Annotated in this window: 114 protein-coding genes, 1 tRNA gene and 1 pseudogene (1 of these 116 only partly in view); 65 read left to right on the forward strand and 51 right to left on the reverse strand. The window is 68.5% G+C overall.

The window, feature by feature from the left end:
- Positions 1 to 1,204, forward strand: the 3' portion of a protein-coding gene (gene pcrA, locus DEU38_RS00450) for a DNA helicase PcrA (protein ID WP_181818637.1). The gene continues 1,301 nt to the left of window position 1, outside the view; 1,204 of the gene's 2,505 nt are visible here — the last part of the coding sequence; its start codon lies off the left edge, out of view; its stop codon occupies positions 1,202 to 1,204.
- A 79-nt stretch (positions 1,205 to 1,283) separates the two neighbouring features.
- Here pcrA and DEU38_RS00455 read toward each other — a convergent pair whose 3' ends face one another.
- From DEU38_RS00455 to DEU38_RS00490, 8 genes are all read right to left on the reverse strand, one after another.
- The gene (locus DEU38_RS00455; protein ID WP_181818638.1) at positions 1,284 to 3,764 is read right to left on the reverse strand and encodes a LuxR C-terminal-related transcriptional regulator; all 2,481 of its coding nucleotides are present in this window, start codon (positions 3,762 to 3,764) and stop codon (positions 1,284 to 1,286) included.
- Positions 3,765 to 4,003: 239 nt separating this feature from the next.
- Complete coding sequence (locus tag DEU38_RS00460; protein WP_258557583.1) at positions 4,004 to 5,203, reverse strand: hypothetical protein; 1,200 nt, start codon at positions 5,201 to 5,203, stop codon at positions 4,004 to 4,006.
- Between the two features lie 452 nt (positions 5,204 to 5,655).
- Positions 5,656 to 6,597, reverse strand: a complete 942-nt coding sequence (locus tag DEU38_RS00465) for a DUF1214 domain-containing protein (protein ID WP_114718174.1) — start codon at positions 6,595 to 6,597, stop codon at positions 5,656 to 5,658.
- 63 nt (positions 6,598 to 6,660) lie between these two features.
- A complete protein-coding gene (locus DEU38_RS00470) occupies positions 6,661 to 6,969 on the reverse strand; it encodes an SHOCT domain-containing protein (RefSeq protein WP_114718175.1) in 309 nt (102 codons plus the stop codon).
- A gap of 1 nt (position 6,970) precedes the next feature.
- Positions 6,971 to 7,423 (reverse strand): DUF6325 family protein, encoded by a 453-nt coding sequence (locus DEU38_RS00475; protein ID WP_254622830.1) that lies wholly within the window; start codon positions 7,421 to 7,423, stop codon positions 6,971 to 6,973.
- A complete protein-coding gene (locus DEU38_RS00480) occupies positions 7,420 to 7,794 on the reverse strand; it encodes a PLDc N-terminal domain-containing protein (RefSeq protein ID WP_114718176.1) in 375 nt (124 codons plus the stop codon). Before DEU38_RS00480 ends, DEU38_RS00475 begins: the two co-directional genes overlap by 4 nt.
- Before the next feature lie 73 nt (positions 7,795 to 7,867).
- Positions 7,868 to 8,545, reverse strand: a complete 678-nt coding sequence (locus DEU38_RS00485) for a GAP family protein (RefSeq protein ID WP_258557584.1) — start codon at positions 8,543 to 8,545, stop codon at positions 7,868 to 7,870.
- 11 nt (positions 8,546 to 8,556) lie between these two features.
- Positions 8,557 to 8,766, reverse strand: coding sequence for a hypothetical protein (locus DEU38_RS00490; RefSeq protein ID WP_114718177.1), 210 nt, complete (start codon positions 8,764 to 8,766; stop codon positions 8,557 to 8,559).
- 108 nt (positions 8,767 to 8,874) lie between these two features.
- On the opposite strand from DEU38_RS00490, the gene DEU38_RS00495 reads away from it, so the two are divergent.
- The 3 genes from DEU38_RS00495 to DEU38_RS00505 all read left to right on the forward strand — a co-directional run bounded on the left by DEU38_RS00495 (position 8,875) and on the right by DEU38_RS00505 (position 12,065).
- Complete coding sequence (locus DEU38_RS00495; RefSeq protein ID WP_114718178.1) at positions 8,875 to 10,350, forward strand: LuxR family transcriptional regulator; 1,476 nt, start codon at positions 8,875 to 8,877, stop codon at positions 10,348 to 10,350.
- Positions 10,351 to 10,705: 355 nt separating this feature from the next.
- Positions 10,706 to 11,119: a phage holin family protein gene (locus DEU38_RS00500; RefSeq protein WP_114718179.1), complete on the forward strand. Its 414-nt coding sequence runs from the start codon at positions 10,706 to 10,708 to the stop codon at positions 11,117 to 11,119.
- Between the two features lie 142 nt (positions 11,120 to 11,261).
- Positions 11,262 to 12,065 (forward strand): tyrosine-protein phosphatase, encoded by an 804-nt coding sequence (locus DEU38_RS00505; protein WP_114718180.1) that lies wholly within the window; start codon positions 11,262 to 11,264, stop codon positions 12,063 to 12,065.
- A 359-nt stretch (positions 12,066 to 12,424) separates the two neighbouring features.
- Here the strand turns inward: DEU38_RS00505 and DEU38_RS00510 are convergent, their stop codons facing one another.
- A complete protein-coding gene (locus tag DEU38_RS00510; RefSeq protein WP_397484143.1) occupies positions 12,425 to 13,534 on the reverse strand; it encodes a M23 family metallopeptidase in 1,110 nt (369 codons plus the stop codon).
- A 233-nt stretch (positions 13,535 to 13,767) separates the two neighbouring features.
- Between DEU38_RS00510 and DEU38_RS00515 the strand changes: the two genes are divergently transcribed.
- The 3 genes from DEU38_RS00515 (at position 13,768) to sucD (ending at position 17,840) form a co-directional block, all read left to right on the forward strand.
- On the forward strand, positions 13,768 to 15,609 hold the full coding sequence (locus DEU38_RS00515) for a hypothetical protein (RefSeq protein WP_258557585.1): 1,842 nt from the start codon (positions 13,768 to 13,770) through the stop codon (positions 15,607 to 15,609).
- Positions 15,610 to 15,754: 145 nt separating this feature from the next.
- The gene (sucC, locus tag DEU38_RS00520) at positions 15,755 to 16,924 is read left to right on the forward strand and encodes an ADP-forming succinate--CoA ligase subunit beta (protein ID WP_114718182.1); all 1,170 of its coding nucleotides are present in this window, start codon (positions 15,755 to 15,757) and stop codon (positions 16,922 to 16,924) included.
- 13 nt (positions 16,925 to 16,937) lie between these two features.
- Positions 16,938 to 17,840, forward strand: coding sequence for a succinate--CoA ligase subunit alpha (sucD, locus tag DEU38_RS00525; protein ID WP_114718183.1), 903 nt, complete (start codon positions 16,938 to 16,940; stop codon positions 17,838 to 17,840).
- An 85-nt stretch (positions 17,841 to 17,925) separates the two neighbouring features.
- Here sucD and DEU38_RS00530 read toward each other — a convergent pair whose 3' ends face one another.
- Positions 17,926 to 18,561, reverse strand: coding sequence for a YigZ family protein (locus tag DEU38_RS00530; protein ID WP_114718184.1), 636 nt, complete (start codon positions 18,559 to 18,561; stop codon positions 17,926 to 17,928).
- Between the two features lie 150 nt (positions 18,562 to 18,711).
- Here DEU38_RS00530 and DEU38_RS00535 point away from each other — a divergent pair, with 150 nt between their 5' ends.
- From DEU38_RS00535 to purH, 4 genes are all read left to right on the forward strand, one after another.
- Positions 18,712 to 19,590, forward strand: a complete 879-nt coding sequence (locus DEU38_RS00535; protein WP_114718185.1) for a DUF5336 domain-containing protein — start codon at positions 18,712 to 18,714, stop codon at positions 19,588 to 19,590.
- Between the two features lie 70 nt (positions 19,591 to 19,660).
- Entirely contained in the window at positions 19,661 to 21,301 is a 1,641-nt protein-coding gene (locus tag DEU38_RS00540; RefSeq protein ID WP_114718186.1) for a DUF6350 family protein, read from the forward strand.
- Between the two features lie 88 nt (positions 21,302 to 21,389).
- Positions 21,390 to 21,998, forward strand: a complete 609-nt coding sequence (gene purN / locus DEU38_RS00545) for a phosphoribosylglycinamide formyltransferase (RefSeq protein WP_114718187.1) — start codon at positions 21,390 to 21,392, stop codon at positions 21,996 to 21,998.
- Positions 21,991 to 23,574 (forward strand): bifunctional phosphoribosylaminoimidazolecarboxamide formyltransferase/IMP cyclohydrolase, encoded by a 1,584-nt coding sequence (purH, locus tag DEU38_RS00550; RefSeq protein WP_114718188.1) that lies wholly within the window; start codon positions 21,991 to 21,993, stop codon positions 23,572 to 23,574. Before purN ends, purH begins: the two co-directional genes overlap by 8 nt.
- A 44-nt stretch (positions 23,575 to 23,618) precedes the next feature.
- Here purH and DEU38_RS00555 read toward each other — a convergent pair whose 3' ends face one another.
- The gene (locus DEU38_RS00555; RefSeq protein WP_114718189.1) at positions 23,619 to 23,867 is read right to left on the reverse strand and encodes a hypothetical protein; all 249 of its coding nucleotides are present in this window, start codon (positions 23,865 to 23,867) and stop codon (positions 23,619 to 23,621) included.
- Positions 23,868 to 24,212: 345 nt separating this feature from the next.
- Positions 24,213 to 25,172 carry a S9 family peptidase gene (locus DEU38_RS00560; protein WP_114718190.1) on the reverse strand — a complete coding sequence of 320 codons (960 nt, stop codon included), beginning with the start codon at positions 25,170 to 25,172 and terminating at the stop codon, positions 24,213 to 24,215.
- Between the two features lie 88 nt (positions 25,173 to 25,260).
- On the opposite strand from DEU38_RS00560, the gene DEU38_RS00565 reads away from it, so the two are divergent.
- Together DEU38_RS00565 and DEU38_RS00570 are read left to right on the forward strand one after the other, a co-directional pair.
- Complete coding sequence (locus tag DEU38_RS00565) at positions 25,261 to 26,652, forward strand: ATP-binding protein (RefSeq protein WP_174908769.1); 1,392 nt, start codon at positions 25,261 to 25,263, stop codon at positions 26,650 to 26,652.
- Positions 26,653 to 26,676: 24 nt separating this feature from the next.
- On the forward strand, positions 26,677 to 28,620 hold the full coding sequence (locus tag DEU38_RS00570; protein WP_114718191.1) for a VWA domain-containing protein: 1,944 nt from the start codon (positions 26,677 to 26,679) through the stop codon (positions 28,618 to 28,620).
- A gap of 6 nt (positions 28,621 to 28,626) precedes the next feature.
- Here the strand turns inward: DEU38_RS00570 and DEU38_RS00575 are convergent, their stop codons facing one another.
- Positions 28,627 to 29,013: a VOC family protein gene (locus tag DEU38_RS00575; protein WP_114718192.1), complete on the reverse strand. Its 387-nt coding sequence runs from the start codon at positions 29,011 to 29,013 to the stop codon at positions 28,627 to 28,629.
- Positions 29,010 to 29,312, reverse strand: coding sequence for a helix-turn-helix transcriptional regulator (locus tag DEU38_RS00580; RefSeq protein WP_114718193.1), 303 nt, complete (start codon positions 29,310 to 29,312; stop codon positions 29,010 to 29,012). The genes DEU38_RS00575 and DEU38_RS00580 overlap by 4 nt, the downstream gene beginning before the upstream one ends.
- A gap of 176 nt (positions 29,313 to 29,488) precedes the next feature.
- Between DEU38_RS00580 and DEU38_RS00585 the strand changes: the two genes are divergently transcribed.
- A complete protein-coding gene (locus tag DEU38_RS00585) occupies positions 29,489 to 30,370 on the forward strand; it encodes a phosphatidylinositol mannoside acyltransferase (RefSeq protein ID WP_114718194.1) in 882 nt (293 codons plus the stop codon).
- An 11-nt stretch (positions 30,371 to 30,381) separates the two neighbouring features.
- Here the strand turns inward: DEU38_RS00585 and DEU38_RS00590 are convergent, their stop codons facing one another.
- Both DEU38_RS00590 and DEU38_RS00595 read right to left on the reverse strand, forming a co-directional pair.
- The gene (locus DEU38_RS00590; RefSeq protein ID WP_114718537.1) at positions 30,382 to 31,308 is read right to left on the reverse strand and encodes an AEC family transporter; all 927 of its coding nucleotides are present in this window, start codon (positions 31,306 to 31,308) and stop codon (positions 30,382 to 30,384) included.
- Positions 31,309 to 31,496: 188 nt separating this feature from the next.
- Positions 31,497 to 32,348: a hypothetical protein gene (locus DEU38_RS00595; protein WP_258557586.1), complete on the reverse strand. Its 852-nt coding sequence runs from the start codon at positions 32,346 to 32,348 to the stop codon at positions 31,497 to 31,499.
- A gap of 336 nt (positions 32,349 to 32,684) precedes the next feature.
- Here DEU38_RS00595 and DEU38_RS00600 point away from each other — a divergent pair, with 336 nt between their 5' ends.
- Together DEU38_RS00600 and DEU38_RS00605 are read left to right on the forward strand one after the other, a co-directional pair.
- A complete protein-coding gene (locus DEU38_RS00600) occupies positions 32,685 to 33,014 on the forward strand; it encodes a MerR family transcriptional regulator (RefSeq protein WP_254622833.1) in 330 nt (109 codons plus the stop codon).
- 52 nt (positions 33,015 to 33,066) lie between these two features.
- Positions 33,067 to 33,453, forward strand: coding sequence for a hypothetical protein (locus DEU38_RS00605; RefSeq protein WP_114718196.1), 387 nt, complete (start codon positions 33,067 to 33,069; stop codon positions 33,451 to 33,453).
- Here DEU38_RS00605 and DEU38_RS00610 read toward each other — a convergent pair.
- The 7 genes from DEU38_RS00610 to rpmB all read right to left on the reverse strand — a co-directional run bounded on the left by DEU38_RS00610 (position 33,450) and on the right by rpmB (position 37,524).
- On the reverse strand, positions 33,450 to 34,226 hold the full coding sequence (locus DEU38_RS00610) for an ABC transporter ATP-binding protein (RefSeq protein WP_114718197.1): 777 nt from the start codon (positions 34,224 to 34,226) through the stop codon (positions 33,450 to 33,452). The genes DEU38_RS00605 and DEU38_RS00610 overlap by 4 nt on opposite strands.
- Complete coding sequence (locus tag DEU38_RS00615) at positions 34,223 to 35,257, reverse strand: iron ABC transporter permease (protein ID WP_114718198.1); 1,035 nt, start codon at positions 35,255 to 35,257, stop codon at positions 34,223 to 34,225. The genes DEU38_RS00610 and DEU38_RS00615 overlap by 4 nt, the downstream gene beginning before the upstream one ends.
- Entirely contained in the window at positions 35,254 to 36,441 is a 1,188-nt protein-coding gene (locus DEU38_RS00620) for an ABC transporter substrate-binding protein (RefSeq protein WP_114718199.1), read from the reverse strand. Before DEU38_RS00620 ends, DEU38_RS00615 begins: the two co-directional genes overlap by 4 nt.
- Before the next feature lie 105 nt (positions 36,442 to 36,546).
- Positions 36,547 to 36,801: a 30S ribosomal protein S18 gene (gene rpsR / locus DEU38_RS00625; protein WP_114718200.1), complete on the reverse strand. Its 255-nt coding sequence runs from the start codon at positions 36,799 to 36,801 to the stop codon at positions 36,547 to 36,549.
- Positions 36,802 to 36,810: 9 nt separating this feature from the next.
- The gene (rpsN, locus tag DEU38_RS00630) at positions 36,811 to 37,116 is read right to left on the reverse strand and encodes a 30S ribosomal protein S14 (RefSeq protein ID WP_114718201.1); all 306 of its coding nucleotides are present in this window, start codon (positions 37,114 to 37,116) and stop codon (positions 36,811 to 36,813) included.
- Between the two features lie 4 nt (positions 37,117 to 37,120).
- Positions 37,121 to 37,285, reverse strand: coding sequence for a 50S ribosomal protein L33 (gene rpmG, locus DEU38_RS00635; protein WP_114718202.1), 165 nt, complete (start codon positions 37,283 to 37,285; stop codon positions 37,121 to 37,123).
- A gap of 2 nt (positions 37,286 to 37,287) precedes the next feature.
- On the reverse strand, positions 37,288 to 37,524 hold the full coding sequence (gene rpmB / locus DEU38_RS00640; RefSeq protein ID WP_114718203.1) for a 50S ribosomal protein L28: 237 nt from the start codon (positions 37,522 to 37,524) through the stop codon (positions 37,288 to 37,290).
- Positions 37,525 to 37,641: 117 nt separating this feature from the next.
- On the opposite strand from rpmB, the gene mrf reads away from it, so the two are divergent.
- The 10 genes and pseudogenes from mrf to DEU38_RS00690 all read left to right on the forward strand — a co-directional run.
- Positions 37,642 to 38,946, forward strand: coding sequence for a ribosome hibernation factor-recruiting GTPase MRF (gene mrf / locus DEU38_RS00645; RefSeq protein ID WP_397484149.1), 1,305 nt, complete (start codon positions 37,642 to 37,644; stop codon positions 38,944 to 38,946).
- A complete protein-coding gene (locus tag DEU38_RS00650) occupies positions 38,943 to 39,212 on the forward strand; it encodes a type B 50S ribosomal protein L31 (RefSeq protein WP_114718205.1) in 270 nt (89 codons plus the stop codon). Before mrf ends, DEU38_RS00650 begins: the two co-directional genes overlap by 4 nt.
- A gap of 3 nt (positions 39,213 to 39,215) precedes the next feature.
- Entirely contained in the window at positions 39,216 to 39,389 is a 174-nt protein-coding gene (gene rpmF, locus DEU38_RS00655) for a 50S ribosomal protein L32 (RefSeq protein ID WP_114718206.1), read from the forward strand.
- A 34-nt stretch (positions 39,390 to 39,423) separates the two neighbouring features.
- The gene (locus tag DEU38_RS00660) at positions 39,424 to 40,035 is read left to right on the forward strand and encodes a trimeric intracellular cation channel family protein (RefSeq protein ID WP_114718538.1); all 612 of its coding nucleotides are present in this window, start codon (positions 39,424 to 39,426) and stop codon (positions 40,033 to 40,035) included.
- A gap of 69 nt (positions 40,036 to 40,104) precedes the next feature.
- Positions 40,105 to 40,791 (forward strand): response regulator transcription factor, encoded by a 687-nt coding sequence (locus tag DEU38_RS00665; RefSeq protein ID WP_114718207.1) that lies wholly within the window; start codon positions 40,105 to 40,107, stop codon positions 40,789 to 40,791.
- A complete protein-coding gene (locus DEU38_RS00670; protein ID WP_114718208.1) occupies positions 40,791 to 42,254 on the forward strand; it encodes a HAMP domain-containing sensor histidine kinase in 1,464 nt (487 codons plus the stop codon). The genes DEU38_RS00665 and DEU38_RS00670 overlap by 1 nt, the downstream gene beginning before the upstream one ends.
- Positions 42,255 to 42,495: 241 nt before the next feature.
- Positions 42,496 to 43,896, forward strand: a complete 1,401-nt coding sequence (locus DEU38_RS00675) for a S1C family serine protease (RefSeq protein WP_114718209.1) — start codon at positions 42,496 to 42,498, stop codon at positions 43,894 to 43,896.
- A gap of 83 nt (positions 43,897 to 43,979) precedes the next feature.
- Positions 43,980 to 44,474, forward strand: a complete 495-nt coding sequence (locus DEU38_RS00680) for a molybdenum cofactor biosynthesis protein B (protein ID WP_254622834.1) — start codon at positions 43,980 to 43,982, stop codon at positions 44,472 to 44,474.
- A 20-nt stretch (positions 44,475 to 44,494) separates the two neighbouring features.
- The gene (locus tag DEU38_RS00685) at positions 44,495 to 44,710 is read left to right on the forward strand and encodes a hypothetical protein (RefSeq protein WP_114718210.1); all 216 of its coding nucleotides are present in this window, start codon (positions 44,495 to 44,497) and stop codon (positions 44,708 to 44,710) included.
- Between the two features lie 433 nt (positions 44,711 to 45,143).
- Positions 45,144 to 45,512 (forward strand): annotated as a pseudogene (locus DEU38_RS00690) (MspA family porin); the annotation flags it as partial.
- Positions 45,513 to 45,650: 138 nt separating this feature from the next.
- Here DEU38_RS00690 and mscL read toward each other — a convergent pair.
- From mscL to DEU38_RS00710, 4 genes are all read right to left on the reverse strand, one after another.
- A complete protein-coding gene (gene mscL / locus DEU38_RS00695; RefSeq protein ID WP_114718212.1) occupies positions 45,651 to 46,091 on the reverse strand; it encodes a large-conductance mechanosensitive channel protein MscL in 441 nt (146 codons plus the stop codon).
- Positions 46,092 to 46,171: 80 nt separating this feature from the next.
- Positions 46,172 to 46,879, reverse strand: coding sequence for an SAF domain-containing protein (locus tag DEU38_RS00700; protein ID WP_114718213.1), 708 nt, complete (start codon positions 46,877 to 46,879; stop codon positions 46,172 to 46,174).
- 101 nt (positions 46,880 to 46,980) lie between these two features.
- Complete coding sequence (locus tag DEU38_RS00705; RefSeq protein ID WP_114718214.1) at positions 46,981 to 47,262, reverse strand: FmdB family zinc ribbon protein; 282 nt, start codon at positions 47,260 to 47,262, stop codon at positions 46,981 to 46,983.
- Positions 47,263 to 47,342: 80 nt separating this feature from the next.
- On the reverse strand, positions 47,343 to 47,969 hold the full coding sequence (locus tag DEU38_RS00710; RefSeq protein WP_114718540.1) for a 5-formyltetrahydrofolate cyclo-ligase: 627 nt from the start codon (positions 47,967 to 47,969) through the stop codon (positions 47,343 to 47,345).
- Between the two features lie 59 nt (positions 47,970 to 48,028).
- Between DEU38_RS00710 and DEU38_RS00715 the strand changes: the two genes are divergently transcribed.
- From DEU38_RS00715 to DEU38_RS00725, 3 genes are read left to right on the forward strand one after another with little or no spacing between them, the layout of a single operon-like run.
- On the forward strand, positions 48,029 to 48,949 hold the full coding sequence (locus tag DEU38_RS00715; RefSeq protein WP_114718215.1) for a UTP--glucose-1-phosphate uridylyltransferase: 921 nt from the start codon (positions 48,029 to 48,031) through the stop codon (positions 48,947 to 48,949).
- 51 nt (positions 48,950 to 49,000) lie between these two features.
- A complete protein-coding gene (gene glp, locus DEU38_RS00720; RefSeq protein WP_114718216.1) occupies positions 49,001 to 50,260 on the forward strand; it encodes a gephyrin-like molybdotransferase Glp in 1,260 nt (419 codons plus the stop codon).
- A gap of 7 nt (positions 50,261 to 50,267) precedes the next feature.
- Entirely contained in the window at positions 50,268 to 50,903 is a 636-nt protein-coding gene (locus DEU38_RS00725) for a GNAT family N-acetyltransferase (protein ID WP_114718217.1), read from the forward strand.
- 69 nt (positions 50,904 to 50,972) lie between these two features.
- On the opposite strand, the gene DEU38_RS00730 is transcribed toward DEU38_RS00725, so the two are convergent.
- The gene (locus tag DEU38_RS00730) at positions 50,973 to 51,629 is read right to left on the reverse strand and encodes an MspA family porin (RefSeq protein ID WP_258557587.1); all 657 of its coding nucleotides are present in this window, start codon (positions 51,627 to 51,629) and stop codon (positions 50,973 to 50,975) included.
- Between the two features lie 619 nt (positions 51,630 to 52,248).
- Between DEU38_RS00730 and glpR the strand changes: the two genes are divergently transcribed.
- The gene (glpR, locus tag DEU38_RS00735; protein WP_114718219.1) at positions 52,249 to 53,079 is read left to right on the forward strand and encodes a gephyrin-like molybdotransferase receptor GlpR; all 831 of its coding nucleotides are present in this window, start codon (positions 52,249 to 52,251) and stop codon (positions 53,077 to 53,079) included.
- Between the two features lie 162 nt (positions 53,080 to 53,241).
- A tRNA-Ala gene (locus DEU38_RS00740) sits at positions 53,242 to 53,314 on the forward strand.
- An 87-nt stretch (positions 53,315 to 53,401) separates the two neighbouring features.
- Here the strand turns inward: DEU38_RS00740 and DEU38_RS00745 are convergent.
- Positions 53,402 to 53,818 (reverse strand): helix-turn-helix domain-containing protein, encoded by a 417-nt coding sequence (locus DEU38_RS00745; protein ID WP_114718220.1) that lies wholly within the window; start codon positions 53,816 to 53,818, stop codon positions 53,402 to 53,404.
- Between the two features lie 233 nt (positions 53,819 to 54,051).
- Between DEU38_RS00745 and DEU38_RS28220 the strand changes: the two genes are divergently transcribed.
- Both DEU38_RS28220 and DEU38_RS00755 read left to right on the forward strand, forming a co-directional pair.
- Positions 54,052 to 54,195: a hypothetical protein gene (locus tag DEU38_RS28220; protein ID WP_174907146.1), complete on the forward strand. Its 144-nt coding sequence runs from the start codon at positions 54,052 to 54,054 to the stop codon at positions 54,193 to 54,195.
- Between the two features lie 124 nt (positions 54,196 to 54,319).
- The gene (locus tag DEU38_RS00755; protein WP_114718222.1) at positions 54,320 to 55,159 is read left to right on the forward strand and encodes an SDR family oxidoreductase; all 840 of its coding nucleotides are present in this window, start codon (positions 54,320 to 54,322) and stop codon (positions 55,157 to 55,159) included.
- Here the strand turns inward: DEU38_RS00755 and DEU38_RS00760 are convergent.
- Both DEU38_RS00760 and DEU38_RS00765 read right to left on the reverse strand, forming a co-directional pair.
- Positions 55,143 to 55,853, reverse strand: a complete 711-nt coding sequence (locus DEU38_RS00760; protein ID WP_114718223.1) for an ABC transporter ATP-binding protein — start codon at positions 55,851 to 55,853, stop codon at positions 55,143 to 55,145. The two genes, DEU38_RS00755 and DEU38_RS00760, sit on opposite strands and share 17 nt — an antisense overlap.
- A 34-nt stretch (positions 55,854 to 55,887) precedes the next feature.
- Positions 55,888 to 56,955 carry an FtsX-like permease family protein gene (locus DEU38_RS00765; protein ID WP_114718224.1) on the reverse strand — a complete coding sequence of 356 codons (1,068 nt, stop codon included), beginning with the start codon at positions 56,953 to 56,955 and terminating at the stop codon, positions 55,888 to 55,890.
- Positions 56,956 to 57,083: 128 nt separating this feature from the next.
- On the opposite strand from DEU38_RS00765, the gene DEU38_RS00770 reads away from it, so the two are divergent.
- From DEU38_RS00770 to DEU38_RS00780, 3 genes are read left to right on the forward strand one after another with little or no spacing between them, the layout of a single operon-like run.
- On the forward strand, positions 57,084 to 58,283 hold the full coding sequence (locus DEU38_RS00770) for a sensor histidine kinase (RefSeq protein WP_114718225.1): 1,200 nt from the start codon (positions 57,084 to 57,086) through the stop codon (positions 58,281 to 58,283).
- The gene (locus DEU38_RS00775; RefSeq protein ID WP_114718226.1) at positions 58,280 to 58,906 is read left to right on the forward strand and encodes a response regulator transcription factor; all 627 of its coding nucleotides are present in this window, start codon (positions 58,280 to 58,282) and stop codon (positions 58,904 to 58,906) included. The genes DEU38_RS00770 and DEU38_RS00775 overlap by 4 nt, the downstream gene beginning before the upstream one ends.
- Before the next feature lie 22 nt (positions 58,907 to 58,928).
- On the forward strand, positions 58,929 to 59,435 hold the full coding sequence (locus tag DEU38_RS00780) for a DUF2505 domain-containing protein (protein WP_114718227.1): 507 nt from the start codon (positions 58,929 to 58,931) through the stop codon (positions 59,433 to 59,435).
- Between the two features lie 7 nt (positions 59,436 to 59,442).
- Here the strand turns inward: DEU38_RS00780 and soxR are convergent, their stop codons facing one another.
- Complete coding sequence (gene soxR, locus DEU38_RS00785) at positions 59,443 to 59,904, reverse strand: redox-sensitive transcriptional activator SoxR (protein ID WP_114718228.1); 462 nt, start codon at positions 59,902 to 59,904, stop codon at positions 59,443 to 59,445.
- A 92-nt stretch (positions 59,905 to 59,996) separates the two neighbouring features.
- On the opposite strand from soxR, the gene DEU38_RS00790 reads away from it, so the two are divergent.
- Positions 59,997 to 61,223 (forward strand): arginine deiminase, encoded by a 1,227-nt coding sequence (locus DEU38_RS00790; RefSeq protein ID WP_114718229.1) that lies wholly within the window; start codon positions 59,997 to 59,999, stop codon positions 61,221 to 61,223.
- A gap of 7 nt (positions 61,224 to 61,230) precedes the next feature.
- Here the strand turns inward: DEU38_RS00790 and arsC are convergent, their stop codons facing one another.
- Positions 61,231 to 61,578, reverse strand: coding sequence for an arsenate reductase (glutaredoxin) (gene arsC, locus DEU38_RS00795; protein WP_181818639.1), 348 nt, complete (start codon positions 61,576 to 61,578; stop codon positions 61,231 to 61,233).
- A gap of 82 nt (positions 61,579 to 61,660) precedes the next feature.
- Here arsC and DEU38_RS00800 point away from each other — a divergent pair, with 82 nt between their 5' ends.
- From DEU38_RS00800 to DEU38_RS00815, 4 genes are all read left to right on the forward strand, one after another.
- The gene (locus DEU38_RS00800; RefSeq protein ID WP_114718231.1) at positions 61,661 to 62,347 is read left to right on the forward strand and encodes an NAD(P)-binding oxidoreductase; all 687 of its coding nucleotides are present in this window, start codon (positions 61,661 to 61,663) and stop codon (positions 62,345 to 62,347) included.
- Positions 62,348 to 62,390: 43 nt separating this feature from the next.
- Positions 62,391 to 62,750 (forward strand): GntR family transcriptional regulator, encoded by a 360-nt coding sequence (locus DEU38_RS00805; RefSeq protein WP_114718232.1) that lies wholly within the window; start codon positions 62,391 to 62,393, stop codon positions 62,748 to 62,750.
- A 102-nt stretch (positions 62,751 to 62,852) separates the two neighbouring features.
- Positions 62,853 to 63,284, forward strand: a complete 432-nt coding sequence (locus tag DEU38_RS00810) for a DoxX family protein (protein WP_114718233.1) — start codon at positions 62,853 to 62,855, stop codon at positions 63,282 to 63,284.
- Between the two features lie 82 nt (positions 63,285 to 63,366).
- Positions 63,367 to 64,923 carry a BCCT family transporter gene (locus DEU38_RS00815; RefSeq protein ID WP_114718234.1) on the forward strand — a complete coding sequence of 519 codons (1,557 nt, stop codon included), beginning with the start codon at positions 63,367 to 63,369 and terminating at the stop codon, positions 64,921 to 64,923.
- Between the two features lie 11 nt (positions 64,924 to 64,934).
- On the opposite strand, the gene DEU38_RS00820 is transcribed toward DEU38_RS00815, so the two are convergent.
- Both DEU38_RS00820 and DEU38_RS00825 read right to left on the reverse strand, forming a co-directional pair.
- Complete coding sequence (locus tag DEU38_RS00820; protein ID WP_114718541.1) at positions 64,935 to 65,990, reverse strand: phosphatidylinositol-specific phospholipase C domain-containing protein; 1,056 nt, start codon at positions 65,988 to 65,990, stop codon at positions 64,935 to 64,937.
- Positions 65,991 to 66,055: 65 nt separating this feature from the next.
- Positions 66,056 to 67,615 carry a dolichyl-phosphate-mannose--protein mannosyltransferase gene (locus DEU38_RS00825; RefSeq protein ID WP_114718235.1) on the reverse strand — a complete coding sequence of 520 codons (1,560 nt, stop codon included), beginning with the start codon at positions 67,613 to 67,615 and terminating at the stop codon, positions 66,056 to 66,058.
- Positions 67,616 to 67,638: 23 nt separating this feature from the next.
- Between DEU38_RS00825 and rsmI the strand changes: the two genes are divergently transcribed.
- Both rsmI and DEU38_RS00840 read left to right on the forward strand, forming a co-directional pair.
- Positions 67,639 to 68,478, forward strand: a complete 840-nt coding sequence (rsmI, locus tag DEU38_RS00830; protein WP_114718236.1) for a 16S rRNA (cytidine(1402)-2'-O)-methyltransferase — start codon at positions 67,639 to 67,641, stop codon at positions 68,476 to 68,478.
- A 703-nt stretch (positions 68,479 to 69,181) separates the two neighbouring features.
- A complete protein-coding gene (locus DEU38_RS00840) occupies positions 69,182 to 73,051 on the forward strand; it encodes a WD40 repeat domain-containing protein (protein WP_258557588.1) in 3,870 nt (1,289 codons plus the stop codon).
- On the opposite strand, the gene DEU38_RS00845 is transcribed toward DEU38_RS00840, so the two are convergent.
- The 3 genes from DEU38_RS00845 to metG all read right to left on the reverse strand — a co-directional run bounded on the left by DEU38_RS00845 (position 72,972) and on the right by metG (position 77,230).
- Entirely contained in the window at positions 72,972 to 74,267 is a 1,296-nt protein-coding gene (locus DEU38_RS00845; RefSeq protein ID WP_114718238.1) for an aminodeoxychorismate synthase component I, read from the reverse strand. The genes DEU38_RS00840 and DEU38_RS00845 overlap by 80 nt on opposite strands.
- Before the next feature lie 88 nt (positions 74,268 to 74,355).
- A complete protein-coding gene (locus tag DEU38_RS00850) occupies positions 74,356 to 75,591 on the reverse strand; it encodes a DUF2786 domain-containing protein (protein WP_114718239.1) in 1,236 nt (411 codons plus the stop codon).
- 43 nt (positions 75,592 to 75,634) lie between these two features.
- Positions 75,635 to 77,230: a methionine--tRNA ligase gene (metG, locus tag DEU38_RS00855; protein WP_114718240.1), complete on the reverse strand. Its 1,596-nt coding sequence runs from the start codon at positions 77,228 to 77,230 to the stop codon at positions 75,635 to 75,637.
- Between the two features lie 20 nt (positions 77,231 to 77,250).
- Between metG and DEU38_RS00860 the strand changes: the two genes are divergently transcribed.
- Positions 77,251 to 78,090, forward strand: coding sequence for a TatD family hydrolase (locus tag DEU38_RS00860; protein ID WP_114718241.1), 840 nt, complete (start codon positions 77,251 to 77,253; stop codon positions 78,088 to 78,090).
- A gap of 70 nt (positions 78,091 to 78,160) precedes the next feature.
- On the opposite strand, the gene DEU38_RS00865 is transcribed toward DEU38_RS00860, so the two are convergent.
- The gene (locus DEU38_RS00865) at positions 78,161 to 79,165 is read right to left on the reverse strand and encodes a pirin family protein (RefSeq protein ID WP_114718242.1); all 1,005 of its coding nucleotides are present in this window, start codon (positions 79,163 to 79,165) and stop codon (positions 78,161 to 78,163) included.
- A 201-nt stretch (positions 79,166 to 79,366) separates the two neighbouring features.
- Between DEU38_RS00865 and DEU38_RS00870 the strand changes: the two genes are divergently transcribed.
- From DEU38_RS00870 to DEU38_RS00890, 5 genes are all read left to right on the forward strand, one after another.
- The gene (locus tag DEU38_RS00870) at positions 79,367 to 80,494 is read left to right on the forward strand and encodes a resuscitation-promoting factor (protein ID WP_114718542.1); all 1,128 of its coding nucleotides are present in this window, start codon (positions 79,367 to 79,369) and stop codon (positions 80,492 to 80,494) included.
- A gap of 9 nt (positions 80,495 to 80,503) precedes the next feature.
- Positions 80,504 to 81,631, forward strand: a complete 1,128-nt coding sequence (locus DEU38_RS00875; protein WP_114718243.1) for a resuscitation-promoting factor — start codon at positions 80,504 to 80,506, stop codon at positions 81,629 to 81,631.
- A 29-nt stretch (positions 81,632 to 81,660) separates the two neighbouring features.
- Positions 81,661 to 82,554: a 16S rRNA (adenine(1518)-N(6)/adenine(1519)-N(6))-dimethyltransferase RsmA gene (gene rsmA, locus DEU38_RS00880; RefSeq protein ID WP_114718244.1), complete on the forward strand. Its 894-nt coding sequence runs from the start codon at positions 81,661 to 81,663 to the stop codon at positions 82,552 to 82,554.
- 165 nt (positions 82,555 to 82,719) lie between these two features.
- Positions 82,720 to 83,340 (forward strand): hypothetical protein, encoded by a 621-nt coding sequence (locus DEU38_RS00885; protein WP_254622836.1) that lies wholly within the window; start codon positions 82,720 to 82,722, stop codon positions 83,338 to 83,340.
- 181 nt (positions 83,341 to 83,521) lie between these two features.
- Entirely contained in the window at positions 83,522 to 85,114 is a 1,593-nt protein-coding gene (locus DEU38_RS00890; protein ID WP_114718245.1) for an ABC transporter substrate-binding protein, read from the forward strand.
- Positions 85,115 to 85,183: 69 nt separating this feature from the next.
- Here the strand turns inward: DEU38_RS00890 and DEU38_RS00895 are convergent, their stop codons facing one another.
- The 3 genes from DEU38_RS00895 to DEU38_RS00905 are packed head-to-tail and all read right to left on the reverse strand — an operon-like array spanning position 85,184 to position 88,571.
- Complete coding sequence (locus DEU38_RS00895; RefSeq protein ID WP_114718246.1) at positions 85,184 to 87,442, reverse strand: cation-translocating P-type ATPase; 2,259 nt, start codon at positions 87,440 to 87,442, stop codon at positions 85,184 to 85,186.
- The gene (locus DEU38_RS00900; RefSeq protein WP_114718247.1) at positions 87,442 to 88,353 is read right to left on the reverse strand and encodes a DUF748 domain-containing protein; all 912 of its coding nucleotides are present in this window, start codon (positions 88,351 to 88,353) and stop codon (positions 87,442 to 87,444) included. Before DEU38_RS00900 ends, DEU38_RS00895 begins: the two co-directional genes overlap by 1 nt.
- 8 nt (positions 88,354 to 88,361) lie before the next feature.
- A complete protein-coding gene (locus DEU38_RS00905) occupies positions 88,362 to 88,571 on the reverse strand; it encodes a heavy-metal-associated domain-containing protein (protein ID WP_114718544.1) in 210 nt (69 codons plus the stop codon).
- A gap of 323 nt (positions 88,572 to 88,894) precedes the next feature.
- Between DEU38_RS00905 and DEU38_RS00910 the strand changes: the two genes are divergently transcribed.
- Entirely contained in the window at positions 88,895 to 89,098 is a 204-nt protein-coding gene (locus tag DEU38_RS00910; RefSeq protein ID WP_031940068.1) for a cold-shock protein, read from the forward strand.
- A gap of 162 nt (positions 89,099 to 89,260) precedes the next feature.
- The gene (locus DEU38_RS00915; RefSeq protein ID WP_114718248.1) at positions 89,261 to 89,752 is read left to right on the forward strand and encodes a nuclear transport factor 2 family protein; all 492 of its coding nucleotides are present in this window, start codon (positions 89,261 to 89,263) and stop codon (positions 89,750 to 89,752) included.
- On the opposite strand, the gene DEU38_RS00920 is transcribed toward DEU38_RS00915, so the two are convergent.
- Entirely contained in the window at positions 89,737 to 90,705 is a 969-nt protein-coding gene (locus DEU38_RS00920; RefSeq protein WP_114718545.1) for a YafY family protein, read from the reverse strand. The two genes, DEU38_RS00915 and DEU38_RS00920, sit on opposite strands and share 16 nt — an antisense overlap.
- A gap of 110 nt (positions 90,706 to 90,815) precedes the next feature.
- Between DEU38_RS00920 and DEU38_RS00925 the strand changes: the two genes are divergently transcribed.
- The 6 genes from DEU38_RS00925 to DEU38_RS00950 all read left to right on the forward strand — a co-directional run bounded on the left by DEU38_RS00925 (position 90,816) and on the right by DEU38_RS00950 (position 96,365).
- The gene (locus tag DEU38_RS00925; protein WP_114718546.1) at positions 90,816 to 91,775 is read left to right on the forward strand and encodes an ATP-binding cassette domain-containing protein; all 960 of its coding nucleotides are present in this window, start codon (positions 90,816 to 90,818) and stop codon (positions 91,773 to 91,775) included.
- A gap of 50 nt (positions 91,776 to 91,825) precedes the next feature.
- The gene (locus DEU38_RS00930) at positions 91,826 to 92,569 is read left to right on the forward strand and encodes an ABC transporter permease (protein ID WP_114718249.1); all 744 of its coding nucleotides are present in this window, start codon (positions 91,826 to 91,828) and stop codon (positions 92,567 to 92,569) included.
- Positions 92,570 to 92,631: 62 nt separating this feature from the next.
- Entirely contained in the window at positions 92,632 to 93,570 is a 939-nt protein-coding gene (locus DEU38_RS00935) for a 4-(cytidine 5'-diphospho)-2-C-methyl-D-erythritol kinase (RefSeq protein ID WP_114718250.1), read from the forward strand.
- On the forward strand, positions 93,570 to 95,360 hold the full coding sequence (locus tag DEU38_RS00940; protein WP_114718251.1) for an ABC-F family ATP-binding cassette domain-containing protein: 1,791 nt from the start codon (positions 93,570 to 93,572) through the stop codon (positions 95,358 to 95,360). Before DEU38_RS00935 ends, DEU38_RS00940 begins: the two co-directional genes overlap by 1 nt.
- A gap of 112 nt (positions 95,361 to 95,472) precedes the next feature.
- Positions 95,473 to 95,970, forward strand: coding sequence for a nuclear transport factor 2 family protein (locus tag DEU38_RS00945; protein WP_114718252.1), 498 nt, complete (start codon positions 95,473 to 95,475; stop codon positions 95,968 to 95,970).
- Entirely contained in the window at positions 95,967 to 96,365 is a 399-nt protein-coding gene (locus tag DEU38_RS00950) for a VOC family protein (RefSeq protein WP_114718253.1), read from the forward strand. The genes DEU38_RS00945 and DEU38_RS00950 overlap by 4 nt, the downstream gene beginning before the upstream one ends.
- Here DEU38_RS00950 and DEU38_RS00955 read toward each other — a convergent pair.
- Complete coding sequence (locus tag DEU38_RS00955) at positions 96,355 to 97,707, reverse strand: MFS transporter (RefSeq protein ID WP_114718254.1); 1,353 nt, start codon at positions 97,705 to 97,707, stop codon at positions 96,355 to 96,357. The genes DEU38_RS00950 and DEU38_RS00955 overlap by 11 nt on opposite strands.
- Positions 97,708 to 97,827: 120 nt before the next feature.
- Here DEU38_RS00955 and DEU38_RS00960 point away from each other — a divergent pair, with 120 nt between their 5' ends.
- Both DEU38_RS00960 and DEU38_RS00965 read left to right on the forward strand, forming a co-directional pair.
- Positions 97,828 to 98,544, forward strand: coding sequence for a pyridoxal 5'-phosphate synthase (locus tag DEU38_RS00960; protein ID WP_114718255.1), 717 nt, complete (start codon positions 97,828 to 97,830; stop codon positions 98,542 to 98,544).
- Positions 98,545 to 98,573: 29 nt separating this feature from the next.
- Entirely contained in the window at positions 98,574 to 99,611 is a 1,038-nt protein-coding gene (locus DEU38_RS00965) for an enoyl-CoA hydratase/isomerase family protein (protein WP_114718256.1), read from the forward strand.
- Between the two features lie 6 nt (positions 99,612 to 99,617).
- Here the strand turns inward: DEU38_RS00965 and DEU38_RS00970 are convergent, their stop codons facing one another.
- From DEU38_RS00970 to DEU38_RS00995, 6 genes are all read right to left on the reverse strand, one after another.
- Complete coding sequence (locus tag DEU38_RS00970) at positions 99,618 to 100,922, reverse strand: HAMP domain-containing sensor histidine kinase (protein WP_114718257.1); 1,305 nt, start codon at positions 100,920 to 100,922, stop codon at positions 99,618 to 99,620.
- Entirely contained in the window at positions 100,919 to 101,620 is a 702-nt protein-coding gene (locus DEU38_RS00975; protein ID WP_114718258.1) for a response regulator transcription factor, read from the reverse strand. Before DEU38_RS00975 ends, DEU38_RS00970 begins: the two co-directional genes overlap by 4 nt.
- Positions 101,621 to 101,642: 22 nt before the next feature.
- Positions 101,643 to 102,044: a hypothetical protein gene (locus tag DEU38_RS00980; protein WP_114718259.1), complete on the reverse strand. Its 402-nt coding sequence runs from the start codon at positions 102,042 to 102,044 to the stop codon at positions 101,643 to 101,645.
- A 108-nt stretch (positions 102,045 to 102,152) separates the two neighbouring features.
- On the reverse strand, positions 102,153 to 103,016 hold the full coding sequence (locus DEU38_RS00985) for an LLM class F420-dependent oxidoreductase (protein ID WP_114718260.1): 864 nt from the start codon (positions 103,014 to 103,016) through the stop codon (positions 102,153 to 102,155).
- 28 nt (positions 103,017 to 103,044) lie between these two features.
- Complete coding sequence (pnuC, locus tag DEU38_RS00990) at positions 103,045 to 103,725, reverse strand: nicotinamide riboside transporter PnuC (protein WP_114718261.1); 681 nt, start codon at positions 103,723 to 103,725, stop codon at positions 103,045 to 103,047.
- Complete coding sequence (locus tag DEU38_RS00995; protein ID WP_114718262.1) at positions 103,725 to 105,413, reverse strand: peptide chain release factor 3; 1,689 nt, start codon at positions 105,411 to 105,413, stop codon at positions 103,725 to 103,727. Before DEU38_RS00995 ends, pnuC begins: the two co-directional genes overlap by 1 nt.
- 252 nt (positions 105,414 to 105,665) lie before the next feature.
- Between DEU38_RS00995 and DEU38_RS01000 the strand changes: the two genes are divergently transcribed.
- The 5 genes from DEU38_RS01000 (at position 105,666) to DEU38_RS01015 (ending at position 109,898) form a co-directional block, all read left to right on the forward strand.
- A complete protein-coding gene (locus DEU38_RS01000; protein ID WP_114718263.1) occupies positions 105,666 to 107,294 on the forward strand; it encodes a fatty acyl-AMP ligase in 1,629 nt (542 codons plus the stop codon).
- 240 nt (positions 107,295 to 107,534) lie between these two features.
- Entirely contained in the window at positions 107,535 to 107,681 is a 147-nt protein-coding gene (locus tag DEU38_RS28230; RefSeq protein WP_181818641.1) for a hypothetical protein, read from the forward strand.
- Entirely contained in the window at positions 107,678 to 108,460 is a 783-nt protein-coding gene (locus tag DEU38_RS01005) for a hypothetical protein (RefSeq protein WP_114718264.1), read from the forward strand. Before DEU38_RS28230 ends, DEU38_RS01005 begins: the two co-directional genes overlap by 4 nt.
- The gene (locus DEU38_RS01010; RefSeq protein ID WP_147283435.1) at positions 108,454 to 109,029 is read left to right on the forward strand and encodes a hypothetical protein; all 576 of its coding nucleotides are present in this window, start codon (positions 108,454 to 108,456) and stop codon (positions 109,027 to 109,029) included. The genes DEU38_RS01005 and DEU38_RS01010 overlap by 7 nt, the downstream gene beginning before the upstream one ends.
- Positions 109,030 to 109,091: 62 nt before the next feature.
- Positions 109,092 to 109,898 (forward strand): hypothetical protein, encoded by an 807-nt coding sequence (locus DEU38_RS01015; protein WP_147283436.1) that lies wholly within the window; start codon positions 109,092 to 109,094, stop codon positions 109,896 to 109,898.
- Position 109,899: 1 nt separating this feature from the next.
- On the opposite strand, the gene DEU38_RS01020 is transcribed toward DEU38_RS01015, so the two are convergent.
- Entirely contained in the window at positions 109,900 to 110,754 is an 855-nt protein-coding gene (locus DEU38_RS01020; protein ID WP_114718267.1) for an RNase H family protein, read from the reverse strand.
- A gap of 199 nt (positions 110,755 to 110,953) precedes the next feature.
- Here DEU38_RS01020 and DEU38_RS01025 point away from each other — a divergent pair, with 199 nt between their 5' ends.
- Positions 110,954 to 111,424: a hypothetical protein gene (locus tag DEU38_RS01025; RefSeq protein ID WP_114718268.1), complete on the forward strand. Its 471-nt coding sequence runs from the start codon at positions 110,954 to 110,956 to the stop codon at positions 111,422 to 111,424.
- Positions 111,425 to 111,795 lie beyond the last annotated feature (371 nt).

Genomic DNA, 111,795 nt, shown 5'->3' on the forward strand with positions numbered 1-111,795 from the left:
CGCGTACCTGCGGGTGCTCGCGAACGAGGACGACACGGTGAGCCTGCGCCGCATCCTCAACACTCCCCGCCGCGGGATCGGTGACCGCGCGGAGGCGTGCGTGTCGGTGTTCGCCGAGCAGAAGGGGGTCGGGTTCGCGCAGGCGCTCCGCGCCGGTGCCGAGGGCGTCGTCCCGCTGCTGAACACCCGCTCCCAGAAGGCCATAGCATCGTTTCTCGAACTGATGGACGGGCTGCGGGCGTTGATGGTGAGCACCGACGCCGACGGCAACGATCTCTCCGACATCGGTGAGATCATCGAGGCTGTCCTGGACCGCACCGGGTACCGCCGCGAGCTCGAGGCCAGCAGCGATCCGCAGGACGGCGCCCGGCTCGACAACCTCAATGAGTTGGTCAGCGTTGCAAGGGAGTTCAGCTCCGACGCCCGTAACGCCGCAGCCTTCGCGGAGGACGAGTCCGCCGCCGGTGACGAGTCCGGCGAGGCCGGTGAACGCGACGACGAAGGCCTGCCCGACCCCGGTTCGCTGGCGGCGTTTCTCGAGCGGGTCTCGCTGGTTGCCGACTCGGACCAGGTACCCGACTCGGGTGAGGGCGTCGTCACGCTCATGACGCTGCACACTGCGAAGGGGCTCGAGTTCCCGGTGGTCTTCGTGACCGGCTGGGAGGACGGGCAGTTCCCGCACATGCGCGCGCTCGGTGATCCGGCTGAGCTGTCGGAGGAGCGCCGCCTGGCGTACGTCGGTATCACCCGCGCCCGGCACCGGCTGTACCTGACCCGCGCGATCGTACGCTCCGCGTGGGGGCAGCCGGTCACCAACCCGGAATCGCGTTTCCTGCAAGAGATTCCGGCGGATCTGGTGAACTGGCGCCGCGAGGATCCCGGCGTGCTCGGTGCCGGCGGAGCCATCGGCGGTGGCAGGGCTCGCGGACAGGGATACGGTGGATCCGGTTACGGAGGTTCGGGATTCGGCGGCGGTGGTGGCGGCCGAGGGGCCGGTACGACGCCGAGCTTCGGCGCTCCCCGGGGGCGCAACAACAATCTCGTGCTCGCGGTCGGCGACCGGGTCAGCCACGACAAGTACGGGCTCGGCAAGGTGCTCGAGACGAAGGGCGCCGGACCCACGGCCACCGTGACGATCGACTTCGGTTCGGCGGGTAAGGTCCGCCTGATGCTGATCGGTGGCGTGCCGATGGTCAAGCTCTGACGCAACGAGGCCGATCGGCAGGCTGGATATTCGACTCCGTGGCTGCGTTGCTTCTGGTCAGGGCTGCTCGGTGGGCAGGTCATCGCCGGAGGAGGCCGGCGCGTTCGGCACGGTAGAGGATGTCTGCGCGATCGGCGCTCTGGAACTTCCGGTAGATGCTCTTCAGTCGGTATTTCACGGTGTCTTGTGAGATGAACAGCTCGGCCGCCGCTTCCCGGGTGGTTCGCCCGTTTCGGAGTGCCTCGAGGGTGCGTCTCTCTGCCTCCGTGAGCGGGGGAACCAGCGACACCTGCAGCACTGCGGGCAGCCCGTCGATCTCGTCGACAACATCGACGATGCCGGTTTCTCGTGCGTGGACCGCGAGTGCGCGGAGGCGGTCGAAGGGCACGGAGCCGAGCATGGTGCCCTGCCCGTGGAGGTGCTTGTGGGCCATGGCCCGCTCGAACACGACCACCGCTTTGCTCTCCCAACCCGTTTCCCAGAGCACCACAGCGAGGAGGATCAGCGCTTCACCACGGTAGCGGGGTGAGACCTGCCGCCTCAGTATTCGGTCGAGCCTGGTGATGGCGTCACTCGGCTGCCCGCGGGTGAGAGTTATCCGAGCAGATGTGACTTCCACGACGGGCGAGATCGGAAGCTCTCGAAGCTGTCGCTCCGCGCCGGTGACATCGCCCTGCGCGAGCAGCATGTTCGCGGCGTACGCCGCGAGTTCTGTCCGCAAGTACGGTGTGGGCGGGAGGTTCATGGCCCGGGCGCGTGTCAGCTGTGCAAGCGCTTCGGCCGCTCCACAGCGTGTGCGCGCCGATGCTGCCGCAGCGACGACGAGCAGTGGCCAGAACTCGCAGCGACCCCGGCCCGCGTCGCCGTCCAGCAGCGGCTGCGCGGGCCGGTCCGTGTCGGGGGTTTCGAACATGATGACCGCTCTCACGAATTCGAGCTGCCACCCGATGGGCGCGGTGACGGATTGTCCGTCCGTCTCGTGGTGCCGCCCGATTCGTTCGATCTCGCAGCGTGCCCCGTGGATGTTTCCCTCGACGGCGTGGAGGAAGGCCATTCCGACGTGCGCGCAGAGCCGATCCTGGGCTTCTCCGGTCTGATCGCTGAGTCGGATTGCCTCCCCGAAGTTCCGTGATGCGCCAGTGAGTTCTCCATTCAGCGTGTACGTCAACGCGATCCCCGAATGCATGAGGGATCGTGCCGTGCGTAAGGGTGAGGCCCGATCGTCGGAGGTCTCCGCGAGTTGGAGTTCCAAGGCTTCGGCGTGGTTCCGTGCGGCCACCGAATTCCCGAGGATCCGCTCTGCGGTCATGTGCAGATACCGGGCGACGGCGGAGGGCTCGGTGTGGGCGTGGCCCGCCGCGTCGGCTGCGGTTCGGAAGGCCCGCACGAGGCCGCGAAGTGAGAGTGCCGAGGTACCGGCGCGGCCATAGCCGTGGAGCATCCGGGCGCCGGCGAGCAGCGGCGACCGGTCGGAGACATCGCGAGGCACCCCGGTGAGTACCGACGCGATGGGCGAAGGGGCGAGGACCAGGCGCGGGTGCGATTCCAGCAGCCGTTGGAGCCCGGTGTGGTGGCCGGCTTCACTGAACAGCCGCGCGGCGGTGGCCGGATCCTTGCCCTCCACCTCGCGCGCCCACATCAGTTTCAGGCCGAAGATCTCCTCGTTGCCGAGCTCACGCTCCACAATTCCGTGAGCGGTGGTCTCCAACGCGGGATGCACGCGGTTCGACCCGTTGGCCGGGTTGCGCAGGACGAGGCCCGCGTTCTCCAGCGTATGCAGCGCGGTGGCCGTCTCTTGCCGGGCCAGTCCGGACAGGCGTGTCAGTGCTGCGGAGGGTAGGGGCGTGCCGCACCCGGAAAGGACACAGAAGAGCCGTCGTTCAGGGTCCGCCCGATCCAGCAGAAGCGTCTCGAGACTGCCGGTCAGGAACTCCTCTGCCCAGGTGGCAGCCGGCACGTCCGTGCGGTTGTCCGTGCAGGCCGCGGTGAGGGCGAGCGGCCACGACCGGACGAGTCTCCGGACCCCTTCCAGCCAGCCCGGATCGGTGTCCTGGGTACCCGCGAGCGCCGCGGTCTCCTCGCGGGTGAACGCGAGGTCTTCGGGGGCGAGGGACCATGTTTCGTACCGGGCCGTGGTCAGCGGAGCATCCAGGGCCGTGAAGCGGCGCCCGAGGACGACGAGCGAAAGCCCTGGCCCGCTATCGAGGAGCTGGGCCAGGGCTTCGTCCGTCTCGCGGGAGGAGTGGAGGTGCCAGTCGTCGACCACCAGGTGTACCTGACCGGACATGCCGCCGACGACGTGCAGCAGCGACGGATAGTGATCCAGATCGTGCTCGCGCTGGATGCCGGCGGCCGTGGCCAGCCGTGCGGCGGCGAGTCCCCAGAATCGGTGCAGGTCTCCAGCGGTCTCGCGCGCACTCACCCAAGCGACCGGTGCGGCCTGCACGGTCGCCCACTGGGCCGCAGCCAAGGATTTCCCGGCACCCAACGGTCCGCGCAGGATGCGGAGCCGCGGCTGCCGGGCCTCACCCTCGACCAGACGGATCACCCGGTCACGCACCAGCACCTGTGTACGAGCCTCGCGACTCGCACGAGAAAGCCGTCGTCTCGCATTCCCACTCATGCATGCACACTCTCGGTCTCGGAGTTACCTTTCACCAGCACTCGACAGGGCCATCGCGGGTTGGCCGCGGCCGCACCACGGCCAGAAGCGTCAGGCCGCAGACCAACCCGTGAACCTGGTCCGTGACGTGTCGGTGATGGACAGTTGAGACGCGCGCGGCTCGTTCAGATGTCCGACTACTCGGCGCAGCCACTCGCCTCGAATGCGGACCTGGCCGTGTACTGTCCTTCCGGCAAGTACTGCCCCATCACGGCCTTTTCATCGCCGGGAGTCTCGGTATCATGCGCGGCATGGCTGAAGTCCTTGGACGGCAGCATGTTCCGCATGATCAGGAGGGAATCGTCGGGATGCCCGGCGCCATCGCCAGTCGGCGAGAGCGGCAGCCATGACACCCCGCACTCCTTGGTGGCGTTTGCGGGTCGGTCTTCAGGCAGCGACGCGACGATTGTGTAACGACCGGCCGCATCAGTGGTCACCTGCTCGTCGTACAGGCATGCGATCACCTTCGTCGTTGCCAGTGATTCGTTGTTGCACATCGACCAGAACCGCATGTCGACATTGCCGTTCATATGCTGCGTGCCCGTCGTCGTCTTCGGAGTCCGCGGCAGTTCGCCACGAAGTACCAGAACGTCGCCGAACCCGCGGTTGACTTCGGCCGTGACGTAGCTGTTGTCGATGTTGGAGTACTGTCCGCCCACCCGCTGGGGTGTGCCATCACACTTGCCGAGATAGGTACACCCGAGCGTGAACTCGGCGCTGTAGTAGGCCCGCCACACAGGTGTCTGGTCCGCAGGGAATGTCGCCGGCTTGCCCGGCTGGTCGCGCAGAGCCTTGTACGTGTCCAGCGGCAGTGGAGTGGGCTTCAAGATCGCATTGTCCGCGTCGACCGCCGAACACAGTGCTTCGCCGCGCAGCACCTGACCGTCGGCGAGGTGCAACTCTGGATCCGGTAGTCCTACGCCGCCGGTGAGATCACGTCCATTGTCGGGAAGGTAAATGCGGTAGAGGAGGCTGATCCGATCCTGTCCTGGCACACCGGCATACAGAGTGTTGTGTCGCGGCTCAGCCGGCGGCGTCTCGTCGAGCACAGAGACCGTATACGACCTGCCGTCTTCATTCAGGCGGTCGGCGCCCGGAAGATAGGTGTTCTGCGAACCGGCGTCCGGGGCAGTCGAAATGTCGTTGAGGACGGCGGTCGGCATCGCGGTGCCGGCGTTGTACGAGTTCAACGACTGGTAACGCGCGTGCGCGTACTGCCCCCGGATGACCAGTTCGGCATCCTCCGGGACAGTGAACTGCGCAGCCCAATACACCGCCGCGGTGTCGGGGAAGGCATAGTTGAGCTGCGGGTCTGCGAGCTCGGGATTGACTGGCACGGACCAGAAGCAGGTCGACACCGGATGCTCGGGATCGGGGCCGCTCGAACCGGGATCGACGGATCCGGATCCGCTCGACGAACCGAGATCGACCGATCCAATCGCCGGCGCAGCGACCGCGGACCCGGTCCCGGGCAACGCTGTGATCGCGGTCAGCGCCGCCGCAGCTACGAACGTTTTCAATGAAGGCATCTCGCTCCTTGTGAGGTGGCTGACGAATTGTGGTAGATCCCCGTTCAGGTCTGTCTCGCACGCGCTCGGTCCTCTGACGAGGTTGCCGGAAGAGCGGTGCTCGGCGAGGAGACGGTGCTGCTGGGCGGTATGAGTGACGGCGACTTGTGAAGGGCACCAACTCCAGTGGTGTCTGCGCAGGCCTGGGTATCGATGGTGAGTCCGAGTGGGATCGCATGCCGGTGCTGCCCCACCCGGTGGGGCAGTGGCCCCGCTCCCCGCTAGAGCGCTTCGGGACGCGGCGCCGTCCAGGTGCCGTCGAGCACGGAGGGCCGGGGGCGGTACAGCCGCAGCACGTAGTTCCAGCCCGGCATGATGGGCAGGGCGTTCGCGACACCATCGAGGTGTACGCCGAAGCGGATGGTGGTACCGCCGTCGGCGTCGGGGGTGGCGGTGAGGCTGTTGATGCTGTTCACGCCCAGGGCGTTCTCCTCGAAGTAGCCGGCCGTGTTGTACAGCGACACCGACCAGAACGCATCCACCGGAACGTCGTTCAGACGGAGACGGTATTCCGCGACAGGGAGGCGTTCGTCGACGCTGACGTAGGTGGCCTCCTGTTCAGGGAGGCCACCCCAGCCGGAGGCGGTGCCGAGCAGGTGCATGATCGGATCGACTTCTGCTGCGGTGCCGAATGATCGGTCGTACTTGCTGACGCCGCGAGCGAGTGCGAGGATCGCGTCGCGGGTCTCGTTCTGCGACTGCTCGTCGTAGCCGGGCAACGGGAACTCGCCTGATCCGCCGCCGTCGATGGCGAGGACGTCCTGCAGCCGGTTCACCTCGGCGACGTCTTCGGGGCTGTTCGGATCGACGAGGATGCGCACGATGAGTGCGGCGTAGTCGGTCCCGACCAGTTCGCGCGTGAGCACGTGCTCTCCCGGATCGCGCAGGATGACCGGACCGTAATGATCTTGACTGATCACCCACACGGAGATGTAGCGCTTGCCGGTATCCGGCACCGTGATCGTGACGTCTTCGCGCACGTCGATGATGCTGCTGCTGTACAGGGTGTCGCGGTTCTGGCGGATGATCGGCTGGTTGTCGAGCGGCTCGAGCTCACGAGTGTGGTTCCAGGTGCCCAGGCCGCCGCCCGCGGCCAGGCGAGCGAACATGAGATCGGATTCTGCCCGATTGAAGTTCAGGATGTTGACGGGAATCGCGGACATGGCGGGTTCCATTCGGTGTCGGGTACGGCACGGGAGCGGGTATCCCTCGCCCCGTCGGGGAATTCAGCCGAGCAGTCGCGCTTTCGCGGCTTCGAACTCGGCATCGCTCAGCAGGCCTTGTGATTTGAGATCGCCGAGTCTCTGCAGCTCGGCGACGAGATCGACCGGGGCAGCGGGCGCGCGTGTGGTCATCGCGCGTGCTGCCTGCTGCTGGGCCAACTCGTACTGGGCCTGCTCGTACTCGGCCTGGGCCCTTCGCTGCCGGCGGGTGGCCATACCGTCGCTGACGGCGGTCGCGGTACCGGTCACGATCGCGGTGCGCGCGGCAAGGCCCAGCAGTCCGGGGCGACCGGTTCTCGGGATGAAGGGCATGTCAGACCTCCAGTTTCGGGGTGATCGTGTCCATGAGGGCGTTGACGATCGGGGCGGGAATCCGCTCGTAGCCCAGTAGCACCGCGCCCGACTCGGCGGTCCGGGCGGCGAGCTCACGCTGATAGACCAGCTCGAGCGCGACCAGCAGCGCCGCAGCGCCGGCGGGGATCGCCGCCGCGAGTTCGGTGATGTCTTCATGCCCGAGGAGACCGGACGCGCCGAGCATCTCGACATTGATCTCGAAGCCGTTCGGCAACTCCTCGACCTCGATGAGGGTGAGTTCGCCGTCCTCGGACTTGGAGATGACGATCAGATCGAGCAGCTGCACCAGGCCGGTATCTGCAAGGTCGGTGAGCGCGGAGAGTGCGGCCGGGTCGAGGCTCTCCCCGGGCAGGCCGAGAAGATAGAAGTCGACAGGTCCGAAACGCGCAGCACTCACCACGTCGCCGCTCACGAGAGGACCTTCAGCTTCAGTGCGGTGAACTCGTCCTCGTTGATGGCTCCTGCTTCGAGGAGTGCTGCGGCTGTGGCGATCTCCTCGCTGGGGCTCTTCCCTGCGACCTCGCGGATATACGATTCGGCAGCGTTCTCCGCGTCGCGTGCGGCCTTGTTGCTGCGTTCCGTCATCCCTTCGCCGCGGGCGACGAGATAGACGAGCGCTGTCACGATGGGCAGGAAGAGCAGGAAGAACACCCAGAGGGCCTTCAACCAGCCGTTCAGCTTATGGTCGCGGAACAGGTCGGCGATGATCGCGAACAGCGCGAAGAGATATCCGATGAAGACGGTCGCCGACAGCATCCAGCCGAGGCTTTCCCAGAAGTTCATGTGTGTTGTCCGATTCGTGTAAGGGGCCGCGGGGTTCGCGGCCGATTGATGAGGGAGAGTGGCGAAGCAGAGGTCAGAGGGAGGCGATGGCCTTGCCGAGGATGAGTGCCGCCATGAATGCCATGAGTACGGTCATGACCACGTTGTTCTCGCGGACGAGCCACCGGTGCAGGGCATCCAGCGGTCCCCGGAGCTGCTCTGAAGCGACGATGAACGCCGAGACCAGCACCCACACCGTCGAGGTGGCGCACAGGACGAAGACCCCCGTCGCGATACTTGCCGGGAGGGCGGCGAGACCGGCGTCTCCGATGGTCACTCCGGCGCTCGCGGCGATGAGGAGGTTCTTCGGGTTGAGTGCCGAAAGCAGGAGGCCGAGGCCGAATGCGCGCTTCAACGTGAAGCCGTCGATGGCGGCCATCCATTTCGGGAGTGCGGGATCCACGCCGGGCTTCGGTCGGCCTCGCCATTGCCTGACCGCGAGCAGCATCAACAGGGCCGAGAGCAGGAGCTGCACGATTGCACGCGGCACGTTCGATCCACCCGAGTCGCCGTGGGGTGTGAGCAGGCCGGCGAGCAACACGAACGCCGTCACCGCGATGGCGATCCCGAGGATCCAGCCGATCAGGAATCCGGGGCCGGTGCGGCGAGCGCTCGAGGAAAGCAGCATGAGAATGGCCGCGATGATCGTGAAAGGGCTGATCGCGATGCCAAGCGCGAGCGGCAGCGTCTCCCCGATGACAGAACCCAACATGGTCAGTTCCCCTACGTAGCAGTCGCGTCGGTGGGAGCGGTTGCGAGTTCGGCGACGGAGGCCCGGTTCGTCGGGTGGATCGGATCTCCTTCGCGCACGACCTCGAAACGGCCCAGCCGCGGAAGCGCGCCGCTGCGCACCCAGCTGAACGCGAGCAGCGTGACTCCGGCAAGGAACTCCCGCCCGACATTCCGCCGGCTCAACCCGGCAATTCCGTTCATTGCGGCAATTCTCACCGGTTCCTGCAGGCTTCGATCGCGGTCTCATCCGCAGCGGATGAGACCGGATTTCTATGGCCGATGAATGCTCGTCTCGAGTATCTTCGACACATGATCGAAGCCGTGCGTGAGGCACTCGCCTCCGGTGAGGCAGAGCAGGCTCGAAGCGTCCTACGGAAGAACTGGCTCCGTCTGATTCTCGAATCTCACACGAGGGAACTCGAGCAGCTCTGCCTTGCCCATCCTGATCCGCACGACCCGCACATCCTGCTGATACGGGCGTGCTGCCGCGACCTCAGTGGCGACCCGTACGGTGCGGAGTTTCTCCGCGGACAGGGTTTACGGGTTGCGTCTGACGATTTCGTCGTCTGCTTCACTGACCTGCTGCTCGCTCCAGACTCCTCGACCAAGGCCGTCATCGCCGATCGCGCGCGCCACGCGCTCGCCCAGTGCGAACCGGAGGACGATTACCCATCCGCGCTTTTCCTCCTCGGATGGACCGAGGTCAGGCTTCGTCGCGATCTCCCTCGTGCTATCGCGCTACTTCGCTCCGCCAGCGATGAGGCGCAGTTGCAGTCGCGTGCGGAGACGTTGCGTCTCGCGCAATCCAATCTGGCCTTTGCGCTCACCCACGCGGGAGCATTCACCGAAGCCGAACAGATCCTCGACGGACTCCCTTCCAGGGAGGTGGCGTCCGACTGGGAACGCTTCGAAGGTGATCTCCCACAGTCGAATCGAGGGTGCATTGCTTTCTGGCGCGGCGACTTCGAGGAGGCGATCGCTCACTTCGACTCCGTCATCGTAGAGGGCAGCCCCGGAACCAACTTCGAGGCGCTCGCCCGTCTCTACTTGGTGATGAGCCTGATCGCTCTGAACCGGGACGACCGATACCACACCGCGGCGCGTTTGCTCCGAGGCGTGAGCACTGCGGACAAGCATGGCATTCCTTGGGATACGCTGCGGCGCGTCACCACGGCCTGGCTCGCCCACGCGCAAAGGCAGGACGAGCAAGCTCGCCGTATTGCCAGGCCTGTTCTTGCCCGCACAGGTGCTGCGGTTGCTCATGCGCTTCTCGCGGAACTCTATCGAGTCTTGGGGGATCCGGAACCGTCGGCTCGAGCGCTTCGCCTCGCAACATCGGCCGGGCTGCCGCGATATGCGCTGGTGAGCACACTCGTCACCTCAGCCGCACTGAACTCCGTATCAGGGCATGGTCTCCAAGCGCATGAGCAGCTGGATCGTGCGCTGGAGGCTGCATTCCCCGAACGGATTCTCGCCCCATTTCTCTCTGACGATCCGGTGATTGTCGATCTCTTGAACGCTCACGCAATACGGGGGTCGAGACATCACGAGCTCTTGTGCACGATCCTGGAACGGCGGAACCAACTGTCGGTACTGCTCGCGGGAGTCCTGACGGAACGAGAGAAGGAGATACTCACATATCTGCGTACCGCGATGACTGCAGATGAGATCGCAGCGCACCTCGGCATCGCTTACCCCACGGTGAAGACGCACATTCGCTCGATCTACCGCAAGCTGGGCGTGACCAAACGTCGTGCTGCTGTTCAAGCAGCCGACAGCAGATAGCTTGCGGGGCGGTCCGACTCGTCAACGGAGTACTTCAACGGGGGGCGCACTCGGCGGGTAGAAACGCGGGTAGTTTCTTTCTGTCCGTCGTTGTTGTCGAGATTGCCGCTACTGATTGCGGCCGGTTTCGAGCCCGCCGGCTCTGGCGGATCGCAGGCCAGCGGAGACCTGGTCGTATGCGCGGGTTCGAGGCCTTCTGTCGTTGGCTCCGCGAGGTCAGTGAAGCGCAGCCGACCGGTTTCGGCTTCCTCGCCGCGACGCCTCGGACCGATGATCGTCGGAGGGCAAACCCATTATTGTTCCGAGAACACCGGGTAGTCGCCGGGTGGCTCGACTGATCAAGGAGGCACGACGTATGCGTCTGCTGTTCCAGCTCTTTTCGCAATGCGTACTCGGTGTGGTGGCGTTGATCGTGGTGCATTTCGTTTTACCCGGGGTGGATCTGAGCTTCACCGGATTCTTCGTGGCAATCGGCGTATTCACCTTGGCCCACATGATTCTCGGCCCGTTCGTGCTCAGCGTGGCGCAGCGCTATGCCGCTCCGCTTGCGGGTGGTGTCGGGCTGGTCGCCACGCTGCTCGCGCTGTGGGTTGCATCCCTGTTCCCCGATGGCATTCAGATCAGAGGCGTCCAGTCTTGGATCTTCGCACCGATCATTGTCTGGGTGATCACGGCACTCGGCGGGTGGATCTTCATGGCCTTCGTCATCGACAGGTGGCTCAAACGACGCAGTGCAGAGAAGCTCGTGCGCAGTGTGAATCAGGCGTGACGGTTGATACTGCTCCTTGTCGCAGCAGTGCTGACCGTGGCGATCGTCCTCGTCGGTGTCGCGCGGTTCGACGGTCCCTCACAATTGCCTCCACGCTCCGCCGAAATATCTTGTCCTGGAACCAACCCCGTAGGAGTCAGCTATGACCGCTCACCCGCTCGACCGTCGCGTTCTCCTGAAGAGTGCCCCGAACTTCCGTGACCTCGGCGGTATTCCCGTTGCATCCGGCACCGTCCGCCCGGGCGCGCTGTACCGCTCGGCGACGCTCGCGAAGCTCGACGACGACGACCTCACCGCCTTCGAGGTCCTCGGTGTCACGACTGTGTACGACCTCCGCACTGCTGCCGAGCGCGAAGGTGCCTTCGATCGCCTTCCCGACACGGTGCGTACGGTCTGGCTCGACGTGCTGGCCGACAATGCCCAGAACGCCGCGGCCACCGGACTTCTCATGACGGACCCGGTCGCATACGCCGGGACGATCAACGACGGGCGCGGGATCGGGCAGATGGAGGAGGCGAACCGCAACTTCGTCAGTTTGCCCTCAGCGCTGAGCGCATACCGCGCGTTCTATCTCGACCTGATCGACGAGAAGCGTGCCGGGGCCGCCCTCTTCCACTGCACCACCGGCAAGGATCGCACCGGATGGGCCGCGACCTCCTTCCTGCTCCTCCTCGGCGCCGACGAGACCGACGTGCGCGCCGATTACCTCGAAACGAACACCGATCTGGCGCCCATGACCGATCCGATCCTCGCCTTCGTCGAGAGCAAGGGTGTCGACCCGGAGCTGATCCGTCCTCTCCTCGGTGTCCGTGAGAGCTACATCGATGCCGCTCTCGACGAGATGCGCACCCACTTCGGCACCGTCGAGGACTACGCGCGTGACGGGCTCGGACTCACCGCGGAGCAACTCGCGACGCTGCGCGAGCGGTTCACTCAGTCTTCGTAGAACCATCCAGTCGGAGTGGATCGCGCAGCGCGGGAACCGATCCGCCCCAGCCGATTGCCGGTGTCGTCGAGGACTGCACTCAGGATCCGTTGCGACACTGTAGAAGTCGGCCGGTGGGCGCAGTACGGCTCGAACGAGATTTCGGTTCGGAACCCAGTTCCCTGCTCCAGGATTCGCCTCGGGTCGAACCGACGACGAGTGTCCGACGGGGCCCACTCGTCCACGCCCTCATCGGTGCGGGCGCTGCAGGACCTCTTCTGAATCGCGAGCAACCGCCGAGGCGTTCGAGCGGGCCGGTCGCCGGGGACGGGCTCGTCCGCTCAGTGTGGTGACGCAGGCCGTGATCGTGGGATCGAGCGTCAGGGCTGCTCGACGCCGAGGCTGATGCCGCGGGTGGCGAGCCAGGGGAGCGGATCGATCTTGTTCTCGCCGGCCAGGTGCACTTCGAAGTGCAGGTGCGGGCCGGTGGAGAAGCCGCGGTTGCCCATCGTGGCGATCTGATCGCCGGCCATGACCTTCTGGCCCACCGTGACCAGCGTGGTGTCGATGTGGCCGTACACGGTGATGGTGCCGTCGGCGTGCTGGACGCGCACCCACATGCCGAAGCCGGAGGCCGGACCCGAATCGATGACCTCGCCGTCGGCGACCGCGTAGATCGGGGTGCCGATGGCGTTGGCGATGTCGACACCGGCGTGCAGTGTGCCCCAACGTGCCCCGAACGACGAGGTGTAGGTGCCCTTGGCGGGGAGGACGAACAGCGGGCGGCGGGCGGCGGCCTCGCGGGCCGCGCGCTCCTCGCTGAAACGCTGGCCCTTCGCGAGGAGGTTGGAGAACTGCCCCAGATCGGTGGGGTTCGCGACCGCGAGCACCTGGGGTGCCGAGCTGTCGGAGGAGGGATTCTGAGCGACGTCGCTGAACTGGGCGGCCTGCGGAACGGCGGTGGTCGCGGCGGCGCCGGAAGCGGTGAGGGAGACCTCGGAGTGATCGGAGTCCTTGGCCGGCGAACTGATTGCTGCCTGGCCCGCGGCGACGACTGCGCCGGCGGCTACCGCGATGACTGCGGCGCGGCCCTTGAGGGCGGAGGGGGGAGTGGGGAGGCGGTGTAAGCCGCCGCGTCGCGCCGGGGCGGCGACATCGCGGGCCGCGTCAGCGGATCCGGCGGGGGTGAAGGCGTCGAAAGGAGTCGAGTCTTCGAGGTTTTCGGACTTGTTCTCATTGTGGAGCATGGCGCTGCAAATCTCAGAACTTTCGGCCTCGGAGTAACGAACCTCCGGGGGCGTCGGATAGCTGGGCGTGACGCCGTCGTCCACTCGGTGTAGCAGCGTGACCGGAGACGGCTCCGCTGCTGGATTGCAACGCTCGAACTCGTGATCTGCCGCGGTCCGAAATGCCTGCGAAGGCTCGATGGATTCCGGGTCGGCGTGTTGTTTCACAAATCGACTGGCCGTGAACTGAGCGCGGTGGTGCATGTGCCCTGCCGTCCTCCTGCCCGTGACCTGCCTGTGACTTAGACCCTGGCGACGGTAACGAAACGGTTGCGGCGGGGCAACCTGTAGCCCATGACGAATCGACAGATGTGACCGGCGTCACAAGCTGAGCTGGGCGGATGTCGAACATCCCGAATGGTCTCGTTCATATATCGGGATGACACGGCGGTGTTACACACCACGCGGTGACGTGTTCACGAGATAGCGTCGCGCGGGTGGAATCCCCAACCCAGTCGCGCGCGGTGTCCGCAGTAGCCCACCCCGATGCGGCCCGGCGCGAGCCCGCCGTCGGGTCGTCGCCCAGCATCGCTGGGAAGCTGTCGATCGCCGCCGTCACGATCGCGGCGATCGGTGCGATCGGGGTCGCTGCGGGCTCCCTGACGGCGGTGGCACGGACCGCGGACGGCACTCGCATCCCCGCAGTGGGTGGCGCGACCCTGATCGCCGTGGTGGCCGCTCTCGCGGTTCCGGCCGTCGCCGCCGCGCTGATGTCCCGGTGGCCCGCTGCGGCGGGCGCACTGCTGGCCGGCGCCGGCGCGGTGACGGTCGGGCTGTGCGTCCTCGACATCCAGTTGTGGACCGATCCGATCGACGCCAACCGGCTGGAGCTGTTCCGTCCCGCGACTGCCGCCGGCATCACCACTGGACCCGGCGCCGCGTTGATCCTGGCCGGTCACCTCGGCGCCGTGGCGGCGGGGGCGCTCGGCCTCCTGACGGTGCACCGGGCGTCGCACGCCGACGGGCACGGCGCATCGCCCGATCCGGACGCGGTCGGGCGTCCCGCGGGCTCGCGGATCGGATTCGGGCTAACTGCAGGCGTTCTCGTGTCCGCGGGTGCGCTGGCGCTCGCGCTGCTCGTGCGCCCGCTGGCGTCGAACGACCCGGTGATCCTGGTGCGTGCCGCGATCGCCTCGGACGGTGCCACCGCGATCGGTGCGGTGGTCGTCGCCGTAGCCGTTCTGATCGTCGTCGCCGCTGCGCTGGCGTCGACCGACGTCGCGGTGGCCGCCGGGGCGATCGGGGGAGCCGGTGTGGCGGCGCTCGGGCTGGTCGGCAGCCGGCTCGCCGCCGGGCTCGTCGATGACCGCCTCGCTCTCGGCCCGGGCGCGGTGTGGGGCACGGTCGGCGCCGTGCTGCTGATCGCTGCGGCGGTGTCGATCCCCGTCGCCGCGCGACGCCGCGAGCAGCGCGCGGCGGAGTTGTCCGTCGCGGGGTACCGGGATCGTGCGGTAGCCCGGTCGACACCGCGGGAAACCGTCGGCCGATGGCACACCGCCACGGGCGTCGCGGGAATCTGCGCCGGGTTGCTGGCCGGCGCCGGCGCGCTGCTGCCCGTGCTGACAGTCCCGGATCCGCTCCCGGCTCCCGAGTTGCCCGCGACCCGAGTCGTGCTGGTCGCGGCGGCGCTGATCGCGATCGCGGCCGTGTGGCTGCTGATGTCGGAGTTCGCGGCCCTCGTCCGTCCCGTCGTCGGCGTGCTGTGGGTGTCGGTGGTCGCCGCGGTCGCGAGCGTCGCGCAGAGCGCCCTGGCGGCCCTCGAGATCCCCGGAGTCGGATTGGGTGCGGGGAGCTGGCTCATGGCCGCCGCGGCGCTCGTCGCGGTCGTGACGGGGCTGCTGGCGGGATTCGCGGGCGCGGCCGAACGCGACGACGTCGACACGTCGCAACGCGTCGACCCGGTCCGTTCGGTGGTGGTCGTCGGCGTCCTCGCAGCGACCGCGGCTGTCCTCGCCTACGTGCTCCCGCTGTACCGCGGGGCCGACGGAACGGCCGCGTCCCTCGAGCGGTTCCCATGGGGATGGGACGCGTGGGGACAGGCGTTGTCGGCCGTGGTCGTCGTCGTTGCGGTGCTGGTCGCAGTGCATGCCCGCGCGGCCCGCGCGGCCGCTCTTCTCGCAGGTGCGGCCGTGGTCATGGCCTGTCATCTCGTGGCGTGGTCACTGTCGGCGGGTCGTCTGACGGATCCGGTCGCAGGCCCGGGCGTCGCACCTGCAATCCTTGCCGTGGCGCTCCTCGCCGGGACTGCGACCCTCGCCGGGTATCGCAACCCGCGGTGAGTCGTGCCGCGACGACTGTCGACGCGTGACATATGCCACATAGCATGTGGGCGAGCGATAGTCGATTGATTGAACTAGTTAAAGTCCGACACGGACCCGCTCCTACCCCTCGAGCGGGCGTCAACGCAGACGAGACGGTGAGCAGATGGATCTCTTCGAATACCAGGCGAAGGAACTCTTCGCCAAGCACGACGTGCCGACGTCGGCCGGCCGTGTTACCGACACTGTCGCCGGTGCCCGCGAGATCGCCGAGGAAATCGGCAAGCCCGTGATGGTCAAGGCACAGGTCAAGGTCGGCGGCCGCGGCAAGGCCGGTGGCGTCAAGTACTCGCCCGACGCGGATGCCGCGCAGGCGAACGCCGAGGCGATCCTGGGCCTCGACATCAAGGGCCACGTCGTCAAGAAGCTGCTGGTCGCAGAGGCGAGTGACATCGCCGAGGAGTACTACATCTCCTTCCTGCTGGACCGCACCAACCGCACGTACCTGGCCATGTGCTCGGTCGAGGGTGGCGTCGAGATCGAGGTCACCGCCGAGGAGAACCCCGACGCCCTCGCGAAGATCCCCGTGGACGCCGTCAAGGGTGTCGACCTCGCGTTCGCGCGCAGCATCGCCGAGGCCGGCAAGCTGCCCGCCGAGGTGCTCGACGCCGCGGCCAACACGATCCAGAAGCTGTGGGAGGTCTTCATCAAGGAAGACGCTCTCCTCGTCGAGGTCAACCCGCTCGTCCGTACGCCCGACGACCAGATCCTGGCCCTCGACGGCAAGGTCACGCTGGACGAGAACGCTGCGTTCCGTCAGCCCGGCCACGAGGCTTTCGAGGATCGTGACGCCACCGATCCCCTCGAGCTCAAGGCCAAGGAGAACGACCTCAACTACGTCAAGCTCGACGGCGAGGTCGGCATCATCGGTAACGGCGCCGGCCTGGTCATGTCGACCCTGGACGTCGTCGCCTACGCAGGCGAGAAGCACGGCAACGTCAAGCCCGCCAACTTCCTCGACATCGGTGGCGGCGCCTCGGCTGCCGTCATGGCTGCCGGCCTGGACGTCATCCTGAACGACGCGCAGGTCAAGAGCGTGTTCGTCAACGTCTTCGGTGGCATCACCGCGTGTGACGCGGTCGCCAACGGCATCGTCGGTGCGCTGCAGACCCTGGGCGACGAGGCCAACAAGCCGCTCGTCGTGCGCCTGGACGGCAACAACGTCGAAGAGGGTCGTCGCATCCTCGCCGAGGCCAACCACCCGCTGGTGACGGTCGTCGCAACCATGGACGAGGCTGCCGACAAGGCTGCCGAGCTCGCCTTCGCAGCGAAGTAAGGGACACACAACAATGGCTATCTTCCTGACCAAGGACTCCAAGGTCATCGTCCAGGGCATCACCGGCGGCGAGGGCACCAAGCACACCGCCCTGATGCTCAAGGCCGGCACCCAGGTCGTCGGTGGCGTCAACGCTCGCAAGGCCGGCACCACGGTCTCGCACACCGACAAGGACGGCAACGCCGTCGAGCTGCCGGTCTTCGCGACCGTCGCCGAGGCCATGAAGGAGACCGGCGCGGACGTCTCCATCGCGTTCGTCCCCCCGGCCTTCTCGAAGGACGCCATCGTCGAGGCCATCGACGCGGAGATCCCGCTGCTCGTGGTCATCACCGAGGGCATCCCGGTCCAGGACTCCGCTTACGCGTGGGCCTACAACGTCGACAAGGGCAACAAGACCCGGATCATCGGCCCCAACTGCCCCGGCATCATCACCCCGGGTGAGGCGCTGGTCGGCATCACCCCGGCGAACATCGCCGGCAAGGGCCCGGTCGGCCTGGTCTCCAAGTCGGGCACCCTGACCTACCAGATGATGTTCGAGCTGCGTGAGTACGGTTTCTCGACCGCCATCGGCATCGGCGGCGACCCGGTCATCGGCACCACCCACATCGACGCCATCGAGGCGTTCGAGAAGGATCCCGAGACCAAGGTCATCGTGATGATCGGTGAGATCGGTGGCGACGCCGAGGAGCGTGCCGCCGATTACATCAAGGCCAACGTCACCAAGCCGGTCGTCGGCTACGTGGCGGGCTTCACCGCTCCCGAGGGCAAGACCATGGGCCACGCCGGCGCCATCGTCTCCGGTTCCTCGGGCACCGCGCAGGCCAAGAAGGACGCCCTCGAGGCGGCCGGCGTCAAGGTCGGCAAGACGCCGTCCGAGACCGCTGCTCTCGCTCGGGAGATCCTGAAGAACCTCTGATCGACGTCCGATCACACGAACGGCGCTCGCAGCCAAGGCCTTCCGCCTGGCCGCGAGCGCCGTTCGCGTTCGGTGGGCGGCACAGTCAGACGTCCACCCACTGAACCCCCGCAGGCGTGAGTTCACCTGCGCCGGAAGTCAGTTCGGCGACGATCGACGCGAGCTGGGTGGGATTGCGGGTGGCCAGAGTGAAGGTGACCGCGGCGCCGTACGCGGCGTCGACGACGCTCACCCCGCGGGCGCGGAGTTCGGACTCCATGCGTCCGGCCGTGTCGTGGCCCACCTCGACGGACACCAGTTCGAGGCGTTCCCGGCTCAGCAACGCCGACGCGGCGACCGCCTCGTCGACGGCGGCGACCACAGCGCCCGAGTACGCGCGCACCAGCCCGCCGGCACCGAGCTTGATGCCCCCGAAGTAGCGCGTGACGACCACTGCCACGTCCACGAGGTCCCGGGCCCGCAGGACCTGGAGCATCGGAATCCCCGCGGTACCGCCCGGTTCGCCGTCGTCGTTCGACCGCTCGATCCGGTCCGACGGGCCGTTGCCCGTGATGTACGCCCAGCAGTGGTGCCGCGCGTCGGGATACCGGCGGCGCCGCTCGTCGACGAATTCCTGGGCGTCGGACGGGCCGTCGATCCGCCGGAGCACCGCGATGAAGCGCGAATGCTTGACCTCGGTCTCGGTCTCGACGTCGGAACCGGCTGGCAGCGTGAAGGGCATGAGCCCATTTTCCCGTGCGGTGCAGCGCGACCGGACACGCGGCGTGTCTGCCACCGGAGTCGTCGCGGTCTCGCCGACACCTTTCCCGATGATTCGCGTGGATGATCAGGGTAGCGTTCATGGGGTTTGATACGTCGACTAGGAGCAGACATGACTTACACCGACGGAGGGTCCGGCTTCGGTCAGCCCTCGCAGCCGCCGGCGGCGAACGGCACGAAGAGTTTGTCGTTCTATCTCGGTATTGCGGTCCTCGCGCTGGGTGTCGTCAACTTCCTCCTCGGGTTCGCTCCCTACCTGAAGAACTCGACGAGCTCCAGGTACGGCCTCGAATTCTCGGCGAACGCGTTCGAGAGCGACGGCACACTCCCGCTCAGCTTCCTGCTCCTCGGCGGACTGCTGGCCGGTCTGACGCTGCTGCCCAAGCAGTCCTACGCCGGCCCCGCTGCGGCGGCCTCGCTCGTCGGCTTCCTCGTGTCGTTCGTCCTGATGCTCAACATTCCCACCGGCGGCGGCCTCGCCGGCGGCGGCGTCATGATCCTGATCCTGGCGTTCATCCAGGCGGTGATCGCGACGGCGGTGTTCCTGTTCGGTGCCGGACTCGTCAAGCAGCCGCAGGGTCGACCGACGCGCACCCACGTCCACCCCGCCGCCTACGGTCACCCGCAGGGATACCCGGGCCAGGCGCCCCAGCAGGGGTACGGAGTTCCGGGTGGCCAGCAGGGCTACGCCCAGGGGTACCCGCAGCAGCCGACCTACGGTCAGGCCGGTCAGCCGCAGCCGGGCTATCCGCAGCAGGGGTACGCGCAGCCTCAGCAGTCGCAGCCCACGGCCGGCTACGGACAGTTCCAGGCCGGTCAGCAGCCGTACCAGGCGCAGCAGCCGACGCAGCACATTCCGCAGCAGCAGACGCCGGAGCACGAGGCGCCGTCGGCGCCCCCCGCCGCACCGGCCGGTTCTCCCGATTCGCCGGGCGCGCCCACCCAGGCGTTCGGTGCCCAGACCGAGAACCCGGACGACGAGAAGAAGTGATCGAGTGGGCCACGCCACGCCTCGGCGCGCCTGAACGCCGCCGCCGGGCACGGGTGCGACCCTCGAACCGATGACTTCTCTGCTTGGTCGCGGTGTTCGCCGCGACATCTCCGACCGACCCGATCCCGACACCGATCAGGTGCGTGCGCTGCTCGGGGTGGCGCTGCGCCCGACCGGTGTCGCGATCGTCCTGATCAGTGCGGTCGTCATCGTCACGCTGGTCGCGTCGAACAGCGACCTGACCGGGGTGGTCGGGGCGATCGCCGCGTGCTGGCTGGCGCTGCACCAGGTGTCGCTGACCATCACGGACGCTCCGCTCGGGGTACTTCCGCTGCTGCCGACGGCCGTGATGATGTGGGCCGTCGCCCGCGGATGTGCCCGCGCGGTCACCGCGCGCTCGACGCTGCGTGACGCCGCACGGGTGGTTGCCGCGGCGGTCGCGGGACCGTTCGTGATGACGCTCATCGCGCTCGCGGTGGTCACCGACGCGACGTCCGTCGTCGCGCTCGAGGCGCCGAACGCGGCCGAGGCCCTCGCATGGGTCGTGGGCATCCACCTCGTCGCGGCGGTGGCCGGTGTCGTCGCGACGACGGGGCGTGCGGAATGCGAGCGCCGAGGCGCCCCGTCCTGGGTTCCGGAGGTGGGACGCCCGGCAGCGCGAGCAGCGCTGGCCCTGTTCGCGGTGGGTTCCGCGGTGACGGTCGCATCGCTGGTGTGGTCATGGTCCGACGTCGGGACACTCCTCGGTGACGGTTCGGATCCGGTCGGCGTGCTGGGGCTCACCGTCCTGTCGGTGCTGTACCTGCCGAACGTCGCTGTCGGGGCGGTCGCGGTCCTGGTGGGCGGTACGGCGCACGCCGGTGGCACCTCGGTGAGCGTGTTCGACATCGTCGCGGGCCCGGTGCCGCCGGTCCCGGTGCTCGGTGGGGTCCCCGGCGAACTCGTCGGGACCGCGTGGCCGGTGCTGCTGATCGTCCCGCTCGCGATCGGCGCACTGCTCGGACGGGACTGCGGTCGTCTGCGCCTGCCCGTGCAGGAGACCGCGTACACCGTGGGGTGCGCCGCCGCCGGCGTCGGTGTGGTGGCTGCGGCCGTCGGTTTCGTCGCGGGCGGCGAGCTGGGGGCGTACGGATTCGTCGGCGTCGAGCCGCTCGTGCTGGGATTGATCACCTTCGGGTTCCTGGCACTGCCCGGTCTCGCAGTCGCGACCCTCATCGCGCGGCGCGACGGCGTCGAGTCGGACGGCGGAGACGAGACCGAACGAACCGAGAAGTCCGACAAGTTTGCGGAGACCGCAGCGTTCGAGGACACCGGAGCGGACGACCCGGCACTCGCATTCGAGGTGAAGCGCCTCGCGTTGCCGTCGATGCGCTACCGGTCGGAGCCGGAAGCGGGCACGGACGCGGATGCGGAGTCGGGACCGGAATCCGAGCCGGGATCGGCGGCCGGGCCGGCCGCTCCCGATACCTCCGACGGCTCCGGGGAGACGGTGCTCGAGGGCGAACTCGTCGACGACTCCGCCGCCGGCCCGACCGATGTGGCCGACACCGACGTGATCGACGTGGAGGTCGAGGCGGTGCCGCAGGATCAGGACGAGCCGGGCGAGCCGGAGACCTCGCCGGGGACGGACGAGACGGAGACGACCTCGGACGAGGCAGCCGAGGCCGCAGAAGGCGACCTGCCGGACGGTCCGCTGACCCCCAGCGACTAGGCTCTAACCCGGCCCGTGATGCGGCCCGACCGTCTCGAAAACCAGGAGTAGTGCGCTGACTGCCACGCGTGACCAGCTGCGGCCCACGGTGCCCGCTCGGATCGTCGTACTCGCCTCGGGGACGGGCAGCCTGCTGCAGGCGCTCATCGCCGCCACGCGCACCGACGGATACCCTGCGACCATCGTCGCGGTCGGCGTCGACCGCGACTGCGGAGCAACGGCTCACGCCGACGACGCGGGCATCGACCACTTCCGTGTGGCGCTGCGCGATCACGCGGACCGCGCCGCATGGGACGTCGCGCTCACCGAGGCCGTCGGATCGCACCGCCCCGATCTGATCGTCAGTGCCGGCTTCATGAAGATCCTCGGCCCCGCGTTCATCGAACGCTTCGGCGGCCGGATCATCAACACGCATCCCGCGCTGCTGCCGTCGTTCGCCGGCGCGCACGCGGTGCCCGACGCGCTGGCCTACGGCGTCAAGGTCACCGGCTCCACGGTGCACCTGGTCGACGGCGGCATCGACACCGGCCCGATCCTGGCGCAGGAGCCGGTGGTGGTGCTCGACGGCGACGACGAGGCGACGCTGCACGAGCGCATCAAGATTGTTGAACGGCGACTGCTGGCCGAGGTCGTGGCCTCCGTCGCCCTCCGAGGTGTTGTTTCCGACGGACGAAAGGCCGTGATCCCAAGTGAGTGAACGCAAGGCAGTGCGCCGTGCACTGGTCAGCGTCTACGACAAGACCGGCCTGGTCGAACTGGCCACCGGCCTGCACCAGGCCGGTGTCGAACTGGTTTCCACCGGTTCCACCGCCGCCAAGATCGCCGACGCCGGCATCCCGGTCACCAGGGTCGAGGACCTGACCGGATTCCCCGAGTGCCTCGAGGGCCGCGTCAAGACGCTGCACCCCCGAGTGCACGCCGGTGTCCTCGCCGACACCCGGAAGCCGGAGCACCTCGCGCAGCTCGAGGAGCTGGGCATCGAGGCGTTCCAGCTGGTGATCGTGAACCTGTACCCGTTCACGCAGACCGTCGCGTCGGGCGCCACCCCGGACGAGTGCGTCGAGCAGATCGACATCGGCGGTCCGTCGATGGTGCGCGCTGCTGCCAAGAACCACCCGTCGGTCGCGGTCGTCGTCGACCCGAAGAAGTACGAGGGCGTCCTCGCTGCGGTCGAGGCCGGTGGCTTCAACCTCTTCGAGCGCACCGCCCTGGCCGCGCAGGCGTTCCAGCACACCGCGTCCTACGACGTCGCGGTCGCCACCTGGATGACGTCCACGCTGGTCGAGTCCGTGACGAGCGAAGCGACGGAAGATTCTGCACTGTCGCAGTTCCCGCGGTGGGTCGGTGCCACGTGGGACCGCTCCGCGGTGCTGCGCTACGGCGAGAATCCGCACCAGGCTGCTGCGCTGTACGAGAACCCCTCCGAGCCTGCGGGCCTCGCGCAGGCGAAGCAGTTGCACGGCAAGGAGATGTCGTACAACAACTACACCGACGGTGACGCCGCGTGGCGGGCCGCGTACGACCACGCCGAGCCGGCCGTCGCGATCATCAAGCATGCCAACCCGTGCGGCATCGCGGTGGGCGCGGACATCGCCGAGGCGCACCGCAAGGCGCACGCCTGCGACCCGGTCAGCGCATACGGTGGCGTCATCGCCGCCAACCGCGAGGTGACGGTCGAGATGGCCGAGCAGGTCGCCGACATCTTCACCGAGGTCATCATCGCGCCGTCGTACGCGGACGGGGCCATCGGTGTCCTCCAGCGCAAGAAGAACGTGCGCGTTCTCGAGGCCGCCGCTCCCACCGAGACGGGCATCGAGCTGCGCCCGATCTCCGGTGGCACGCTGCTGCAGGAGCGCGACGTCCTGGACGCGGACGGCGACAACCCGGCCAACTGGACGCTCGTCGTCGGCGAGGCCGCGGACGAGAAGACCCTCGCGGATCTCGAATTCGCGTGGCGCGCATGCCGTGCCGTGAAGTCCAACGCGATCCTGCTCGCCAACGACGGCGCCTCGGTGGGCGTCGGCATGGGCCAGGTCAACCGCGTCGACTCCGCGCATCTCGCGGTGCAGCGTGCCGGTGACCGCGCCAAGGGTTCGGTGGCCGCGTCCGACGCGTTCTTCCCGTTCCCCGATGGTCTGCAGGTCCTGCTCGACGCCGGTGTCCGCGCCGTCGTCCAGCCCGGTGGCTCGGTCCGCGACAACGAGGTCATCGAGGCCGCTCGCGAGGCCGGTGTCACGCTGTACCTGACCGGTGCGCGCCACTTCGCGCACTGATCGACTGCTCTACTGCGCTCCCTCGTCCGGGGTTCGCGTGCCGCTCAGGCCGCGAGCCCGGACGGGGGAGCGTTGTGCTGTGCGGACTCGACCAGCGCGCGGGCGTTGGCGTCGTCGGTACCCGAGATGACCAGTCGGGCAGCGCCGCGGGCGAGTAGCCGGCTGATCAGTTCTGCCGCTGCCGCATTCTGGTCGGCGTCGATGTGACTGAGGTCGAGGGTGACGACCTGTCCGGTGAGGTCACCGGGCAGGTCCTGCTGGGGGGCGCTCAGAGCGCCGAGTCGAAGCTTCATGATGGTTCTCCTGAACTGTGTATGGGTGAAAGAGGCAAAAGAAAAGGCACCCGAGGCGGTGTGCCTTCGGGTGCCCGAGAATGGTTCCGGTTACGGGTGACTCATTCTCGGTGCCGTCGATCGAAGGCTGCGGGGCTGCGCCACGCGGGTACGGCTGCAAATACGTGATCGTGAGAAAAATGCTTGCTGCAAAGCTGCATTGCATACTTCGCGGGGCTTTCGACGCGCATCGTGACCGTACCCTTCTCGTGTGTGCCCGTTGGTTAACGGAGAACCATACAGCAGTGACCGCTCGGCGACATCTCGTTTTTGCGAGAGCGTGTCGCCGGCGGCCCCGCAGGGTGTCTAGCGGAGGGTTGCGAGCCAGCCCTCGAAACCGGTGGTGAACTCGGCGGACCACGGCAGCGGCTCGATGTAGTCGGCGCCGGTGGAGGCGGCATCGCCGATCTCCTTGAGCACGTGGTTCGCGGTCGTCATCCGCACCGGCGTCAGCGTGGTGTGGGCGAGTGCGACGTCGAGCGCGTCGACGTCGCCGCAGTCGAGCTGGATGTCCTTGGCGGAGCAGCTGGTGATCACCGGCATGCCCGTCGGCAGCTGGGCGGCCAGCTCGCGGGGGTCGAGCGCGTCCTCCTCGGCGAGCGCGCGGGCATTCGCCGGGACGAGGCCGGCGGCGCGCAGCGGGTCCGGCAGGTCGTCGCTGAGCGTCGCGTCGGTGCGCAGCGACTCGACCGCCCCGGCGAGCGCCAGACGCAGCTCGTCGGCGAGATGGACCGGCAACTGTCCGGCCCCGACGACCGCGGTGAGCTGGCCGTCGATCTGGGTGGTGAGCAGGTCCAGCAGCCGCACGCTCAGCGGCTCGAGCAGGCCCAGGCCTGCGACGTTCGCGCCGTTGGCGGCCAGCGCCAGGGCGATCAGGGCACCTTCGCTGTGACCGATCGCGAACACCCGGTCGGCGTCGACGGCGGACCGGCCGGCGAGGAAGTCCAACGCGGCGGCGGCGGAGTCGGTGAACACGGAGAATCCGAGGTCACCGATGTCCTCGACGTCGTACGGGCCCAGACCGGTGGAGCCGCTGCCGAGCTTGTCGTAGCGCAGGCTCGCGAAACCGTGCTCCTCGAGGACGTCGGCGAGGAACTCGAGGGTGCCGATCGAGCCGGGCAGCAGCGCGCTGTCCCCGTTGCGGTCGGTGGGGCCGCTGCCCGCGAGCAACAGCACCGCGGGTGCCGAGTCGGCGCCGTCGGGGATGCGGAGGCTTCCGTGCAGCGTGATGTCGCCGGCGGCAAAGGTGATCTCGGTATCGGCCATGCCCCGTGTTTATCAGAGCTGGGCACCCACTTCGTACGCGACGGCGGTACCGCGTGCCGAATCGCCCGAACACTCGTAACTTGGAGTGGTGACTGCCACATCGCCTGCCGATCTGCCACGGACCCTCGCCGAGCTCCGCGCGTCCGGGCACGTCCAGCGTCCGGTCAAGGACGAGATGCGCGAGAACCTGCTCGCGGCACTGCGGGACGGCCTCGACCCGTGGCCCGGGATCGTCGGTTTCGAGGAGACGGTGCTGCCGCAACTCGAGCGGGCGATCATCGCCGGGCACGACGTCGTCCTGCTCGGTGAGCGCGGGCAGGGCAAGACGCGGTTGCTGCGCACGCTGTATCTGCTGTTGGACGAGTGGACGCCGGTGATCGCCGGGTCCGAGCTGGGCGAGCACCCGTACGAGCCGATCACCCCGATCTCGGTGCGCCGGGCCGCCGAACTGGGCGACGCGCTACCGGTCGAGTGGCGGCACCGCAGCGAGCGCTACGCGGAGAAGCTCGCGACGCCAGACACCTCGGTGGCGGATCTGGTGGGCGATGTCGACCCGATCAAGGTTGCGGAGGGGCGCAGCCTGGGTGATCCGGAGACGATCCACTTCGGTCTGGTGCCGCGCGCGCATCGCGGGATCGTCGCGATCAACGAGCTCCCCGATCTGGCTGAGCGGATCCAGGTGTCGTTGCTCAACGTGATGGAGGAACGAGACATCCAGGTCCGTGGGTACACCCTGCGGCTACCGCTCGACGTCGTGCTGGTGGCCAGCGCCAACCCGGAGGACTACACCAACCGCGGACGCATCATCACCCCGCTCAAGGACCGCTTCGGCGCCGAGATCCGCACGCACTACCCGTCGTTGCTCGAGGACGAGATCGCCGTGATCCAGCAGGAGGCGAACCTGCAGGCGCAAGTGCCGCACCACCTGCTCGAGGTGCTGGCCCGGTTCACGCGGCTGCTGCGCGAGTCGACCTCGGTGGACCAGCGGTCGGGCGTCTCGGCCCGGTTCGCGGTGGCGGGCGCGGAGACGGTCAGCGCGGCGGCGGTGCACCGCAGCGCCGTCCTCGGGGAGGCCGATCCGGTGGCGCGGCCCATAGACCTCGGCACCGTCGTCGAGGTGCTGCGCGGCAAGGTCGAGTTCGAGTCCGGTGAGGAGGGGCGCGAGCTCGAGGTCCTCGAGCACCTGCTGCGGCGAGCCACCGCGGACACTGCGCGGATCCGCCTCGGTGGCATCGACCTCGCCCCGTTGGTGACGGCGGTGGAACTGGGGCAGCCGGTGGTCACGGGCGAGCGGGTCACGGCGAAGGCGCTACTGGGCGAGCTGCCCGACCTCGAGGTGCTCGACGAGGTGGCGGGCCGGCTCGGCGCCGCATCCGACGGCGAGCTGGCGTCGGCCGCCGAACTCGCGCTCGAGGGTCTGTATCTCGCCCGGCGGATCTCGAAGAACCCCGACGAGAACGGCCAGGCCGTCTACTCGTAGTCGGCAGTGGTGAAGGGAGACAGGATGTCTCGCGGTGCGCGTTACGGCCCGTACGAGGGTGGCGATCCACTGGCCCCGCCGGTGGATCTGCGTGACGCGCTGGCCGCGATCGGCGACGACGTCCTCGAGGGTGCGTCGCCGCGGCAGGCGCTGCGCGAGTTCCTGCGGCGCGGCGCCGGCGACCGGCGTGGGCTCGACGACCTCGCCGCGCAGGCGAATCGGCGCCGACGGGAACTGTTGGAGCGCAACAATCTCGCGGGCACCCTGGACGAGATCCGTGAGCTGCTGGACCGCGCAGTGCTCGAGGAACGCAAGACCCTCGCCCGCGCTCTCGACGACGATGCGCGCTTCGCGGAGATGCGCATCGAGGAGCTTCCGCCGTCGACCGCGCAGGCGGTGTCCGATCTCGTCGACTACGACTGGCGGAGCAGTCAGGCGCGCGAAGACTACGAGAAGATCCGCGACCTGATGGGGCGGGAGCTGCTGGATCAGCGGTTCGCCGGAATGAAGCAGGCCCTGGAAGGGGCCACCGACGCGGACCGTGAAGGGATCCGCGAGATGCTCGAGGATCTGAACACGTTGCTGGACAGTCACGCTCGTGGCGAGGACACCACGCAGCAGTTTCGGGAGTTCATGGACAAGCACGGTGAGTACTTCCCCGAGAACCCGCGCAACACCGAGGAACTGCTGGACTTGCTCGCGCGTCGGGCGGCCGCGGCCCAGCGTCTGCGGAACTCGCTCACCTCGGACCAGCGCGCCGAGCTGGACGCGTTGGCGCAGCAGGCGTTCGGTGATCCGTCGTTGATGGGCCAACTGGACCGGCTCGACGCGCACCTGCAGGCCGCGCGTCCCGGCGAGGACTGGACCGGCAGCGAGAAGTTCCGCGGGGACGACGGTATGGGGTTGGGGGAGGGCACGTCCGCCCTCGCGGACGTCGCGGAGCTCGAGCGACTGTCCGATCAACTGTCGCAACAGTATCCGGGTGCCCAGCTCGACGACATCGACACCGAGGCATTGGCCCGGCAACTCGGCGACGAGGCCGTCGCCGACGCGAAGACACTCGCCGATCTCGAGCGGGCACTGCAGCAGCAGGGCTTCTTCGACCGTGCACCGGACGGCCAGTGGCGGCTGTCGCCGAAGGCGATGCGGCAGTTGGGGCAGACCGCGCTGCGCGACGTCGCGGGTCGGCTGTCGCACCGCGGTGGTCAGCGGGAGACCCGTCGCGCGGGGGCGATGGGCGAGCCGACCGGGGCGTCGCGGCCGTGGGAGTTCGGGGACACCGAGCCGTGGGACGTCACCCGCACGCTCACCAACGCGGTGCTGCGCGATCCGGGCCGGGTGCCGGTTCGGATGTCGGTGTCCGACGTCGAGATCGCCGAGACCGAGCAGCGTGCGCAGGCGGCGGTGGCGCTGCTGGTGGACACGTCGTTCTCGATGGTGATGGACGGCCGCTGGGTGCCGATGAAACGTACCGCGCTGGCTCTCAACCATCTGGTGACGACGAGGTTCCGCGGGGATGCGTTGCAGCTCATCGGTTTCGGGCGGCACGCCGAGGTACTGACCGCGCCGGAGTTGGCCGGCCTCGACGGAGCGTGGGATCAGGGCACGAACCTGCACCACGCGCTGCTGCTCGCGGCCCGGCACCTGCGCCGGCATCCCAACGCACAGCCCGTCGTGCTCATCGTCACCGACGGCGAGCCCACCGCGCACCTCGAGCCCGACGGGCAGGCGTTCTTCGACTATCCGCCGAGCGTGCGGACCCTGGGACTGACGGTGCGCGAACTCGACACCCTTGCCCGCCTGGGCGCGCAGGTGACGATCTTCCGCCTCGGCGACGACCCAGGCCTGGCCCGCGTCGTCGACCGGATGGCGCAGCGGGTCGGCGGCCGGGTGGTGGCTCCGGACCTCGACGGCCTCGGCGCGGCAGTGGTCAGCGACTACATGCGGATGCGCCGACCACAGCGGTGATCCGGCTCAGGCCTGACTCGCGATCTGGATCAGGTTGCCGCAGGTGTCGTCGAACACCGCGGTGGTGACCGGACCCATCTGCAACGGAGCCTGGGTGAACACCACACCCAGCGCCGTCAGCCGTTCGTACTCGGCCTGCACGTCGTCGACGCCGAAGGACGTGATCGGGATACCGTCGGCGACGAGTGCCCTCATGTAGGCCTGGGCGGCGGGATGCGCGTCGGGCTCGAGGACCAGTTCGGTGCCGTCCGGCGCGTCCGAGGAGACGACGGTGAGCCACTTGTGCTCGCCCAGCGGGACCTCGTGCTTCTTCACGAAGCCGAGGATGTCGGTGTAGAACGCCAGCGCCTTGTCCTGGTCGTTGACGTGCACGCTGGTCAGGTGAATCTTCACGGTGCCTGTCCTTTCCTGTCGCGGTCCGGGTCGGGTACGGGCCACCGGTCGGCGATGGCCCGCAGGGGAGTGGTGTCGAGATGGTGGAACTTGTAGCGGCCTTCCCGGCGGGTGTGGAGCAGTCCGGCGTCCTCGAGGACCGCGAGGTGCTGCGAGACGGCCTGCCGGGACGACCCGAGCCCGTACTTGGTGACGAGGCGGGCGCACAGCTCGAAGAGTGTCTGCCCGTCACGGTCGACGAGTTCGTCGAGAATCGCGCGCCGCGTCGGGTCTGCCAGAGCCTTGAACAGATCACCCACAACCGAACGATAGGCAAGTGGTTACTTGCGTGTCAATGGTGCGGGTGGCACCGAGCCTGTTCGGTCATCTCGAGGAACCCGCCGTCATCTCCGGCGCGACGGTGGTGGCGTGTCGTACGGTGGCCAGCAGCGCCGCATCGTCGTCCCGACGCGGCCGACGACGCCGGTGGTGATCAATGAAGCCGAAGGATCGAGCCTGGGATCTCGGGTACGCGGCCGGTTGGCGCCTGGTGCGCGCCCTGCCCCAGCGGTGGGCGAGGCGCCTGTTCGACGCTGCGGCCGATCGCGCGGCCCGCAACGGAGGTCCGGATCAGTTGCGGCGCAATCTGGCCCGGGTGCTGTCCGCCACGCCGGCGCAGGTGCCCGACGACCTCGTGCACGCGAGCCTGCGCTCCTACGCCCGCTACTGGTGCGAAGCCTTCCGGCTGCCGTCGATGGATCCGGTGCGGTTGGCCGAGAGCATCGAATCCTCGGCCACCGGGCTCGAACACATCCACGAGGCGGTCGCGTGTGGCAGCGGGGCGGTGCTGGCCCTACCGCACAGCGGCAACTGGGACCTGGCGGGAGTATGGGTGGCGCAGCGGGTGGGCCCTCCCGTCGTCGTCGCCGAGCGGCTCCGTCCGGAATCACTGTTCAAGCGCTTCGTCCGGTTCCGTGAGCAGTTGGGTTTCGAGATCATCCCGCTCACCGGCACCGAGACGCCGCCGATCGAGCAGCTGACCGCGCGGCTGCGGCAGGGGCGGATCGTCGGGCTGCTCGCCGAACGCGACGTGACCGGCACGGGCGTGCCGGTCTCCTTCTTCGGCGAATCCGCCCGGATGCCGGCCGGCCCGGCCCGGCTCGCGATCGACACCGGCGCACCACTGCTGCCGGTGAACTGCTGGTTCACCCCGGACGGCTGGGGCTTCCACGTCGGTGCCCCGGTCGACACCGTCGGCGGGGTGCAGTGCACGACACAGGCATTGGCAGACCGCTTCGCCGCAGGCATCGCCGCGCACCCGGCCGACTGGCACATGCTGCAACGGGTGTGGACCGCCGACTTCGATTGCATCGAGTGACGCTGCGGGCGTCAGGTCAACAGCGCTGCCACGAGGGCGATCGCGGGAATCGACGCGAGGGTGGTGACGAAGGCGGCGTCGCGGGCCAGGACCATGCCGCGTTGGTAGCGGCTCGCATAGACGAAGACGTTCTGCGCGGTCGGCAGGGTGGAGACGACCACGATCGCGAACAGCTCGTGCCCGTCGAGGCCCAGCAGGAAGCGGGCCATCACGTACGCGAGGACCGGTTGTACGCAGATCTTGAGGACCGACGCGAGTGCCACATCGCGGCGCGGACTCGCACCCTTCTCGAGCACGCGCACGCCGTACAGCGACAGCCCGAACGCGAGCAGCGCGCCGGGGACCGAGGCGCCGCCGATGAGCCGGAACGGCTGCATCAGTGCCTCCGGGGGCGTCCAGTTCGACACCGCGACAGCCAGTCCGGCGGCGCCGGCCAGCACGATCGGGTTCTTGAACGGCGCGGTGATCGTCTCGAGCCGGGAGCTGCCCTCGCGCATCGTGCTGACGTCGAGAACCGTCAGGGCGATCGGCGAGAAGATCATGATCTGGAACAGCAGCAGGGGTGCGACGAACGACGCGTCGCCGAGGACGAACACCGCGATGGGAATGCCGAGGTTCGCCGAGTTCACGTACGACGACGCGAGCGCGCCGACCGTCAGTTCGGGAAGCGGTCTGCGTAGCCACAGCCTCGCGATGACGAGATAGATGCCCGCGACCGCGAATGCCGTGGCCGCGGCCACCGCGAGGGTCGGCGAGAAGACCACCGACAGGTCGGAGTTGGCGAGGGTGTCGAACAGCAGCGCCGGTGTCGCGACGAAGAACACCAGTCGGCTGAGGACGAACTGCCCGTGCTCGCCGAGCGTGCCGGTGCGCCCCAGGAAGAACCCGATAGCGATGACGACGAAGATGACCGTGAACCCTGCCACCACGCCCGACACGCCTACATCCTTCGCTTCAATTGTGGCGCCGACCTGCATGATCAACCCAGTTCGAGAAGCTTACCGCCGCTAATCGCCGGTCGTGCGTCCGCCCGTCGAGTCACCGATTCGCCGGTCTGCGACACGACAACCGAGCCCCCACCTCGTCGGCGCGCCGACGAGGTGGGGGCTCGTGCCGAGATCTCGGATCAGGAACCGAGCGAGCCGGTGTTCAGCGAGCCGAGGTCCAGCGAGCCGAGCGAGCCGGTGCTGGTCGACCCCAGGGAGCCGAGCGAGCCCGTGTCCAGCGAGCCCAGGGACCCGGACGTGCTCGGCGCCGGATCCTCGAGCGCGAAGTTCGTGGTGCAGCCGTTGAACTTCACGGCGTCGACCAACGTCGAGGTCGCCTCGGATCCGCGGCCGATGCTCACGCCGTAGTGGTCGACGACCGCGTTCGGGTTGGCCGCGGCGATCTCGGCGAGCGGCACCAGCGCGCGGTCCTTGGCGCCGGCGATGCTCTTCGTGCTCCACCACTTGCCGTCCTGCAGGTTCACGTGGGTGCCGCCGTTGGACGTGTCGACAGCGCCGGCGTCCGGGACCCAGACCAGGGTCGTGAAGCCGTTCGCGAAACTCGTGTTCTCGCTGGTCCCGGTCAGCCGGAGCTGGAACGCGGCCGTCGGGTTCTCGGCGCGCTCGGAGAAACCGATCTCGTGCTTGACGGCGTCGGACAGCTTGACGCCCCCGGCCTCGTGGTAGCTGACCGACCGGTCGGCGGGGCCGTTGACCTCGAGCTTCAGCGAGCCGTCGTCGTCGAGGACCTTCTCGGCGGAGTGGTAGGCAATCTGCCTCTTCTCGTCGTCGAACGGGATTCCCCAGCCGTTGGGGGCGGTCGCGGTCGACAGCTCTGCGCAGGCGATTCCTTCCGGCGCCTCGCTCGAGCCGAGCGATCCGGTGGAGCCGAGCGATCCGGTCGACGAGGCGCCGGCGAGGGCGGGTGCGACGAGGGCGGCGGCGCCGAGGATCGCCGCAGCGGATCCGATGCGGAATGCGTTCTTGGACATACTTCACTCACCTCTGTGGGAGTAGTGGACATGGTTCGACGCCCCGGTCGGATGCGGCCGAAGGCCGGTCCGGGATGTCATTAGTCGATGCGGCGTCGTCGCTGTCGAAAAATTACGACGCCACCCCCTGTGATCCCCCCATGGGTACAGGCGTCGCCCCCTCGTCCATGTGCTGAACAGTTGAACGACTTTGCTGAGCGTAAACAGCCGGACAAGAAAATACAAGACCGGTCGGTTTTTTTATCACCCGTACCTGTTGCTCTGACCTCGCGCATGCAAGTTAGCTATGCGAACCACCTCAGATTCCTTGTGGGCGAAGCTGATACCGTTCGTCGCGTGGGAATCCAATCGCCGGATGAATCGACCCGGTCGAAGCGTGGTGTGTACGGCATCTCGGTGACATCCGAACTGGCCGGTATCGGCCCGCAGACGTTGCGTCTGTACGAGAGTCGCGGCTTGATCGCACCTTCGCGCACCGGTGGCGGTACCCGCCGCTACAGCGAGGACGACCTGCATCGACTCGCTCGGATCAGCGAACTGGTCTCCCTCGGTGTGAATCTCACCGGCATCGGGCGCATTCTCGAGCTCGAGGACGAGCAGGAGAAGTTGACGGCCGAGAACGCACGTCTGCGGTCGGCCGTCGAGGCGATCGGGTCGGCTGTGTAGCGTTCAGTTTGCACCTCGTCTGAAGTTGCACCTACCCGAAGGACGATCGCCAGTGCCACGCACGCAGGAATACTCCGACCGTTACGCCGACGCGATGACTGCGTTGGCGGCTGCGACGCATCGGCCGACCAGCGTCGTCAACATCGGCGGCGAGTACGCGATCCGCGTCGACTTCGCCTTCAGCATGTACGTGCTGGCCACCAATTCCGAGCACGGTCTGAACAACGACCCGGACGCCCAGGATATCTGGCTGGTGCGCTTCTTCGAGGAACAGGCCGGCGGAGACGTCGCGCTCGTCGAGGCCCGGCACGAGTGGCTCGTCGACGCGTTCGACCTCGTGATCGAGGAACTCGTCCGCACCGGCAAATGGGTCACGTCCGATGCGATGCTGCACGAGATCGCGCCACGACCGGACGCCGAGAACGGTTCGGGCGCTTAGCTTTCGCCGAGCCGGAAGATGCCGTCGGTGGGGTCGAAACGGACCCGCCGCGAGTCGAAGGCCCGCCGGATCGCGCCCGAGTCGATCAGGGCGGTGGGGGTGCCGTCGACCACGGTGCCGTCTCCGGCCGCGAGCCAGACGTGCTGTGCGGTTCGCAGGACCAGTTCGACGTCGTGCGTCGACAGCAGCACCGTGATGCCGGCGTCGGTGGCGATCTCCTCGAGCAGTGCCAACAGTTCCACGCGGGCTGCGACGTCGAGGAAGGCGCTGGGCTCGTCGAGCACCAGCAGTGACGGTCGCTGCACGAGTGCGCGCGCGATCAGCACCCGCTGGCGCTGGCCGTCGGACATCTCGTGGAGGCGGACGTCGGTGAGGTCTGCGGCGCCCATCCGGTCGAGGCTGTCGGCGATCAGCTGCCGTTCGGCGGAGCTGAGGCGGGACGCGAAGCCCTGGTGGGGGAGTCGTCCGAGTGCGGCGATCTCGCCGCCGGTGAGCAGTCCACCGTCGACGCGGTCGGTGAGGACCACCGCGACTCGACGGGCCCGCTCGGCCGGAGACAGCTTCGTGATGTCGACGTCGTCGAGCCGGGCCGACCCGTGGAGGATCCGCTGCAGACCGGCCACCGAGCGCAGCAGTGTCGACTTGCCGGCGCCGTTGGGGCCGAGCAGTGCGGTGACCTGCCCGGAATGCGCGGTGAGATGCAGTCCGCTGAGGATCTCTCGCGGTGGCCGCCCGGGGTAGCCCACCGTGACGTCGTCGAGCACGAGGGTCATGCCATGCCCGCCTTGGTCTGCCGCGATCGCATCAGGACGAGGATCACGACCGGCGCCCCGACCAGTGCCGTCACGACGTTGAGGGGCAGCACCCCGTCACGACCCGGCAACTGCGCCACCACCGAGCACAACAGCGATACCGCGGCCCCCATCAGAACGGCGCCGGGCAGCAGCACCCGGTGATCGGACGTGCCGAGCGCGAGGCGCGCGAGATGCGGGACCGCGATGCCGAGGAAGGCGATGGGCCCGCAGAATGCGGTGACGGCGCCGGCCAGCAGTGCGGCGGACGTGATCGCGACGGTGCGGGTGCGCAGTAGGTGCACGCCCATCGAGTTGGCGTAGTCCTCGCCGAGCAGCATCGCATTGAGCGGGCGCACCAGGGTGGCCGCCAACACGATCCCGACGGCAACGGCGGGGATCAGCACGCGCAGATCGGACCACGACGCGCCGGAGTACGACCCCAGACTCCACAGGATGAACTGCTGCATCTGCGCGGGCTGCGAGAAGGCGACGAGCAGGGACACGACGGCGCTGGTGACCGAGCCGACCATGACGCCGACGATCAGCAGCGTCACGACCGATCGGATCCATCGCGAGATCGCCAGCACCACGAGCAGCACCACGAGCGCGCCGATGGCCGCGGCCGCCGCGATCCCCAGGCGTCCGGTGCCGGCCACCGCCGCGAACACGCCCGCACCGGCCCCGGAGCCGAGCACGACCAGCGCGACACCGAGACTCGCGCCGGAGGACACCCCGAGGATGTATGGGTCGGCGAGCGGGTTCGCGAACAGCGTCTGCATCAGCAGGCCCGCGACGGCGAGCGCGGCGCCCGCGCACGCCGCGGTGACGACGCGGGGGAGGCGGATGTCCGCGATGAGCGTGGTCCAGCGCGCGTTGCCCGCATCCCCGGTGAACAGGTACCGCGCGGTGGCGCCGAACGGGATGGTCACCGAACCCACCGACACCGCGAGCACGACCGCGACGAAGACGAACGCGGCCAGTGCGGTCAGCGCAGCTGCGGTGCGGTTCACTGCAGGCGGCTGTAGAAGGTGAACTCGTGGCCGGGCATCAGGTCCGGATGGGCGATCGCGATCAGGTCGGCCAGCACCAGGTCGGGGCGCAGGACGCCCTGCTCGTAGATGTCGATGGCGCCGGCGTCGGTGATCCGCTTCGACGACGTCCACACCTGCCCGTCGCGGAAGGCCGCGAACTCGGCGAGCCGCGGCTCCGCGGCGATCGCCTCGGCCTTGGTCCTGTTGGAGGAGTTGCTGATCGCGACCGGTGCGTCCCCGGCGCGGGCGAAGACCGTCTCGAGGTCGGTCTGCAGGCTGCCGGTGCCCGGATCGGTCATCCACGGGTGGGTGATGCGGGCCGTCGCGTACAACTCGTTGGAGTAGCTCGCGAGCGGCACCGACCACGCACCCTGGTAGGGCAGGCCCGGCACGATCGAGACCGGCGTCTGGTTCGCCGCCAGCGTCGTGTACTTGTCGTAGTCCGTGACGATCCCGTCGAACGTCTCGGTGGCCTGCTTCTCCGTGCCGGTCAGGGCCGCGAAGAACTTGATCCACTCGGAGCGGCCCCGCGGATCGGTCTCGAGCCAGTCGTAGTTGTCGAGGACCGGGATGCCTGCCCGCTCGATCACGGGAAACGCCGGATCCTCGAAACCGCCGGTGACGAACGCCTGCGGGCCCTGTGCGACCACGGCCTCGGCGTCCACCTGTCCGGCGGTCGCGAACTGGGTGACGTCGTCGTCGGCGATGTGAGCCCGGGCGGTCTCGCTGTAGACGTAGTCGGCGCTCGCGAAGCCGGTGAGGGCATCGAGCTTGCCGAGGGCCTCGAGGCTGGGCAGGTGGGTCGTCGACTCGGCGAACAGGTCGGTCACCGGCGTCGCGATCTGCTGAGCGCCGGCGAGCTCGCCGGTCAGCTCCGGTTTCGGGGCGCCGCAGCGGGTGAGCACGTACGACTCGTCGGCTTGCCCGGGCTGGCGGACGGTGAGCACCTGGTACGAGTTGTGGTACTCGATGTCGAAGTTCTCGGCGTACTCGACAGTCTGCTTGTCGGGGAAGTAGTCGGTGTTCGCATCGAAGTCGGTGATGCAATCGGCACGGCCACCGTCGCCGGTGGTCGTCGACGAGTCGGACGAGCAGGCTGCGACACCACCCACGGTCAGGGCGGTCGCGGTGAGGAGAACGGCGGTACGGAGCGAGAACGACACCCGGAGAATCTAGCGCGGCCCCCGGACGGCGGTGCGACCACGCCGGAAACGACGAAAGGCCGCACAGTCGCCTCGACTGCGCGGCCTTTCGGCAGAGCGTGTGTGCTACCGGCTGGTGAAGGGCAGCAGTGCCATCTCGCGGGCGTTCTTCACCGCGACGGCCACCTGACGCTGCTGCTGCGGGGTGAGGCCCGTGACGCGGCGGCTGCGGATCTTGCCGCGATCGGAGATGAACGTGCGGAGCAGGTTGATGTCCTTGTAGTCGACGGTCTCGACGCCCGCGGTGATCAGCGGGTTCTTCTTGGGACGGCGGCCCTGTTCGCTGCGCGCCTTCTTCGACGGTGCTCTCTTGACTGCCATTGCTCTTCCTTACCAGCTCGACTTGTGTACGCCTGGCAGTTCCCCACGATGTGCCATCTCGCGCATCCGCACGCGGGACAGACCGAACTTCCGCAGGTGACCGCGCGGACGTCCATCCGCAGCGTCTCGATTGCGCAATCTTACCGGACTCGCGTCCCGGGGAAGCTGCCGAAGCCGGTACTGGGCTTCGGCGCGTTCCTCGGCCGAGCTGGACGGTCGGCGGATTGTCTCCTTCAGTTCGGCGCGCACCGGCGCGTACCGCGCGACGACGGCCCTACGGTGTTCGTTCCGTGCGATCTTCGACTTCTTTGCCACCGCGTCAGCGCTCCTCTCGGAAATCGACGTGCCGACGGATCACGGGGTCGTAGCGCCGCAGCACCATCCGGTCGGGGTCGTTGCGGCGGTTCTTGCGGGTGACGTACCGATATCCGGTCCCCGCGGTCGAGACCAGCTTGATGACGGGGCGGACCTCGTTGCCTGCCATGGTCAGACCTTCTCTCCTGCGGCCCGCATGCGGGCGACGACGGCCTCGATGCCGTCCCGGTCGATGGTGCGGATGCCCTTCGGGGTCAGCGTCAATGTGATTCGTCGGCCTCGGCTGGGCACGAAGTACGTCTTCTTCTGGATGTTGGGGTTCCAGCGGCGGCTGGTGCGCCGGTGCGAATGGGACACGGACCTGCCGAATCCCGGGGTGCGTCCGGTGACCTGACAGCGAGCGGGCATGGGACTTCCTCTCCGGTCCATGAGGGCCGAACTCGAACGATTAATGAAAACGATTGTCGACAAGCGCGATCGAAGTGTAGCCTCGTGAATCGGTAATGACAATCGTTTTCGAAAGGGGTGGCTGTGGCTGACGTGCCGGACGGCCGCACACCGTTGGTTCTCGTCGCGGGCTGGAGCGGGCCGGTCCATCGGACGGCCCTCTCGCTGCTGGGTGACGGTCGGGTGGGCACGGTCGTGATCCATCACGACCTCGGGCAGCTCCGCGAGGGGGTGGTCCGCCGCACCGTGACGACTGGATCGGTCGAGGCCCCCGAGGTGCGGACCGAGATCCTCGAGCTCGCGCACGGGTGCGTGTCGTGCACGCTGCGTCACGACCTGTTGCCGCTGTTGCGCCGTCTCCACGCGCGCAGTTCGGTGGACCGGATCGTGCTCGAGCTCGACCACGCACTGGAACCGGAGGCGGTGTGTTGGGCGATCGAACACGTCCCGGTGGTCGGCGTGGTCGGACAACTCGACGGGCCCGCGGTCCGCGACGTACGCGTGGATGCGGTTGTGACGTGCCTAGACGCCGGGGAGTGGTGGCTTGCCGCCACCGGCGACGACGACCTCGACGATGACCGGACCGTGGCCCAGGTGGCGGTCGGGCAGGTGGCGTTCGCTGACGCGCTCGTGGTCGACGACGACACCGGCGAGCCGTGGCTGTCGCACCGGCTGCGTGCAGTCCTCGCCCGTCTCGCACCGGGTGCGCCGATCTCCGGGACGCCCGACGCATCTGCGTTGCTGCCGCTCATCCCGGCGGACGCCCGACGTGGCCGGATCTTCGGCACGCACGCGCCGCTGTTGCGGGGTGGCCCGCCACTGCACGCCGAGCACGGGGTGTCACTCGTCGAGTTCACGGCCCGACGTCCCTTTCATCCCGGGCGGCTGCACGAGGCGATCGACGTCCTGCTCGACGGTGTCGTCACGGCGCGTGGGCGCATGTGGCTCGCGACCCGATCCGACGTCGCGCTCTGGCTCGAATCCGCCGGTGGGGGCCTACGCGTGGCGAGTGCGGACCGTTGGCTGGCCGCGATGACGGAGGACGAACTCGCGGCCGCCGACGACGAACGGCGTGCGATGGCGGCGCTGGGCTGGGACGAGCGGTTCGGCGACCGGGACACCTCGCTCGTGGTGCTCGTACACGACGCCGACCCGGACGCGGTGACGCGCGCCCTCGACTGGGCGCTGCTCACCGAGTGGGAGCTGGCCGACGAGTCGGCATGGTCCACGTGGGAAGACCCGTTCGGGGAGTTCCACGAGGACCCGTGCGCGGACCCCGATCCGGTCGGTCGGATCGCCGGCGCGGGCCTCGGAACCGAACAACGAAGCGCCGACCACCGAAGCGCCGAACACCGAAACACGAACGGAGAAACGAAGCGATGAAACCAGGCATCCACCCCGAGTACCGGCCGGTGGTCTTCCAGGACTCGACGACCGGGCATGCCTTCCTCACCCGATCGACTGCGGCGACCGACCACACCGTCGAATGGGTCGACGGCACCGTCCGGCCGCTCGTCGTCGTCGACGTCACGAGCGATTCGCATCCCTTCTGGACCGGCACGAGTCGTCTGGTCGATCGGCAGGGGCGGGTCGAGAAGTTCGAGCGGCGGTTCGGCCGCCGTATCGGCCGCGGACCCTGGGAGGGCTGAACGATGGCGGTACCCAAGCGGCGCATGTCGCGTGCCAACACCCGCAGCCGACGGTCCCGGTGGAAGGCGATCGCCCCGGACCTGGTGACGGTGACCGTCGACGGCCGGACTCATCGCGTCCCCCGACGTCTGGTCCGTGCGGTCCGGCTCGGCCGGATCGATCCCGGCCGACTGTGACCCCTGGCGCGCCGGTCCGTGCGACGCTGTCCGCGTGCTGCTGAAGATCCTCGAGCTCGCGGGCGTCGCCGTGTTCGCCGCGTCCGGCGCGCTGGTCGGGGTGACCAAGCGGTTCGACGTCTTCGGGGTCTGTGTCGTCGGCGTGTTCACCGGCATCGGCGGCGGCATCGTGCGCGACGTGCTGCTCGGCATCCACCCGCCGACGTCACTCACGAGTTGGCCGCTGTTCGGGACCGCGGCGGCGACGTCAGTGATCGTGTTCTTCGTGCATTCGGCGATCGGGCGGCTGCGACGCGAGATCCTCGTGCTCGACGCGCTGGGGATGGGACTGTTCGCGAGCACGGGTGCGACGATCGCGCTCGGGGCGGGCGCCGGTGCCCTCGCATCCGTGCTGATCGGTGCGACCGCGGCCATCGGCGGCGGCATCCTGCGCGACGTGCTCGTCAACGAGGTGCCGTTGCTGCTGCACCGCGACTTCTACGCGATTCCCGCGCTGCTCGGTGCGACGCTGGTGGTCGCCGGGTCCGAGGCGGGCCTGACCGGCAACACCGCGTTGGTGGTCGGCACCGTGGTCGCGACGACCGTTCGGTTGGCAGCGTTGTGGCGGCACTGGAGCCTGCCGGGACCGAGGCTGCCGCGTGACTGACGCGACACGCCGGTCTGGTGAACGGGATCCTCTCAGCGGGATCTCAGTCGGTGGGGCCAAAATGGCCGCATGCGCATTTTGGTGGTCGACGACGACCGGGCTGTTCGGGAGTCACTGCGGCGTTCCCTGAGCTTCAACGGGTACACGGTCGATCTCGCCGTCGACGGCGTGGATGCGCTCGAGAAGGTGTCCGCATCGCGTCCCGACGCCCTGGTGCTCGACGTCATGATGCCGAGACTCGACGGATTGGAAGTGTGCCGGCGCCTGCGAAGCACGGGTGACGATCTTCCGATTCTCGTTCTCACGGCGCGCGATTCGGTGTCGGAGCGGGTGGCCGGCCTCGACGCGGGTGCCGACGACTACCTGCCCAAGCCGTTCGCGCTCGAGGAGTTGCTGGCTCGGCTGCGGGCCCTGCTGCGCCGCGCGTCCCCGGCTGCCGGTGAGGATTCCGAGGCGATGACGTTCGAGGATCTGACCCTGGACCCCGTCACCCGCGAGGTGACCCGCGCCGGTCGGTCGATCAGTCTCACGCGCACCGAGTTCGCGCTCCTCGAGATGCTCATGGCGAACCCCCGGCGGGTGCTCTCCCGCAGCCGCATCCTGGAAGAGGTGTGGGGATACGACTTCCCGACGTCGGGGAACGCGCTCGAGGTGTACGTCGGTTACCTGCGTCGGAAGACCGAAGCCGAGGGCGAGCCCCGACTGATCCACACGGTCCGCGGCGTCGGATACGTGCTGCGGGAGACTCCTCCGTGATGGTCACCCCCTTCGGGCGCGCGGGCGCCGACCCGAACCCGACCGGTCCGCAGATCGGTCCCATGCCCCCACCCCGGCACGAGATGCGGCCACCGATGCCGCTCACCCGGTCGGTGTCCCTGCGGTGGCGCGTGACGTTGCTCGCGGCGTCCGTCGTGGCCGTCGCGGTCGCCGTCATGGCGCTGGCGGCGTATGCCGTGGTCTCGCGCGCCCTGTACGCCGACGTCGACAACCAGCTGCGTTCGCGGGCATCCGCGATCGTCGACAACGACCTCATCACCTTCGACCCGCGGTACATCGCTGGCGCGACGCTATACACCAGCGATATCAGTGTGGCGCTGATCTTTTCGGACCTGAACAAGTACATCCCGCCCGGCTCGGTGGTTCCGATCGGCCCGGCCGAGATGGCGGTTGCCCGAGGACAGCGCGACTTCTCGCTGCGCACCGTCGAGGGCAACCGGGTGCTCGCCGAGCGCACGCGTGACGGCAGCACCCTGGTGATCGCGCAGCGGCTCGAGCCGACCGAGGACGTGCTGGACCGGCTCGCCTGGGTGCTGTTCGTGGTGGGTGGATGCGGCGTCGTCCTCGCCGCGGCGGCCGGCACGACAGTGGGCCGAACGGGTCTGAGACCCATCGGACGACTGACCGCAGCGACCGAACGCGTGGCCCGCACCGACGATCTCACCCCGATTCCGGTCACCGGCAACGACGAACTGGCTCGCCTGACAACCAGTTTCAACACGATGCTGCGCGCCCTCGCGGAATCACGGGTCCGGCAGAGTCGGCTCGTGGCCGACGCCGGACACGAGCTGCGTACCCCGCTCACCTCGTTGCGGACCAACATGGAACTGCTCATCGCATCGAGTCGCCCGGGGGCGCCGAGCATTCCGGCCGAGGACATGGCGGACCTGCGCGCCGACGTCGTAGCCCAGATCGAGGAGCTCTCCACGCTCGTCGGGGACCTGGTGGATCTCGCGCGCGAGGATGCCCCCGAGACCGTCTTCGAGCTGGTCGATCTCAGCGAGGTCGTGGAGCGGTCCCTCGAGAAGGCCCGTCGCCGACGGAACGAGATCGACTTCGAGGCCGTCACCACTCCGTGGTTCATCTACGGCGACCAGGCCGGGCTCTCGCGGGCCGTCCTCAACGTCCTGGACAACGCCGCGAAGTGGAGTCCGACGGGGGAGCGTGTGCAGGTCACGATGCGACAGATCGGTGACCGCCTGCTCGAACTCGTCGTCGACGACGCTGGCCCCGGCATCCCGTTCGAGGATCGGGAGTTGGTCTTCGAACGGTTCTACCGGTCGACGGCGTCACGTTCGATGCCCGGATCGGGTCTCGGCCTGGCGATCGTCCGGCAGGTGGTCGTCAAGCACGGCGGCACCATCGCGGTGGAGACGTCCGACCGAGGCGGTGCCCGTATCCGAATCGTCCTGCCGGGCGAACCCGAGGCCGACAGCCGCTGATCCGAACGTCCGGGATGTGATCCTGGCCACTTCGTCAGGAACACGGGAAACTGAAAGCAGCGTCTCAGCGGCTTCTCAGCCGTGCCGGGCAATCTGGATTCAGCGACCGGACCGGATCCGGGATCTCGGTGAGTCGGATCGCCGCTGCAGTTTCCCTCACGGCTTCTGTGGCAGCGGATCGACCACCGATCGAGACACTGCGACCGCCCCATCCCCGGCGGTCACGAATGAAGGCGGTGCGATGACCGACGACCGTAACCCCCACGGCGAAACCAATCCCAACCAGGGAACTCCCCGACACGGCGATCCCCAGCAGGGTGCGCCCTACCAGGCCGGACACCAGCCCGGCCCGCAGGACCAGTGGCGTTCGGGTGGCGGCTACTACTCCCAGAACCCCCAGAACCAGGGCTACCAGGGCGCAGGACAACCCGGCTCGGGCTACCCCCAGCACGGATACCAGGCCGGTTACCAGCCCACCGAGCAGATTCCGGGCATCGGCACGACGGGCACGCTGCCCACGACCGGGGCGCCGTCGCACACCGAGCCGCGCAAGTCGGGTCGGTCCGCGCTGGTCGCCGGCGCAATCGCCCTCGCGCTGGTGAGCGGCGGCATCGGCGGGGCGGTCGGGTCGATCGCGACGTCGTCGAACGGTGGCAGCAATGCTCCGGTCTCGAATGCGCTCGACGTCCCCAAGCCCGAGACCAGTCCGGCGTCCAATGCGCCGGCGGGTTCGGTCGAGGCGGTCGCGAACAAGGTGCTGCCGAGCGTGGTGCAGATCCAGGTGGCCGGAACCCGCGGCGAGGGCGAGGGCTCGGGCGTCGTCATCTCGTCCGACGGCCTGATCATGACCAACAACCACGTGGTCGCCGGTGGCGGGCCGGACGGCAAGCTGCTGGTCGCGTTCGCCGACGGGACCACCGCGCCGGCCACGCTGGTCGGCACCGACCCGACCTCGGACATCGCGGTCATCAAGGCGGACGGCAAGTCGGGTCTGACCCCCGTCGAACTGGGCACCTCCGAGAACATTCAGGTGGGTGAGCAGGTCGTCGCGATCGGTTCGCCGCTCGGACTCGCGGGCACCGTCACCTCCGGTATCGTCTCGGCGCTCGACCGGCCGGTGTCGACCACCGGTGAGACGGGCAACCAGAACACCGTCATCGACGCCATCCAGACCGACGCCGCGATCAACCCCGGCAACTCGGGCGGCGCGCTCGTGAACATGGACGGCCAGCTCGTCGGCATCAACACCGCGATCGCGACCGCCGGCGGCCAGGGTGGCTCGATCGGCCTCGGCTTCGCGATCCCCGTCGACCAGGCGCGCCGTATCGCGGACGAACTGGTCAAGACGGGCAAGGCCACGCAGGCGATCATCGGCGTGCAGGTCTCGGCCAAGGAGTCCACGGGCGGCGCGACTGTCGTCGACGTCACCGCGGGCGGCCCGGCCGAGAAGGCGGGCATCCCCAAGGGTGTCGTCGTCACCAAGGTCGACGACCGGATCATCACGAGTGGAGACTCGCTGATCGCGGCGATCCGCTCCCACGCGCCCGGTGACAAGGTGACCGTGACGTATCAGGACGCCTCGGGTAACTCGAAGACGGTCGACGTCCAGCTCGGCACCGCGCCGACCACGGGTGGACGATGATGATGACCGGAAACCGTCCGGTGCTGACACGGATTCTCCGCCGGGTCCCGACTGACTCGGATGCGGCCATTACGGTAGGGACCATGGAACTCGAAGCACCGTTGGCCGGACGAGCGCTGGTCGTGATCGTCGACGATCGGACCGCACACGGCGATGTCGACTCGACGGGGCCGCTCGTCACCGAACTGCTCACCGAAGCCGGATTCCTGGTGGATGCCACGATTGCCGTGACCGCCGACGAGGTGGAGATCCGCAACGCTCTCAACACCGCGGTGATCGGTGGTGTCGACCTGGTGATCTCGGTCGGCGGGACGGGCGTCTCGCCGCGTGACGTGACGCCGGACGCCACCGCCGAGGTCCTCGACCGGGAGCTGCCGGGAATCAGTGAGGCGCTGCGGTCCTCCGGGCTCGCGGCGGGCGCTGTGGATGCGGTCATCTCGCGGGGACTCGTCGGGATCTCCGGCAGCACCCTCGTGGTCAATCTCGCGTCCTCGCGGGCCGCGGTGCGCGACGGGATGGCGACGCTGACTCCGTTGGCTAGCCACGTCATCGGGCAGCTGTCGAGCATCGACGAGTAGGAAGGGTGCACACCCCAGCCATGTCGGACGAGACGGATACCGGGTCGACGTCGGAGGAGAAGGCCACGTCGGGGCCTCGTGGGCGGTCGCGAGTCGACCGGGCCCGACTCGAGGCCATCTTCGGTACCGTGCTGCCCGAGCAGACTTCGGACGAACGGTCCTCCGACGGGGCCTCGACGTCGAGTGGTGGTCAGGACGAATGGCTGCGGCGTCAGGTACCCCCTCACCACGGCTGACGCGCCACCTTCAGTTCAATCAATAGATTGTTTTCGGAATAGTCCGTAATGCGCCGGGTATGTGTGATTCATCACGCATACCCGGCGCATTCTCGTGTGCACGGTGAGCGTTCCGCGTTGCATCGGTCGTCGGCCGCCGGATCAGCTCACACGCAATGCGCAGCGTGATTTCGGGCCCCTTCCCAGTTGAGGGGGTGATGCACCATAGCGATCTTGGTCCGAAGGGATTGGCTACGCCGTCGAACTGCGCCTTTACAAACTGACCGGTTCAAATGTTCGTATGGTGAACCCGTTTCGACGGGAACTGGCGTCTGGGGGTCTGGCGACCGGTCCGTCTAATCTCGGCCGGGATCCGCTCGGAAATGCCGAAGGCCGAGTGCTTTCGGCGAAATTGGAGTGATCCCGGTGGCCGTTCGGATTTAGGGCCGCCGCGAAGATCGAGGGTTCCGGCGCCGACAAGTACGAGGGCAGCGAGATCGTCGCCGGCTACCAGGTCGCGTACCCGGTCTCGCTGGGCGGCAAGCTCGAGATGAACTTCGTCCCCAAGCTCGAGGCGAGTGGTGCGGGCGTGTCGGTCGCGTTCGGTCCGAGCCTGGATCTCGAGCTCGCACCGGGCGGGGGAGTGAAGACCGTCGAGGTTGCCAAGGGCAAGTTCGACGGCGCGGCCACCGAGATCCAGTTCGCGAATGCTCACGGCAGTGCCACGGGCGTCGTCGGTCCTGTGACGATCCGGCCGTACGTGACGGTCAAGAGCGCTGCCGGCGACGTCGTCACCACGTTCGGCAAGCCCTGGGTTCTCTGAGCGCTCCGAATCGCCTGACTTCCAACGGGGTTCGCTGACAGCACTCGAGCCCGCCCGGTTATGTCCGGGCGGGCTCGAGTGGTGATGATGGTGCTGTCGCGTTTCCCAGGGAAACAGGACGGAACGGGTCGGAACGGGCTATTCCGGGACGCGGGAGTGCTTGCCGTCCGGATCGATCGAGTCGGCTGCCTCACCGATCCGTCCCTCGGCGAGGATGTCGCGGATCTGGATGAGGAGATCGGCCTCGCTGGCCTTCGTGTCCTCTTTCTCCGTCGCGAAGCGAGCCTTGACGGCGTTCGCCGGCACGATCAGCACGAAGTACACGACGGCGGCGATGATGACGAAGTTGATGATCGCGGTCACCACGGCGCCGACGTCGACGAACGTCGCGTCGTTGCCGGGGATGATCTCCCGGCCCCAGCCCAGTTCGTCGGATCCGCCGACTGCGGCCACGAGCGGATTGATGATGTTGTTGGTGAACGCGGTCACGATCGCCGTGAACGCCGCGCCGACGACAACGGCGACGGCAAGATCCAGAACGTTTCCTCGGAGCAGGAAGTCCTTGAACCCCTTCAGCATATGGATCCCCTCTGATGTCGGTGTCTCGAGGTCGTGTCGAGACTAGTTCAGAGAGGCCGGGACCGGCGCGCCGTGCGCCTCTAGTGCAGCGTCACGGTGATCGCATCGGTCAGCGACGCCGCGGCGACCGCGCCCGCCGCGGGGGCCGGAAGCGCCAACATCACGACGCGATCCCGTCGCTCGGTTCCCGATGACCGCTCCGGGGACACCAGGACGACGGTGGCGCCGGAGGCCAGGATCTCTGCCGAGGGTGGTCGTGAGTCGGTGGTCTGCCGCGACTGGTCGACGGTGAGGACGTCCACCCGGTCGCCTTCACGGATGAGCGCGGCGAGTCCGGAGTCGGACAGTCGCACGGGCACGATCCGTGCGTCGGCGGATCCGACGGCGGCCTCCGCGAGGCGGGGACCCAGGAGTCGGACATCGGTGAGGATCTCGCCCTCTCGGACGGGCGACGACACCGTGCGTCCGAGTGCGGCATCCGGTGCGGGGACGGAGCCTGCGGGGGTGTCGGCTCCGGAGCGATCGACCGTGCGCAGGTCTGCGTCGGACAGGACTTGGCCGGGTGTGAGGTCCCGGGCAGCGACGACGACAGGTTCACCGACATCATCGGGATTGCCTCGGACCAGGAGTATCCCCGCGGCGACGACGAGCACCACCGCGGTGGTGCGCCGCGCGGCGTCGGTTCGTGCCCAGCCCGGACGCGTCATCCGGCCGAGTCGGTCACCGAGCGTCGGGGCCAGCGGTCCGTTGCGGTCGGACACGCGTCGGCGAAACGGGATGGTCAGCATGACGGAAGGCTAGGCCGGGGTGCGGAGACCCGATCCCGTCACGACGGCGACGCGAGCCCGCCTGTGGATGAGCGGCGGGCTGTGGACAGACCGCCCCCTGGTCAGCTGGCGGCGGCGGGGGCGCTGGACGGCGCGGGCGCAGCCGAGGACGACGAAGTCGAGGAAGACTCGGACTTCTTTGCGGGCTCGCTCGCCGTGCTCGATCCGCCGCGGCTGTCGGTGCGGTAGAAGCCACTGCCCTTGAAGACGATGCCGACCGAGTTGAACAGCTTGCGGAGCTTGCCGGAGCACTCCGGGCACACGGTCAGGGTGTCGTCGGTGAACGACTGCACGATGTCGAACCGGTTGTCACATTCGGTGCAGGCGTACGAATAGGTGGGCACTGGGTTCCTCCGCATTGTGTAGTCAAACCGCAGGTGTTGGCACTCTACAGTCGACAGTGCCAACAGTGCGAACCAGATGCCTATTCCTGCGCAGCCCCCGGATCCTCGGTATCGCGCGCGGCGAGGCGCACCAGGCCACGCCCCGGCGTGAGCGCCCACCCCATCGCGACATCGTGCGGATCGGCGGGCAGTCCGGCGACCAGTTCGCTGTCCCGGACCACGGCGACCAACGCCGCCGTGGGATCCGCGAGCCCGAGCGTCCGGTCGTAGAAGCCGGCCCCGCGACCGAGTCGGACACCGTGCTCGTCCACTGCCAACGCAGGTATGAACACCACCGAAGCGGCGCCGACCTCGGCCGACGGCAGAACGGGGCCGTTCGGTTCGCGGAGCCCGTAGCCGGCCGCGACGAGGTGGTCGCGGCCGGTGAACTCGGCCCACGCAAGGGGGCCGGGGTCGCCGGTGACCGGCACCAGCACTCGCGATCCCGCCTGCCGGAGGGCCTCGAGCATGTCGACGGACCCGGGCTCCGTGCCGACGGGGACATACGCGCACACCGTGAGATCGGGTCGTGCCCCTGCCAGAGTCGACACGGCGGATGTGACGAACGAGACCAAGGACGCGTCCTCCGAGACTCGGGTTCGGTCGTCCACGGCTCGGCGTTCCCGGAGGATGTGGCTCCGCCATTCGGTCTTGGACAGCGATTTCATGATCGCCACCTTAGGATCGTGCGACCGGCCGCGGGGGCCGGTGGATAGGGTGGTGAGTTATGACAGATGCCGTCACCAACGACAACAGGTGCTTTCGGACGGCGGTTGTGCCCGCTGCAGGGATGGGAACGCGGTTCCTACCTGCCACGAAGACTGTTCCGAAGGAGTTACTCCCGGTGGTCGACACCCCGGGCATCGAATTGGTGGCGGGGGAGGCGGCCGACTCCGGAGCGAACCGACTGGTCATCGTGACCTCGCCGGGCAAGGACGGTGTCGTTGCTCACTTCGTCGAGGACCTGGTGCTCGAGAGCAAGCTCGAAGCCAGTGGCAAGTACCACCTGCTCGAGAAGGTGCGGAAGGCTCCGGGCCTGCTCGAGGTCGATTCCGTCGTGCAGGAGGAGCCGCTCGGGCTCGGGCATGCCGTCGGGTGTGCCGAGGCCGTCCTCGACGACGACGAGGATGCGATCGCCGTCCTGCTGCCCGACGATCTCGTGATGCCGCGCGGCGTACTCGAGACGATGTCGCGGGTTCGTGCGAAGCGCGGTGGTTCGGTGCTGTGCGCGATCGACGTACCGAAGGACCAGGTCAGCGCCTACGGCGTGTTCGACGTCGAGACCGTCCCGGATGCCACCAACCCGGATGTCCTGAAGGTCGTCGGCATGGTGGAGAAGCCTGCGATGGAGGACGCTCCCTCCACGTTCGCCGCGGCCGGTCGCTACCTGCTCGATCGTGCGATCTTCGACGCGCTGCGCCGGATCACTCCCGGTGCGGGTGGTGAGTTGCAGCTCACCGATGCGATCGCATTGCTGATCGCCGAGGGACACCCGGTGCATGTCGTCGTCCACCGCGGATCTCGACACGATCTGGGAAATCCCGGCGGCTACCTGCGTGCTGCGGTTGACTTTGCGTTGAACAGCGAGGAGTACGGCCCCTCGCTGCGCGAATGGCTGGTCGAGCGGCTGAAGCCGGCCGGCGAGTAGACGTCAGCAGTACGCGGTCGGGTCGACAGGGTCGGGAGGACGAGGAACCACATGCGCTCGGTTGAGGAGCAGCAGTCGAGAGTGACTGCTGCCGCGGTGGCGCCCCGGCCGGTCCGGGTGGCGATCTCCGAGGCACAGGGATTGCTGTGCGCCGAAGAAGTGGTGACCGAACGGCCACTGCCAGGCTTCGACCAGGCCGCGATCGACGGCTACGCAGTTCGAAGTGTCGACGTTCTCGCCGCGGGTACCGATATCCGCGGCGAGGACGGCGAGCCCACCGAACTCACCCTTCCCGTGGTCGGGGAGGTGACGGCGGGTTCGCGTCAGCCGATCCGGCTGCAGCCGCGTCAGGCCGTCCGAGTCGACACCGGTGCTCCGCTGCCGACCCTCGCCGACGCGGTCCTGCCGATGGACCGCACCGACGGCGGCCACGCCCGAGTCAAGGTCTACAAGCCGGTCCGCTCCGGTGACTACGTCCGCCGGGCCGGTGACGACGTCCAGCCGGGCGATGTCGCGGTGCGGGCGGGCACCATCATCGGCGCCGCGCAGGTGGGCCTGCTGGCCGCGGTGGGCCGCGACAAGGTCCTGGTGCATCCGCGGCCGCGTCTGTCGGTGATCTCGGTGGGCGGGGAACTGGTCGACATCGACCGCACCCCGGGACCGGGCCAGGTCTACGACGTCAATTCGTACGCGCTCGCGGCCGCGGCGCGTGACGCCGGCGCCGACGTCAACCGGGTCGGCATCGCGACGATGGATCCGCGCCGACTGCGAGAGGTCGTCGAGGGCCAGCTGATCCGGTCCGAGATCGTCGTCATCGCGGGCGCGGTCGGTGGTGGGGCGTCGGACGAGGTCCGGGACGCGCTGGCCGATCTCGGTGACCTCGAGGTCGAGCGGGTCGCCATGCACCCGGGTTCGGTCCAGGGTTTCGGGCAGCTGGGGCGCGACGAGGTCCCGACCTTCCTGCTGCCGTCCAATCCGGTGAGCGCGCTCGTCGTGTTCGAGGTGATGGTGCGGCCGCTCATCCGGATCGCGCTGGGGCGCCGTCAGCCCATGCGCCGGATCGTCACCGCCCGCACGGTCGCTCCGATCACATCCATCGCCAATCGCAAGGGATTCCTGCGCGGCCAGCTGATGCGTGACGAGTCGACGGGGGAGTACCTCGTGCAGGCGCTCGGCGGAGCGCCCGGAGCGTCGTCACACCTGCTTGCGACGCTCGCCGAGGCCAACTGCCTCGTTCTCGTCGAACCGGACGTCACTGAGGTTCGCGCCGGTGAAGAGGTGGAAGTCGCTTTCCTTGCGCAGCGGGGCTGAAAGAACCGTGTCTGTGCATCCGGGGTGGCCGGCTCGGCTCGGACCGTTGGGGGTTGTCGGCGGTCGCGTGACGGTGCGGCCCGTTCGTCTGCGGGATGCTGCCGTGTGGAGTCGGCTCCGCATCGCCAACCAGGAACACCTCGAGCCGTGGGAGCCGACCGGTCAGGCTCCCTGGGCGGACCGGCATCACATCACGGCGTGGCCGGGGTTGTGTTCGAGTCTTCGCTCGGAGGCCCGCAAAGGTCGCATGCTGCCGATGGCCATCGAGTTGAACGGCAGCATGTGCGGTCAGATCACCGTCGGCAACATCGTCCGCGGTGCGCTGTCGTCCGCGTGGATCGGTTACTGGGTCTCGAAGGACGTGGGCGGGCAGGGCATCGCGACGGCTGCACTCGCGCTGGGGCTCGACCATTGCTTCGGTCCGATGGGGTTGCACCGGGTGGAGGCCACCGTTCGTCCGGAGAATCTGGCGAGTCAGGCGGTACTGCGGCATGCAGGTTTCCGCGAGGAGGGACTGCTGCGGCGGTACCTCGACGTCGACGGTCAGTGGCGCGATCATCTGCTGGTCGCGATGACCGTCGAGGAGGTACCCGGTTCGGTGTCCGATCGTCTGGTGCGGGCCGGACGGGCCACCTGGAGCTGATGGGCGAGCGCCCGGACAGCCGAACGGCCCCGCCGGGGCCCGAGCCCGACGAGGCCGTTCGGCCACAGGTCACACGATGACCGGCGGACCGTAGCTGACGACGACGTCGTCCGCGACATCGGTGGATGCCGTGAAGATGGCGTAGGAGCGGACCGACACCGAGCCGAGGGCGTGGTTGACCTCGAGATGGACATCACGCAGCGTGATGGCGCACTGGGTGGACCTGCACTCCTTCTTCTGCACCGGAACCGTCGCGATGGTGCCTGGCGCGACCTGCGTGGACAGGTTGCCCTCGACCGGGGTCTCGATACCCAGCTCGAGTGCCTGACCGTTGAACAGGTCGACGACCGGCGGGATGTTGGGGTCCGCGGTGAGGTGCACGGTCTCCGCCTGTTCCGGGATGTAGACCACGCCCGGGGTCAGCCCGGCATTGCCGGTGATGACGGCACCGTTGGAGACGTCGGCCTGGTAGCCGATCTGGTATCCCACCTCGAGCACGCCGCCGGTGTAGGGGGAGCCGCCGTTACCGCTGACAGTCGCGAGCGCTCGTCCGCTCGCGAAGATGTCGCGCGTGAACTGATTGCCGGACAGCGGGGCGACGCTGTTGAGCGATTGACCGGTCTGGTCGATGTGGAGCTCCCAGCCGTCGAAACTGACGGCGTGGGCGGAGGTGTCCTGCTGGAATGTGGCTTCGGCGCCCGCCGAACCGACGGAAACCGTGAGCATCACGGCGGCTGCTCCGGCAATGACGGCAGAAGCGGATCGCGTAAGCCTGCGGCGAAGAAAAGACCGGTGATTCACGTGCATGGGAATTCCTCGTCTTCGATTGTTCGCGACCGGAGCGCGCCGGCCTCGGGCAGAGTTCGGGACGACTACGACAATCGTGGACGCCCGGTTGCAGTATTGGTTCTCTGTCACTGATCCGTAAGGTTTTGGCGACTTGTTTTCTCAAATTTGATAAAGAGACGCTAACGATTCTGTTTCGACGGCGAATTGTCGCTGTTATCACTTTCGCGTGAACGGTCGGGAAAAGGCGGGTCCGGGTGTGTGCCCACGCGCCGGCCCGGTTCGGGCGCCGGGCGCAGTCGGTCGCCGGGGTCCGTATCGGGCGGCGTCGCAGGCGGCCGAGTGCCGGCGGCGACGCGGGTATGCCGGGAGTGGTCTTGGGCTCACTTGAATCTCGAGGCTGCAATTTCCTTCTCGAGAGGTGATAATCGAGTGACGGGTGTGACACCTGCGAAACCTGAGTCGGCGCGCCTGCGACGGCAACGGCGCGGATGCCACTAGCCTGAGCAGGTCATTGGCGTCATCAGTGCTGGTAGACGAATGGGAGGAGGTCGTCGGTATGCCGAGTTCCTCGATCATCTGGATCGCGCTGGTTGCCGTCTGGCTGTTCGTCCTTGTTCCGATGCTTGTCAGCAAGCGGCCCCGGATCCGGCAGACGACGGATGCGGCGCTCGCGACTCGAGTGCTGCATCGTGGCGACGCGGAACGCCCGGCACGCGGGCCCGCGGCCGGACATCGGAGCGATCCGAACTGGCGCCCGGCGTCGGTACGGCTGCGCGGTGACACCTACGGCGACGACTCATACGGCACGGATGCGGAGGATCGAATGGACGCTCACGCCGACGCGAACATGATGGACGATGCGATCGACCGCACGCGCGGCGCAGCCCGGGACTACGTCCCGAATCGGCGCGGCCGGGGTGGATTCGATCCCGAGGCCGACGCGATCGCCAGCGCGGCCCGGTACCAGTTCCGTCAGCGCACGGTGCTCGGGTTGATATTCGCGACGATCCTGACGGCCGCGCTCGCCGTGGCGTTGACCCCCGTGATGTGGTGGGTCTCCGCCTTCTCGGTGGTCGCCCTCGTGGGCTATCTCGCCTACCTGCGTCGGCAGGTCCATCTCGAGCAGGAGATCCGCGGTCGCCGCATGGCCCGCCTCGGTCGTTCGCGACTGGGCGTCGAATCGGACTCCGACGAGGAGCTGCGACTGGTCCCGGCGCGGCTGCGCCGGCCCGGCGCTGTGGTTCTCGAGGTCGACGACGGTGACCCGGCGTTCGATCATCTCGACCACTACGACGCGGAGTTCGTCGAGCGTGGCGACCGTGGCCGGCACGACGACTACGAGGTGTCCTACCGCGACGACGGTATGAGGCGCGCGTCCGGGCAGTGATTTCCCGGCAAATTCCTCTTCCGGCTTCAGGGCGCCCGATCACCACGGTGATCGGGCGCCCTGCCGTTTTCGACCATTTTTTGCCGCTGGCCAGGCGATTCGTTATCTCGGCGCGTGTCCTGTTAGAGTTGCCGAGCGGTCAGCGAAAGCGGATCGCGGTTCGGGGCTGTGGCGCAGTTGGTAGCGCGCTTCGTTCGCATCGAAGAGGTCAGGGGTTCGATTCCCCTCAGCTCCACAATAAAGAGGCCCTCTCCTTCGGGAGAGGGCCTCTTTCGTGTTCCGGTACTTCTCGCGTGTCGCGTGTCGCGTACCGCAGGTTCCGTCAGCGCGAGGCGTCCGGCGGGATCTCGGGCAGGCCTTCCGCCGCCCGCAGCTTCTCCGCGAGCGTGGTCAGCAGCGTCTGCGATTCCTCGGACAGATCGAATGCCCGGGTCGCCAGCCGCCGCAGCCCGTAGCCCTGGAGCTGCGTGACCAGTTCGAGGTCATGGTCGACCTTCGAGGCGTAGATGTCGTTGAAGAAGTACGCCGGCTTCACTTTGAAGAACTTCGCGAAGGCCGCGACGGTCTCGTCCGAGGGATTGCTTCTCTGGCCGGAGCGCAGCTGCGATATGTACGGCTTGGATATCTTGTGGCCGTCCGCGATGAGGGCGTTCGCCACTTCCGCATTGGTATGCGGCTTCCGGCCCGGTGGATGGACGGTTTCGAAGAGCTTGTTGAGCCGTGCGGCGAAGTCAGACATCGCGACGATCTTAACACCGGAGATAACCGGCGGGTAGCTCGAATGTATTGATTGATCAATCGTTCGAAACCTGCCGCCGTGGCGCCGTTCGGGACGGTGGAACGCTGCCTTGGCATACGAATAACCTTGTGGTAGCTCACGGCCAACCGCTTGGTCTCGAATCGCTACCACCAGCGCGCGACGCCTGGAAAATGGCGCCCGCGACGGGGAAACTGGGAGGCATGGACCGCAGAATGAGCGACAACGAATTGCGCCGGGCGATTCACGTGCTGCGTGACCGGGCCGACGAGGCCCGCAGCCACGGTCGTCCCGAGGACGCGGAGGGGCTCGAGAAGACCATCCGCGACTACCAGGACGAGATGGCGCAGCGTCTCTGACGCGGCTCCACCGAACCTGCCCGAATCGGCGCCGCAGATCGTCCGGCGCCGATTCCGGTGTGCGCCACGTACACTGCCGAAACGGACTGAACCTGAACCGATCGAAGGCGGGGAACTGCAGGCGATGGCGATCAAGACGCTCGACGGTAAGAAGTGCCTGATCACCGGGGCGGCCAGCGGAATCGGTCGGGCCACGGCTCTCGCGGCGGCCGCGGAAGGTGCCCGGTTGTTCCTCACCGACATCGACGCGGTGGGACTCGAGGAGACCGTCGGCCTCTGCGAGCACGCCGGCGGCACCGTCGAGTGTTCGCGGGCCCTCGACGTGTCCGACTTCGACGCGGTCACCGCGTTCGCCGACGAAATCCACGAACAGTTCGGCAGCCTCGACGTCGTCATGAACATCGCGGGCATCTCGGCCTGGGGCACTGTCGAGAATCTCGAGCATCGCCACTGGAAGTCGATGGTGGACGTGAACCTGATGGGCCCGATTCACATCATCGAGCGGTTCGTGCCCCCGATGATCGCGGCCGGGCGCGGCGGACACCTCGTGAACGTCTCGTCGGCCGCCGGCCTGCTGGCGCTGCCGTGGCACGCGGCTTACAGCGCCAGCAAGTTCGGTCTACGCGGGGTGTCCGAGGTCCTGCGGTTCGATCTCAAGCGGCACGGTATCGGCGTGAGCTTGGTGGTGCCCGGTGGCGTGAAGACGCCGTTGGTGGGCACTGTGCAGATTGCCGGTGTGGACCGCGACGATCCCCGCATCCGTAAGCTCACGCACCGATTCGAGAAGCGCGCCGTGACTCCGGAGAAGGTCGCCGACTGCATCATCGCCGGAATCGAGAAGAACCGGTATCTGGTGTACACGTCCAACGACATCCGATTCGGCTACTGGTGGGCGCGAAAGTTCGCTCCGCCGTACGAGTTCGTGATGCAGAAGGCGAACGACCAGTTCAGTAAGCTGCTGTAGCTGTAGCTGTAGCGATCCCAGCGCCGCGAGGACGCAATGCACCGCTGTGCATCTCGTAGGCGGCATCCACCAGGTCCAACTGGCTGAGATCGTGCGTCACCATCACCGTCGCGACCGAACGCTCGCGGCTCAGCTCGGCGAGCAGCGCGACGATCTCGCGGCTGCGTTCCTCGTCCAGCGCCGACGTCGGCTCGTCGACCAACAGGACCGCGGGATCGTTCACGATCGACCGGGCGATCGCGACGCGCTGACGCTGGCCGCCGGAGAGCTGGTTCGGGCGTCGGTCGAGCTGGCCCTCGAGTCCGAGGCTGCACAGGAGTTCCCGGGCCCGCTTGCGGCTTTCGCGCACCGAACCGCCGTTCAGGTGCGTGATCATCTGCAGCTGCTCGGTCGCGGTGAGCGACGGCAGCAGGTTCGACTGCTGGAAGACGAAGCCGAGCTTCTCCCGGCGCATGTCGGTGCGCGCTGCGCGATCGAGGCCCGTGACGTCGGTGCCGTCGATCGCGACGGTGCCCGACTCGGGCGAGATCAGCAGTCCGGCCACCGCGAGCAGGCTCGACTTTCCCGAGCCCGATGGCCCGGTGACGGCGACCAGTTCGCCGCGGTTCACGTCCAGGTCGACGTCGTCGAGGGCGCGCAGGCGGGTGTCTCCGTCGGGGTAGGTCAGTACGGCGTTGCGGAGCGAGATGCTCATGGGAGGTCCTTTCGAGTTCTGTCGGACGCCGGGCTCAGCGCGCGTTCGCGAGCGCGGTCAGCGGATCGATCGAGACGATCCGGGCCAGTGCTGCCGTGGCGCCGATCATGCCCATCACGATCAGTGCGACGAACGGGACGAGCGTGCCCGAGACGGTCAGCGTGAACGGCACGAACTTCGATGCGATCGTGCCCAGTCCCAGGGCGGCCAGGCTGCCGAGGCCGGCGCCGAGCGTCAGGACGATGAGGGACTGCCCGAGGGCGTCCTTGAGCAGGTACTTCGTGGAGGCGCCGACAGCCTTGAGGATGGCGAGGTCCTGGCTGCGTTGGATGGTCCAGACGGTGAAGAAGGCGCCGACGACGAGGGCGCTGACTGTCATCAGCATCGCCTGCATCAGCAGCAGGGATCCGCGCTCCGACGTGTAGGAGCCGATCGCGTTGAGGGCGCCGCCCTCGTCGGTGATCGACGTGCCGGTGGCGGCTGCCGCACTGTCGGCGTCGAAGCCGCCGGAGGTGCGCATCGCGATCACGGTGCCGTCGCTGCCGCCTGCGGCCGGGAGCTGTGTCCACACGTCGTGGTTCATCCACACGACCGGCTGGTGACTGTAGAGAGAGTCGTCGACGAGGGCGGTGATGGTCAAGGTGTCGGCGCCGATGGTGATCTGGCTCCCGACGCCCCAGCCGTTGTCCTTCGCCAGGTCGGCGTCGACCGCGACCGAGGCGGCGTCGAGCGGCACGGGGGCGGCGAACGAGTGTCCGTCCACACCGAACGCCGAGGCCGCGACCTCACGGTCTCCCGCGGAGATCCGGACGGGGGCGATTCCGATGACGGCGGCCTCGTCGACACCGGCGGTCGCGGCGAGGGCGTCGCGCTGCTGCTCGGTTACGGTGGACTCCCCGAAGGACAGGGACTGCCCGTCGGCCGGCTCGCCGAACGCGAAGTTGTCGGCGCCGAGGTGCTTGACCGCGGCGATCGATTGGTTGCCCAGTCCCGTGGTGAGCCCCGACAGCATCACGACCATCAGGGAGATCAGGAACAGCGCCGAACTCATCAGGGTGAATCGGCCCTTGGCGAAGCGGAGATCTCGAATGCTGAGGAACATGTCATCCAGCTTCGCGTGAAGGGGGTGGTTGGGGCATCGCGCATCGGTTGACTTCGCCGGTCCATCGAAAGTTGGAGACAGCGGTTCACGGCGGCGGCGGGTGGTGCCGCGGTGTTAGCGTGAATGCAATGCAGACCCACGACGTGTCCCTTCCCGGTGGCGTCGCGCCGGTGTTGCGCGCGATGCAGATCGGTGCCCACGTCCTGTTCGTTCTGCTTCTCGCGGTGGGTATCGGCCGGGTCCTCGTGTCGCAGGGCGCGCACGAGGCCTGGATTCTGGTGCTAGCGCTCGCGGAGCTCGCCTGGTACATCGGCGGCGTGTCGTTCGTGCGCCGCCGCGGTGTCGTGCAGCGCTCGACGGGCCAGGTCTGGCTGGCGGTGCTGGTGGCGGGCTGGCTGGCTCTGGTGGCGTCGAATCCCAACTTCGTGTGGGTCGTCTTCGCACTGTTCTTCCTGTGCTTCCACCTGCTGTCGGTCCCGGTGGCGCTGATCACGACCGTGGTGCTCACGGTCGTCTCGATCGCCGCGAGTCTGCTGCACGGCGACAGCAACACGGTGGCGTCCATCCTCGGTCCGACCTTCGGTTCGGCTGTGGCCGCGGGCATGGCGATGGTGTACCAGCAGTTGGCCCGTGAGGCGGCGCAGCGTCAGCAGTTGGTCGACGAGCTCACCGACGCGCACCGCGAGCTGCTCGATGCACAGGACGAACTGGTCGCGTTGCAGCGCGAGTCCGGCGCCGTCGCCGAGCGCGCGCGCCTGGCCCGCGACATCCACGACACATTGGCACAGGGTTTTTCGTCGATCCTTCTGCTGGCTCGTGCGGGCCTGCGTGGCACCGATACGGCCCCGACCTTCACCCAGATCGCCGACACGGCACAGCAGAACCTGGTGGAGGCGCGACGGGTGGTGGATGCGCTGCGGCCGTCGGATCTCGAGTCCGCGCCGCTCGAGTCGGCGCTGCGGCGACAGTTGGAGCAGCTGGAACAGCACACCGGGATCGTCGGAGAACTGTTCACCGACGGCGATCCGGTCCCGCTGCCGATGGACTACGATGTCGCGTTGTTGCGGGTGGGGCAGAGCGCTCTTGCGAACGTGCGCCTGCACTCGCATGCTCGGCGCGTGCGGCTGACCCTGACGTACGCCACCGACGAGGTACGTCTCGACATTGTCGACGACGGCATCGGATTCGACGAACGCGAGGCCGGCGGATTCGGGCTGCGGGCGATGCGCGATCGTCTTGCACTGTTAGGAGGAACACTGGTGGTCGAATCGGCTCCGGGCGACGGAACTGCCGTGGCTGCAACACTTCCCGTCGGGCGTCCCCTGTGAGCGTCGTGCGGGTCCTGCTGGTCGACGATCACCCGGTGGTCCGCGCCGGGCTGCGCGCGCTGCTCGCGTCGCACGACGATGTCGAGGTGGTGGCCGAGGCGTCGTCGGGCGAGGAGGCGGTGGCGTTGGCCGCGACCGCGAAACCCGATGTGGTGCTGATGGATCTGCGTCTGGGTGCCGGGATCGACGGCGCCGGTGCGACCGCCGAGATCGTGGCGCGCCCGAACCCGCCGCGGGTGGTGGTGCTCACGACGTACGACACCGACGCCGACATCCTGCGGGCCGTGGAGGCGGGCGCCGCGGGGTACCTGCTCAAGGACACCGCCCCGCACGTGCTGATCGACTCGGTGTTCGCGGCGGCTCGCGGCGAGACGGTGCTCGATCCCGAGGTGGCGCAGCGGCTCTACCGGCGGATGCAGCAACCGCGCGCCGACCTCAGCGCGCGGGAGACCGAGGTGCTGGCACTCGTGGCCGAGGGGCTGTCCAATCGGGCAATTGCGAAACAGTTGTTCGTCAGTGAGGCGACGGTGAAATCGCACCTGGTGCATGCGTTCACGAAGCTCGAGGTCGACAGCCGCACGGCCGCGGTGGCCGCGGCCCGCGAACGGGGCCTGATCGCCTGAGCGGTGCGGTAGCGTCGGCAGAATGCCGAAGCGATTCGAGTTCTCGGCCGATTTCGACCACCCCGTCGACCGGGTGCACGCACTCCTGACCGACGAGGGCTACTGGCGTTCGCGGATGCCGCCGCAGTCGCGCGGATCGGTGCGGGTGGACCGGACGTCCGACGGCGACGGGCAGTCGCTCGTCACCGTGACGATGACCGAGGCCGTCGATACCGACACGTTCCCCGCACTCGTGCGCAAGGTCGTCCGCGGTGAGATGCGGATGGAGCGGATCGACACGTGGCGCGCCGTGCACGACGGCCGGGCGTCGGGGACACTCGCCGGGTCCGCCACCGGCATTCCCGTCACGATCGACGGAGAATACACGCTACGTCCGGGCACCAGCGGCTCCGTGCTCGATGTCCGCGGCACGGCCACAGTGCGAATTCCGCTGGTGGGCAGCCAGATCGAGCTGTTGGTGCGTCAGATGGTGTCACAGGTGGTCGAGCGGGACCGGGCCGAGGCCCACCGTCGGCTCGACAACGGCTGACCGGGTGTCAGTCGATCTCGACGTCGATCACCCGTGCGCCCGGACCCTCCGTTCCCAACTCGTCGTGCGGGTTGGCCAGCGTGCAACTCGCGAGGGACAGGCACCCGCATCCGATGCAGTTGGTGAGGTCGTCACGCAACCTGGTGAGCTGCTCGATCCGCCGGTCGAGATCGGCGTGCCACCGGCTCGACAGCCGCGCCCAGTCGCTGCGCGTCGGGGTGCGGCCGTCCGGCAGCGTGGAGAGCGCGTCGCGGATCTCGGCGAGGGGGATGCCGACCTTCTGCGACAGCCGGATGAACGCCACCCGGCGCAGCACGTCGCGCTTGTAGCGTCGCTGGTTCCCGCTGGTACGTCGGCTCGAGATCAGGCCCTCACGCTCGTAGAAGTGCAGCGCGGAGACCGCCACACCACTGCGCTCGGAGAGCTGTCCGGGCGTGAGTTCCCGGGTGTTCCAATCGGGCATGTCCACGGTGCTCGCCTTCCCTGAGCCGACAACCTGAACAATACTCGAGGATCCGGGTGCGGGGTGCCGACCGTCGTCCACGGGACTACCGTTTACGCATGAGCGTGCGGGAGCCGTCCGAACTGGGTGTCGACACCGAGGTGGGTGCGCTGCGGTCGGTGCTCCTGCATCGCCCCGGCGACGAGCTACGGCGTCTCACTCCCCGCAACAACGATCAACTGCTGTTCGACGGTCTGCCCTGGGTGGATCGTGCGCAGGACGAGCACGACGCGTTCGCGAACGTCCTACGCGGCCGCGGCATCGAGGTGCTGCTCGTGTCCGACCTGCTCACCGAGACCCTCACGACCAGCGGCGCCGCCCGGATGCAGGGCATCTCGGCTGCTGTCGACCCCCGCAAACTCGGGCACGTCCTGGCGCAGGACCTGGCGGCGCACCTGCGCGGCGTCCCGGCCGCCGAGCTGTCGACGATCCTCACGTCCGGGATGACGTTCGACGAGTTGCCGATCGGGACCGGTGCGGCCACCCCGTCGCTCGTGCGGCTGATGCACCACGGCGCGGACTTCGTGATCGACCCGTTGCCGAACCTGCTGTTCACGCGGGATTCGTCGTTCTGGATCGGCGGCCGGGTCGCGATCACATCGCTCGCACTGCCGGCGCGGGTGCGTGAGGCGTCACTGACCGACCTGATCTACGCGCACCATCCGCGGTTTCGTGGGGTACGGCGGGCCTACGAGTCCCACACCGCCCCCGTCGAGGGCGGCGACGTCCTGCTGCTCGCGCCGGGGGTCATCGCGGTCGGGGTGGGGGAGCGGACCACCCCGGCAGGTGCGGAGGCGTTGGCGCGCAGCGTGTTCGAGGACGAGCTGGCGCACACCGTCCTGGCTGTACCGATCGAGCAGCGGCGCGCGTCGATGCACCTCGACACCGTACTGACGATGGTCGACTCGGATGCCGTCGTGATGTATCCCGCGGTGCGGGACACCTTGTCGGCGTTCACTATTCGACGTGAGGACGGCGTTGTCGGGATCGGGGGACCGGAACCGTTCCTGGACGCCGCGGCGGCCGCGATGGGGATCGGCAAGCTACGGGTGATCGACACCGGGTTGGATCATGTGACCGCAGAACGTGAGCAGTGGGACGACGGCAACAACACCCTCGCGCTGGCCCCCGGCGTCGTGGTTGCCTACGAGCGCAACGTCGAGACGAACGCGCGGATGGAGGCGGCGGGCATCGAGGTGTTGCGCATCTCCGGGTCCGAGCTGGGGTCGGGCCGGGGCGGACCGCGCTGCATGTCGTGTCCGCTCGCGCGCGGTCCGCTGGACTGACCGGGAACTAGAGGATCTCGCGCACCTTCTCGTACGGCCGCGCCAGGACGGTGCCGCGGTCGGTGACGACAATCGGCCGCTCGATGAGGATCGGGTTGTCGACCATCGCGTCGAGCAGTTCGTCCTCGGACGCCTCGGCCAGCCCCAGCTCCTTGTACAGTGCCTCCTTCTTGCGGATCGCCTCGCTCGGGAGCAGGCCCGCGTCGTCGAGCAGCTTGCGCAGGCCGTCGCGGGACGGCGGCGTCTCGAGGTACTTGACGACGGTGGGCTCGATGCCGGCCTCCTCGATGAGCTTCAACGTGTTCCGCGACGTGCTGCAGCGGGGATTGTGATAAATCGTTGCGGTCTTCGCCATGAGAGCCATTCTGCACGGGGACAATGGCAGGGAACGCGTATGCATGTCGAATCCGAGTCGAATCGAATGCGAGGAGTCCGCAATGACAGGTCGACGCATCGTCATCGCCGGAGGGCACGGCAAGATCTCCCGGCACCTGACCAAACTGCTCACCGCATCGGGAGACCGCGCGGTGGCGCTGATCCGAAATCCCGACCACGAGGGGCCGGTGCGCGCGCTGGGCGCCCTGCCGGAGATCGTCGATCTGGAACAGGCGACGGCCGACCAGGTCGCCGAGTTGCTGCACGACGCCGATGCGGTCGTGTTCGCCGCGGGCGCGGGTCCGGGCAGCGGTGTCGCACGAAAGGACACCGTCGACCGCGGTGCGGCGGTTCTCCTGGCCGACGCCGCCGAACTGGCCGGTGTCAGACGGTTTGTCCAGATCAGCTCGTTCGGCGCGGGCGAGCCCGTGCCTCCGGGTACGGACGAGGTCTTCGCTGCGTATCTGGCGGCGAAGACGGCCGCCGAGGACGACCTCCGGCGGCGGGAGGGGCTGGACTGGACGATCCTGCGACCCGGCGGGCTCACCGACGACGACCCGACCGGGGAGGTGACGCTCACCGACCCGCCGCTCGAACGCGGCACCGTTCCGCGCGCCGATGTCGCGGCGGTGATCGCGGCGTTGCTGGAGCCCGGTGCGGACGGCCGCGCACCTCGGGCGGTCGGCCGCACGTTGATGCTGACTAATGGCTCGATTCCGATCAGGGACGCTGTAGCCGCGTTACCGTGAGTTCAACCAGCGTGAACGGCCGCAGGACGATGAAAGGGATGCAGTGGACATCGAGATCGACCACGACTCGACGACGCCGCCGTTCGAGCAGCTGCGGGTGCGCATCCTCGAACTCGTGCGAAACGAGGAGTTGGTGGCCGGCGCCAAGATTCCGACGGTCCGCAAGCTTGCGTCCGATCTGGGCATAGCGCCGAACACGGTGGCCCGCACCTACCGTGAGCTCGAACAGCTCGGCGTCATCGAAACCCGCGGACGGCTCGGTTCGTTCATCGCGGCATCCGGGGATCCGACGCGGACGAAGGCGCAGCAGGCAGCCACGGAGTACGTCGCAGCCATTCGCCGCATGGGGATTTCCGACACCGATGCCGCGGCGTTCGTGGCGACGGCGCTGAGGGGGGCGTGACCCGGTTTGGTTGACGCTTCAACTTAAAAGTGTCAGAGTGGGCCTACCCGAGAGCGCGTGATCCTGTTCTTCTCGCGCGTCCCACCACCTCCGAGGACCCTCATGAATTCCACCGCATTCCGCGACGCCACCCTGCTCATCGCCCGGATCGGCATCGGTGTCATCTTCATCGCCCACGGCTGGCAGAAGTTCTTCGACTGGGGCATCGACGGCACGCAGGCCGCGTTCGCGGGCATGGACATCCCGCTCGCCGACGTCTCCGCCATCGCGGCCGCCACCATCGAACTGGTCGGCGGTATTGCGCTGCTCATCGGCTTCGCAACCCGCATCGCCGGTGTGCTGCTGTTCCTGGACATGGCCGGGGCGTTCTTCCTCGTCCACGCCGACAAGGGAATCTTCGTCGGCGACGGAGGCTTCGAACTGGTCCTCGCGCTCGGTGTCGCGTCGCTGCTGATCGCGGGTGTCGGCGCCGGGCGGCTCAGCATCGACGCGGTGGTCGGCAAGAACTCGCGGAGCGTGCTGTCCGCCGGTTGATCCGTCTACTACAGGCACCCGGGACGTCGCCACGACGCCCGGGTGCTTGCTTTTGCCGGTCCGGGTGAGCACCGTGTGAGGAATGGCAGGCGCACGCGAGCTGTCCGGGACCGATCGTGTGGTGTTCGGCGTGGCCGCGAGCGCCGTCGCCGCCATCGTCGTATGGGGGCTCGTAGCCCCCGACAACCTCGAATCGGTCACCGGCGCCATGCTCGAGTGGCTCGTCACCAACCTGGGCTGGCTGTTCGTCATCGCCGCCTCCGGGTTCGTGATCTTCACCCTGTGGCTCGCCGCGAGCCGGTACGGGCGCATCCCGCTCGGCAAGGACGGTGAGAAACCCGAGTTCACCACCGTCAGCTGGATCGCGATGATGTTCAGCGCCGGCATGGGCATCGGATTGATGTTCTTCGGTGTGGCCGAACCGCTGGCCCACTTCGTCGATCCGCCACCGGGGACCGACGGCGGAGTCGGAACGGCCATGGCCACCACGATGTTCCACTGGAGCCTGCACCCGTGGTCCATCTACGCGGTGATGGGTCTGGCCATCGCGTACGGCACCTACCGGCGGGGCCGACCGCAGCTGATCAGTGCGGCCTTCTTCCCGCTGCTGGGCCGGCGGAGCGACGGGCCGATCGGCCGCGTCATCGACATCCTCGCGATCTTCGCCACGATGTTCGGCACCGCCGCGTCCCTCGGACTGGGCGCCCTGCAGATCGGATCCGGGCTCGAGGTGGTCGGCTGGATGGGCGAGGTCGGCACGCTGCTGCTCGTCGCGGTGGTCGCCGTCCTCACTCTCGCGTTCGTCGCGTCGGCGGTGTCCGGGGTCGCGAAGGGAATCCAGTGGCTCTCCAACACCAACATGGTGCTGGCGCTGATCCTCGCGGTGTTCGTGTTCGTCCTCGGGCCGACCGTCTTGATCCTCAACCTGATCCCGACGACCATCGGTAATTACGCGGCCGACCTCGCTGCGATGTCTGCCCGCACCGCGGCGTCGAGCAATCCCGAGACGGCGGAGTGGCTGTCGTCGTGGACGATCTTCTACTGGGCGTGGTGGATCTCCTGGACCCCGTTCGTCGGGATGTTCCTCGCCCGGATCAGCCGCGGTCGCAGTATCCGGCAGTTCGTCGTGGGGGTGATCCTGATCCCCAGCCTGGTCAGTCTGCTGTGGTTCGCGGTGTTCGGCGGTGCCGGAATCAACGAACAACGCGAAGGCATCGACCTCGCCGGCCGCGACACCACCGAGAGTCAACTGTTCGGGATGCTCGAGAACCTGCCGCTCTTCGGCATCACGACGATCCTCGTGATGGTCCTGGTCGCGATCTTCTTCGTCTCCGGGGCGGACGCCGCCTCGATGGTGATGGGCACCCTGTCGCAGCGCGGTTCGCTCGCGCCTGCGCGCTGGGTGGTCGTCTTCTGGGGCATGCTCACCGGTGGTGTCGCCGCGTTGATCCTCTGGACCGGAGGCGCCGACGCGCTGAACGGACTGCAGACCATGACGATCATCGCCGCCGCGCCCTTCGTGATCGTCATGATCGGGCTGTGCATCTCGCTGTACCGGGACCTGGCCCGCGATCCGCTGATCCTCGCCGAACGGCAGGAACGGCGACTGTCGGTGCGGGCCCGTCGGCGCTGGACCTGACGGCCCGGCCGTCAGGACCGATCGACGACCATCGACAGCACCTGCGGAAGTGGCGTCCAATCCGTGGACACGACGCTCGCCGAACGCGCCGCGAGTTCCGTGACGCGCCCGCGCGCGGCGTCCTCGGCCGGCGCGACCGGGTCGAGGGCCGGTGCCACGTTGTGGGCATCGGTCATCACCACCAGGTACCCGTTGTCCCGGTACCAGCGCATGTCGATCCCGTCGGCGGCGAAAGCGCTCGCGTCACCGTCGAACACGACGAACCACGGCCGCAGATCCGCGTCGTACCGGGCCTCGCGGGGATCGCCGGGCTGCGCCTTGTGGACCGCCGGGAACGCGGTCGCCAGGCCCAGGCCGCCGACGCGTGCCAGGTCGCGCAGGTGGGTCGCGTACGCCCGGTCGGTCCACCAGTGGTCGAGGGGGTTCACTTCCTGTACGGTGCCGGGGATCAGCTCGAACAGGAACTTGCCGCTCAGTTCGCTGCGGTCCGGCCAGCCGCCGGTGCGGACGGCGTCGTCGAGGGTCGTCGATCCGGCTCGGTCGGCGAGGTCCGCCGGCCCGAACACCGCGTCGCCGAGATGGCTGCGCACCAGGGCGTCGAACTCTCGGGGACCCCGGCCCAGCGGCGCGGTGAAGCCGTCCTTCATCTCGACCTTGACCATGACCGGCGGATGCGCGGGGTTCGCGTCGTGCCACGCGCGCAGATCTGCGAGACAGCCACCGAGGAACTGGTCGCGCGGGCCGGTCCGCATCTGTGCCGCCGACGTCGCGCCCGCACAGTTGTTGTCGTTGCCCACCGGATTCGAGTGCGACACGCGCCAATCCGGTCCGACGGCGTTGGTCCACACGTCGAGTTCGATCATGCCCGTGCCGGCGTCCAACGCGTCCGCGAGGAACGCGTAGCGATGTTTCTCGAACGTGTTGTGCACACCCACCGACGTGACGTCGGAGTATCGCGGGTGGCTCTCCTCACCGGAATCCGCCTGCGCGATCGGTGCGGCAGCCGGAAACAGCAGTGCGACAACGGCAAACACGGTCCCGGCGAGGGATATCCGAAACCTGGACATTCGGTGCACACACCCGATCCGTGCGCGTGTGCGGACGTCTTTTGCGGGAACGAAGAATCCGGAGGTCAGCGCCAGCTCGGCAGCCACAGCTGCTGCTGCCACAACTCCGGGCTGATCGGCACGGCCGTGAGGATCGGCCACAGCCACACGAAGTTCGCGACCACCAGGCCAAGGTACAGACAGACCGCGAGCAGTCCGGTGCCGCGGCGTTCGGCGGAATCCTTCGCGGTGCCGAGGATCTCGCCGAGTATCAGGGCGATCGCCATGACGAGGAACGGTGCGAGCGCGACCGCGTAGAAGTAGTACATCTGCCGGTCCAGGGTGACGAACCAGGGCAGGAACGCGGCCGCGTAGCCGGTGAGCACCGTCGCGTACCGCCAGTCGCGGCTCACGAACGTCCGCCACATCGCCCACGCGAGAACAGGCAGCGCGAGCCACCACATCGCGGGGGTGCCGATCAGCATGACGGCCTTGACACACGTCGGGCCACCGCAGCCGGACACCTGCTCGCCCTCGGCGTAGTAGTAGAGCATCGGCCGCAGGCCCATCGGCCACGTCCACGGCTTCGACTCCCACGGATGGTGATTGCCCGCCGAATTCGTCAGTCCCGAATGGAACTCGAGGACCTTGGCGCTGTAGTACCAGAGCGATCGCAGCGCATCGGGCACGAACGAGAACGTGCTGCCCGTGCCGATCTGATTGCCCGTCGCGTGCCGGTCCACGCCGGTCTCGCTCGCGAACCACGCCCAGTACGTCGCGAGATACACGCCGATCGGGACGACCACCAGCGCATAGAGAGACGGGCCGATATCGCGGACCGCCGTCCCGACCCACGGCCGACGAACCCCGTACGCGCGCCGGGCCGAGACGTCGAACGCAACGCAGAGCAGGCCGAAGAAGGCGATGATGTAGAGCCCGGACCACTTGGTGCCGCACGCGAGTCCGAGCATGATCCCCGCGCCGAACCGCCACCAGCGCACCCCGAGACGAGGACCGAGGTCGCTGACACCGATCCGGCCCTCCGCCCGCACCCGGGCCATCCGCTCTCGCACCTGGTCGCGGTCGACCACAAGGCAGCCGAGTGCCGCGACGGTGAACAGGGCCAGGAAGATGTCGAGCATGCCGAGTCGGGACGACACGAACGACACGCCGTCGACGATCATCAGGAGGCCGGCGATCGCGCCGACCAGTGTGGAGCGGGCCATGCGCCGCACGATCCGGACCACGAGCAGCACCAGGATCGTTCCGGCGACCGCCGACGCGAACCGCCATCCCCACGCGTTGTAGCCGAAGATCGCCTCGCCCAACGCGATCAGCTGTTTGCCGACGGGGGGATGCACGACCAGGCCGTAACCGGGGTTGTCTTCGATGCCGCCGCCGGTGAGGACCTGCCAGCCCTGGGGCACGTAGTGCTTCTCGTCGAACACGGGCGTGCCGGCGTCGGTCGGGTAGTTCAGCATCGTGAACCGGGTGATCGCCGCGAGCGCGGTGATCACCAGCGACACGACCCAACCCCGCAGTCGATCCGTCGGACCGAAGTCCGGGTCCGGCGCGAGCGGCGCCGGACTCACGGAGCGGACACTGCCGGACGGCGGCGTGGGGCGCTCGTCCGTCAGTTGGGTCACGGGTCGATCGTAGGCTGTCTCCCATGACTGGTCGCCTCGTCCTTGCCGCAACTCCGATGGGCGACGTCGGTGACGCCTCCGAACGACTGCGCGGGGCGCTCGGCTCCGCCGACGTCGTCGCAGCGGAGGACACACGACGAACCAAGTCGTTGGCCTCCGCGCTGGGAGTCACGATCACCGGTCGGGTGGTCAGTTTCTACGACCAGGTCGAGGTCACCCGGCTGCCTGCGCTCGTTGCCGACATCGAGGAGGGGAAGACGGTCCTGCTGGTGACCGACGCCGGCATGCCGTCGGTCAGCGACCCCGGCTACCGACTGGTGGCGGCGTGCGTCGAGAAGGACCTGCCGGTGACGTGTCTGCCGGGTCCCTCCGCCGTCACCACCGCGCTCGCGTTGTCCGGGTTGCCGGTGGAACGGTTCTGCTTCGACGGGTTCCCGCCGCGCAAGCAGGGACAGCGACGCACGTGGTTCGAAGGACTCCGCACCGAGGCTCGCGCGTGCGTCTTCTTCGAGGCGCCGCACCGACTGGCCGCGTGTCTGGCCGACGCCGTGGCGGTGCTCGGCGGCGAGCGCCGGGCGGCGGTGTGCCGCGAACTGACCAAGACGTACGAGGAGGTTCGTCGCGGCACCCTCGCCGAACTCGCGGAATGGGCGATCGACGGCGCGCGTGGCGAGATCACCGTCGTTCTGGAGGGTGCACAGCCGGTGTCGGCAGATCCGGAGGACCTCGTCGCGGAGGTGGAACGGCTCGTCGCCGACGGGATCCGACTCAAGGATGCGTGCGCGCAGGTCGCCGCGGAGACGTCGCCGGGAGTGTCGAAGCGAGAGTTGTACGAGACGGTGCTCGCGGCCCGGCGGGACTGAGTCCTACCGCCGGTCACGCGGGGTGAGGAATCCGAGCTGCCCCCGCCGACCCCCGACGGGCCCTTACCTGTGGGTGGGAGCTTCGACCGAAGTCGAAGTCCCACCCGACAGGGTCGCGGCCGCATCGGCGGGGGCCGCACCCAACAGCACCATCAGGCCCACTGTTGCGCCGATGATCAGACCTGCGGCGATTGCAGGCGGCGTCTTCGCCGTCAATCTCGTCGCTCGTTCGATCATCTCGCGCTCCTTCACCGTGGCGTGCACCGGCAGGGACTACCCCTCGTCAAACTCAGCCCCAACCGGCGACCGCGCCGCCGGCGCAGGGCCGTTGTGCGTCGATGTCGACTTTGCCCCGCTTCGCCCTACAGGAAAACCGAAGGGTCCGCATTTGGGGCTATCATCGCAGTTCGCGGGTGGTGAGGAATTAATCCGCAGCGGAATTCCGCAGGCCCGCGGAAGCGGCAAACAGGTCGAATTGGTGGAAGCGGTCGGGGACCGAGGGAGGGTGCACGGGCGATGACGTCCGAGACGGGACAGACGCCGGACGCGGAGCGGTCCGGTGCGCAGGCACGGCTGTTCTTCGCCGACCAGCTGCGTTTGTTGTTCGCGACCGCGGGCGGCCCCCCGCTCAAGAAGGTCGTCACGGAGGCATCGACCCTGACGCGGTCGTTGGGGGGGCGACAAGCCCGCTTCCGTCCAGCGTGTGAGCGACTGGCGTTCGGGCAAACGAATGCCCGCCACGTTCGAATCCGTGCGCCCGGTGCTGGCGGTGCTGATCCGGATGGCCCGACCACTCCACGGGGGACCGCCGCCGACCGACGGGCTCTTCTCGATGCGTCAGTGGGAGACGTGGTGGCGTAGCGCGAACGCGGTCCAGCAAGGACGCGCGACCGGCGCCGGCACCGAGTCGTCGGCGCCCGCCCTGCCCGCCGGTGTGCGTCCCTACCGCGGTCTGGCGCCGTACCGCGAGAAGGACGAGCGGCTGTTCTTCGGTCGCCGCCACAGCGTGAGTGCACTCGTCGGGGCGGTGCTGTCGGCACAGGGCCAGGGACTGGTCGTCGTCACCGGGGCCTCGGGTGTCGGCAAATCGTCGTTCGTACAAGCGGGCCTGATCCCGGAGTTGCGGGGTCACGATCGCGAGGGCGGCAGGGCCACCTTCGCGCCGGTGGTCTTCACGCCCGGCGCCCATCCACTCGCGGCACTGGTCACCGCGGTTCCGGAGCTCGGCGACTGGGTGGAGGAGCCCGACCACCAGCACATCGAGTCCGCGCTCGCGCGAGCCGCGGTTCGGATGCAGGCGAACCAGCTTCTTCTCGTCGTCGACCAGATCGAGGAACTCTTCACGCAGTGCGCGGATCCGGGCGAGCGGGCGCGGTTCCTCACGATTCTGGACTTCGCGGCCACTGCTCGTGCCGGCGCGGAGCCGTCCGAGACCGCGTCGGTGGTCGCGACGATGCGTTCCGACTTCTACGCTCAGGCGCTCGCCTACCCGGTGCTCGCACGAGCACTGGAACAGCGCAGCAAGGCGGTGTCGCCGCTGCTGCGGGAAGACGTCGTCGAGGTCATCACCCAGCCGGCGCGGATGATCGGGCTCAAACTGGAGCCGGGACTGGTCGACCTGATCCTCAACGACCTCGGGGTGCTGACCGCCGGTGAGGGCAGCGGCACCGTCCTGCCACTCGTCTCGCACCTGCTCGACACGATGTGGGAGCGGCGGCGCGGTGGTCAGCTGACGATCGCGAACTACCGGGCCACCGGGGGAGTGCTGGGCTCGATCGCCGCGGCCGCCGAGCGCGCCTGGGAACAGCTCGACGAACAGGGCCGCGTCCTGGCGCGGGCGATGATGGTCCACCTCGTGTACGTCACGAGTACCGGCACCGACGTCAAGATCCGACGGACCCTGAGCCAGCTCGTGGCGTTCGAGAGCAACGACACCGGGGCCGCGCGGCGCGTCATCGACCACTTCGTCAACGCCCGTGTCCTCGTGGTCGACGGCGACGATGTCGAGCTCATCCACGACGCGGTCATCGACACGTGGCCCCGGCTCAAGACCTGGATCCAGGAGGACCGGTCGTACTCGGCGCTGCGGCAGCAGGTCGAGACCGATGCGGTGCACTGGGAGCACGCCGACCGCAATCACAGTCTGCTCTACCACCGTGGTCGTCTCGACCTGCTGGCCGAACACGCGGCCAACCGGGCGGACAGCGCCGCCGCTGCGGAAGCCGGTGGGATCGCGGCGGTCGCGGCGTCGTTGACGCCCGCGGCCGAGGACTTCCTCGAGTCGTCGGAACGGCAGGTCCGTCGACAGGCGTGGATGCAGCGGACCGTGATGGCCGCGCTCGCGTTCTCCACCGTCGTCGCCATCGTGATGGGTGCGATGGCGCTCGGGGCGAAGTCCCGTGCCGAGAACGAGCGCAGCACCGCCCAGTTCCAGCAGGTGGTGGCGTTGGCGGATGCCCTGCGGGACACCGATCCGACGACCGCGGCGCAGTTGTCCCTCGCGGCCTGGCAGATGCGGCCCGACAACGCCGACGCGTTCACCCGACTGGTCGCGACGGAGAACACGCCGATCTCCCGGGCCCTGCCCGGTCACGCCGGTCCGATCTACGGAGTCGCGATCTCGTCCGACGGCCGCACACTGGCCACCGCGAGCGACGATCGATCGGTGCGGCTGTGGGACTTCACCGATCGCTCTGCGCCGGTGCAGCTCGGCGCCGAACTCACCGGGCCCGAGCAGTACATGTCGTCGGTGTCGTTCAGCCGCGACGGCCGGCTCCTCGCGGCGGGCAGCGGTGACGGCACCATGTGGATCTGGGACGTCAGCGACCGCGCGGCGCCGCGGCCCCTGGTCTCGGGACTGCGAACCGCGCCGGGTGCCGTGCACAACGTGCGCTTCAGTCCCGACGGTCGGCTCCTCGCGGCGCCGCACGACGACGGCACCGTCACCCTCTTCGACACGTCGGCGCCGGATTCCGGACAGTTCCCGGCGTGGACCCTGCGGGGGCATTCCGGCGCCGTGCGGACGGTGTCGTTCCGCGACAACGCGGTGCTCGCGACGTCGAGCGACGACCGCACCGTCAAGGTGTGGGACATCGCCGATCCCGCCAAACCGGTCCAGCTGGGGGCCGAGCTGTCGGGCTTCGACGACGTCGTGCACTCGGTGGCCTTCAGCCCGGACGGCCGAAATCTCGCGGCCAGCAGTGACGACGGGCTGATCCGGATGTTCGATGCGACCGACATCGCCGCGATCCGTCCGGTCGGCGCTCCCGTCCAGGCGCACACCGGTGGCATCTGGACCATCGCCTTCGCGGCCGACGGCGGAACACTCGCGAGCGCGTCGTGGGACGGGACGACGAAGTTGTGGTCGGTGGACCCGAGCACCCGGACTCTCCACGAGCTGCGGCCCGCGCTGAGCGGGAACGGCGGCGGGGTCCCGGCGCTGGCGCTGTCGCCGGACGGCGGCACGATCATCACCGGCGGACAGGATTCGCTGGTGCGGGTGTGGACGCTGCCGGGCGGCACGGTCCCGGTGTCGGACTCGTCGATGACGTTGCCGTCGATGAATCGTGACGGATCACTGCTCGCCACCGCGGGATACGACTCGGCGGTGCGGCTGTGGTCGGTGGACCGGCACGGTCAGATCGAGCGGGCGGGGACGATCGACGTGCCGCGCCCGTTGGGCGGTGCCAACGTCGCGGTGCTCTCTCCGGACGGTCGGGTCCTCGCGACCACGCAGACCGCGGGCGGGCGCGTCCAGCTGTGGGACGTGCAGAACCCGGCGCGGCCGGTGCCGATGGGCCCGCCGATCGCGACGGCGACCCGTTTCACGTGGGAAATGGCGTTCAGCCCCGACGGCCGGACCCTCGCGATCGGGGACGACGACTTCCGGGTCGCGTTGTGGAACATCCAGGATCCGTATGCCCCCGTGCTGCGGGGGCCGAGCCTGCCGGGCCCCCACAACCTGGTGCGCAGCGCGGTGTTCAGTCCGAGCGGCGACGTCCTCGTCGTGGCCAGTGCCGACGGCGAGATCCATGCGTGGGATGTCACCGATCCGTCGGTGCCGCAGTCTCGTCCGGTCGGCGAGGGCGGTCACGACGGCGGCGTGAACTCGCTCTCGTTCAGTCCGGACGGCTCCACGTTGGTCACCGCGAGCGACGACCACACCTTGCTGCTGTGGGACAGGAACGCCGAGGGTGGGTTCAACCCGCGCGGCACGGCGATGAGTGGGCACACCGGGACGGTCTACAGCGTCGCGTTCAGTGCGGACGGTACGCACGTCGTCAGCGGCAGCGACGACGGTTCGGTCCGGCTGTGGAGCGTGGACGGGGACAACGGCGGCGAGGCGGTCGGTGGTCCGCTCACGACGATCGGAACGGGTCGCTGGCAGGTCAACTTCCTGCCGCACTCGTCCATCGTGGTCGCGGGTGGAGGCGACGGTGTGCTCCGCACGTGGCGACTCGACGCGGACGCGGTGACCGAGCGGATCTGTTCGGCTACTTCGGAACTGACTCAGGACCGGCCGGCACACTTCGAGATGCCGGAGTCCGGTCGGGGTGCGTGCGCGACGTCGTGAGCGTGACGATGCTCGCGGCCTTGTCGAGGCATTCCTGCCATTCGGCGTCGGGATCGGAGTCGATGGTGATGCCGCCGCCCACTCCCAGTCCGACGCCGCCGGTCGCGTCGAACTCGACGGTGCGGATCGCGACGTTCAGTTCGAGCCCGGCGATCGGGCTGTGCATGCCGACCGTGCCGCAGTAGACGCCGCGGGGTTCGGGTTCCCAGCCGCGGAGTAGTTGTCGGGCAGAGTGTTTGGGGCAGCCGGTGACGGAGGCCGGGGGGAAGGCCGCGTCGAGCAGTTCGGGGGTGCCGACCGTCTCGGGCAGGGCGGCCGACACCGTCGAGACCAGGTGCCACACGCCGGGCGCCGGCTTGACCCGCAACAGGTCGGTGACCCGTACCGAGCCCGGCTCGGCCACCCGGCCCAGGTCGTTGCGGACCAGGTCGACGATCATCACGTTCTCGGCGACATCCTTGACTGAACGGCGAAGCGCGGCAGGGTCTTCGCTCAGCGGGAGGGTGCCCTTGATGGGGCTCGACGTGACGGTGCCCGAGCGGCGGGACAGGAACAGTTCCGGTGACAGCGACGCGACAGCGCCCCACGTTCCCTCGACGAACGCGGCCCGGCTGGGTCGCGTCTGGTCGACGGCGTCGGCGAAGAAGTCCACGGGGGCACCTGAACTCGTCCCGTGGAATCGCGCGCACACGCACGCCTGGTAGACGTCACCGCGCGCGATGGCGTCGAGGCAGGCCTCGACGCCGTGGCGGTGCGCGCGCCGATCCGGGTCGATCCAGTCGATCTGCCACGGCTGCGGTTGCGCGACGGGCTCACGCACCGCCGCGGTCAGGTCGTCGGGGCAGGACAGGTCGGTGAGGCTCTCGAACCACCAGCATCCCGAGGTGTCCAGCCGCAGAACGTGATCCGTCCAGCCACCGGCGGCCGCCGGCAACGCGCCCGATCGGTCCGGGTAGGCGCGGTAGCCGATCCAGCCGCCGCCGATCAGCAGACCGTCGGGTACGGGTGTTTCACGTGAGACGGACGCCGGGAACGTGAATGCGTCGTCGGGCCGACACGAACTCGCGTGCACGCTGGGTGCGATCACGGCGGCGGCGTCGAACCAGCTGCCGATCAGGCCGGCCGGCGGTGGAAGCTGCCGCGTGACAGCCCGCCGAGCCAATGCGCGGAACACGGCGGCGGCGGTGCCGCCGCTTCCGAGTCGCTCGATCCGCATTGGTCCAGCTTTCCATGGGGCCGTGCCTCAGACGACATCGGTCCGCGGTGATCTGTATCCGGTCGGCACCGGGGGTGTGGGCGGTGCCTCATCGCGCGATCGCCCGGTCTGCGGGCGACAACGAGGCGTCGTCGGCGGCGGACTGTCCGGCATACCAGCCGTCGGCATCGACGGATCTGCTCCGCGATGCCTTGGTGCTCGGGAACAGGCGCTCGAACTCGGCGTCGACGGCCTCCGATCGCGCGGCGAGGACGGGCAGCAGGTCGTCGATGCGCACGTCGGCGTCGACCGCGGCCTCGGCGGTGGCCCGGCTGTCGGTCTCCTTGAGTCGCTGCCCGATGCGGACCGCGAACCCGAACAGGAATGCCTTGCGGAAGGACGTGGTGCGCGAGCCCCTGAAATTGTCAGCGTCGTCAGCGTCGCGCGCACCCGCCGACTGCATCGCCCGGGTGGCCTGGATCAGCAGGGACGTGAACAGCAGGTCGACCTGCTCGAGGTCGAGCGGGCTGCCGACGACGGTCGCGATCGCGAACCTGTCGAACCACACCGTCCGCGACCGGTTGGCCTCGCCGATCGCGGTGAGGAGGTGGACCTTTTCTCGGACATACGGGTTGTCGAGGTGGATGCGGCGGCTCGAGACCGCGGTATTCGCACCGTCGGTCGGCCCGGTTCCCTGCAGCAGGGCCGAGTTGATCGCGTACCGGGTCATGAGGGCCTGGGCCTTGGCGGTGAACGTCTCGGCCTCCTCGACGAAATCGGTGGCCTCCGCCTTGGCCAGCAGCCCGCGGATCCTGTTGAGTACCTTCGGGTCCGCGCACCGTGCGTCGTCCACCACATCCGTGGTCTGGGGTCGGGTGCCGGCACGCGGCCACGTCGACGGCGGATCGCACAGCCGGGTCAGGCGGGGGAGTTCGAGCCACTGCACCGTGAGCGCGACCCACTCGCGCACCCCGATCTGCCAGCCCACCGCGTCCAGCGCCGTCGCGAACTCGTCGGGGTCGCAGTAGGCCGGGAGCCCGGCAGCGAATCGCCCCGCTTCGGATTCGCGGTCGGCGATCTGCTCGAGCTGTGCCCGCCACTCGCGCGGCGCGCGGCCGTCGACGTCCGTCGCGCGTGCCTGGTAGAGCACGGCGGCGGCGGCCGTGGGCACGGCGCCGGAGCCAAGGGCCCGACGTGTCACGTGCATGACGTCCGCGGGCTGCCAGCCGCGCTCGTACGCGTCCGCGAGTGCCGTGATCAGCCCGGCCGCCGACCGCTGCCGTGGAGGCATGCAGTCGCCGGCCAGGCGGTCCTGCGTTCGAAAGTATGTTCTATTGCTCCCCATGGCGTGCAGTGTGCACCAGGGGGCCGACAACTTTCGGTGGGCGCTACTCCTCGACCGTCTCCTCGACGTATCGCGGGAACACGCCGACCGGCTTCGGGAGCGGCGTACCTGCGACGATGCGGGTCTCGAGGTCGGTGAACGTGCGCGCTTCGGGCGTCTGCCCCAGGAGGTCGAGGATCTTCTCGGCCGAGCCCGGCATCACCGGCTGGACGAGGATGCCGACGATGCGGACCACTTCGAGGGTGACGTACAGGACCGTGGCCATCCGAGCGGGATCGGTCTTGCGCAGCACCCACGGTTCCTGCTGCGAGAAGTACCGGTTGGTTTCGCCGAGCACGTGCCAGATCGCCTCGAGCCCGAGGTGCAGCGCCTGCACGTCGAACTCGGCGCGGACCTTCGCGAGCAGCGCGTCGGCCTGCGCGAGCAGCGCACGGTCGTCGTCGGTGAGTTCACCCGGCGTCGGCACCTGGGCATCGCAGTTCTTGGCGACCATCGACAGTGAGCGCTGTGCCAGGTTGCCGAGCTCGTTCGCGAGGTCGGTGTTCATGCGGGTGACGATGGCCTCGTGGCTGTAGCTGCCGTCCTGGCCGTAGGAGATCTCGCGCAGCAGGAAGAAGCGGACCGCGTCGAGGCCGTACTGCTCCACCATCGCGAGCGGGTCGACGACGTTGCCGACAGACTTCGACATCTTCTCGCCCTTGTTGTAGAGGAAGCCGTGCACGAAGACGCGCTGCGGCAGCTCCACACCTGCGGACATCAGGAACGCCGGCCAGTACACGGTGTGGAACCGCGTGATGTCCTTGCCGATGATGTGCAGGTTCGCCGGCCAGTACTTCCGGAACTCGTCCGAATCGGTGTTCGGGAATCCCGCGCCGGTGAGGTAGTTGGTGAGCGCGTCCACCCACACGTACATGACGTGCTCGGGGTCGCCGGGCACCGGCACGCCCCAGTCGAACGTCGTGCGCGAGATGGACAGGTCCTTGAGTCCGCTCTTGACGAAGCTGAGGATCTCGTTGCGGCGGGTGGACGGTGCGATGAAGTCGGGGTTCTCCTCGTAGTGGGCGAGGAGTCGGTCCTGGTACTTCGAGAGGCGGAACGTGTAGTTCGACTCCTCGGTCCACTCGACCGGCGTGCCGGTCTCGGTGGCGATGCGGGTGCCGTCCTCCTGGAGGGTGGTCTCGTCCTCGGAGAAGAATGCCTCGTCGCGCACCGAGTACCAGCCCGAGTACGTGTCGAGGTAGATATCGCCGGACGCCTTCATCCGCTCCCAGATCGCCTTGCTGGCCTCGAGGTGGTCGGCGTCCGTGGTCCGGATGAACCGGTCGTACGAGATGCCCAGGACCTTGTCCATGGTCTGGAAGACATCCGAGTTGCGCGCGGCGAGGTCGCGGACGTCGATGCCTTCCTTGGCCGCAGTCTGCTGCATCTTCAGGCCGTGTTCGTCCGTGCCGGTCATGAAGAACACGTCGAATCCGTCGAGACGCTTGAAGCGCGCGATCGCGTCCGACGAGATGTACTCGTAGGCGTGCCCGATGTGCGGGGCGCCGTTGGGGTACGCGATCGCGGTCGTCAGATAGAACGGGGTCCGGGAGGGCTGGGCAGGCCCGGCCGGCGGAGTAGGCGAGGAAGGCACAGTCATGGTGCGCCTACTCTATCGACGTGAGTAAGGATCGTCCCGCCCCGGACCTGCCCGAGCCGCTTTTTCCACTCGTCGACGCCCACACCCACCTCGATGCGTGCGGCGCGACGGACGCCGCGAGCGTGCGCGAGATCGTCGACCGCGCGGCGTCGGTCGGTGTCGAGCGGGTGGTCACGGTGGCCGACGACCTGGACGCCGCGAAGTTCGCGGTCGACGCCGCGAACTGGGACGACCGTGTTTTCGCCGCCGTCGCGATCCACCCCACGCGTGCCAACGTCCTCGACGACGCCACCAAGGCGGAGATCGAGCGTCTGGCGTCCGATCCGCGCGTCGTCGCGGTCGGTGAGACCGGGTTGGACCTGTACTGGCCCGGCAAGCTCGACGGCTGCGCCGCAGTCGAGGAACAGGAAGACGGCTTCCGCTGGCACATCGACCTCGCGAAGCGGCTCGGCAAGCCGCTGATGATCCACAACCGGGACGCCGACACCGACCTGCTGCGCGTCCTGCACGACGAGGGTGCGCCGGAGACGGTGATCTTCCACTGTTTCTCGTCCGACGCCACGATGGCGCGGGCCTGCGTCGACGCCGGCTACGTGCTGAGCTTCTCCGGCACGGTGAGCTTCAAGAACGCGAAGGCGCTGCGTGAGGCGGCGCCGCTCGTCCCCGCCGGACAGCTGATCGTCGAGACCGACGCGCCGTTCCTCACGCCGCACCCGTTCCGCGGTGCACCCAATCAGTCGTACTGCCTGCCGTACACGGTCCGCGCGCTCGCGGAGCTGCGCGGCGAGGATCCGGCGGAGCTGGCCAAGTCGTCGACCGCGACGGCCGAGCGCGTCTACCGCCTGCCGGCCCGCGACTGACCTCGGCCGCAGCGCCCACTCCCGACCCGGGTGCGCGGGATCCCGCGCACCCGGGCCGAGGAATGGTCACTCAGGCCGACGGCGGATTCGTCCGGGGCTTGATCCGCGCGTTCGGCAGCGGCGGTGCCGGCAGCCGCGCCACGTCGCCGGTGTAGCCCTGCACCGCGCCGAACCGCTCGGACTCGGCCTGCCACGCGTCGCGGAACGCCTCGATCTCCTCGTGGCTGCGGCCGACGAAGTTCCACCACATCACGATCTCCTCGCCGAACGGCTCGCCGCCGAGCAGCACGACGCGGGCTGGTTCGTCGGTGAGGTTCGTCAGGGTCAGCTGCGACGCCCCGATGCCGGCGTAACCGAGGTCGGCGCGGGCAAGATCGACGCCGTCGATGTCCTCGAGCCGCACCGATCCGGTGTCGACCAGGACGCCGTGCTCGAACGTCGGATCCACGTCCAGCCGGACCGAGGCCCGCGGTTCGAGCGTCAGTTCCGCGCCGAGCAGCGGAGTGAAGGTGTGCACCGGTGACGACGAACCGGCCACCGAGCCGAGGAAGACCCGAGCCGACCCGCCGTCGACGGACACGACCGGCGGTACGTAGTGCTCGAAGTTGCGGGGCGCGTCGCGGGCCGCGTCGGGCAGGGCCACCCACAGCTGGACGCCGTGCAGGATCGTGGTCTCCGGGGTGGAGACCTCCGAGTGACAGATGCCGTGGCCGCCGGTCATCAGGTTGACCTCGCCGGGGCGGACCATCGCGTGCACGCCCTTGCTGTCGCGATGCTCGATCTCGCCGGTGAACAGCCAGCTGACGGTCTGCAGCCCGGTGTGCGGGTGCGGCGCGACGTCCATACCGCCGGTGAGCGCGACGTCGTCGGGGCCGTAGTGGTCGGCGAAGCACCAGGCGCCGATCAGCGACCGCGCACGCTGCGGCAGGGTGCGGCGCACCGGCATCGCGCGCGGCCCGCCCAGCGGCACCTCGCGGGAGGAGATGACCTCGAGCAGAGGACGGCCCGCGGACCCCGGTGCATCGGGGCCGTGCTCGCACTCGATCTCGACGGGCTGGGTTTCGACATTGCTCATGGAACCACCCTCCCACGCGGCGGCAACACGCCCGGGCGGACATTCTTTTCCACTGGGCCCGTGACCGATTCGTGATCGACCAGCGGCGATTCCGAGATGATTGTCGCAGCGTATGTGCTGATCGACACGTTGTAGTTGCCAGATCACAGCCTCGCCGTTACCGTGCTGTGATCGAACCTGTCGTCAGCCTTGGGACTCCTCGTGTCGCCTTTTGCTCGGATCAACACCGCCAAGTCGCCTCTTCTCTACGTCGTGGTCGCCGCTCTCTTCGCGACCCTGCTCGTAGGTGGCGGACTGGTCGTCACGCAGCACAAGAAGGTCACGCTGGACGTCGACGGCGAGACGATCGCGCTCAGCACGCTGCGCTCCGAGGTCGGGTCGGTTCTGGACAGTGCGGGTTACCCGCTCGGTGAGCACGACGTCGTCGCGCCGGGCCCGGACGCCAAGCTGTCCGACGGCGACACCGTCGTCCTGCGCCGCGCCCGCGAGATCGTGTTGACGGTCGACGGTGAGCGCCGCACGGTGTGGTCGACGGCGCTGACCGTCGACGACGCGATGCGTCAGCTCGCGCTCGCCGGGGACGCGTACGTGTCGGCGTCGCGCGGTCAGCGGATTCCGCTCGAGGGTGTCGAGCTCGACGTGGTCAACGCCAAGACCGTGAAGATCTCCGACGGTGGTGCGCCGCCGGCCGAGGTCCGCGTCGCGGCGCCCACGGTGGGTGAGTTCCTGGCCGCCACCAATGCGACGCTCGAGCAGGCCGACAGTGTCGTTCCGGCACCCGAGACCCCGCTCGCCGACGGGCTCGAGATCGTTGTCACCCGCAGTCGCACCGAGACCCGCACCGAGACGCAGCCCATCGCCGCGCCGGAGCGCCGGGTCGACGATCCACAGCTCACCGAGGGCAAGACCGCGGTGGACAACCACGGTGTGCCGGGCGAGCGCACGGTGACCGTGACCGTCCAGACCGTCAACGGGGTCGAAACCGGCCGCCAGGAGTTGTCGTCCGCCGTCGTCCGCGAGCCCGCCCCGACGGTTCTCCGAGTGGGCACCAAGCCCGTGCCCACCGTCCCGGCCGTCAGCAACGGATCCACGTGGGACGCGATCGCACAGTGCGAGGCCACGGGCAACTGGGCGATCAACACCGGCAACGGCTACTACGGCGGCCTCCAGTTCAGTCAGAGCACGTGGGCGGCGTACGGCGGCACGCAGTATGCGCCGACGGCCGACCGCGCGACACGCGAACAGCAGATCGCGGTCGCCGAGAAGGTTCAGGCCGCGCAGGGCTGGGGTGCCTGGCCGTCGTGCACCAGCAAACTAGGTCTCCGGTAAGGAATCCCGATGTCACCGCTGTCGAAGATCAACTCGAGTCGCTCACCCATGCTGTACGGCGTGGTGGCAGCGACCCTCGTGACCCTCACGGCCGGTGGCGGGATCGCCATCGCGCAGCACAAGACGGTCACCGTCGACGTCGACGGTGAACTGGTCAGCGTGGGCACGATGTCGTCCGATGTCAACGGTGCGCTTGCGGCCGCCGGCTACTCGCTGGGCGAGCACGATGTGGTCGCCCCCGCGGCGGAATCGGGTCTGCACGACGGCGACACCGTGGTGTTGCGCCGCGGCCGCGAGGTGATGCTGACCGTCGACGGCGAGCCCCGTACCGTCTGGACCACCGCGCTGACGGTGGACGAGGCGCTCAACCAGTTCCGGCTCGCGGGTGACGTGCACGTCTCGGCGTCCCGCGCGCAGCGTCTGCCGCTCGACGGCGCCGACATCGATGTGCTGAATCCGCGGACCGTGCGCCTGGTCGACGGCGCGTCCGCGCCCGCCGAGGTCCGCCTGGCGGCGCCGACGGTGGGGGAGTTCCTCGCCGCGAACGGAACCCCGCTCGAGCAGGCCGACACCGTCGAGCCCGCGGCGGACGCCGCGCTGGCCGAGGGCATGGAGATCACGGTCACCCGGGGTCGTGTCGAGGAACGCGTGGTCACCGAGCCGGTCGCGCCGCCGGAGCAGCGCATCGAGGACCCGACGATGAACATGAGCCGCACGGTCGTGGAGAACCCGGGTGTCGCCGGGGTGCAGGACGTCACGTACACGGTCAACTTGGTCAACGGCAACGAGACGGGTCGCGAGCGCGTGTCCGCGACGGTGACGGTGCCGGCCCAGCCCAAGGTGGTGCGGGTGGGCGCCAAGCCGGGCACCGAGGTGCCGCCGGTGGAGAACGGCGCGACGTGGGACGCGCTCGCACAGTGCGAGGCCACGGGCAACTGGGCCATCAACACTGGTAACGGCTTCTACGGTGGCGTCCAGTTCGACCAGAACACGTGGGAGCGGCAGGGCGGCCTCAAGTACGCGCCGCGCGCCGACCTCGCGACCCGCGAGGAACAGATCGCGATCGCCAGCCGCACACAGGCGACGCAGGGCTGGGGTGCGTGGCCGTCGTGTACCAGCAAGCTGGGCCTGCGTTGATCGCGACCCGCGTGCGTTAGGTTCTTCAGGTGTCAGACGCCGTGCCGCCCCCCATTCGCCCACGAGGCCAGGCTGCCCTCCTGGGCCCCGCCGAGGTCCGCGCCCTCGCAGAAGAGTTCGGGGTGCGCCCCACCAAGCAGCTCGGTCAGAACTTCGTGCACGACGCCAACACGGTGCGTCGCATCGTCACGACCGCCGGCGTCGGCCCGCAGGACACCGTGCTCGAGGTCGGTCCGGGTCTGGGATCGCTGACGCTGGCGCTGCTCGACGTGGTCGACAAGGTGATCGCCGTCGAGATCGACCCCAAGCTGGCGGCGCGGCTGCCCGCGACGGTCGCGGACCGCGCGCCCGAGTTGGCGGACCGGCTGTCGGTCGTCGGCGCCGACGCGATGCGCGTGATGCCCGACGAGGTGCCGGGCGAGCCCACCGCGCTGGTCGCGAATCTGCCCTACAACGTCGCCGTTCCAGTGCTGCTGCACCTGTTCGCGGAGTTTCCGAGCCTGCGTACCGCGTTGGTGATGGTGCAGTCCGAGGTCGCGGACCGTCTCGCGGCGGTTCCGGGCAACAAGGTGTACGGCGTGCCGAGTGTGAAGGCCAACTTCTTCGGTACCGTCCGGCGCGCCGGACACGTCGGTCGCGCGGTGTTCTGGCCGGTGCCGCAGGTCGAGTCCGGTCTGGTGCGGGTGGACCGCTACGAGAACGCGCCGTGGCCGATCGACGCCGACCACCGCCGCAAGGTCTTCGCGGTCATCGATGCGGCATTCGCGCAGCGCCGCAAGACGCTCCGCGCGGCGCTGGCCGGCTGGGCCGGATCGCCCGCCGAGGCCGAGCGACGCCTCGTCACCGCCGGCATCGAGCCCTCCACGCGCGGTGAGAAGCTCGACGCTGCCGCGTTCGTGCGGTTGGCATCCGTGCAGCCCTGACCAGCCCACGTCCGGTCTGCTCCGGAGCGTGATTGGCGGCACCGTTTCGGGCGATCGGTCGGTCTGTTTTCGCGGCGTCCAGTCCAGTGGGACAGAATGCAACGGTGGTCCGGCCCGTCGGGCCACCGGGAGATCGCTCCCGGACAATCGATTGCTTCGAGGAATGTGGTTGTGAACAAGGGAATTCGGGCGGTAGTGCGGCGGTCCGGTGCTGTCGTGGTCGCGCTTGCGGCGTTGACGGTGGCTGGATGTGGATCCTCGGTCGAGGGCAGCGCTGCCGCTGCCGACGCCACGTCCTCGACGGTGGCTTCGACCTCGGTCTCGGCCCCGACATCGGTGGCTGGTCAGCAGGGTAGCGACCGCGGTGGGTCGGTCGACATCGACGTCGAGATCGGCGACTGCGTGCGGCTGGGGGGGACCACGGACGACGCGACCATCGACGAAGCAGTCTGCGGCAGCGAGCAATCCAACTACCGGGTGGTCGCCAAGGCGGCGAAGAACGCGCAGTGCGCGTCGGACGTCGACCAGGTGTACTACGAGACCAAGTGGGGCAGCGAGCGTGGGGCGCTGTGCCTCGACATCGACTGGGTGATCGGCGGATGCATGAGTCTGCCGGACGGCGAGGACGAACCGCAGCGTGTCGACTGCGACGACTCGACGGCCGTGAGCGTCGAGCGTGCGGTGGAGATCATCGAGGGCGCGACGGATGTCGACCAGTGCTCGGAGGGCGGCTTCGTCCACGACGAGCGACTGTTCACGGTGTGCACGGAGACGGTGCGCCCGTAGGGCGGGTTCCGTGACGGCCGGCCGGGTCTGTCGGGAATCCGGCCGGCGTCGCTGACACGGTCGAAGTTCCTGCTCGAGGCAAATTCTCACTCAATGGGAACGGGCATTCCGTGCGTTCCGTCACCGGTTAACGTCTGCGCCAATGTGTGGCGGGCGTCACACCTGGGTGACTGGAGGGTGCGTGGGTAGCAGGACGAGGTTCGGCAAGAGCCTGACAGCGGTGTTGATTGTGGGTGCGCTCGCTCTCGCGGGCTGTGCGAGTGCGGAGAGCAGCGGCGACACCCGAACCCCACCCGCGGTGGGCATGGTCGGGGAGCAGGCCTCGGACACCACGGGGTCGGTGGCGCAGCTGACGTTCAGCGTGCAGGCGCTCGCGGCGGTCCTGGACCCGACGAAGACCGCGGCCCGTGGCGGAAGCGGCGGCGACGAACTGGCGGCGGTTTACGACGTGCTGCTGCGCTACGACGGAGACAGCAACGAGTATGAGCCGCGGCTGGCGCAGTCGTTGACGGCGAACGACGCCGGCACGGTGTGGACGCTGAAGTTGCGTCCGGGCGTGACGTTCAGCGATGGCACGCCACTCGACGCGAACGCGGTGGTGGCCAGCATCGACCGATACAACAACGGCCGCGGCAACGGTGCCGCCGTGTGGCTCGAGGCTGTCGAATCGACGACGGCGGTGGATCCGCAGACTGTCGAGTTCCGCCTCCGCACCGCGTGGCCGACCTTCCCGTCGATGCTCGCGCTGGGGCACGGCATGATCGTCGCCCCCGGCGCCGGTGAGGGCGAGGCCTTCAAGCCGATCGGTGCCGGCCCGTTCGTGCTCGAGCGCTACACCCCCAACGAGGAGCGGGTGCTCACCGCGCGCGCCGATTACTGGAACGGCAAGCCGAGCGCCGAGAAGCTGAAGTTCGTCGCGCTCAGCGGTTCGCGCGAGAACCTCGAGTCGATGAAGACGAACGGCATCGACATCGGCTTCCTGCGCGGTAACCCGTCGGCCATCTACGACGCGATCGACGCCGGTTACCCCGGCTACTTCAGCATCCTCAACAGCGGCGGCGCCGAACTCGTGAACAACCGCGAGGGCCGCCCCGGCGCGGATGTCCGGGTGCGCAAGGCGATCGCGCTCGCGATCGATCCGGAGCTCGTCGGCCAGCGCGGCGACGACGGTCTGGGTCTGCCGGGCAAGGCGTTGTTCGACGAGCGTTCGCGGTGGGCCACCGACGTGGATGCCCTGCCGTACGACCCGGATGCTGCACGCAAGCTGCTCGACGAGGCGAAGGCTGACGGCTACGACGGCCGCCTCGATTACGTCGTGCTGCAGGTGCCGAACGAGCAGGCGATCGGCCTCGCGGTGCAGTCGCTGCTGCAGGCGGTGGGCTTCACCGTGAACATCATCAACGCGAACAACGCGGGCGACATCGTCAAGCAGGTGTACGTCCAGCACGACTACGACATGGCACACGCGGGAATCGGTCTTTACGAGTCGATTCCGTTCCTGGGCCTGCAGACGACGTTGGACGGCAGTTCCACGTCGAACTTCTCCGGCTACTCGAACCCGGTCATGGATGCGCTGCTCGACAAGCTGCAGGCCGCGGACGGCGACGATGAGATCCGGGGCGTGCTGGGCGAGATCCAGACGGAGTGGAACGAGACGATGCCGAGCGTGCCGACCAGTTCGGTCATGATCTACGTGTCCTGGCAGAAGGACGTGCACGGGGTGGTCCCGACCGCCACCGGCATCATGCTGCTCGACAAGGCCTGGCGAGGCTGACCTCCGACGGCCGAGGGGCCCGGCGCGTCTCGATGACGGCGCCGGGCCCCTGTCGTGGGCGGGGTGCGTTCAGCTCGACGGACGGAACCGTCGCAGCCGCAGGCTGTTGCTGACCACGAACACGCTCGAGAACGCCATCGCGGCACCGGCGAGCATCGGGTTCAGCAGGCCTGCCGCGGCCAGCGGGATCGCCGCCGCGTTGTAGGCGAAGGCCCAGAACAGGTTTCCCTTGATGGTGCCGAGGGTCCTGCGGGACAACTCGATCGCGTCGGCGGCCGATCGCAGGTCGCCGCGCACGAGGGTGATGTCGCTGGCCTCGATCGCGACGTCGGTGCCGGTGCCCATTGCCAGACCCAGGTCGGCCTGGGCGAGTGCTGCGGCGTCGTTGACGCCGTCGCCGACCATCGCGACCACCTTGCCGCGCGCCTGCAGGTCCTTGATGGCGTCCACCTTGTCGCCGGGCAGTACCTCGGCGATGACGGTGTCGATGCCGACCTGTGCGGCGACCGTGCGGGCCACCGTCTCGTTGTCGCCGGTGAGCAGGACCGGGGTCAGCCCCAACTCCTTGAACCGCCGGATCGCGTCGGCGCTGGTGTCCTTGACCGCGTCGGCGACCACGAACACGGCGCGAGCCTGTCCGTCCCAGCCGGCCGCGATCGCGGTCTTTCCCAGTTTCTCCGCACTCTGCTTCGCTTCTGCGAGATCCTCCGACAGGTGCAGCGACCAGTCGGCGAGCAGGCTCTCGCGTCCGGCGACCACGGCGTGACCGTCGACGACGCCCTGCACGCCCTTGCCTTCGACGTTGACGAAATTCTCTACGCCGGGCAGGGTTCCGACCGCATCGGCGGCACCGGCGGCGACCGCCTGTGCGATCGGGTGCTCGGACGCGTTCTCGAGCGCACCCACCAGACGCAGGGCCTCGTCGCGGTCGACGCCGTCGGCGGTCACCACGTCGACGAGGGTCATCTTGCCGGTGGTGACGGTGCCGGTCTTGTCGAGCACGATCGTGTCGACACCGCGGGTGGTCTCGAGGACCTCGGGTCCCTTGATCAGCACGCCCAGTTGGGCTCCGCGGCCGGTGCCGACCAGCAGTGCCGTCGGCGTCGCCAGGCCCAGGGCGCACGGGCACGCGATGATGAGCACCGCGACGGCCGCGGTGAACGCCACCTGCAGCGGGTTGCCGGTACCGATCCAGTAGCCCAGGGCGGCAACGGAAATCGCGATCGCGATCGGGACGAACACGCCGGCGATGCGGTCGGCGAGCCGCTGGACGTCGGCCTTGCCGTTCTGCGCGTCCTCGACGAGGGCGGCCATCTGCGCGAGCTGGGTGTCACTGCCGACGCGGCGGGCGCGCACCACGAGGCGTCCGCCGGCGTTGACGGTGGCGCCGACGACGTCGTCGCCCGCCCCCACCTCCACGGGTACCGATTCGCCGGTCAGCATGCTCATGTCGACCGCGGAGCTGCCCTCCACGACGACGCCGTCGGTCGCGACCTTCTCTCCCGGGCGGACGACGAACAGGTCGTCGACACGCAATTGTTCAGCGGGGATGCGGGATTCGACACCGTCGCGCAGTACCGAGACCTCCTTCGCACCCAGCTCGAGCAGGGCACGCAGCGCCGCTCCGGCGGTTCGCTTGGACTTGGCTTCGAAGTACCGTCCGGCGAGGACGAACGTGATGACACCGGCCGCGACCTCGAGATAGATGTTCGCGGCGCCGTCCATCCGGCCTATGGTCAGCTCGAAGGCGTGCGTCATGCCGGGGGTGCCGGCGGTGCCGAAGAACAGTGCGTACAGCGACCAGAGGAAGGCCGCCGCGGTGCCGAGCGAGATCAGCGTGTCCATCGTCGCGGCGCCGTGGCGAAGGTTGGTCCAGGCGGCGCGGTGGAACGGCAGTCCCGCCCACACGATCACCGGCGCGGCCAGGGTCAGCGAGAGCCATTGCCAGTTGGTGAACTGCAGGGCCGGGATCATCGCCATCGCGATCACGGGGACCGACAGCACGGCCGAGACGATCAGTCGGGTGCGCAGCGAATCCAGTTCGCGGTCCCGCGGATCCTCCGCCGGCCCGGATCCGTCGGAGGTCGGGGGAGTCGGTAGCGTCGCGGTGTAGCCCGCCTTCTCGACCGCGCCGACCAGATCGTCGGTGCTGACCGAGCCGTCGAAGGTCACCTTGGCCTTCTCGGTGGCGTAGTTGACGGTTGCGGTGACGCCCTCGATCTTGTTGAGGCGCTTCTCGATTCGCGCGGCGCACGACGCACATGTCATGCCGCCGATAGCGAGTTCGACGGTGCCGTCACGGCCGGTTGCGAGATCTGCCGTAGTCATCAGTGCCCTCCTTCGTGGCCGTCGGTTGTGGGTGCGGGCTCGCTGGCGCCTACCGGCACGGTGAACTCGGCGGTGTGGACGGTGCCCTCGTGCTGGAAGTCGAGGAACAACCGGTAGGTGCCGCTGCTCGGGGCTTGCGCGTGGAATGTCACGTCCGGGCCGGACGCGGTGACGCCGTCGCCGGGTTCGCCCTCGGGATGCACGTGCAGATAGGCGAGGTCGCCGGTGCGCAGCGCGACCAGGTGGCCGTAGGCGCCGAGGTACGGATCGAGGTCGGTGACGGGGACGCCGTCTTGCGTGACGGTCAGCGTCAGCGGGCCGCCCGCGGTGGTGAGGTCGCCGTCCAGGGTTACCGTGTAGCCGTCGACGGTCGCGGCGCGCGACGCGGTCGGCAGCGGCGCCGGCTGCAGTTCGCCGGCGACGTCGACGTCCCGCCCCAGTGTCAACTGTGCGGGGGCGCCGCTGGCCTGGAAGTCGGCGAACACCCGGTAGGTGCCGCCGGTGGGCCACGTCCAGTCGATCGACCACGTGCCGTCGGCGCCGAGCGTGGGATGGACGTGCAGGAACTCGCTGGTGTCCGAGCGGACGACGATCAGGTGGAGCTGCTTCTCGTGCAGGTCGTCGTACTCGGTGACCGGGGCGCCGTCGGCGTCCTCGATACGGAAGCTGAGCGTGCCGGCTTCACCGGCGCGGGTGGGAGAGGCGATCTCGCCGAGGGTGTAGCCGTCCTGCGAGACCTGCAACCCCGCGGGGAGGCTCGGCGCCGATTCGGTGTCGGCGGCCGCGTGGCCGCCGGTGTGTGTGCTCGTCATGTCGATCGGGCTTCCCGTGACGGTCCCCACGCCGAGGGCCGCAGCGAAGACGACCGCGAGACCCCCGGCGTAGGTGATGAGCGTGGTGGACGTGCGCATCGGATTCCTCAGATCGGCTGGGCTGCGTATCCCGCTTCCTCGACCGCGGCGGTGACCACGGCGTCGGCGAGCGGGGCGGCGGACGTGACGGTGAGGCGGCCCGAGGGCAGATCGACGGCGACGTCGGAGACGCCGTCGATCGCGCCGACCTCCTCCTTGACCGAGGAGACGCAGTGTCCGCAGGTCATGCCCGTGACGGTGTATTCGGCGGTGCTCATGGTGGTCTCCCTCTGTGGTACCACTACCCCCTGTGGGTATTGGTCGAACAGTTCGAAAGGTACCCCTAGGGGGTATGGATGGCAAGGGGCTGATTCGAGATGTGCGACACGTCTGGGCCGAGCCGATGCGTATCGGCGCTGGTTGTGGTTGACTGATGGCGGTCGTAGTTTTTGTGTTTGTGTTAGTCCACGCTCGCAAATCCTGAAGTTGCGGGCGGACGAGTTCTCTCCTGAGAGCGACGTAGCCGCCGAGTAACACCGGCCCGGGAATCCCTGACCTGGAGTTTCCCGAGTTTGCACTGTGTAAGAGGAGAGAAAGAAACATGGCAGAAGGCACCGTGAAGTGGTTCAACGCTGAAAAGGGCTTCGGCTTCATCGCGCCCGACGACGGCTCCGCCGACGTCTTCGTCCACTACTCGGCCATTCAGACCAACGGCTTCCGCACCCTGGAAGAGAACCAGCGCGTGCGCTTCGAGGTCGGCCAGGGCAACAAGGGCCCGCAGGCCACCGACGTCACCGCTGTCTGAGCTGACTCGGATCTGCCCGGCTGAGCCGGGTTGACGACGAGAACGGGGCCCCACACCTTCGGGAGTGGGGCCCCGTTCCGTGTGTCCGGGCCCGAATCGTCGCCTCGGCACCGAATCGGAAGTAAGGTTCGGCAACCGCGCCCGCGCGACGGAAGGACCGAGGTGACGCCCTACGAGTTTCGTGCGCTCAGCGATCGAGCCGAGATCGGTGATGTGCTCCACCGCTACTATCGCGGCGTCGACCGGCGCGATTGGGCCCTGGTGCGCTCGTGCTTCTTCGACGACGCCCACAACGACTACGCCCCCTTCTACCAGGGCGGGGTCGACGAATTCATGGACTTTCTCCGTGACCCTGCCGGCTTCGGCCTGTTCGACCGGACGTTCCACTTCGTCGGGAACATGCTGATCGAACTCGCCGGTGATTCGGACCTGGACACTGCAGACGCCGAGACGTACGTCATGGCGCAGCACACCAGCGCGGCCGACGCCGGCAACACCACCCGCAACTTCCTGACCGTGTGGCTGCGGTATCTCGACCGCTTCGAGCGCCGGGAGGGCCGGTGGGCCATCGCGGACCGGCGGATCGAGGTCGAGTGGATCCGCAACGATGTCGGTGGCATGTGGATGGACGTGCCCGGTCAGGCGCCGCGGTAGCGCTCGGCGACCAGGGCGTGCCGTTCGGCTCGGCGCCGGCACTCGTCGCGCAGCTCGGGCGGATCGAGCACGGTGAAGTCGACGTCGAACGCGCTGAGCCATCGCGCGATCGAGGCCAGCGAGTCGCCGCCCAGCGCGACGACGCAGCGGTTGTCCGGCGCGTGCTCGAGCGTGCCCCACGCGGCGTCCACCATCGGGGCGATCTCGTCGATCGGCGCATCGAGCAGTACCCGCGCCCGGACCTGCGTTACGGCCCGGCTGACGCCGCGCGCGACGAACTCCGCGGCGCCACCCGGCGGCAGTTCGCGGGGCGTGAATCGCGGGCCGGTCGGAATCTTGGGTTCCATACGGTCGACGCGGAACGACCGCCAATCGTCGCGCGTGACATCCCACGCGACCAGGTACCAGCGCAGCCCGGAGCGGACCAGCCGGTAGGGCTCCACCTCACGGCGGCTCTCGCTGCCGCCGTGGGCGCGGTAGTCGAACCGGAGCCGCTCGTGGTTGTGGCACACCGACGCGATCGCCGACAGCACCGATGCGTCGACGGCGCTCGGTGCAGGCTCGCGGTGCACCACGTCCACCTGCAGTGACTCGAGGCGGTGCCGCAGCCTCGACGGCATCACCTGCCGCAACTTGGTCAGTGCCCGCACCGACGATTCGCCGATCCCGACGACCGACCCCGTAGCGCCGGACTGCAGGCCGAGGGCAACTGCGAGGACCTCGTCGTCGTCGAGTAGCAGTGGCGGCATCTCGGCGCCCGCGCCGAGGCGGTAGCCGCCCCCGACGCCGACCGTCGCGTCCACCGGGTAGCCGAGGCCGCGCAGCTTGTCGACGTCGCGCCGCACGGTGCGCGGCGTGATGTCGAGCCGTTCGGCCAGTTCCTCGCCCGACCAGTCCCGGCGGGTCTGGAGCAGGGACAGCAATCGCAGCAATCGTGCCGATGTTTCCCGCATGCATCGCAGCATCCCATCGATTGCGGACGTTAGGTGTCCGCAATTGCTCCTAGTTTTCGTGGCGAGAGGGAACGAACCACGAAAACGGGGAGGTACGGACCATGCACGCGATGATCCGCACGGAGGCGTTGACCAAACGCTTCAAGCAGGGCAAGAACACGGTGGACGCGGTGGTGGACGTCGATCTCGAGGTCGCCGACGGCGAGTTGGTGGCGCTGCTGGGCCCGAACGGGGCCGGCAAGTCGACGACACTGCGGATGCTGACGACACTGCTGGCGCCCACGTCGGGCCGCGCGAGCGTCGCCGGATTCGACGTCAGCGCCGACCGCGACGAGGTCCGCCGCCGGATCGGCTACGTCGGGCAGGGCAGCGGGGCCGGCCACAACCAGCGGGTGCGGGACGAGTTGGTGACCCAGGGCCAGTGCTACGGCATGACGAAGGCGGCGTCCGGGATCCGGGCCGACGAACTGCTCGACGCCCTGGACCTCGCGGACCTCGCCGTCCGCAAGGTGAGCACGCTGTCGGGCGGTCAGCGCAGGCGCCTCGACATCGCCCTCGGGCTGGTCCACCGGCCGCCGCTGCTGTTCCTGGACGAGCCCACCACCGGTATGGACCCGCAGAGCCGGGCCAACCTGTGGGAGCACATCCTGCGGCTCCGGGCACAGATGGGCACGACGATCGTGCTCACGACGCACTACCTGGAAGAGGCCGACGCGATGGCCGAGCGGGTGATCGTCATCGACCGCGGCACGGTGATCGCCGACGACACCGCGACCGCCCTGAAATCCGATCTCGCCGGTGACCTGCTGACGATCGGGCTGGACGAGCCGGGGGCGGCGAGCCGGGTCGCGGGTCTCGCGGAAACGCTCGTGACGGTCCGCGACGTCGAGGTCACAGGCGCCACCGTGCTGGTGCGGACGCGGCAGGGCGACGTGACCCTGCCCGAGCTGCTGCGGGTCGCCGAGGAGCGCGGCCTGCGCGTCGCGACCGCGGAGATCACCCGCCCCACCCTCGACGACGTGTTCCTCGGCCTCACCGGCCGCAGCCTGCGCGAGACCGCTGCGGCGTGACCGCCGATCCCTCGACTCGATCCGACATCCAGACCCGAAGGAGCACTCTCATGACCGGCATCGTCCGCGACAGCGGCATTGTCATGGCGCGCGAACTGCGACCCACGCTGCGTGACCCGGTGAGCGTCGTGTTCAGCCTGGCCCAGCCGCTGATCCTGCTCGCCCTGTTCGGCCCGCTGTTGAAGAGCGTCCCCGGGATGGGGGAGAGCGTGTGGAACTGGTTCATCCCCGGCGTGCTGGTGATGATCGCGATCTTCGGCACCTCGATGACCGGTTCGAACCTGCTGATGGAGATGCAGCAGGGCTCGCACGAACGGATGCTGGTGACGCCACTGCACCGCTCGTCGCTGCTGATCGGGCGGGCCGCGAAGGAGATGGTTCCCCTTGCCGCGCAGGCGATCCTGATCATCCTGGTGGCGCTGCCGCTGGGCCTGGACGTCGATCCGCTCGGCGCCGTGATCGGCATCGTGTTGCTCGGGGTGTTCGGTGTGGGGCTCGGTGCGCTGTCCTACGCGCTCGCGCTGGCGGTGCGGAACCAGGACTGGATGTTCTGGGTGGTGCAACAGACGTTGATGTTCCCGATGCTGATCCTGTCGGGCACGATGCTGCCACTCGACGACGCCCCGGGGTGGATGCGCGCCCTCGTCACGATCAACCCGCTCGGCTACGTGGTCGACGCGGAGCGGGCCCTGTTCGCGGGCGATCTCGCATCCGGAGCCGTGCTCTCGGGGGTGGTCGCGGCCGTCACCGTCGCGGTCGTGGGACTCGGCGTCGGCGTCCGGTCCGTGCGATAGGCGGAAGTGGCGTCTGAGGTGCGTTTTCGTGACCCCGCGCCGAGCGCCTATTGTTGGAAATTGTGCTTTCCGTCGTCCCACGCCCCGTTACGGTCCGGGCCCCGTCCAAGGTCAATCTGCACCTTGCCGTCGGCGACCTGCGCGAGGACGGCTACCACGAACTCAGCACGGTCTTCCAGGCGCTCTCGCTCAGCGACGACCTCTCGGTGGTGCCCGCGGAGACCCTGACGGTCCGGGTGCGCGGGGAGGGCGCGGCGGCGGTGCCGACCGACCGCACGAACCTGGTGTGGAAGGCCGCGGAGCTGCTGGCCGCCGAGGCGGGCATCACTCCCGACGTCGAGATCTCGATCGTGAAGGGCATCCCGGTGGCCGGCGGCATGGCGGGCGGCAGCGCCGACGCGGCCGCCGCGCTGGTGGCGCTCGACGAGTTGTGGGGTCTGGGCCTGAGCCGTGATGAGCTGAGCGGTTTCGCGGCCCGGCTGGGCAGCGACGTCCCCTTCTCGCTGCACGGTGGGACCGCCGTCGGCACCGGCCGCGGCGAGAAGCTGCTGCCGGTGCTCTCCCGCAACACGTTCCACTGGGTGCTGGCGCTCGCGAAGGGTGGGCTGTCGACGCCGACGGTGTTCCGTGAACTCGACCGTCTCCGCGACGAGGGCGATCCGCCGCGGGTCGGTGATGTCGCGGACCTGATGCACGCGCTCGCGACCGGAGACGCCGCGGCGCTGGCGCCGCTGCTCGGCAACGACCTGCAGGCGGCGGCGCTGTCGCTGGCTCCCGACCTTCGGCGCACCCTGCGTGCCGGGGTCACCGCGGGCGCCCTCGCCGGGATCGTGTCGGGCTCCGGCCCGACCTGCGCGTTCCTGTGCGAGGACGCCGACGCGGCCGTCGCGGTGGGGGCGGAACTCTCGGGTGCGGGAGTGTGCCGCACCGTACGCGTCGCGAGCGGGCCCGTGCCCGGCGCGCGCGTGATCGACCCCGAGCCGGAAGAAGGCAGCCACTGATGGCGAATTTGATCAATCTCGAACAGGTTTCGAAGTCCTTCGGCATCAAGCCGCTGCTCGATTCCGTCTCGCTCGGCGTGCAGGAAGGTGAACGCATCGGTGTCGTCGGCCTCAACGGCGGCGGCAAGACCACGATGCTCGAGGTGCTTGCGGGCATCGAGGAACCCGACTCCGGTCGGGTCAGCCGCGTCGGTGGGCTGCGAATGGCGGTCGTCACCCAGCGCGGTGTCCTGCCCGAGGGGGCGACGGTCGGCGACGTGGTCCTCGGACCGCTCGGTGTCGCGGACCACGAATGGGCGGGCGACGCACGGATCCGCAGCATCCTCGCGGGCATCGGGATCGACAACCTCGGCCTCGATGCCGGGGTCGACGGACTCTCCGGCGGCGAGCGGCGGCGTGTCGCGCTGGCCGCGGCGCTGGTGCAGGACCTCGACCTGCTGGTGCTCGACGAGCCCACCAACCACCTCGACGTCGAGGGTGTGCAGTGGCTGGCCGAACACCTGGTGTCGAGGCGCTCGGCCCTGGTCGTCGTCACCCACGACCGCTGGTTCCTCGACACCGTCGCGAACCGCACGTGGGAGGTGGTGGGCGGCAAGGTCGAGAGCTACGAGGGCGGCTACAACGACTGGATCTTCGCGCGCGCCGAGCGATCCCGGCAGGCCGACGCCGCCGAGGAGCGCCGGCAGAACCTGGCGCGCAAGGAACTCGCGTGGCTGCGGCGCGGACCGCAGGCGCGCACGTCCAAGCCCAAGTACCGGGTGGAGGCCGCCGAGGCGTTGATCGCCGATGTCCCCGCCCCGCGCGACAGCATCGCGCTCGCGTCGTTCGCGAAGCGCCGGCTGGGCCGGGTCGTCATCGAACTCGAGGACGCCAAGCTCACCACGCCGGACGGCCGCGAACTGGTCCACGACCTCACGTGGCGGCTCGCGCCCGGCGAGCGTGTCGGCCTGGTCGGGGTCAACGGCTCCGGTAAGACGACGCTGCTGCGCACCCTCGCCGGCGAGCTCGAACCGGCCGAGGGCAAGCGGATCGAGGGCCAGACCGTGAAGATCGGGTGGCTGCGCCAGGAACTCGACGACCTGCCCACCGACATGCGCGTGCTGGACGCGGTCAAGGATGTCGCCGAGCGGATCACGCTGGGGGACAAGGAAGTTTCGGCCGGCCAGCTCGCCGAGCGGCTCGGCTTCGCGCCGGCCCGCCAGCGCACCCCGGTGGGCGACCTGTCCGGCGGCGAGCGTCGTCGTCTGCAGCTCACCCGCGTCCTGATGGCCGAACCCAACGTGCTGCTGCTCGACGAGCCCACCAACGATCTCGACATCGACACCCTGCAGCAGCTCGAGGATCTGCTCGACGGCTGGGCCGGCACGATGGTCGTCATCTCCCACGACCGCTACCTCATCGAGCGCATCTGTGACACCACGTGGGCGCTGTTCGGGGACGGCAAGCTGACGAACCTGCCCGGCGGTATCGAGGAGTACCTGCGCCGGCGCGCGGTGCTGGCGCAGAAGCCGGAGAACGTGGCGCAGTCGGTGGCGTCCACTGCCGGGGCGTCCGCGCCGAGGGTGGCCCGCGACGGGGCGGCCGATCGGGCGGCCCGCAAGGAGCTCTCGCGGCTCGAGCGCGCGGTCGCCAAGCTCGACGAGCGCGAGGCGAAGCTGCACGCCCAGCTGGCGGAGGCGGCGACGGATCCCGCGAAGCTCATGGCGCTCGACGCCGAGCTCAAGCAGGTGGTGGCCGAGAAGGAGGCCACGGAGGAGCAGTGGATGGAGCTCGCGTCCGAGCTCGACTGAGCCGCGGCGGTGTAGCTGCCCTGCAACGATAATCGCACTACGGACCCCATACGTCCGTGGTGACGGTTAGCCTGCACTTGTACCGTACGGGTCTGGGCGGAGGGCGGGCATCGTGGATCTGGAGGCGATAGCCGAGATCAGTCGGCTCAAGTACCGATACGTGCGTGCCCTCGACACCAAGTCGTGGGTCGACTTCGCGGACACCCTCCTGCCCGATGCCACGGCCACGTATGCCGAGCACCTGCGGTTCGATTCGCGGGATGCGTTCGTGTCCTTCCTGCAGGACACCCTCGGTCCGCACGTGATCACCGAGCACCACTGCGGGCACCCGGAGATCGACGTCAGCGGTGATACCGCGACCGGGATCTGGTACCTGTCCGACACCGTCGTGGTGCCGGGCGACCAGATGCTGATGCACGGCGCGGCCTTCTACGAGGACACCTACCGGCGGGACGCCGCAGGCCGGTGGAAGATCGCGCACACCGCATACGAGCGCACCTACGAGTCTGTGTACTCGCTCGCGGACATGCCGAGCTTCCGCCTCACGTCGAACCGGTGGGCCCTCATCGGCTCGCCGCAGTCCGGAACGGCGTCCGGGATCGTCCCGTGACGGATCTCCCCGCTGCCGGCGCCCTGCCGTATCTCACGGTGCGCGGGGCGGGGCGGGCGATCGAGTGGTACCGGAAGGCGTTCGGCGCCGAGGTGGTGGGCGAGCCGATCGTGATGGACGACGGCCGGATCGGGCACGCGGAGCTGCGGCTGCAGTCCGGGATGATCTATCTGGCCGAGGAGTTCCCGGAGATGGGGCTCAGCGCGCCGGAGTCGGGTGCCACGTCGGTGAGCCTGATGCTGCCGGTCGACGACACCGACGCGGTGCTCGAACGGGCCCGCGACGCCGGCGGCAGGGTGGAGCGGTGGATCTCGGAGAACCACGGCCGCCGCAACGCGACGCTGATCGACCCGTTCGGGCACCGCTGGATGCTGTCGGGTCCGGTCAAGGACTGACGGATTCGCGGGTGCCCGGTCGTGGGGCCGGTCGGCTGGTCCGTACCAGGGTTTCCTTGGACAGGAATACTGCGAGGGCGGACAGTGCAATGAGCCCGATGAAGTACCAGGCGATGTTGTCGGTACGGCCGCCGTTCCCGAGTCCGACGAGCCAGTTCGCCATCAGCGGTGCGGTCCCGGCGCCGAGGACGGAGCCGAACTGGAAGGTCAGGGAGACACCCGTGTAACGGTCCTGCGTTTCGAACTTCTCGGCGAGGAAAGCGCCGATGGGGCCGTACATCGACGCCTGGATGATCGGATTGCCCACCAGGAAGCCGATCGCGACCAGCCAGTAGCTGTCGGAGTTGAACAGCGCGAACATCGGGAAGACGAGCACGACGGAAACCAGCCCGCCGGCGAGCATGATCGGGCGGCGTCCGTATCGATCCGAGAGCCAGGCGAAGAAGGGGATCGCGAAGATGTGGACGACGCTGGAGAAGGTGAGCATGTAGAGGGCGTCCTGGCGCGGCACCACACCCTGGGCCGCGACGTACGGAACGACCCAGACGGCGAGCAGCGCCTGCATGAACAGCGGTCCGGCCGTGGCCAGGATCCCGTACACCGTGGACGCGGGGTACTTCTCGAGAACGCGGAGGATCGGTGTGCCGGTGTGCACTTCACCGGCTGCGCGAGCCTTGGCGAAGTCCGGGGACTCTGTCACGCGGTAGCGCATGAACAGTCCGACGATCACCAGCGCAGCGGACAGCAGGAACGGTACGCGCCAGCCCCAACTGAGGAACTCTTCGTCCGGAAGCCCTGCAAACAGGGCCAGAATCAGAGTCGCAAGGACAGACCCGGTGGGGCCGCCGGTGACGGCGATCGATGCGGCGAGGCCGCGACGATCCTGCTTCACGTGTTCGGCAGCCATGAGGGTGGCGCCCGCCCACTCGCCGCCGACGGCGAGGCCCTGGATGACGCGGAGGGCGACCAGGATCAGCGGAGCGGCCACTCCGATCGTCTCGTAGGTCGGCATGAGGCCGATTGCGACGGACACGAGCCCCATCATCATCAAGGTGATGACGAGAATGTTCTTGCGCCCGAACTTGTCGCCGAAGTGCCCGAAGAGGATGCCGCCGATCGGGCGCGAGATGTAACCGGCGAGCAGGATGATGAACGAGAGCGTCGACCCCAGTACCGGATCCATCGTCTCCGGGAAGAACAGCGCAGGAAACACCAAACCTGCTGCGGCGCCGTAGAGCAGGAAATCGTAGTACTCAACCGTCGATCCCAGAAAGCTCGAGACCAGCGCGCGACGCGAATCCTTCGGCGAGGGATCCGTGTGCGCGGTGTGCGGAAGATGCATGGCACTCCTTCGATGTGGCGACGTCAACCGACGAATCCACAGGTTCGACTGTGTGACGCATCACAGCAATCGAGCGTGCCGTACGGCGGCACGCTCTGGCAGACGACTAGGGTTCCGCGTATGTCCGCCAGGCAGATCCGCGCGTCGTATCCGGACACCCGTAGTTGGATCCGTGCCATTCCCGGTGCGTCGGCCACCGCGCCCGCCACCGGACTCCCGATGCCCCGCGCCACGGGGGACACTGCGCTGCCCGCCGATCCGGTGGCCCTGTTCCTGGACTGGCTCGAGGAGGCCGTCGCGGCCGGCGTGGTCGAACCGCACGTCGCGACGCTGTCGACGGTGGACGAGGCGGGCGCGCCCGATGCCCGCACGCTGCTGCTCAAGGACGTCACCGAGGCGGGATGGTGGTTCTCGTCCGACCGGCGTTCACCCAAGGCGCGGCAGTTGGACGCTGATCCGGTTGCGGCGCTGACCTTCTACTGGCGGGAGCAGGGCCGTCAGGTGCGGGTACGGGGTTCGGTGGTGCGCGGCGACGCGGACGTCAGCGCACGGGACTTCCTGGAGCGTTCGGTGACGGCGCGTGCGGTGGCCGCGGCGAGCCGGCAGAGCGAGATCCTCACCGATGTCGCGGAGTACGACGCCGCGGTGCGGGAGTCGGTGGCCGAGGTGGAGGCCGATCCGTCCTACGTCGAGGACACCTGGCAGGCTTGGTGTCTGGTCCCGGAGACGGTGGAGTTCTGGCACGCCGATCCGGGCCGCCGGCACCTGCGGGTGCGGTACCGGCGCAGCCTGGAAGTCGAGGGTGTGAGCTGGGCCCGCGACGCGCTGTGGCCGTGAACCGATCGAGAAGAACATAAGGAGGTCCGGTGACGTCGTTCATCCAGACCCGGGTACACGGGAACGTCGCAGAGATCGTGCTCGATCGGCCCAGGGCGCTCAACGCCCTGGACGCGAGCATGATCCGAGACATACACGCGGCACTGGTGCAGTGGCGCGACGACGACGCGATCGCCGTGGTGCTGGTGACCAGTTCGTCCGAGCGCGCGTTCTGCGCAGGCGGCGACATCAAGTCGGTGCGGCAGTCTGCACTGGACCGTGACCACAACGCCGTCCACAAGTTCTTCTCCACCGAGTACCAGCTCAATGCGCTCATCGCGAACTACCCCAAGCCGTATGTCGCGCTGATCGACGGACACGCGATGGGTGGTGGGCTCGGCATCTCGGTGCACGGATCGATTCGTGTGGTGACCGAGAAGGCCGGCCTCGCGATGCCCGAGACCGCAATCGGCTTCTTCCCCGACGTCGGTGCCAGCTACTTCCTGCCCCGGCTCACCGGCGCGACGGGAATGTACCTGGGCCTCACCGGTGCCCGGGCGTCGGGCGCGGACGCCGTCGTCGCCGGTCTGGCTACCCACTTCGTGCCCAGCGACAAGCTCGACGCGCTCGCCGACGAGATTCGAGAGATTCGCAGCGGCGGAGATGTCGTCGCCACGATCGAGCGTCACGCCACCGAGGCGCCGGCATCGGAGATGGCGGATCAGCTCGACGAGATCGACCGGGTCTTCGGGTCGGGCAGTGTCGCCGACATGGTGGCGCGGCTGACCGGCGACGAAGAGTGGACCAAGGCCACCCGCGAGGCGCTGGCCACGGTTGCCCCCAGCAGCCTGTGGATCACAGCCGAGTTGGTGCGCCGGGGCGCGGACCTGACCCTCGAGCAGTGCCTGGATCTCGAACTGGCACTCGGCGCCGAGGTCACCCGCAACGCGGACTTCATCGAAGGTGTGCGGGCCGTTCTGGTCGACAAGGACCGCAATCCGTCGTGGAATCCGCCGTCGGTCGACGACATCGATGCCGAGGCGATCGAGGCGCTGTTCACCGAGGTCACCGCCGAACCGGCGGAGTAGCCGCGGTCAGACGGTCACGGGCAGGTCGAGTTGCAGGCGTGCACCGCCGAGCGGACTCTCGGTCAGCGCGGCGGTGCCCCCGTGCAGTGACGCCTGCTGCGCGATCAGTGCGAGACCGAGCCCGGATCCCTCCGGGTGCGCGGACGATCCCCGTGCGAAGCGCTCGAACAGCGTCGCGCGTTCGTGCTCGGGCACACCGATCCCGTTGTCGTCGACCGCGATCGTGACACCACGGTCGCCGTTGTCGGCGACGGTGATCCGGACCCGGTCGGCGCGCCCGTGCCGGACGGCGTTGGTGACCGCGTTCTCGAGTACCAGGCGAAGCCCCGACGGTAGCCCGCGCATCGGCAGGGACGGTGGGGTGGAGAGTTCGACGGCCACGTCGGGCAGGCGCCGGGCCGACTCCTGCACGCATCGGTCCGCCAGTTCCACCAGGTCGAGATCCTCGTGATCGTCGGCGTCGGACAGCTCACCGACGGCCAGGCTCTCGAGGTCCGACAGGGTGTTCTCGATCTGTCGTTCGGTGGCCAGCACGTCGCGGATGATCTCGGCGCGCTGCTCGTCGGACAGGGGCATCGTGGCGAGCACCTCGAGGTCGGTGCGCATCGAGGTGAGCGGGGTGCGCAGTTCGTGGGCGGAGACGGCCGCGAAGTCGCGTGCCGACCCGAGTGCTGACTGTGTCCGGCTCTGCGCCTTGCCGATTCGGGTCAACATGTGTCCGATGGCGTCGGCGAGCTCCTCCGCCTCGCGTGCCCCGCGGATGTCGGGGAGGGCGGCGGGCAGTTCGTCGCCGACGGTGTGGGTGGCCGCGGCGAGCCGCTGCAAGGGGCGTACCGCCCGCCCGGCCAGCAGCCAGCCGAGCCCGGCCGCGGCCGCGATGGCGACGATGGCGGCGCCGGCCACCTGCCACTGCTGATCGCGGATCGCGCGGCTCAGCGCGTCCTCGGGAACCGAGACGGCGACCAACGTGCCGGCCGCGCCGGTGATCGGGACGTCCTTGGCGCGGACGGCAGCACCGTCGATCGTGGTCGCGCGGACAGAGTCGGTGACTTCCGCGGCGGGGGTCGCGACGACCACCGGGTCGCGCTCGGCGAGGGGTGAAGTGGGTGCGGCGCCGAATCCCGAGACCGCCGACTCGGACGGCACAGTCAGCGACACCGAGTCCAGGGTGCGATCGAGTTGTTCGGAACTGTTGACGCGCAGGAACACCGCGAAGGCGAATCCGATCGCGGCGATCACGATGGTGGCGGCGAGCGCCGCGACGAGGGCGACGCGGGCCCGCAGGGACAGTGAGCGTCGGCGCGGGCTCACGGCTGATCCCGTAACACGAATCCGACTCCTCGCACGGTGTGCAGCACGCGGGGCATCCCGTTCGCCTCCAGCTTCTTTCGCAGGTACGTCACGAAGACGTCGACGACGTTGGTGTCCGCGTCGAAGTCGTAGCCCCACACCAGTCGCAGCAGCTGAACCCGGCTGAGGACGATCCCCGCGTTCTCCGCGAGGACGGCGAGCAGGTCGAACTCGCGTTTGGTCAGCTCGACGCGCTCACCCCTCGCGCGGACACGTCGGCCGGGCAGATCCATCTCGAGCTCGCCGACGGTGACCACACCTGCCGGGACGTCCTTGCGGGGTGCCCTGCGCAGCAGTGCGCGCAGTCGGGCGACCAACTCACCCAGCTCGAACGGCTTGGTGAGATAGTCGTCGGCGCCGGCCTCGAGTCCCGCGATCCGATCGCCGACCGTGCTGCGGGCGCTGAGGACGCAGATCGGGACGTCGTTGCCCATCGCGCGCAGAGCGGTGACGACGCTGACGCCGTCCAGGCCCGGCATGTTGACGTCGAGGACGATCGCGTCCGGGTTCGACGAGCTCACGGCCCGCAGCGCGGAGGCCCCGTCCGGCGCGGTCTCGAGGTCGAAACCGGACAGGCGGAGCCCCCGTGTGAGGGATGACAGGACCTTGGGGTCGTCGTCGACGAGCAGGATACGGGCGCTATCGGTCACTGGATCCATAGTGCCCGGTCCCTCAGGTTACTCAGCAGGCGCGCGCTGTGATCATCGCCGTGTCGGCGCTGTCGGTCGTCGCCGTGACGGCGGGTGCGGCGTCGGCCTCGATGTACGCGGCTTCGCTGAGCTCGGCAGCGGCAGTGCTTTCCGTGGACGCGCCGGCCTCGGTGACCACCGGACCGTTCTCGGCGCTGTCCGCGATCAGCTTCTGGATCTCCTCCTCCGACAGGTTCTCGGTCGAGCACGCTTCGGTGAGTTCCGCGGCGGGGGCGGAGTCGGTCGGGGAGGTGACGGCCACCGGCTCGCCGGAGGGAAGGGAGTTCTGCGCCCAGGCGACGCCGGGGACCGCGAGGGCACCGGCCGCGGCGATGCTCGCGGCGGCGACGGCGATCTTGCGGCGTGTGACGTTGCGGATGAGGGACTTGGTCATGGTCGGACTCCTCGCTCGGTGTCGGAGCCCCGGTGGCCCCGACACCAGCCAAGTTATGGGCGCAAAACTCGGCTCCTGTTAGCGAAGTCTTAGGGGTTGATTAGAGAATCACGGGCGCGCGATCCCGAGCGCCGCGGCCAGCTCCCGCAGCGCAGGAAGCGGATCTCCGGCCATCGGCAGTACCTGGATCGCTACGTGATCGGCGCCTGCATCGAGATGCTCGGTGAGCCGGGGCGCGATGGTGGCGGCGTCGCCGTGCGCGACGAGGGCGTCGATGACGCGGTCGCTGCCGCCGTTGTCGAGTTCGGCGGTCGGGAAGCCGAGACGTTCGAGGTTGCGGCGGTAGTTGCGCAGGTGCAGGTACGGGTTCTCGACGGCCTCGCGGCCGGTCGCCCGGGCGGCGTCCGAGTCGGTACCCAACACCACCTTCTGTTCCGGTGCCAGCAGCGCGTCCGGGCCCAGCACCTCGCGGGCCTCGCGGGTGTGCTGCGGTGTCGTCAGGTACGGGTGCGCCCCGGCGGAGCGGTCCGCGGCCAGCTTCAGGACCTTCGGACCGAGGGCGGCGAGCACGCGCCGCTGCACCGGGACGCCGGCGTCGTCCAGGACGTCGAGGTAACGGACCAGGGCCTCGTAGGGCCGCTCGGCACCCATGCCGGGCACCTCCGGGTGGCCGACGCCGATCCCGAGCACGAACCGTCCGGGATGGCGAGATTCGATGCGGTGGTACGACTTCGCCACCTCGTCGGCGGGTGCGGCGAAGATGTTCACGATGCCCGTCGCGACCGTGATCTTCTCGGTGCCCGCCACGAGGTCCTCGATCACCTGCAGATCCGCCGGGGGAGACCCGCCCGCCCAGATAGCGCCGTATCCGAGGCGCTCGATTTCCGCGCCCACCTCGGGTGGCAGACCGAAGGCGTGACGCCAGACGCCGAACGCGCCGAAGTGCAAGGGCTCTGCTGTGTCCTGTGTCATACCCGCTGCAACGGGACCGGTCGGTGGTTCATTCCTGACGCGGCGCGGCGTCGGTGGTTTCCGGCTGGGCGACGGTCCGCCGCTGGATCCGCAGCCACACCGCGAAACCCCACAGCACAAACCCCGCGTACACGAGATACAGGATCGCCGACGGGTAGTAGCCGCCGCTGAAGAGCAGCGGAACGCCCACCACGTCGACGCCGATCCAGATCAGCCAGAACTCCGTCCACCCTCGGGCCATGCCGAACGTCGCGAGGATGGAACCGGTGAAGATCCACGCGTCGGGCCACGGGCCCCACGAGCCCAGCATCTCGAAGACCTTCGCGAACACGACGGTGCCCACCGCCATCGTGGCGATCATCGCGACCCGTTGTCGCGTCGACGCCCAGTGCGGGAGCACCGCCTTGCCGGAGTCGTGCCGCGACGCCGCCCACCGCGTCCAGCCGTACGCGCTGACCATGATGAACAGCAGTTGCCGCCCGGCCTGCCCGTACAGGTTGAGGTCCTGTGGGGTGTGGAACAGCGCACCCATGAACACCGTGAACAGCAGGGCGTTGCCGATGATGCCCACCGGCCACGCCCACACGACGCGCTTCATGCCGCCGATCGCGGACGCGATGCCGAAACCGTTCCCGATGATCTCGCGCCACAGGATCGTGGCGCCGCCGATGTGCAGTTCGGCGTCGAACAGCGTCTGCAGAACGCTCACTAGTCGCCTGCGGCCACGAGCGGCTCGAGCGTGAGCTCCGGCATCTCCTTCTGGATGTACTGCAGGCGCCACTTGTCGCTGAACAGCGCGAGCAACACGCCGTCGGTGCGGGTGAAGACCTCCACGCCGCGCTGGCGGCCCAGCTCGACGGCGGACTCGGCGTCGGTGCGGCGGCACAGCGCGTAGCCGAGCGGCTCCATCCGTGCCTCGACGTTGAACTCGGCCTTCATCCGGGCCGCGACCACCTCGAACTGCATGGGGCCGACGGCCGCCATGACGGGCGACGCGTCGCCGCGGATGTCGTTTCGCAGGATCTGCACGACGCCCTCGGATTCGAGCTGGTCGACGGCGCGGCGGAACTGCTTGTACTTGCTGGCGCTCTCGGCGCGCAGCACCGAGAAGTGCTCGGGCGCGAACGACGGGATCGGCGGGAACTCCACCTTCTTGTCGGTGAACAGCGTGTGGCCCGGCGCCAGCGCGTTGGCGTTGACGAGGCCGACGATGTCGCCGGGGTAGGCGTTCTCGACAGTGGTGCGGTCGCGCCCGAAGACCGTCAGCGCGTACTTGGTCGCGAACGGCTTGCCGGTCTGCGCGTGCGTGACGACCATGCCGCGCTCGAACACACCGGACACCACGCGCATGAACGCGAGGCGGTCGCGGTGCGCGGTGTCCATGCCGGCCTGCACCTTGAACACGACGGCGCTGAACGGGTCGGTGACTTCGCGCGGCTTGTCGGCGATGTCCTTGCGCGCACCCGGCGGCGGCGCGAGCGCGACGAGAGTGTCGAGGATCTGACGGACGCCGAAGTTCAGCATCGCCGACGCGAAGATCACCGGCGAGGTCTGGCCCGCGAGGAACAGCTCCTGGTCGTGATCCTGGCCGCTCGCCGAGAGCAGTTCGCTCTCCTCGGCCGCGGTCACCCATTCGTCGCTCTCGCGAGCCGCGGCCGCGTCGGCGTCGAGGATCTCCTCGGGAGCGATCTTCGCGCCACCGGCGGTGCGGGTGAAGCGGATGTATTCGACGGGCTCGCCCGCAGCGTCTCCCAGGCCGCGGCGCAGCAGACCGCGGAAGTCGCCCGCGATGCCGACCGGCCAGTACAGCGGGGTGGGGACGAGGCCGATACGGTCGTTGATCTCGTCGAGCAGTTCCAGCGGCGTGCGGCCCGGGCGGTCCCACTTGTTGATCACGGTGATGACCGGGATGCCGCGGTGGCGACAGACCTGGAACAGCTTCAGGGTCTGCGGCTCGAGGCCCTTGGCGGCGTCGATGAGCATCACGGCCGCGTCGACAGCGGTGAGCACGCGGTAGGTGTCCTCCGAGAAGTCGGAGTGACCGGGGGTATCGACGAGGTTGATGACGTTGATCTGGTCGTCAGGGGTCTCGTCGGAGTGGTAGTTGAACTGCAGCGCCGTCGACGACACCGAGATGCCGCGAGCCTTCTCCATCTCCATCCAGTCGGAGACGGTCGACTTACGGCCGGCCTTGCCGTGCACGGCGCCGGCCTCGGAGATCATCTTCGCGTGCAGCGCGAGAGCCTCGGTCAGAGTCGACTTACCGGCGTCGGGATGAGAGATGACGGCGAACGTGCGCCGCCGGGTGGCCTCGGCCTTCAGGGACTTGGGAACGGCACCCGTAGTGGACGCCGTCTCGGCGGTGGTGAGCTCGGCCGAGTCGGGCGCGCTAGTCAACGGGTGAGCCTCTCAGGTTCGTGGTCGGAGTCCGGGCGATGAAGCGGTGGTGAGAAACCGATACCAGGGTACGCGGGCGCTGTGCTGGGGTCCGAGGTCGGCACCGCCGACTGGGTCCGAGGTCGGCACCGCCGACTGGGTCCGAGGTCAGCACCGCCGACGGGTAACAGGTCGGCACCGCTTGTGGATATACGTGTCGGGAACCGGGGGAGACAGTCGTAGTGTCCCGACAGGGACCGGCAGGAGTTTGCGATGAGCAAGTTCACCGACGAGATGTATTCCACGGCCGCGGCGAGTTCGCAGGCCCTGATCACCGGCGAACCCGACGCGCCGCTGCGCCAGGAGTGGGGCGAGGTCCACGCGATTGCGCGCCGCATGGCCGGTGCGCTCGCCGACGCCGGGATCGAGCACGGCGACGCGATCGGCGTTCTGGCCGGCATGCCCGTCGATATCGCCCCGGCCTGTCAGGCGACGTGGATGCGGGGCGCGTCGGTGACGATGCTCCACCAGCCCACGCCGCGTACCGACCTGCAGGTGTGGGTGCAGGACACCGAGATGATCATCAGGATGATCGCGGCGACCGCGGTGATCATCGGGTCGCCCTTCGAGGCGGCGGTCCCGTTGCTGATCGAGCGCGGGATCAGGGTCGTGACCATCGACGAGATGCGTGCGGGCGGTGAGATCGACCCGGTCGACACGTCCGAGACCGACATTGCGTTGCAGCAGTTGACCTCCGGGGCCACCGGTTCGCCGAAGGCCGTGCAGCTCACGCACGGCAACTTCTACGCCAACGCCTACGCGATGATCGACCGCGTCAAGTTCAACCCCGACCGCGACGTCATGATCAGCTGGCTGCCCCTGTTCCACGACATGGGCATGATCGCCTTCCTCGCCGTGCCGATGCAGATCGGCGCCACCACGGTCCACATCACCCCGATCGACTTCCTGAATGCGCCGCTGCTGTGGGCGGAACTGATGGGGAAGTATCGTGGAACCCTCACCGCGGCACCGAATTTCGCGTACTCTCTGCTCGCCCGCCGGTTGGCGCAGGCGCCCGAGGGCGAGTACGACCTGTCGACCATGCGGTGCCTGCTCAACGGAGCCGAGCCGGTCGATCCCGACACGATGATCGCGCTCGCCGAGGCCGGCGCCCGATTCGGCCTGGATCCGATGGCGCTCGCCCCGACGTACGGGATGGCCGAGGTGACCCTCGCGGTGTCGGTGCCCGAACCCGGGCAGGGCATGGTGCTCGACCACGTCGACCCGGACCTCTTGGAGGCCGGCGGAATGGCGGTGCGCTCCAACCGAAGTAACGCTCGACCCCTCCCGACGCTGGGGCCGCTGGTGCCGGGACTCGAGGGGCGGGTGGTCGCGCGGGACGGGTTGGAGTTGCCGCGCCGCGCCGTCGGCGTGATCGAACTGCGTGGAAAGTCCGTCACGCCCGGCTATCTCACCGTCGACGGGCCGGTGCCGACGCAGGACGACGACGGCTGGATCAACACCGGCGACATCGGCTACTTCACCGAGGACGGGCTGGTCGTGGTGTGCGGACGCGTCAAGGACGTCATCATCATGGGCGGCCGCAACATCTATCCCACCGACATCGAGCGCGCCGCCGGATCGGTCGCGGGGGTGCGCCCCGGCAACGCAGTCGCGATCCGCCTCGATGCCGGCGACAAGCGGGAGAGCTTCGCAGTTGCTGTGGAGACCAACGCAATCGACGACGAGGATGAGGTGAAGCGGATCGAGCGGGAGGTCGCGCACGCCGTGGTCTCCGAGGTCGGCGTCCGCCCGCGCAACGTCGCGGTCCTCGGGCCCGGGTCGATCCCGAAGACCTCGTCGGGCAAGCTTCGACGGTCGAGTTCGATCAGCCTGCTCTGACGGAAGGTTTTGCCCCGCAGCGGGTGCTGTGCAATCCTGTCCGGACCGATCGGCAGGGGGCCGGCCGGTGGGGGATTCGGCGCAGGGGGAACTGTTCGATGCTCGTAGACCAGGCGGTTCTGCGTGCCTTCGCGCGGGAGACATCGGAGACGGCGGACGCGATCGCGCGCACGGATCTGCGTGAACCGATCGTCTCCGGGACCGCCGGAATGCCGGGGTCGACGTCGGGAGGCACGGGCGGTGAGCGATTTCGTCTCCGCATCGGCCCGCGCGCTCGCCGACGGCTACGCCGGCCTCGCGTCGACCGCCTCCGGCAATGCCGATTCCTACGAGGTGTCCGACGAGGACTTCGCGGTATCGGTCAGGAAGGTGCTGCCCGCGTCATGATTCCGTCACGAACGCGCCTGTCGTCGTGGACACTCGACGCACTCGCTTCCGGAGCGCAGGTCCTCCGCGAGCGCGGCACTCGCGTCGAGGACGCCGCGGTCTCCGTCGACGCGCGGTGCAACGACCTCCCTGAGATGCGGGCGTGGGACGGTGTCGCGCAGGTCGCCGCGGCCGACGCGTTCGGGCGGGCGAAGCGAAAGGCGGCCGACGTCCACGATCTGGCGTCAGCCCTCGCCGCTGCCATGGAACAGGGCTTCTATGGGCTGTCGGCGGCCAAGAGCTCACTCCTCGGCCGGGTGGCTGAACTGGAGGCCGGGCCGTTCGAGGTGTCCGATCGCTGGGTGGTGACCCTGAAGCCGATCGAGATGTCGGCAGAGTCGGCCGCCGAACTTATCGCGCAGCGCAACGCCCACCAGGCGAACCTCAACCCGTTGATGTTCGCCGTGGGGCGGGCCGACGACGAACTGTCGGACGCGATGCGGGCTGCCGCGTCGAAGTATGGGCTGGTGGAGTCGGATCCGAGTGCGAGTCCGTTCCTGGCGCTCGCGGCGCTCATCGCCGAACCTGTCTCCGACGTGCCGATGACGGCAGGTATTCCGCTGCTCGACTATCAGCAGCAGGAACGAGACCTCGATGCCCCCGTCACCGTCGCGCGCACCGAATCCTCGCTAGGGGCACACGGCGAGAAGACGACGACGGCGTTCATGCAGGACGGAAGCTGGAAGGTGTTCACCGAATCCAGCACCTTCGCCGGCTCATGGAGGAACGTCCCATGCTGATCCAGGAGGACTACGACCCGGACGGCACTCGCGTGCCCACGACCAAGACCTACGAGATGGACTCGGGAAGCAAGGTCACATCGATCACCTACGCGGATCAGACCCGCATCGAGACCACCGAGTACACGAATGGTGAGATGCGAACCAGGATCTATCCGGAAGGGAAGGAGCCGCAAGAACTCCCACCGGACAGCGAGTTCTTCACCCACCCGGCGCTGACCACCGCCGGAGGCGCCCTGTCGGCTGTCGAATCGCAGACCGGCAGCGCGGTCAAAAATGCGATACCGCATGTCGTGTCCGATACCGTGGAGAACCTGCACTACGGAGCGAAATACGGCGGGCCGGCGCTCGCCGTCGGCACTGCACTCTGGGACGTCTACGCCGCGGATTCGCCGGAAGCGAAGTGCCAGGCGGCAATAGCGGGAGCGGCGGGGACCGCGGGTGGCTGGGCTGGTGGGGCGGGCCTGGGTGCAGCTTTCGGGCCGGCGGGCGCCGCCGTGGGGGGTGTCGGTGGCGCATGGCTCTTCGGATGGTTGGGATCCGAGCTGGGAAAGGCTGTGTGCTACTGATGGATTCTCAATGGAGCAGTGCGGAATCTTCTGTCCCGGCCGGTTGGGTGTACTCGCGGAAGATGCGTTGGCTCTCCTTCACGGGTTTGGCGATAGCGGCCTTCTTTGCGCTGCTGTGGGCTTGGCAGACCGTCGCAGCGGCTGTCGAAAGCAGGTTCGGATACCTCTGGTTCTATCTACCCGCATTCGTCGGACTGATGCTCATGTGCGTGCCAGGCATCGAGGTGATCAGTGCCCGAATGAGGACCGGAGTTAGTCGGGAATCAATCGCATTCGATTCGGGAGAGACGATCGTCTCGGGGAACAGACTGTCGGCCTGGACACTCCCGAGCGCTCTCTTCGCTGGAGCCGTTGCTTGTCTAGCCTTTTCGATCGGAATGTTCACCCACGCCTACACCTTTCCGATGACTGCCGGTCAGGAGTTGTACTTTCCATGCATCGTCGGAGCGATGGGATTGTGGTTCCTGGTCTATGTCGCCCTCCTCACGACCGGACAACTGAAGTATCCCCGGATCGTCTGTACGCCCGAAGTTGTGAGCGTGAGCCGCGGCAGCGAGACGCAGTCGGTTGAGTGGAAGCGTATCGAGAATCTAGAGGCGATCAGTCTTCGTGAATACCAGCGGAACTCCGCAATCAGAATCTCCGTAGGGAAGGGGGACCGGCCGACTGCGGTCAAGCACTACCGTGGACCGTTTGCGAGTGTGCTGAAGTCTCCGCCGACGATCACGATCAAGGCCGACCAGTTCGATGTCGGCGCGGTGCCGTTGTACTGGTTCCTCCGCTACTACCTCGAGCATCCGGAGGGCCGGCCGGAGTTGGCCGACGGGCGTGCCGTCGACCGACTCCTGAGCGGCGCTCTGATGGCCTGAATCAGGCTGCGGCGAAGACAGGTTCGACGATGCGCTCCGCGATCGCCTGGCGAATCTCGGTCGGGATCTGCGCCTCGTGGGCGCGTCGGACCGCCACGGCGAGCCGGTCGGCGGTCTCGTTCAGGAGGTGTCCACTGTGCCCGCGCACCCAGGAGAATCGGATGTCCCGTCCCCGCATCGACTCTCGGATCCGATCCGCGACGGCCTTGGCTTCACCGTCGGGGCGCAGTGGCCAGTCCGATTGCAGCACCCCGAGATGCTGCAGCGCAGTGCGACTGTCGGAGAGGATACGGAGCCGGCGATCGGTGAATCGGTCGATCGCGAGCTCGATCGCGAGCAGTTCACCGGCCGGCACCGACTTGACGTTCGGGACCATCCGCTGATGACGATCGCCCTCTTCGCTCACACAGGCCACGCCGACTCCCCGGCGGCGTGACTTGGAGGCATCCGTCGCGACGGTCAGCTCCGGCAACGCGGCGATCCGCAGGCGCTCGAGCTCTTCGTGTGCGGCCATCCGCGTGCCGGCATCGTTATCGAGGACGTCGAGAGCAACGCGTGAGAGTTCCGCGACGGCGCCTCGGGCCACCCCGGCGATCTTGACGGACGGGAACGCGTCGAGGACGTCGCCGATCTCCTTGCGGAGGGTGTTGTCGGTGAGGTGGAGCAGAGTGGGGTCCGCGCCGGTGGAGACGTCGAGGAGGAACGAGAACGCGTCGAGCGCCGCCGCGAAGTACGAGGCGTCGGTCGCATCGCCGCGGACGAACAGACGCGTGTGGGTTTCGTCGTTCGCCTGCCACACGGCGACGGCGCGGGCGAGGCCGCCGTCAAGGCAGCGGTTCTTGCGGGCGTGGATCACAGCAAGCAAGGGCTTCTCCTTCGGTTCGGGGAACACCGAACAGAATGCCCGGTACGTCCGACAGAAGGCGGTGCCGCATGACGGTCTGAGACCTGCTGCCGAACCTTCGTGTTCGGACGCGGTCATAGCTGTCGGTGGCCCCTGTCACACTTGCGGCGTCGCTCCGGCGACCCTCCAGTCCACCCACACCAGGAAGCTCATGAACGCCGTAACCTCGTACCTTCGCGTCCTAGCCGGATTCTTCGCCGGTGTTGCGACGTGGCTGGCGATCGTCAGTCTCGTGCAGCTCGATTTCGGCTCGGTCGTGATCTTCCTGGTCATGGCCGCGGGGCTCTGGTACCTCGCCATCGGGCGGTTGATCCGGAACCGCTTTGCCCGAGTCAAGGCCGCGAACGCGGCGCTCGCTGCCCGGGCGCAGGCCGGCCACGAGGCGTTTCTCGCCGGGGATTCTTCTGCGGCCTTCGCCCTGCCGCCGGAGTTGCCGGAGAGAAGGCCCGTTCGCCGAGGCGTCGTCATTGCGTCCGTCGTCGCTGCCGGCTTCGTCCTGATCGGGATCGTCGGCGACATCAGCGACGGACTCGACGAAGATTCCTCGACGGCCGGCACAACCAGTACTTCCACGATTCCCGTGCCGACGCCTGCATCACCGGCACCGGCCCCGCCCGCATAGCTCGTGCAGCAATCGATGTCGGCAGCTTCCGCAGGTCGGCGAACAATCCTGCTGGTGGCGCAGGACAGGGTTCAGGAAGTCGGCGTGGCATCCTCGCGGAGCGAGGACGCACCGGCAGGGGACGCATGTAGGTTTTCGGCGCAGCTGCCCACGACGGCAGTTCGCTACGTCCGTGGAACAGTCGTCGACGGAAGGGCGTAACTCATATCCGTGATCGGGGTGCTTCTCCTCGCGATCGGCACTGTGGGAACCATCAGCTCCATACTGTTCGGCGCCGTCTTCGTCGGCCAGTGGGCGATGGTTTCGGCAGTGGCTTTCGTGATGATCGGGGTGGCGGGAGCCCTCCTCGTCGGGGCGAAACGCTAGCTCGA

The sequence above is a fragment of the Rhodococcus sp. AG1013 genome (assembly GCF_003350365.1).
In the GTDB taxonomy this organism is placed as follows: domain Bacteria; phylum Actinomycetota; class Actinomycetes; order Mycobacteriales; family Mycobacteriaceae; genus Prescottella.

Bases quoted from the DNA above. Each gene is read 5' to 3' on its own strand.
- DEU38_RS01010 (WP_147283435.1), top strand. From the start codon at position 108,454: ATGCTGATCCAGGAGGACTACGACCCGGACGGCACTCGCGTGCCCACG.
- DEU38_RS00535 (WP_114718185.1), top strand. From the start codon at position 18,712: ATGACTTACACCGACGGAGGGTCCGGCTTCGGTCAGCCCTCGCAGCCG.
- DEU38_RS00480 (WP_114718176.1), bottom strand. From the start codon at position 7,794: ATGAACTTCTGGGAAAGCCTCGGCTGGATGCTGTCGGCGACCGTCTTC.
- DEU38_RS00610 (WP_114718197.1), bottom strand. From the start codon at position 34,226: ATGACCCTCGTGCTCGACGACGTCACGGTGGGCTACCCCGGGCGGCCA.
- DEU38_RS00905 (WP_114718544.1), bottom strand. From the start codon at position 88,571: ATGAGCACCGCCGAATACACCGTCACGGGCATGACCTGCGGACACTGC.
- DEU38_RS00595 (WP_258557586.1), bottom strand. From the start codon at position 32,348: ATGTCCAAGAACGCATTCCGCATCGGATCCGCTGCGGCGATCCTCGGC.
- DEU38_RS00920 (WP_114718545.1), bottom strand. From the start codon at position 90,705: ATGCGGGAAACATCGGCACGATTGCTGCGATTGCTGTCCCTGCTCCAG.
- DEU38_RS00930 (WP_114718249.1), top strand. From the start codon at position 91,826: ATGACCGGCATCGTCCGCGACAGCGGCATTGTCATGGCGCGCGAACTG.
- DEU38_RS00810 (WP_114718233.1), top strand. From the start codon at position 62,853: ATGAATTCCACCGCATTCCGCGACGCCACCCTGCTCATCGCCCGGATC.
- DEU38_RS00900 (WP_114718247.1), bottom strand. From the start codon at position 88,353: ATGCGCACGTCCACCACGCTCATCACCTACGCCGGGGGTCTCGCGGTC.
- DEU38_RS00820 (WP_114718541.1), bottom strand. From the start codon at position 65,990: ATGTCCAGGTTTCGGATATCCCTCGCCGGGACCGTGTTTGCCGTTGTC.
- DEU38_RS00940 (WP_114718251.1), top strand. From the start codon at position 93,570: ATGGCGAATTTGATCAATCTCGAACAGGTTTCGAAGTCCTTCGGCATC.
- sucD (WP_114718183.1), top strand. From the start codon at position 16,938: ATGGCTATCTTCCTGACCAAGGACTCCAAGGTCATCGTCCAGGGCATC.
- DEU38_RS00485 (WP_258557584.1), bottom strand. From the start codon at position 8,545: ATGTTGGGTTCTGTCATCGGGGAGACGCTGCCGCTCGCGCTTGGCATC.
- DEU38_RS00685 (WP_114718210.1), top strand. From the start codon at position 44,495: ATGTCGGACGAGACGGATACCGGGTCGACGTCGGAGGAGAAGGCCACG.
- DEU38_RS00975 (WP_114718258.1), bottom strand. From the start codon at position 101,620: ATGGATCCAGTGACCGATAGCGCCCGTATCCTGCTCGTCGACGACGAC.
- rpmB (WP_114718203.1), bottom strand. From the start codon at position 37,524: ATGCCCGCTCGCTGTCAGGTCACCGGACGCACCCCGGGATTCGGCAGG.
- DEU38_RS00960 (WP_114718255.1), top strand. From the start codon at position 97,828: ATGTCCGCCAGGCAGATCCGCGCGTCGTATCCGGACACCCGTAGTTGG.
- DEU38_RS01005 (WP_114718264.1), top strand. From the start codon at position 107,678: ATGATTCCGTCACGAACGCGCCTGTCGTCGTGGACACTCGACGCACTC.
- DEU38_RS00760 (WP_114718223.1), bottom strand. From the start codon at position 55,853: ATGAGCATCTCGCTCCGCAACGCCGTACTGACCTACCCCGACGGAGAC.
- sucC (WP_114718182.1), top strand. From the start codon at position 15,755: ATGGATCTCTTCGAATACCAGGCGAAGGAACTCTTCGCCAAGCACGAC.
- DEU38_RS00985 (WP_114718260.1), bottom strand. From the start codon at position 103,016: ATGACACAGGACACAGCAGAGCCCTTGCACTTCGGCGCGTTCGGCGTC.
- DEU38_RS00865 (WP_114718242.1), bottom strand. From the start codon at position 79,165: ATGAGCAATGTCGAAACCCAGCCCGTCGAGATCGAGTGCGAGCACGGC.
- DEU38_RS00665 (WP_114718207.1), top strand. From the start codon at position 40,105: ATGCGCATTTTGGTGGTCGACGACGACCGGGCTGTTCGGGAGTCACTG.
- DEU38_RS00925 (WP_114718546.1), top strand. From the start codon at position 90,816: ATGATCCGCACGGAGGCGTTGACCAAACGCTTCAAGCAGGGCAAGAAC.
- DEU38_RS00715 (WP_114718215.1), top strand. From the start codon at position 48,029: ATGACAGATGCCGTCACCAACGACAACAGGTGCTTTCGGACGGCGGTT.
- DEU38_RS00495 (WP_114718178.1), top strand. From the start codon at position 8,875: ATGATCGAAGCCGTGCGTGAGGCACTCGCCTCCGGTGAGGCAGAGCAG.
- DEU38_RS00730 (WP_258557587.1), bottom strand. From the start codon at position 51,629: ATGCTCACGGTTTCCGTCGGTTCGGCGGGCGCCGAAGCCACATTCCAG.
- DEU38_RS00780 (WP_114718227.1), top strand. From the start codon at position 58,929: ATGCCGAAGCGATTCGAGTTCTCGGCCGATTTCGACCACCCCGTCGAC.
- DEU38_RS00500 (WP_114718179.1), top strand. From the start codon at position 10,706: ATGCGTCTGCTGTTCCAGCTCTTTTCGCAATGCGTACTCGGTGTGGTG.
- DEU38_RS28220 (WP_174907146.1), top strand. From the start codon at position 54,052: ATGAGCGACAACGAATTGCGCCGGGCGATTCACGTGCTGCGTGACCGG.
- DEU38_RS00650 (WP_114718205.1), top strand. From the start codon at position 38,943: ATGAAACCAGGCATCCACCCCGAGTACCGGCCGGTGGTCTTCCAGGAC.
- DEU38_RS00700 (WP_114718213.1), bottom strand. From the start codon at position 46,879: ATGCTGACCATCCCGTTTCGCCGACGCGTGTCCGACCGCAACGGACCG.
- DEU38_RS00980 (WP_114718259.1), bottom strand. From the start codon at position 102,044: ATGACCAAGTCCCTCATCCGCAACGTCACACGCCGCAAGATCGCCGTC.
- DEU38_RS00850 (WP_114718239.1), bottom strand. From the start codon at position 75,591: ATGGGGAGCAATAGAACATACTTTCGAACGCAGGACCGCCTGGCCGGC.
- DEU38_RS00910 (WP_031940068.1), top strand. From the start codon at position 88,895: ATGGCAGAAGGCACCGTGAAGTGGTTCAACGCTGAAAAGGGCTTCGGC.
- rpmF (WP_114718206.1), top strand. From the start codon at position 39,216: ATGGCGGTACCCAAGCGGCGCATGTCGCGTGCCAACACCCGCAGCCGA.
- DEU38_RS00540 (WP_114718186.1), top strand. From the start codon at position 19,661: ATGACTTCTCTGCTTGGTCGCGGTGTTCGCCGCGACATCTCCGACCGA.
- DEU38_RS00465 (WP_114718174.1), bottom strand. From the start codon at position 6,597: ATGTCCGCGATTCCCGTCAACATCCTGAACTTCAATCGGGCAGAATCC.
- DEU38_RS00530 (WP_114718184.1), bottom strand. From the start codon at position 18,561: ATGCCCTTCACGCTGCCAGCCGGTTCCGACGTCGAGACCGAGACCGAG.
- DEU38_RS00505 (WP_114718180.1), top strand. From the start codon at position 11,262: ATGACCGCTCACCCGCTCGACCGTCGCGTTCTCCTGAAGAGTGCCCCG.
- rsmI (WP_114718236.1), top strand. From the start codon at position 67,639: ATGACTGGTCGCCTCGTCCTTGCCGCAACTCCGATGGGCGACGTCGGT.
- DEU38_RS00560 (WP_114718190.1), bottom strand. From the start codon at position 25,172: ATGGCCGATACCGAGATCACCTTTGCCGCCGGCGACATCACGCTGCAC.
- DEU38_RS00845 (WP_114718238.1), bottom strand. From the start codon at position 74,267: ATGCGGATCGAGCGACTCGGAAGCGGCGGCACCGCCGCCGCCGTGTTC.
- DEU38_RS01000 (WP_114718263.1), top strand. From the start codon at position 105,666: ATGAGCAAGTTCACCGACGAGATGTATTCCACGGCCGCGGCGAGTTCG.
- metG (WP_114718240.1), bottom strand. From the start codon at position 77,230: ATGACTGTGCCTTCCTCGCCTACTCCGCCGGCCGGGCCTGCCCAGCCC.
- DEU38_RS00955 (WP_114718254.1), bottom strand. From the start codon at position 97,707: ATGCATCTTCCGCACACCGCGCACACGGATCCCTCGCCGAAGGATTCG.
- rpmG (WP_114718202.1), bottom strand. From the start codon at position 37,285: ATGGCAGGCAACGAGGTCCGCCCCGTCATCAAGCTGGTCTCGACCGCG.
- DEU38_RS00745 (WP_114718220.1), bottom strand. From the start codon at position 53,818: ATGTCTGACTTCGCCGCACGGCTCAACAAGCTCTTCGAAACCGTCCAT.
- DEU38_RS00790 (WP_114718229.1), top strand. From the start codon at position 59,997: ATGAGCGTGCGGGAGCCGTCCGAACTGGGTGTCGACACCGAGGTGGGT.
- glp (WP_114718216.1), top strand. From the start codon at position 49,001: ATGCGCTCGGTTGAGGAGCAGCAGTCGAGAGTGACTGCTGCCGCGGTG.
- DEU38_RS00470 (WP_114718175.1), bottom strand. From the start codon at position 6,969: ATGCCCTTCATCCCGAGAACCGGTCGCCCCGGACTGCTGGGCCTTGCC.
- DEU38_RS00510 (WP_397484143.1), bottom strand. From the start codon at position 13,534: ATGCACCACCGCGCTCAGTTCACGGCCAGTCGATTTGTGAAACAACAC.
- DEU38_RS00680 (WP_254622834.1), top strand. From the start codon at position 43,980: ATGGAACTCGAAGCACCGTTGGCCGGACGAGCGCTGGTCGTGATCGTC.
- DEU38_RS00490 (WP_114718177.1), bottom strand. From the start codon at position 8,766: ATGAACGGAATTGCCGGGTTGAGCCGGCGGAATGTCGGGCGGGAGTTC.
- DEU38_RS00675 (WP_114718209.1), top strand. From the start codon at position 42,496: ATGACCGACGACCGTAACCCCCACGGCGAAACCAATCCCAACCAGGGA.
- DEU38_RS00765 (WP_114718224.1), bottom strand. From the start codon at position 56,955: ATGTTCCTCAGCATTCGAGATCTCCGCTTCGCCAAGGGCCGATTCACC.
- DEU38_RS00710 (WP_114718540.1), bottom strand. From the start codon at position 47,969: ATGAAATCGCTGTCCAAGACCGAATGGCGGAGCCACATCCTCCGGGAA.
- DEU38_RS00555 (WP_114718189.1), bottom strand. From the start codon at position 23,867: ATGAAGCTTCGACTCGGCGCTCTGAGCGCCCCCCAGCAGGACCTGCCC.
- DEU38_RS00670 (WP_114718208.1), top strand. From the start codon at position 40,791: ATGGTCACCCCCTTCGGGCGCGCGGGCGCCGACCCGAACCCGACCGGT.
- DEU38_RS00770 (WP_114718225.1), top strand. From the start codon at position 57,084: ATGCAGACCCACGACGTGTCCCTTCCCGGTGGCGTCGCGCCGGTGTTG.
- arsC (WP_181818639.1), bottom strand. From the start codon at position 61,578: ATGGCGAAGACCGCAACGATTTATCACAATCCCCGCTGCAGCACGTCG.
- glpR (WP_114718219.1), top strand. From the start codon at position 52,249: ATGCCGAGTTCCTCGATCATCTGGATCGCGCTGGTTGCCGTCTGGCTG.
- DEU38_RS00815 (WP_114718234.1), top strand. From the start codon at position 63,367: ATGGCAGGCGCACGCGAGCTGTCCGGGACCGATCGTGTGGTGTTCGGC.
- rpsR (WP_114718200.1), bottom strand. From the start codon at position 36,801: ATGGCAGTCAAGAGAGCACCGTCGAAGAAGGCGCGCAGCGAACAGGGC.
- DEU38_RS00895 (WP_114718246.1), bottom strand. From the start codon at position 87,442: ATGACTACGGCAGATCTCGCAACCGGCCGTGACGGCACCGTCGAACTC.
- DEU38_RS00800 (WP_114718231.1), top strand. From the start codon at position 61,661: ATGACAGGTCGACGCATCGTCATCGCCGGAGGGCACGGCAAGATCTCC.
- DEU38_RS00585 (WP_114718194.1), top strand. From the start codon at position 29,489: ATGAAGCCGAAGGATCGAGCCTGGGATCTCGGGTACGCGGCCGGTTGG.
- mscL (WP_114718212.1), bottom strand. From the start codon at position 46,091: ATGCTGAAGGGGTTCAAGGACTTCCTGCTCCGAGGAAACGTTCTGGAT.
- DEU38_RS00570 (WP_114718191.1), top strand. From the start codon at position 26,677: ATGTCTCGCGGTGCGCGTTACGGCCCGTACGAGGGTGGCGATCCACTG.
- DEU38_RS00755 (WP_114718222.1), top strand. From the start codon at position 54,320: ATGGCGATCAAGACGCTCGACGGTAAGAAGTGCCTGATCACCGGGGCG.
- DEU38_RS00875 (WP_114718243.1), top strand. From the start codon at position 80,504: ATGTCACCGCTGTCGAAGATCAACTCGAGTCGCTCACCCATGCTGTAC.
- DEU38_RS01025 (WP_114718268.1), top strand. From the start codon at position 110,954: ATGAACGCCGTAACCTCGTACCTTCGCGTCCTAGCCGGATTCTTCGCC.
- DEU38_RS01015 (WP_147283436.1), top strand. From the start codon at position 109,092: ATGCGTTGGCTCTCCTTCACGGGTTTGGCGATAGCGGCCTTCTTTGCG.